74 protein-coding genes are annotated in these 97,316 nt (G+C 38.4%); 27 read left to right on the forward strand and 47 right to left on the reverse strand.

The annotated features are described in order from the left end of the window. Positions 1–174: 174 nt before the first annotated feature. The gene (locus CSEC_RS11160; RefSeq protein ID WP_041018572.1) at positions 175–2,139 is read right to left on the reverse strand and encodes an alpha/beta hydrolase family protein; all 1,965 of its coding nucleotides are present in this window, start codon (positions 2,137–2,139) and stop codon (positions 175–177) included. Between the two features lie 137 nt (positions 2,140–2,276). Between CSEC_RS11160 and CSEC_RS11165 the strand changes: the two genes are divergently transcribed. From CSEC_RS11165 to CSEC_RS11190, 6 genes are all read left to right on the forward strand, one after another. Further along, a complete protein-coding gene (locus CSEC_RS11165; RefSeq protein ID WP_041018573.1) occupies positions 2,277–3,452 on the forward strand; it encodes a hypothetical protein in 1,176 nt (391 codons plus the stop codon). 4 nt (positions 3,453–3,456) lie between these two features. Then, positions 3,457–4,464 (forward strand): ligase-associated DNA damage response exonuclease, encoded by a 1,008-nt coding sequence (locus CSEC_RS11170; protein WP_041018574.1) that lies wholly within the window; start codon positions 3,457–3,459, stop codon positions 4,462–4,464. Beyond that, positions 4,464–6,065: an ATP-dependent DNA ligase gene (locus CSEC_RS11175; RefSeq protein ID WP_041018575.1), complete on the forward strand. Its 1,602-nt coding sequence runs from the start codon at positions 4,464–4,466 to the stop codon at positions 6,063–6,065. Before CSEC_RS11170 ends, CSEC_RS11175 begins: the two co-directional genes overlap by 1 nt. Further along, the gene (locus tag CSEC_RS11180; protein WP_041018576.1) at positions 6,062–8,467 is read left to right on the forward strand and encodes a ligase-associated DNA damage response DEXH box helicase; all 2,406 of its coding nucleotides are present in this window, start codon (positions 6,062–6,064) and stop codon (positions 8,465–8,467) included. The genes CSEC_RS11175 and CSEC_RS11180 overlap by 4 nt, the downstream gene beginning before the upstream one ends. Then, a complete protein-coding gene (pdeM, locus tag CSEC_RS11185; RefSeq protein WP_041018577.1) occupies positions 8,464–9,111 on the forward strand; it encodes a ligase-associated DNA damage response endonuclease PdeM in 648 nt (215 codons plus the stop codon). Before CSEC_RS11180 ends, pdeM begins: the two co-directional genes overlap by 4 nt. A gap of 120 nt (positions 9,112–9,231) precedes the next feature. Beyond that, on the forward strand, positions 9,232–9,669 hold the full coding sequence (locus CSEC_RS11190) for a host attachment protein (RefSeq protein ID WP_041018578.1): 438 nt from the start codon (positions 9,232–9,234) through the stop codon (positions 9,667–9,669). A gap of 75 nt (positions 9,670–9,744) precedes the next feature. Here CSEC_RS11190 and CSEC_RS11195 read toward each other — a convergent pair whose 3' ends face one another. Continuing rightward, on the reverse strand, positions 9,745–12,060 hold the full coding sequence (locus tag CSEC_RS11195; protein ID WP_041018579.1) for a RhoGEF domain-containing protein: 2,316 nt from the start codon (positions 12,058–12,060) through the stop codon (positions 9,745–9,747). A 189-nt stretch (positions 12,061–12,249) separates the two neighbouring features. Here CSEC_RS11195 and CSEC_RS11200 point away from each other — a divergent pair, with 189 nt between their 5' ends. Together CSEC_RS11200 and CSEC_RS12835 are read left to right on the forward strand one after the other, a co-directional pair. Then, positions 12,250–13,293 carry an aldo/keto reductase gene (locus CSEC_RS11200; protein ID WP_041018580.1) on the forward strand — a complete coding sequence of 348 codons (1,044 nt, stop codon included), beginning with the start codon at positions 12,250–12,252 and terminating at the stop codon, positions 13,291–13,293. Positions 13,294–13,418: 125 nt separating this feature from the next. After that, entirely contained in the window at positions 13,419–14,327 is a 909-nt protein-coding gene (locus tag CSEC_RS12835) for an inverse autotransporter beta domain-containing protein (RefSeq protein ID WP_053332025.1), read from the forward strand. A gap of 104 nt (positions 14,328–14,431) precedes the next feature. On the opposite strand, the gene CSEC_RS11210 is transcribed toward CSEC_RS12835, so the two are convergent. From CSEC_RS11210 to CSEC_RS11245, 8 genes are all read right to left on the reverse strand, one after another. Continuing rightward, the gene (locus CSEC_RS11210) at positions 14,432–15,472 is read right to left on the reverse strand and encodes an ankyrin repeat domain-containing protein (RefSeq protein WP_041018581.1); all 1,041 of its coding nucleotides are present in this window, start codon (positions 15,470–15,472) and stop codon (positions 14,432–14,434) included. 139 nt (positions 15,473–15,611) lie between these two features. Next, positions 15,612–16,418, reverse strand: a complete 807-nt coding sequence (locus CSEC_RS11215) for a hypothetical protein (protein WP_041018582.1) — start codon at positions 16,416–16,418, stop codon at positions 15,612–15,614. A 42-nt stretch (positions 16,419–16,460) separates the two neighbouring features. Continuing rightward, positions 16,461–17,423 carry a thioredoxin-disulfide reductase gene (gene trxB, locus CSEC_RS11220; protein ID WP_041018583.1) on the reverse strand — a complete coding sequence of 321 codons (963 nt, stop codon included), beginning with the start codon at positions 17,421–17,423 and terminating at the stop codon, positions 16,461–16,463. 45 nt (positions 17,424–17,468) lie between these two features. After that, positions 17,469–18,578 (reverse strand): DNA polymerase III subunit, encoded by a 1,110-nt coding sequence (locus CSEC_RS11225; protein ID WP_041018584.1) that lies wholly within the window; start codon positions 18,576–18,578, stop codon positions 17,469–17,471. Positions 18,579–18,619: 41 nt separating this feature from the next. After that, positions 18,620–19,270 carry a dTMP kinase gene (gene tmk / locus CSEC_RS11230; RefSeq protein ID WP_041018585.1) on the reverse strand — a complete coding sequence of 217 codons (651 nt, stop codon included), beginning with the start codon at positions 19,268–19,270 and terminating at the stop codon, positions 18,620–18,622. After that, entirely contained in the window at positions 19,270–21,873 is a 2,604-nt protein-coding gene (gene gyrA / locus CSEC_RS11235) for a DNA topoisomerase (ATP-hydrolyzing) subunit A (protein WP_041018586.1), read from the reverse strand. The genes tmk and gyrA overlap by 1 nt, the downstream gene beginning before the upstream one ends. A gap of 30 nt (positions 21,874–21,903) precedes the next feature. After that, on the reverse strand, positions 21,904–24,423 hold the full coding sequence (gyrB, locus tag CSEC_RS11240) for a DNA topoisomerase (ATP-hydrolyzing) subunit B (protein WP_041018587.1): 2,520 nt from the start codon (positions 24,421–24,423) through the stop codon (positions 21,904–21,906). 33 nt (positions 24,424–24,456) lie between these two features. Next, the gene (locus CSEC_RS11245; protein ID WP_041018588.1) at positions 24,457–24,786 is read right to left on the reverse strand and encodes a DciA family protein; all 330 of its coding nucleotides are present in this window, start codon (positions 24,784–24,786) and stop codon (positions 24,457–24,459) included. 319 nt (positions 24,787–25,105) lie between these two features. On the opposite strand from CSEC_RS11245, the gene CSEC_RS11250 reads away from it, so the two are divergent. Then, on the forward strand, positions 25,106–27,328 hold the full coding sequence (locus CSEC_RS11250; RefSeq protein ID WP_041018589.1) for a hypothetical protein: 2,223 nt from the start codon (positions 25,106–25,108) through the stop codon (positions 27,326–27,328). 18 nt (positions 27,329–27,346) lie between these two features. Here CSEC_RS11250 and CSEC_RS11255 read toward each other — a convergent pair whose 3' ends face one another. The 4 genes from CSEC_RS11255 to CSEC_RS11270 all read right to left on the reverse strand — a co-directional run bounded on the left by CSEC_RS11255 (position 27,347) and on the right by CSEC_RS11270 (position 31,557). Next, a complete protein-coding gene (locus CSEC_RS11255) occupies positions 27,347–27,814 on the reverse strand; it encodes an ankyrin repeat domain-containing protein (RefSeq protein ID WP_041018590.1) in 468 nt (155 codons plus the stop codon). Then, positions 27,811–28,452 carry a hypothetical protein gene (locus CSEC_RS11260; protein WP_041018591.1) on the reverse strand — a complete coding sequence of 214 codons (642 nt, stop codon included), beginning with the start codon at positions 28,450–28,452 and terminating at the stop codon, positions 27,811–27,813. The genes CSEC_RS11255 and CSEC_RS11260 overlap by 4 nt, the downstream gene beginning before the upstream one ends. A gap of 146 nt (positions 28,453–28,598) precedes the next feature. Next, a complete protein-coding gene (gene ispH, locus CSEC_RS11265) occupies positions 28,599–29,540 on the reverse strand; it encodes a 4-hydroxy-3-methylbut-2-enyl diphosphate reductase (RefSeq protein WP_041018592.1) in 942 nt (313 codons plus the stop codon). Positions 29,541–29,784: 244 nt separating this feature from the next. Continuing rightward, on the reverse strand, positions 29,785–31,557 hold the full coding sequence (locus CSEC_RS11270; protein WP_041018593.1) for a hypothetical protein: 1,773 nt from the start codon (positions 31,555–31,557) through the stop codon (positions 29,785–29,787). Positions 31,558–31,903: 346 nt separating this feature from the next. On the opposite strand from CSEC_RS11270, the gene CSEC_RS11275 reads away from it, so the two are divergent. Continuing rightward, complete coding sequence (locus CSEC_RS11275) at positions 31,904–32,377, forward strand: hypothetical protein (RefSeq protein ID WP_041018594.1); 474 nt, start codon at positions 31,904–31,906, stop codon at positions 32,375–32,377. 67 nt (positions 32,378–32,444) lie between these two features. Here the strand turns inward: CSEC_RS11275 and CSEC_RS11280 are convergent, their stop codons facing one another. Continuing rightward, entirely contained in the window at positions 32,445–32,624 is a 180-nt protein-coding gene (locus tag CSEC_RS11280) for a hypothetical protein (protein ID WP_154017697.1), read from the reverse strand. An 82-nt stretch (positions 32,625–32,706) separates the two neighbouring features. On the opposite strand from CSEC_RS11280, the gene CSEC_RS11285 reads away from it, so the two are divergent. Then, positions 32,707–34,524: a hypothetical protein gene (locus tag CSEC_RS11285; RefSeq protein WP_041018596.1), complete on the forward strand. Its 1,818-nt coding sequence runs from the start codon at positions 32,707–32,709 to the stop codon at positions 34,522–34,524. A gap of 22 nt (positions 34,525–34,546) precedes the next feature. Here CSEC_RS11285 and CSEC_RS11290 read toward each other — a convergent pair whose 3' ends face one another. Then, the gene (locus CSEC_RS11290; protein ID WP_041018597.1) at positions 34,547–35,323 is read right to left on the reverse strand and encodes a class I SAM-dependent methyltransferase; all 777 of its coding nucleotides are present in this window, start codon (positions 35,321–35,323) and stop codon (positions 34,547–34,549) included. Between the two features lie 76 nt (positions 35,324–35,399). Beyond that, positions 35,400–36,488, reverse strand: coding sequence for a hypothetical protein (locus tag CSEC_RS11295; protein ID WP_041018598.1), 1,089 nt, complete (start codon positions 36,486–36,488; stop codon positions 35,400–35,402). A 150-nt stretch (positions 36,489–36,638) separates the two neighbouring features. Here CSEC_RS11295 and surE point away from each other — a divergent pair, with 150 nt between their 5' ends. Further along, the gene (surE, locus tag CSEC_RS11300; protein ID WP_041018633.1) at positions 36,639–37,427 is read left to right on the forward strand and encodes a 5'/3'-nucleotidase SurE; all 789 of its coding nucleotides are present in this window, start codon (positions 36,639–36,641) and stop codon (positions 37,425–37,427) included. On the opposite strand, the gene CSEC_RS11305 is transcribed toward surE, so the two are convergent. The 8 genes from CSEC_RS11305 to CSEC_RS11340 form a co-directional block, all read right to left on the reverse strand. Continuing rightward, positions 37,424–37,861 carry a hypothetical protein gene (locus tag CSEC_RS11305; RefSeq protein WP_041018599.1) on the reverse strand — a complete coding sequence of 146 codons (438 nt, stop codon included), beginning with the start codon at positions 37,859–37,861 and terminating at the stop codon, positions 37,424–37,426. The genes surE and CSEC_RS11305 overlap by 4 nt on opposite strands. Before the next feature lie 29 nt (positions 37,862–37,890). Next, a complete protein-coding gene (rpmB, locus tag CSEC_RS11310) occupies positions 37,891–38,166 on the reverse strand; it encodes a 50S ribosomal protein L28 (protein WP_041018600.1) in 276 nt (91 codons plus the stop codon). Positions 38,167–38,381: 215 nt separating this feature from the next. Then, positions 38,382–40,436, reverse strand: coding sequence for a methionine--tRNA ligase (gene metG, locus CSEC_RS11315; protein WP_041018634.1), 2,055 nt, complete (start codon positions 40,434–40,436; stop codon positions 38,382–38,384). Between the two features lie 13 nt (positions 40,437–40,449). After that, positions 40,450–41,109, reverse strand: a complete 660-nt coding sequence (locus tag CSEC_RS11320; RefSeq protein WP_237559242.1) for a hypothetical protein — start codon at positions 41,107–41,109, stop codon at positions 40,450–40,452. A gap of 88 nt (positions 41,110–41,197) precedes the next feature. Further along, positions 41,198–41,533, reverse strand: coding sequence for a hypothetical protein (locus CSEC_RS11325; RefSeq protein ID WP_041018601.1), 336 nt, complete (start codon positions 41,531–41,533; stop codon positions 41,198–41,200). A gap of 162 nt (positions 41,534–41,695) precedes the next feature. Then, positions 41,696–42,298, reverse strand: a complete 603-nt coding sequence (gene gmk, locus CSEC_RS11330) for a guanylate kinase (protein ID WP_041018602.1) — start codon at positions 42,296–42,298, stop codon at positions 41,696–41,698. A 1-nt stretch (position 42,299) separates the two neighbouring features. Further along, on the reverse strand, positions 42,300–43,169 hold the full coding sequence (locus CSEC_RS11335; RefSeq protein WP_041018603.1) for a YicC/YloC family endoribonuclease: 870 nt from the start codon (positions 43,167–43,169) through the stop codon (positions 42,300–42,302). Positions 43,170–43,259: 90 nt separating this feature from the next. Next, a complete protein-coding gene (locus CSEC_RS11340; protein ID WP_041018604.1) occupies positions 43,260–44,156 on the reverse strand; it encodes a C40 family peptidase in 897 nt (298 codons plus the stop codon). 140 nt (positions 44,157–44,296) lie between these two features. On the opposite strand from CSEC_RS11340, the gene CSEC_RS11345 reads away from it, so the two are divergent. Then, on the forward strand, positions 44,297–47,446 hold the full coding sequence (locus CSEC_RS11345) for a hypothetical protein (protein WP_041018605.1): 3,150 nt from the start codon (positions 44,297–44,299) through the stop codon (positions 47,444–47,446). 47 nt (positions 47,447–47,493) lie between these two features. Here CSEC_RS11345 and leuS read toward each other — a convergent pair whose 3' ends face one another. Beyond that, positions 47,494–50,064 carry a leucine--tRNA ligase gene (gene leuS / locus CSEC_RS11350; protein WP_041018606.1) on the reverse strand — a complete coding sequence of 857 codons (2,571 nt, stop codon included), beginning with the start codon at positions 50,062–50,064 and terminating at the stop codon, positions 47,494–47,496. 240 nt (positions 50,065–50,304) lie between these two features. On the opposite strand from leuS, the gene rnr reads away from it, so the two are divergent. The 4 genes from rnr to CSEC_RS11370 are packed head-to-tail and all read left to right on the forward strand — an operon-like array spanning position 50,305 to position 54,545. Further along, on the forward strand, positions 50,305–52,536 hold the full coding sequence (rnr, locus tag CSEC_RS11355; protein WP_053332027.1) for a ribonuclease R: 2,232 nt from the start codon (positions 50,305–50,307) through the stop codon (positions 52,534–52,536). After that, positions 52,533–53,144 carry a DNA-3-methyladenine glycosylase gene (locus CSEC_RS11360; protein WP_041018608.1) on the forward strand — a complete coding sequence of 204 codons (612 nt, stop codon included), beginning with the start codon at positions 52,533–52,535 and terminating at the stop codon, positions 53,142–53,144. Before rnr ends, CSEC_RS11360 begins: the two co-directional genes overlap by 4 nt. Before the next feature lie 47 nt (positions 53,145–53,191). Further along, entirely contained in the window at positions 53,192–53,881 is a 690-nt protein-coding gene (locus CSEC_RS11365; protein ID WP_041018609.1) for a DUF502 domain-containing protein, read from the forward strand. A gap of 1 nt (position 53,882) precedes the next feature. Next, the gene (locus CSEC_RS11370; RefSeq protein WP_041018610.1) at positions 53,883–54,545 is read left to right on the forward strand and encodes a DUF502 domain-containing protein; all 663 of its coding nucleotides are present in this window, start codon (positions 53,883–53,885) and stop codon (positions 54,543–54,545) included. Between the two features lie 144 nt (positions 54,546–54,689). On the opposite strand, the gene CSEC_RS11375 is transcribed toward CSEC_RS11370, so the two are convergent. The 13 genes from CSEC_RS11375 to CSEC_RS11435 all read right to left on the reverse strand — a co-directional run bounded on the left by CSEC_RS11375 (position 54,690) and on the right by CSEC_RS11435 (position 68,548). After that, positions 54,690–55,223 carry an NADPH-dependent FMN reductase gene (locus tag CSEC_RS11375; protein WP_041018611.1) on the reverse strand — a complete coding sequence of 178 codons (534 nt, stop codon included), beginning with the start codon at positions 55,221–55,223 and terminating at the stop codon, positions 54,690–54,692. A 12-nt stretch (positions 55,224–55,235) separates the two neighbouring features. After that, positions 55,236–56,282, reverse strand: a complete 1,047-nt coding sequence (miaA, locus tag CSEC_RS11380; RefSeq protein ID WP_053332028.1) for a tRNA (adenosine(37)-N6)-dimethylallyltransferase MiaA — start codon at positions 56,280–56,282, stop codon at positions 55,236–55,238. 322 nt (positions 56,283–56,604) lie between these two features. Further along, positions 56,605–56,955: an STAS domain-containing protein gene (locus CSEC_RS11385; protein WP_041018612.1), complete on the reverse strand. Its 351-nt coding sequence runs from the start codon at positions 56,953–56,955 to the stop codon at positions 56,605–56,607. 309 nt (positions 56,956–57,264) lie between these two features. Further along, on the reverse strand, positions 57,265–57,642 hold the full coding sequence (locus CSEC_RS11390) for a single-stranded DNA-binding protein (RefSeq protein ID WP_041018613.1): 378 nt from the start codon (positions 57,640–57,642) through the stop codon (positions 57,265–57,267). A 276-nt stretch (positions 57,643–57,918) separates the two neighbouring features. Beyond that, a complete protein-coding gene (locus CSEC_RS11395; RefSeq protein ID WP_041018614.1) occupies positions 57,919–59,103 on the reverse strand; it encodes a D-alanine--D-alanine ligase family protein in 1,185 nt (394 codons plus the stop codon). Positions 59,104–59,106: 3 nt separating this feature from the next. Further along, the gene (locus tag CSEC_RS11400) at positions 59,107–60,696 is read right to left on the reverse strand and encodes a Mur ligase family protein (RefSeq protein WP_041018615.1); all 1,590 of its coding nucleotides are present in this window, start codon (positions 60,694–60,696) and stop codon (positions 59,107–59,109) included. A 13-nt stretch (positions 60,697–60,709) separates the two neighbouring features. Further along, positions 60,710–61,501: an alpha/beta fold hydrolase gene (locus CSEC_RS11405; protein ID WP_041018616.1), complete on the reverse strand. Its 792-nt coding sequence runs from the start codon at positions 61,499–61,501 to the stop codon at positions 60,710–60,712. Between the two features lie 115 nt (positions 61,502–61,616). After that, positions 61,617–61,847: a KH domain-containing protein gene (locus CSEC_RS11410; RefSeq protein ID WP_041018617.1), complete on the reverse strand. Its 231-nt coding sequence runs from the start codon at positions 61,845–61,847 to the stop codon at positions 61,617–61,619. A gap of 18 nt (positions 61,848–61,865) precedes the next feature. Beyond that, a complete protein-coding gene (cutA, locus tag CSEC_RS11415; protein ID WP_053332029.1) occupies positions 61,866–62,222 on the reverse strand; it encodes a divalent-cation tolerance protein CutA in 357 nt (118 codons plus the stop codon). A 1,195-nt stretch (positions 62,223–63,417) separates the two neighbouring features. After that, positions 63,418–64,296 carry a cell division protein FtsQ/DivIB gene (locus CSEC_RS12840; protein ID WP_053332030.1) on the reverse strand — a complete coding sequence of 293 codons (879 nt, stop codon included), beginning with the start codon at positions 64,294–64,296 and terminating at the stop codon, positions 63,418–63,420. Between the two features lie 65 nt (positions 64,297–64,361). After that, positions 64,362–65,741 carry a UDP-N-acetylmuramate--L-alanine ligase gene (gene murC, locus CSEC_RS11425; RefSeq protein ID WP_053332031.1) on the reverse strand — a complete coding sequence of 460 codons (1,380 nt, stop codon included), beginning with the start codon at positions 65,739–65,741 and terminating at the stop codon, positions 64,362–64,364. Continuing rightward, positions 65,741–66,865 (reverse strand): UDP-N-acetylglucosamine--N-acetylmuramyl-(pentapeptide) pyrophosphoryl-undecaprenol N-acetylglucosamine transferase, encoded by a 1,125-nt coding sequence (locus CSEC_RS11430; protein ID WP_053332032.1) that lies wholly within the window; start codon positions 66,863–66,865, stop codon positions 65,741–65,743. The genes murC and CSEC_RS11430 overlap by 1 nt, the downstream gene beginning before the upstream one ends. Positions 66,866–66,964: 99 nt before the next feature. Continuing rightward, positions 66,965–68,548: a glucose-6-phosphate isomerase gene (locus CSEC_RS11435; protein ID WP_041018618.1), complete on the reverse strand. Its 1,584-nt coding sequence runs from the start codon at positions 68,546–68,548 to the stop codon at positions 66,965–66,967. Positions 68,549–68,780: 232 nt separating this feature from the next. Here CSEC_RS11435 and CSEC_RS11440 point away from each other — a divergent pair, with 232 nt between their 5' ends. Next, a complete protein-coding gene (locus CSEC_RS11440) occupies positions 68,781–69,665 on the forward strand; it encodes a methionyl aminopeptidase (RefSeq protein WP_079978060.1) in 885 nt (294 codons plus the stop codon). Positions 69,666–69,676: 11 nt separating this feature from the next. Here CSEC_RS11440 and CSEC_RS11445 read toward each other — a convergent pair whose 3' ends face one another. From CSEC_RS11445 to mraY, 6 genes are all read right to left on the reverse strand, one after another. Further along, a complete protein-coding gene (locus CSEC_RS11445) occupies positions 69,677–70,453 on the reverse strand; it encodes a coiled-coil domain-containing protein (protein WP_041018619.1) in 777 nt (258 codons plus the stop codon). A 31-nt stretch (positions 70,454–70,484) separates the two neighbouring features. Next, the gene (locus CSEC_RS11450) at positions 70,485–71,801 is read right to left on the reverse strand and encodes a coiled-coil domain-containing protein (protein ID WP_041018620.1); all 1,317 of its coding nucleotides are present in this window, start codon (positions 71,799–71,801) and stop codon (positions 70,485–70,487) included. A 255-nt stretch (positions 71,802–72,056) separates the two neighbouring features. Next, complete coding sequence (locus CSEC_RS11455; protein WP_053332033.1) at positions 72,057–73,136, reverse strand: peptidoglycan glycosyltransferase FtsW; 1,080 nt, start codon at positions 73,134–73,136, stop codon at positions 72,057–72,059. 34 nt (positions 73,137–73,170) lie between these two features. Further along, positions 73,171–73,842 (reverse strand): lytic transglycosylase, encoded by a 672-nt coding sequence (locus CSEC_RS11460; RefSeq protein WP_041018621.1) that lies wholly within the window; start codon positions 73,840–73,842, stop codon positions 73,171–73,173. Further along, positions 73,839–75,167 (reverse strand): UDP-N-acetylmuramoyl-L-alanine--D-glutamate ligase, encoded by a 1,329-nt coding sequence (gene murD, locus CSEC_RS11465; protein WP_041018622.1) that lies wholly within the window; start codon positions 75,165–75,167, stop codon positions 73,839–73,841. Before murD ends, CSEC_RS11460 begins: the two co-directional genes overlap by 4 nt. A gap of 16 nt (positions 75,168–75,183) precedes the next feature. Next, positions 75,184–76,425: a phospho-N-acetylmuramoyl-pentapeptide-transferase gene (mraY, locus tag CSEC_RS11470; protein WP_041018623.1), complete on the reverse strand. Its 1,242-nt coding sequence runs from the start codon at positions 76,423–76,425 to the stop codon at positions 75,184–75,186. 292 nt (positions 76,426–76,717) lie between these two features. On the opposite strand from mraY, the gene brnQ reads away from it, so the two are divergent. From brnQ to CSEC_RS11485, 3 genes are all read left to right on the forward strand, one after another. Then, complete coding sequence (gene brnQ / locus CSEC_RS11475; protein ID WP_079978061.1) at positions 76,718–77,905, forward strand: branched-chain amino acid transport system II carrier protein; 1,188 nt, start codon at positions 76,718–76,720, stop codon at positions 77,903–77,905. 64 nt (positions 77,906–77,969) lie between these two features. Then, positions 77,970–81,734 carry a ubiquitin carboxyl-terminal hydrolase gene (locus CSEC_RS11480; RefSeq protein ID WP_041018624.1) on the forward strand — a complete coding sequence of 1,255 codons (3,765 nt, stop codon included), beginning with the start codon at positions 77,970–77,972 and terminating at the stop codon, positions 81,732–81,734. A gap of 277 nt (positions 81,735–82,011) precedes the next feature. Next, positions 82,012–85,842 (forward strand): ubiquitin carboxyl-terminal hydrolase family protein, encoded by a 3,831-nt coding sequence (locus CSEC_RS11485; protein WP_041018625.1) that lies wholly within the window; start codon positions 82,012–82,014, stop codon positions 85,840–85,842. A gap of 2 nt (positions 85,843–85,844) precedes the next feature. On the opposite strand, the gene CSEC_RS11490 is transcribed toward CSEC_RS11485, so the two are convergent. Then, a complete protein-coding gene (locus tag CSEC_RS11490) occupies positions 85,845–87,887 on the reverse strand; it encodes a hypothetical protein (RefSeq protein WP_053332034.1) in 2,043 nt (680 codons plus the stop codon). Beyond that, positions 87,881–88,714 carry an amino acid kinase family protein gene (locus CSEC_RS11495; RefSeq protein ID WP_053332035.1) on the reverse strand — a complete coding sequence of 278 codons (834 nt, stop codon included), beginning with the start codon at positions 88,712–88,714 and terminating at the stop codon, positions 87,881–87,883. The genes CSEC_RS11490 and CSEC_RS11495 overlap by 7 nt, the downstream gene beginning before the upstream one ends. A gap of 484 nt (positions 88,715–89,198) precedes the next feature. On the opposite strand from CSEC_RS11495, the gene queD reads away from it, so the two are divergent. The 6 genes from queD (at position 89,199) to truB (ending at position 97,279) form a co-directional block, all read left to right on the forward strand. Continuing rightward, a complete protein-coding gene (gene queD, locus CSEC_RS11500; RefSeq protein ID WP_041018626.1) occupies positions 89,199–89,567 on the forward strand; it encodes a 6-carboxytetrahydropterin synthase QueD in 369 nt (122 codons plus the stop codon). Positions 89,568–89,927: 360 nt separating this feature from the next. Further along, positions 89,928–91,709, forward strand: a complete 1,782-nt coding sequence (gene rpsA / locus CSEC_RS11505) for a 30S ribosomal protein S1 (RefSeq protein WP_041018627.1) — start codon at positions 89,928–89,930, stop codon at positions 91,707–91,709. A gap of 472 nt (positions 91,710–92,181) precedes the next feature. Further along, the gene (nusA, locus tag CSEC_RS11510) at positions 92,182–93,456 is read left to right on the forward strand and encodes a transcription termination factor NusA (protein WP_041018628.1); all 1,275 of its coding nucleotides are present in this window, start codon (positions 92,182–92,184) and stop codon (positions 93,454–93,456) included. Between the two features lie 4 nt (positions 93,457–93,460). Beyond that, complete coding sequence (gene infB, locus CSEC_RS11515) at positions 93,461–96,190, forward strand: translation initiation factor IF-2 (RefSeq protein WP_041018629.1); 2,730 nt, start codon at positions 93,461–93,463, stop codon at positions 96,188–96,190. A gap of 17 nt (positions 96,191–96,207) precedes the next feature. Continuing rightward, entirely contained in the window at positions 96,208–96,603 is a 396-nt protein-coding gene (gene rbfA, locus CSEC_RS11520) for a 30S ribosome-binding factor RbfA (RefSeq protein ID WP_041018630.1), read from the forward strand. Further along, positions 96,584–97,279: a tRNA pseudouridine(55) synthase TruB gene (gene truB / locus CSEC_RS11525; protein ID WP_154017700.1), complete on the forward strand. Its 696-nt coding sequence runs from the start codon at positions 96,584–96,586 to the stop codon at positions 97,277–97,279. Before rbfA ends, truB begins: the two co-directional genes overlap by 20 nt. Positions 97,280–97,316: the final 37 nt, after the last annotated feature.

A 97,316-nucleotide genomic window follows, 5' to 3' on the forward strand; every position in this document is an offset into this window, starting at 1 on the left:
TTTACCAAGCTCTTCAAAGGGTTTATCGACCGCTTTTTCAACCGCACTTTCTTCAGCTGTTTTAACCGCAGGAGGCTCTATAGGATATTTAGAAGTAATTGACTCACATTCTTTTACAGGCCTCACTTGCATAAAACTTCAAAAGTTTAATCCTCGTAAAATAGTAAAAGAAATTTATTCAAAGAAATCCATAGGATCTCTCTGTTTGAGGATTCTTTCCCAGAATGAATTCGGCTCTTTTTCCTGTTCCTGAACTTTATCTTTCTGATGAGGTTTATAGGGGACTGTTGAAAGGGTTTCTTCGTAGGGGATACTTTCTTCTTTAGTTTTAGGCAAAAAGTCAATTGCCTTAAAGAAGTCCATTACAGCCTCTCTTGACTCTCTACCTTTCCACCAATTAGTTACATGCGTTCCACCAGGGTTCATTGACAGCTTAATGACCTGATTACGTCTCTTTGTCAATAAAGCATCAATCATTAATTCCGGATGATGAGAGGGTACCAAATCATCACCCCCCTCCCCTCTATATGGAACATTGGTATTTATTAACTGGTGCCCTCTATTATATCTAAGATCTTCTGCGGTATTATAGCCGCTGAATAGAGCCTTTACAAGGCCTTCAACAATAAAATTAAGTTTTACAATGTAAGGTGCCCAGCTTTTAAAATTCCTCAGTTCATACTCCAGGGTATTTTTTTCAGCCTCCTGTTCACTTGGTATCTTATCTTGTATGGCTTTTTCACAAAAATCATTAATACTTTGCATAACAATTTCATGAAAATTAGCTAAATTTTGATCCATCATTAAATTAATTTTAGGATATTTTTTTCCAAGCCACGCTGTCGGGGCTGCCCCAAAGCATTCTCCTTTAGCTAAGATTTCATTATTTTTCAGATGTTTGATTTCTCGAAGATATTTATACGCCGATTCAATTGAGGCATTTATATTGTTATTATCGGCAAGTCCAGTGCTTAGCCCCTTCCCAGGGTTATTATACACCATGACATTAATTCCCTCTAATGCGTAAGATAACATCTCAGGTATGTGACCCTCGTAAACATCTGTTTGGTTTTGGGTAAGCAAAATTGTTTTCTTTGTATCGCTAATTTTTTCAGGGATTCCGATTTTAAGTTTCATTTCGCTATCTTTAATCTCATTTTCGAAAAACATTTCCAATGCGGGAATATTCTTTTTTCTGACAAGAAAAACCTGATCTTTAGAATATACGATGCTCCAACTGGTGGTTTGCAAAAGATGTCTCTTTTCTTCTGGAAGGGCATCCCAATCTTTGATATCAAATACAATAGCTGGAAATTCATCCACTATCTCTAAAACATTTTCATCTATTTTCCCTGATTCACTAATGTTTAAGTCATTAAAAGAAAATATAAGATGGGTTTTATAGTTAGCATCCTTATGGTAGCTATAGGTTGACTTTAAGAGCCTATCATAAGAAACAAGATCCACTAAATAAAACTTGCCGGTGGAAGCATCTTTAATAATTTTTTTATCAAATAAACCAAAAGTGGATTCTTTTAGATTAGCCATTTGATCTTCATCGAAATTTAACTCATGCAAAACTATGGGAAGCTCATTTTCTGGCGGTTCATTCTCCTTCTGCTCAAACTTACCCTCGACATGAAGATAGCATCTCTTCATCTTATTAAAGGGGCTATTTTCCGGAATTTCTAATTTTAAAGTCTTTCTTTGACCGCCTACTTCCTCCAACCTTTTGATCAAGTTAGCCGAACTAAGGTAATGAGCATCTACAGTTTCATGAGTGGTACTTTTAAATTGAAGATGCTCTGCTCCAAAAAATTTTAGTAGGGGGTGCTTACCCTTCTTGATCCTTTCCGGATCCCAGTCCTTTAAAGCGCCTCGAACTATGGTATTTGAATTTAACATTCCTCCTAGATACTTCGTAAAATCTAAGAAACGAGCCACTTTCCTAAAGAAGGAGACAAAAGCGTTACCTGTAAAATCGTAGAATTTAGTTTCTGAAAGTTGCTCCAAAGGAGTTTGCACAGCTTCAATTACCTTGATTTCTTCAGCAGTTCTTTCACCCTTTTGGTGGTTTTGAATATCATGAGTATTTAAAGGCCTAGTTCCTTGTATGGGTAGTGGATTTGCTCCCTGCATAAGACCTCATTATTAGTTTAAAAAAACTGACTAATAATATTATAAATTAAACTATTATTATTTATAATTAGTTAGGGCAATTTATTTTTTTAAAAAAGATGTAAATTAAGAAACAATTAAGTTTGTAAAGGGGTTTTATGGTTAAAGTTGAACCTTTATTATCCAATTTGACAAGAGCCTTTGAAGCTCTTGAAACGAATCAAGCGGTTACCCTATCCTCTACTGAAGAAAAAACCATGGCCCTCTTTCGAAGGGAAGTAAAGGCACCCAAAGAAGCCATTTCAATAAATCAAACGACAGCGGCTCACCTCGAAGAAGCTTTATCGATTCTTAAAGGCGAAATTAAACCTAAAAATGCGAGCCAGGAAGCTCAAAAAATAGCCAAATTTGTTCAAGATGAAATCAAGCTTGCCCAAAAAGATAAGCCAAGACGCCTTAGAAACGAAATTCAAATGATAGGTCTCTCAATTACAGAGGGTTTTCTTATTCGCCTCAATGAAAATCGAGAAAAACAAGAACGAGCCCATGTCATTAAAGAAGCCATTCTGGGTAAAGACGGCCTTGTTGAAACAAGAGAAAACCTAAGCTCGGAAAAGCCTAAAAATACAAAGCAAATAGGCCAAGACGCCGCTCGCTATTTGGAACAAGGTAAAACAGAAGTTATAATAAATAACCGCCCGGTTTTTTCAAAAGAAGGCAGTTTAGCTCTTAAAGAAAACAAAGTTAGCGCTTTTAAAGAGCGCATAATAGCCTATTTTTCTCTGCTTTCTCAATTTTCTTTAGGGAAAAAAAGTAAAAAATTAGAAGAAGACATTGCAAAACTTGAGGGAAAAGATCTCAATGAATTAACTAACAAGTTTTCGAACTTTTTTCAAAGTCATGTGGAGGAGCTTTTAAACTCTAAAGATCCAAAAGAAATCCGGTTCGGCAAGCTTTTATTAGCCACCCTTTCTCAAGGTTTTACAGTCGGCGCTTCAGGGCCGCTATTTATGGCTCTAAAGGGACTACCCTTTGCCAAAGAATTAGGCAAACCTGAAATAGAAACTACAATTAATCTTGATGAAATAAGAAAAACTGCCGAGATAGAAAGAAAAACCACTTTTCCAAGAAAAGATGGCTCTTCCGGGCCCTATCTCGTTGTACGAACCAAAATTTCAATAGCTGAAGAGAAAACAGAAACTCAGTATTTATATGAAATTCATTTTCCGGATGAAAGCTTTAGTAAAGAGGCGCAAGAACTAAGAAAAGAGCTTTTTAAAGCCGGACTTCCAAGGGATTCAGAAGACATAAAATTTATTAATATCATGGATTAAGAACATGAAAGATAGCTTAGTTGTCCAAAAGCAAGGGTTATTTTATAAGCCCGGGAATTTTTATATCGACCCTCTTAGACCTGTTCCTGTGGCTTTGATTACTCATGCTCATGGAGACCATGCAAGAAGCGGTTCCGGAGAATACATCACCTCAGAGAAAAATGCGGCTCTCTTACGAAGAAGAGTTGGGTCCGATGCCAAAATAACTTCTTACCCTTATGGGGAACCTTTTATCTTAAATAACTCTCAAATCTCCTTTCATCCGGCAGGCCATATATTAGGCTCAAGCCAAATAAGATGTGAAAGTAATTCCTATGTGACCTTGATTTCAGGAGATTATAAAAGACAGGAAGATCAAACTGCCGATCCCTTCGAAACCATACCTTGCGATCTATTTGTAACAGAAGCCACTTTCGGCCTCCCCATTTATAATTGGCCGACAGTTGAGACCTCAACCCATGAAATTTTAAAGTGGTGGCAGCAAAATGCCAAAGACGGCTTTGCTTCAATTTTATTTTGTTATGCCCTTGGAAAAGCCCAACGGATATTACAAATGATAAAAAATCATCATCAGACAGGCCCAGTCTATGTTCATGGGTCTATTCAAGCTTTCAATACTCTCTATCAAGAAGAAGGTTTTGATTTTTCTTTTGCTACCTCTCCTCTTGATAACCCTAAAAATTTTGATTATAGCAACGCTTTAATCTTAGCCCCTCCTTCTACCTTTAGATCCGTATGGATGAAGCGTTTCTTGCCTTGCAAAACCGCTTTTGCTTCCGGTTGGTCTCTTGTTAGAGGCAATAGACGTCGAAGCGGCTATGACAAGGGGTTAGTCCTCTCCGATCATGCCGATTGGAAGGATCTTTTACGAACCATAAAGGAAACAAAAGCTAAGAAAGTGCTCGTCACCCATGGGTATGAGCAACTTTTAAGCCGCTATCTCAAAGAAGAGCTTGGTATTGACGCGAAACCCCTTGCAGGTTATGGCTTTATTCCGAATGAGGAGGAGTAATGGAGCGGTTTTTAGAACTCTTCCAAAGTCTTGATCAAACCACTTCCACGAATGAAAAAAAAAGGGCGCTCACTCATTATTTTAAAACAGCTCCTAAAGAAGATGCGGTTTGGGCTCTCTTTTTTTTAAGCGGACGCCGCATTAAAAGCCTTATTACAAGTAGACAAATAGGGGTTTGGGCCCAGGAAAAATCAAATCTTCCCCATTGGCTTTTTATGGAATCGTATGGGTCGGTCGGAGACACAGCCGAAACTGCGGCTTTACTCGTGCCGGGACAAACTCAAGAATTTGAAGCCTTATCTCTTTCCTATTGGATGGAAGAGCGGATCTTACCCCTTATTTCCCAAACCGAAGAAGAAAAAAAAGAAAAAGTATTTCTTTATTGGGACAAATTGCCGTCGCAAGGCAAATTTATTTTTAATAAAATTCTTACCGGGGCTTTTCGAGTAGGTGTCTCAGAGCAACTTGTTGCAAAAGCCTTAGCTGAAGCGTATAATATCACCCCGGAAAGGGTTTTAAGTAAGTTGCAAGTCCCTTTTGAACCAACTTCTGCTTTTTTTGATAATCTGGTTTCAAAAACATCTTCAGACTCTACAAGTTTAGTCCCGTATCCTTTTTACTTAGCCTCCCCCCTTGATCGATCTTTGGAACACTTAGGCCGAGTGGATGAGTTTCTTGTCGAGTGGAAGTGGGATGGAATTCGCTGCCAAGCTGTAAAAAATGAAGCCGGGACTTCCCTTTGGTCCCGAGGCGGCGAACTGATCACACATAGCTTTCCTGAACTTTCCGAAGAGTTGTCGAGACTCTCTTTTTCAGGGATTTTAGATGGGGAAATTTTAGTTTATGAAAACAATAAACCAAGAGCTTTCGGGCATTTGCAAAAAAGGCTCGGCCGGAAAAAGGTGTCTCAGGACATGCTTAAAAAATACCCGGTTACTTTTATAGTTTATGATCTTTTAAAGCTTGGAACTGAAGATCTAAGGCAAATTCCCTTAGAATCAAGGCGGGAAAAATTACTTGAAATTCTAATGGAATTTGACCCGAATTTCTTTATCCCCTCTCTTTCATTAACAGCCAATAGCTGGGAGGAAGTGAAAGAGCTTAGAGAAAATGCCATAAGTCAGGGGACAGAAGGCCTTATGATCAAAAAAAGGGATTCCATTTATGGCTATAAACGTGAAAAAGGGTATTGGTGGAAGTATAAAGTAGACCCTTTTTCAATTGACGCTGTTTTAATGTATGCTGAACCTGGTTCTGGTAAGAGATCGGGTCAATATACCGATTATACTTTCGGGGTTTGGGAAAAAGGAGAGCTTGTACCGGTGGCTAAAGCTTATTCCGGGCTTACTCTAAAAGAGATTGAAGAGTTGGATCGTTGGATTAGAAGACACACGCTTGAAAAATTTGGGCCTGTTAGGCAGGTAGAGCCTTTCCACGTCTTTGAAATCAGGTTCGAGGGCATCCAGGAATCCAACAGGCATAAAGCAAAATTAGCGCTCCGCTTTCCAAGACTTGGGCTTTGGAGAAAGGATAAGCCGGTAAGTGAGGCAGATACGCTCGACAATTTAAGAATTTTACTAAGGAATGTCGACAATCGATGAAAATTGCAACTGCTTATTTTAGCAAAAAAAATTACCGCCCTTTTCCTTTCCAGGAAGAAACTTGGAATGCTATGGAAAAGGGGTTAAGCGGTCTTGTCTCAATTGCTACAGGCTCCGGAAAAACCTATGCCGTTTATTTTGGAGCGTTAGAAAAAGCGATTCATGAACCCTATGAAGGGCTGCAAATTCTCTATATCTCCCCCTTGAGATCCTTGACAAGAGATGTTGAAAAAGCGCTTATGGATCCCATAAAAACTTTATCGCTTCCTCTTACTATCGAAAGCAGGACAAGCGACACAGCTTCCAAAATAAAATCGAAACAGCTTAGAGTTTTACCAAATATTCTAATCACTACACCTGAGAGCTTATCCCTTCTTCTTTCCCACGACTCTGATTCTTTCAAAGGATTGCAAACCATCATCATCGATGAGTGGCATGAACTTCTAGGCACTAAAAGAGGTGTGCTTCTAGAGCTTTCCCTAGCCCATCTAAGAAGAGTTTCCCCAAAAGTAAGCACGTGGGCCATTTCAGCAACTATTGGAAACTTAGAGGAAGCAGCGCAAATAGCTGTCGGAGCGAAAAATCCCTATAGTCTTATTTCAAAAAATGTAGCTAGAGCCTTAGAATGCCAGATTATTCTTCCTGATGAATTAAAAGAGATGCCTTTAACCGGACGGTATGGACTAAGGCTTTTTCCCTATGTCATTCCCTACCTTGATCCTGAAAGCACGACTATCATTTTTGTTAATACAAGAGCTCAAGCAGAGAGCTGGTTTAGGGCTATTTCTGAATTTGAAAAAGGATGGAAGAAAATAACCGCTCTCCATCATAGCGCACTCGATAGAGAGGTCCGGGAAGAGGTTGAGACGAAAGCCAAATCAGGAGACTTAAGCTTTATTATTGCCACCTCCTCGCTTGATCTAGGAATAGATTTTCCAAGTGTTGACAAAGTCATACAAATTGGATCTCCTAAAAGTGTCAGCCGCCTTTTACAAAGGGCCGGACGGTCAAGACATAGGCCGAATGAACCAAGCCATATCCTTCTTCTGCCGACTCATGCACTTGAAGTCATTGAAATTAAATCTCTTATTCAAGCAGTTACAAAAAATAAAATAGAAAAGAGAGAGCCCTTAACTCAAAATTTTGATGTTCTTGTGCAGCATTTGACAACCTTGGCTTTAGGCTCCGGGCTTGACCCGCATCTTGGCTTTGAAGAAGCCCTCTCTACCCATGCCTTTAAAGACTTAACCAAAGAAGAATTTGAAGAGTGTTTGGATTTCCTTATAAGAGGCGGAAAAAGTTTAAAGGCGTACCCGGACTACAAAAAAATTCATTTAGAGAACGGGCTTTTAAAGGTTAAAGAAAAGCAAATTGCTACAAGGCATCGACTAAGCATAGGCACGATTCAAAGCGAAGCTTCAGCATCCGTCAGAATGGTAAAAGGTAAAAATGTGGGTTCATTAGAGGAAAGTTTTATTTCTCAATTAGCACCCGGGGAGCATTTTTCTTTAGGCGGGGTTGCCTATCAACTTATACGCTATAAAGACCTTGTAGCTACCGTTCGATTAAGTAAAAATCCAAAACTAATCCACACCCCTATTTGGGGCGGGGGGCTTTTGCCTTTTTCAAAAACGGCAGCTTCTGAATTAAAGCTTGTTTTAGATGATTTCGCGACTAAAAAATCGAGGGACGACTCCATAACAACTAAAATTTTAGAGTGGCAAGAAAAAATATCTACCGTCCCGAAAAAGGAAGAGTTTCTGGTAGAAGAGATTAAAACCCGGGATGGCTGGCATCTTTTCTTTTATCCTTTGCTTGGAAGAAAAACCCATGAAGCCTTAGCGCTTCTTTTTTCTTATCGCTTAACTCACCTTTTTGAAACGACGCTCTCTTTTGCGGCCAATGATTTTGGGTTTGAAATCTTATCGAGTAAAAAGCTCGAGATTGACGAAAAGAAAATTAAAGAGTTATGCTCTTTGGATTCAGCCCTCCTTGATTTAGAGAAAAGCGTTCATCTCTCAGAGATTGCAAAAGTTAAATTTAGAGAAATCGCTAGAATCAGCGGGCTTGTGTTTACCGGATACCCGGGTGGATTTTCGAAAAGTTTAAGACAGCTACAAGCCTCTTCATCGCTTCTTTTCGATGTGTTCACAAAATATGACCCGGAGCAGTTTTTATTAAAACAAGCCTACTTTGAAGCAAAGCTTGAAAAACTTGGATTAGACGATTTTTTAGAAGACCTAAAATCAATTAACGAGCTTACAATTAAACACATAGAACTTAAGAAATTAAGTTTATTCTCTCTTCCTCTTTATGCGGAATTAGACTTGGGAAGATTAAGTTCGGAAGATATTTTTAAACGAATAGAAACGATTCGGAAAGGCTGGAGAAAATCAGCATGAGTGTCAGCATTAATCTTGGCGGCGAAAGTGTCGAACTGCTACCTGAAAAGGCCATTTTTTGGCCCGCAATGGAAATGCTGATTGTCGCTGATTTGCATCTTGGCAAAGCCGCAACTTTTCGAAAACTTGGCGTCGGTATCCCTGAAGGCAATATGGAAGAAGATCTAAACCTTCTTGAAATATGCGTAAAAAAGAGAAACGCAAAAAGATGTTTGATTTTAGGCGACCTTGTTCATTCAGGCGATGGCTTAACACCTTACGTTTTAGATCAAATTTCAAAATGGGTAAAAAGATTGCATTGCCCTTTATATCTTACACTTGGCAATCATGATAAAAGCCTAAAAGCTGAAAAGCTCGCTGAATGGGGAATCGCAGCTTCAGGAGACCCTCTTGTCATCCCTCCTTTTGCTTTTTGCCATCACCCACCGGATGAGACCCCGGATAGATTTACTATGGCAGGGCATATTCACCCTCAAGTCGTTCTAAAACAAGGACCTGATAGAGTCAGACTCCCTTGTTTCCATGTAAAGGATCAGGTTGTAATTTTGCCTGCCTTTGGTTCATTCACAGGAGGCCACACGATCAGCTGGACCTCAAATGATCGAGTTTTTGCAACCACCGGAACAAGCCTCATCGAAATTTAAAATGCGCCTTTAAAAGGACTTAAGTGTAAAATCTTTTTTTGGTTGTAAACTCAAGCTTTAGACCCTAAAATAAGACTTTAGGAAGAAAGCTTTTCTTCTTCTAATTTTTTGGGGGGCACCATGCAAAAAGAAACTTGGATTGTTGTGGCTAATAAAGAAAAAGCTAGAATCTTTGAAGTGGAGAAATTTGGAAGCCTTAAAGAAATACATACCCTTATCCATCCGCAAAGCGGGCTAAAAGCAGATGAGCTTTATTCAGACAATATGGGTTGCACAACAGAAGCTTTTCGCATGGGTCAGCATATGATGGAGCCCGCCACCACCTATAAAGTAAAAGAAGCGATTATTTTCGCCCGTCAAATATCTAAGTATCTAGATGCCGAAAAGAAAACCGGCAGTTTTACACGCATGTTTCTTATGGCAGAACCAAGCTTTCTTGGGGTGCTTAGAAATGAACTTAGCGCGAGTGTCACAAAATGCGTTGAAGCTGAAGTTTCAAAGGACCTGACCAAATTTACCGCCGGAGAAATTTGGACTCATATGCCCGTCGTGAATTAATTGACCTGGGATAGATAAGCCGTATGAGGCTCTTCTTTCTTGAGTTTGAATGCAAAGCTATATTTGAAAGAGTGTCTATCTAGCCGCTAACTTAGATATTTCTTCTAATTCTCCTATAAGATTGTCTATGCGGCTTTTTTGCTCCTCGCTTAACTCTTTTTTAAATTTAGATTCAGCAAAAGATTTAAAGGCATTAAAAACTTTCGGAAGGTCTTTAAAGGCTTTCAATTCTTCAGAAGATCTATTCTCTAAATACTTTCGGGTTCCATTTTTATCCGTTAGATGCTGCAAGGTTGTTATGAAATCATCAGGCTTAATATTTTTTGTTCTTACCCTTGAAAAAGCCTTTCCTTGCAAGATGGGCAAGCCTCCTTTCAATTTAGATCTTTGCAGCAGTTTAAGTTCTAAAGAGAGCTCCCTATCCCTTATCTGTGTATTATAATTTGTAATAGTGTCTTTTATTGAGGCGATATCTTTTTCTAATGCTTTGCCGGCATCTGTTTCCGGTTTCTCAGGTCTTGGATCAACTGCTTTTAAAATTTCCTTGGCCAACAGTTCGTACCTTGGCCCCCTTTGTATCGGCTGTATAATAAGGGAATCTATATCTAATGGAGTAGCTTTAGATAATTCTTGTTGGACAGCTTCCAAGGCTTTTTTGGTGGTCTTTCCGGATTTCAATTTAATAATTTCTTCGGTTACCGCTGAGTTAGACAATGAAGCCTTAGCTAAATGAGTCAAGCACTGCTTAATTTCAGGTGAATCTAATATTTCGGCAAGCGTTGAGGCGTGTATTTTTCCATCCTTTTGATGCATTGTTTCTAATTTATCAATTAATTTACCTGAAGCTTCAATGATTGACACAAGCTCTTTCCTATTCTCAGCAAGATTCCGAGGGAGTTCTTTTCCCTGCTTTTTCAATTCCAATTCTAGGTTGTTTAATCCCTCGAGAAGAATTACCATGTTTGTTTTAAATGTTTGCTCGGTTGTAAGAATTTCTTTGGCTGCAATCAAAAACTGGGTTTTTTTTTCATCCCTTACATCATCTGCTACATAAATTGAAGCATCAAAGTCTTTGGTGTAAACGGTCGGTAAAGTTTGTTCAGACATTTTTTTTGTACGATCAAAGGGAAGGAAGCTCTGAAGAGGCGCTTTAGCAACAGAGGGAGCTGAAGTTTGGGTTTTTGGGGTTTTCCCTGCATTGGATTGTGCTTCATTTCTCAAGGCATTTCTCAACTGACGGGGTCCAAACTGAGCTCCCTGAGATGTTTGAGGAGTGGCCGGTATCGGTCTATTAGGAACTTGATGCATCGTTCTCGCTTGTCCCGTGGCTGTTTGTGGAGTTGCCGGTATGGGCCTGTTTGGCACTGGAGGTTTCGCTCTTCCTTGTCCTTCAGTTTTTGGAGGCGTTGCCGGTATTGGCCTATTAGGCACTTGAGGTACCGCTCTCCCTTGTCCCTGAGCTTTTGGAGGCGTTGCCGGTACGGCCCTAGTAGGCACTGGAGGTGTCATTCTCCCTTGTCCCTCAGTTTTTTGAGGAGTTGCCGGTATTGGCCTAGTAGGCACTTGTCCTTCAGTCTTTTGAGGGATTGGAGGCATGGGCCTCTTCGGAAATTGAGGAGGAGTCCTTAATTGAGCTTGAGGCCTCTCTTTCAGGGGGGCAGAAGGAGATTGAGTGGGTGCTAAAAGTTTTGCAGGTAATGGTGGTAGAGGTTTAGTTGAAACCGGACGAGGGGTTCTTAAAGCTCTCTCTGTTTCTTTCGGTTCATAAGGAAACGGTCTTTTAGGGACGGAATGAGCGGAAATATCTGTAGTGGTATTTTTGGGAAGTTTATTTTTAAAAACTCTAGTATATCCTTTTAATTCATTTTGTTTCTCTTTCATTTCAGAAAGACGCGCTCTTGTATTGCTGAGTTTTTCTCTTGCTTCATTCAGTTTGTCAGGATTTGCTTTTCTTATGAATTTCCTCGTCTGCCGCTCAAGTTTCCGCTCTTGATTTTGTAAGTCCTTAATCTCTTTCTTAGCATTCTTAACTCCTCTTTCAACTTCCTTAGTCAAACCTTTCTCATTTAAAACCAAAGAATCTTGAGAAGATTTAAGCCTTATTTCTGAACCTTTAAAAGCAGCCTCCGTGTATTGAACGCCAAGTTTCTTTTCTTTCATAAGATAAGCCACTTTTTGCATAGTGACATTCATATCTTTTTGCGCCGTCTTAAGATCTATTCCCCGTTCGTAATTAAGAGTCACCGTGACATTTCTTCCATTGATCTTAGCGGTCCCCTCAAACTTTGCGGGCTTAGATAAGTCGGAACTTTTATTTGTTTGCTGGACGTTTAGATTTGTAACTTCATAATTAGGATTATTACCTGAAGCAGCACCACTACTTGTATTCATTGAAGCCACCCTTAGTTAATAAATTTATAGATTTGAATTTCTCATATTACTATTTTACCAACTTTCTTTAATTTTTATTATAAATTTACCTTTACAAGTTTTTATTAATCTCTTTATAAAGATTTTTTAAATCAAAAAAAGAGGCAATTTAGTAGTATCCTCTTTTAAATTCTTAAGAGGAGAGACGACATGCGTTATCGATTATTTGGCAATACAGGCCTAAAAGTTTCTGAAATTTGTCTTGGAACCATGACTTTCGGAGAAGAATTTAAGTGGGGATCTGATGAAAAAAGCTCTCTTGAAGTTTTTAAAACTTATGTAGAAGCAGGAGGCAATTTTCTTGATACGGCCAATTATTACACAAAAGGAACAAGTGAAACCTTAATTGGTAAATTTGCATCTAAAATAAGACAAAGTCTTGTGATTGCTACCAAATACACACTCTCTCAGGATCCAAAGGACCCTAACGCTTCCGGCAACCATCGAAAAAACCTATTTCGCTCGCTCGAAGAAAGCTTAAAAAGATTAAAAACCGATTACATTGATATCTATTGGGTGCATGCCTTCGATGGAATTACTCCTATAGAAGAAACTTTAAGGGCCCTTGATGATGCGGTAAGGCAGGGCAAAATTCTTTATGCCGGGATATCTGATGCCCCGGCTTGGGTCATTGCTAAAGGCAATACCGAAGCCTTGTTTAGAAATAAAATAGCCTTTAGCGGCATTCAAGTGAACTATAGCCTCATTGAAAGAACATCAGAAAGAGATCTTATCCCCATGGCAGAAGATTTTAAAATGGCAGTCACTGCCTGGTCTCCTCTTGGAATGGGAGTCTTAGCCGGAAAATATTCTTCTCCAGAAGGTAAAAAAGGCCCTAAAGAAAGCCGATTTGCGATCAACCCGGAATTCGGGAAGAGATTCTTATCTGAAAAAAATTTAGCGATTGCTAAAACCGTTCAGCAAATCGCAAAAAAATTAAAAGTTACCGCTGCAGAAGTGGCTTTAAATTGGCTCTTACAGCGTCCTTTTCCGGTGATTCCTATAGTCGGCGCTAAAAATAAGAAGCAGCTTCAAGAAAATTTGGGGTGTCTAAATTTTAAACTTAATGAAAAAGACTTAAAACTTCTTGATGAAGTAAGCGACATTTCTCTTGGTTTTCCGCATGATTTTTTAAAGGAATCAGGAATTCGAAAACTCATCCATGGAGAAGTTGAAGATAAGCTATTGCTCTAGAGTTTCTTCCTTAATCTCTAATTATATTTTGAAAAATATAGAGTTAAAACCAACTTTTAAGGTAAATATTGATAAAACATAAAACTCTATTGCCTGTAAGTTGACACCACTCAAGGATTGACACAATGAAAGCTTGGACTCGTAAACTTAGATTTTCAGCTATCTTAAGCATTTTTAGTGTGGCGATAACTCTTCCAGGTTTAACCTACGGGGATTGTTCCGGTCCCGGCAACAATTGTGTCGATGGCCGTCTTGAAATCGGGTATTCAAATGGCGATTTTATCGGATTGAAAGACGCTTATGGCGAAGCGGATTTATTTGTTCCGCTTCCCTTTTTGGATAAATGCTTTTCTTTTATTGACGCAAGAGGCTATCGATTCAACGACAACTTATCCGGCGCAAGCCTTGGACTTGGCTTTAGATGCTGCGGTCTTGATATTATCGATGATAGCGTCTGGGGTGCCAACATATTTTGGGACTACCGCCAAGGAACTCTTGGAGAATATTTCACAAGAGTCGGCATTGGCTTAGAGTGGCTTGGCAATTGGGATTTCCGTATCAATGGCTATATCCCGACCGGCACACAGATTGAACATTCAAGAGAAAGATGGGTCGATAGCGTCAGCGGCTTTGAAGTTGAATGCGATCGATACGAATACTCAACAAGCGGCGGATTCGACATGGAAATCGGCGCGCCTATTGGACGGGTATGTAATTATTGGCTCTATGGTGCAACGGGCCCCTACTTTTTTACAGGCGCAGAGACTACCGGCTATTTCGGGATGCAAGCAAGACTTGAGCTTCATTGGAAGTCTTTCCTATCTTTCCAAGTTAGAACAAGCTGGGATAGCAAGAATCAGTCCCAGACTCAAGGCACCGTCTTTATCATCCTTCCTTTCGAGCTTTTTGCCAACTGGTGCTGTCTTTGCACGGGCAATTTAGGGTTAAACCCCTACACTAAAAAAGTTCAGCGTATCGGCACCATCTTTATGCATAGAAAAGGCTGCAACGACAATTGGTACCCCATCAATTAATTGAGAGAGCCTCCAAGTTTTGATGTAAAATCAAAGCTTGGAGACAAAGCTTTTCAATTTTGTTGAAGCTATTTTCTCGATCATCGATTGAAAAGCTTTACAGCTTAGATGATCATCGATTCCTTACGTGTATAGAAAGCTAAAATGGCCCGGGCGTCCTTTACATCCTTGATTTCGGGAGGAAGTTTAGCCCCGGCATTCAGTAAATCTTCAATCATGGGAAGGTTATTTTTTTTAATTGCAAGTTCAAGAGGGGTTCGAGCTCTGCATTTACAATTAACATCAATATTCCCCCTTTTTAACAATATATCAAAACACTCTTTATGTCCTTTTTCAATAGCGCAAATAAAGGGATTTAGTGAACGATGATTCCCTGAAATATTTTTTAAATTGCAATCAGCTCCATTTTCTGTAAGCAACTTTAAAATTTCAGGTTTATTAGCCAAAACTGCCATGTAGACCGGAGTTACACAATCAAAAAAACGTGCTTGAAAGGGATGAGTTCCAACTATGGTCATAGGAACAGAATCTTTAAACTCACCATAACCTTCTGCATAAGGCATGTAGAAAACATACGAACAATTAATATTATAGGGTGTCTCTTCTAGGAGGTATTGGACGATCTCTAGCTTGCCAAGAAAAATGGCATAAAGAAGAATATCCAATTTTTTGGTGAATTCGTAAGGATTATAAAAAGGATCCATCCCAATTTCTAAACAATCTTTGACAACATCAAGATTTCCCAACTCTATTTGCTTATAGATTAGAGAAAAGTAAGTTTCAGGAGACTTTGCTAATTTTTGGGCGGTGACACCTAGCGTTTCGCTTAAGCGTTCATAGATATTTTTTTTATCCGCATGCAATTTTTCGCTATAAAAGCGGCTTTGAGAGAGAGCCTTTGATCCAACAACAGTTCCAACGCTCAAAGCCAATATGATTTTTCTGAGTGAAGAATCTTGAGAATTTTTTCGAGTAAATGTATGCGTCGTCGATAAATTGCTTTCTGTAAAAAAGCTTGAATGAATGCGCCCGCCAAGCGATGTCGGTAGTCTGTGAGACAAAGACGTTTGTTTAGGAGTAAACAAAGGAGTTAGGTTTGTTTTTAGAATAACCGGCACAAGAGGTCTATTTGAAGCTGATTGCATTTGAAAATCTCCCGTAAATTTTGATGCAATCAAAGCTATCAAATCAACTATAAAAGATCAAAACAAATACAAAACATCATTATACTAATGCTAGTTTTTAATAACTAAATGGAAATAAAAATTATTATTTTAAACCTAATTATAGTCCGAAAGAATACTGTAGATAGACTTGGAATCGGTTAAGGTTATCCGGACAATTGTGAGCATGAACTCTAAGGATGTAATCCAATTCGATAAAAACATCGCAGTTTAGCTCATAAACATAATACATCTTTAAATCTACAAAGCGGTAGCTAATAGGTCCATAACCGACAAAGTCATGGGGAAATAAGTTTTTTCCGCCAAAACCTCTTCGCCATTCGGCTAAAATGCCAAAGTAATGATCAAGGTACCATTGCTTTTCAACGGCAAATGAGGCTCTTGCATAAGCTGAGCCATGATCGCCCGTTCCAATGGCCGCAAGCGTCCAAAACCTTTGATTCCAGTAATCGGAGACGCATAGCATTTTACCAAAAACGAGTGAAAGCTCCGCTTCAAAATTGCCTTGGTGAAGGACTGTAAAGTCATGAAGGGCAATTGTTGGCACTTGGCTTAATAATAAGCCGGCATTGGCTGTGACCAAATCGCCTAAATTTTCATTAAAAAATTGGTAGCGTAAAAGCTCTGAAATATGATCCAAACCAAAAGATCTCTCTTTTGATTTGGCAAAAGTCATTTCAAGTTCAGCTGAGTATTCAGCATAAGAGAGCCAAAGATTGCCTTGATAAAAGTCATCTTTGGCATCGTTATTAAAGGTTTCTCCATTGGAATTAAAGCGCGTGAAACGTTGATGCGCATAGCCTAGAGAAGTATGAAACTCTAGGTCCCGGTCATACCAAGGCCTTTCTTGAAGCGCGCTTAATAGCGTTGGGAATGCGAATAAAATTAATACCAGAATCTTTTGCATTGTTACCGACTGCTGACCATTTCACGTATTGCTATAATTTTTTTAGTCTAACCCTTCCGCGGCAAGATCCCGTTCGGCATCTAAAGCCGCCATGCAGCCTGTACCTGCAGCTGTGATCGCTTGTCGATACACATGATCCATAGCATCCCCGCAAGCATAAACAAGCTTTAGGTTGGTTCTTGTTCCGTCTCTCACTTTGATATAACCATTGTCATGAAGATCGACTTGCCCTTTTAAAAAAGCAGTGTTGGGTGTGTGGCCAATCGCAAAGAATAATCCCCCGGCAGGCTTTTTAGTTTCAACGCCTGTCTTAAGGTTTTTAATGACGACATGTTCCACGACATGACCGCCATCAACTTTTGTGACCACGCTATCCCAAAGGATTTCAACTTTTGGATGGGATAATGCTCTTTCAGCCATAATTTTTGATGCGCGAAGTTCATCCCTTCTATGAACAATAAAGACTTTGCTCGCAAATTTGGTAAGATAAGTCGCTTCTTCAACAGCTGAATCGCCGCCTCCGATGACGTATAAATCTTTTCCTCTGAAAATAGGCATAGCACCATCGCATACAGCGCAAGCCGTCACCCCTCTTTGCCAAAATTCGCCTTCATTCGCTCCCGGAATTTCTAGACGTTTTGCATTCGCGCCCGTGGCAATAATGACAGATTTTGCATAGTGCTCATGATTTTTTCCAACAACATGATAGGGGTATACTGAAAAATCAACCGAGACGACATCATCAGAGATAATTTTGGTGCCAAAACGAGCGGCTTGGTTTCTAAATTGATCCATGAGCTTCGGGCCCATAATACCTTCAGGAAATCCGGGGAAATTCTCGACATCTGTGGTCGTCATAAGCTGGCCGCCTGCCGGTCCTGAAAAAAAGCCTTCATAAAGAACAGGGAAAAGGTTTGCTCTTGAGGCGTAAATCGCAGCCGTATAGCCGGCAGGTCCTGAACCGATGATGACAAGATTTACTGTTTCAGCCTTGTGCTTAGTCATTTTTTAATAATCCTTTTACTAAATTAATTTTGAGAGAAGAAATCATTATCCAAGAAAACCCAATTTTATAAAAAGATTTTCAAATACCTGAGTAAGATTAAGCCCTCTTAAAATGCCAATCCAAGCTTCTTCAGCAGCTTTTTGGAGAACACCTATCGAAGGCGGCTCCTTCATCGGGGAATTTTTCTTCTGATCCTTTAAATGGCGGTTCAAGAGATACTTAGAGGAAAAACCTTGATAGAGCAAGTGCTGATCCCGAAAGAAATAAACGATGTCCTCTAAAAAATGTTTATAGGTAGATGCCATTTGGGAAGCTATGCCCCCTTCAATTTCCTTTTCAAGGGAGAGCTTATCTTTAGCTTTTAATTCTTCCATTTGAAAGCCTTGCTCAATTTCCTTTCGAACCACTTCCCCAATCTCCTCTTTCATTTTATCAAAAAAAGAAGCCAGCTCCTGGCATTTTTTAGATAGCTCTCCATAGGTTGAAAAGGGCTTTTTGGAAAGAAGCTCAAATAGAGAGGAATAAGGCTTGTGGTTTTCTTCTTTAAGAAATTTTAAGGCAAGTCCAATAGAGCCTCTTGATACAAGAGATAGTGTTTTAGCAAGATTTTCTTCGACCCCTTTTCTTTTTATTAAGTACTCCTCTACTTCATCTTCAATTAGAGCATTAAAATAAAGAGTTCGAAGCCTTGACTGAATGGTGCTTAATATATGCTCTTTCTGATCCGTAAGAAGAATAAAAAGAACCTTTTTTCCGGGTTCTTCAAAGGTTTTTAAAAGGGCATTCGCGCTTGTTGCAAGCATTCGGTGGGCCTCTTCAATAACGTAGACTTTATACTCTGACTCAAAAGGCGCATAGTTAACCTCGTCTTTTAAAGCCCGCATGGATTCGATGCTATGCATTCCCGATTTTCCCTCGGGAAGGAAGAGCCGGTAATCGGGATGATTCCCCTCTTTTACCTTCGTAATAGCCCCTTTGTTTTTTCCGCCGTCCGAAAGAACTAAAGCTGCAAGAGCTTCTGCGAATAGTTTTTTACCAATTCCGGACGCTCCATAAAACAAAAGGCAATGGCCAAGGGCCTTCTTCCTATAAGCATTTAATAAATACTTTTTAGCCTTTGGATTCCCGATAATGTCTGAAAATAACTCTTCCATAAAACCCAAAACTTTCAAAAAATTTGATTCGGCTGACTGATTTAAGAAGTTCTTTTTAAAAATGGCTGAAGAATGCGAAGGCTTTTTTCAAGAACTACTTCTTTTGGAAACGAAGCATCGATCACATGGATGCGATCAGCGTTTTCTTCTGCTAGAAAAAGAAGCGCTTTTCTAACCGACTCATGGAAAAATAAACCGGCATTCTCAATACGATCTTTTTCGCTAGGCTTTCCTTCGGCAAGTTCCCTTCTTTTTAAACCAAGCTCAGGGTCAAGGTCTAAAAAAAGAGTCAGATCAGGAAATACTCCCTGGCAGGCTAGATGGCACTGATCTTCAACCAATTCTCTGCCAAGCCCTCTTGCTATACCCTGGTACGCAATTGTCGAGTCATTAAACCGATCGCAAAGAACTACCCTGCCCGAAATTAGGGCAGGTTTAATGACTTCTTCGATGTGTTGGGATCTGGATGCCAAGAATAAAAAAAGCTCAGCTAAAAGCCCGACCCGGAGGTCCTTTTTTTCTTCTAAAAGCAATTCTCTTACTTTTTCACCGAAAACTGTTCCCCCGGGTTCCCTTGTAACAAGGACGGAATAACCGCTATTGGTTAAAAACCGGTTCAATTCAGCGATGAGCGTCGATTTTCCGGACCCCTCGCCGCCTTCAATCGTAATGAAACGACCCGGAAAATTCATCAGGTTTCTTCCTCTTCATCATCGTCAGAAGACGGAACTTCCTCTTCTTCGTCCTCGATTAACTCTTCGTCATCAAGAATTTCCTCTTCAAGCGCTTCCTCAGGAAGAGGTTCTATAGGAAGTTGTGAATCGTCTTTCGGAGCTTCGCCTTCAGCTAAAGGCTCTTCGCTTCCGGCTACTTTTTGAACGGTTACAAGCGTGTCGTCTTTAAGGTTGACAAGCTTTACCCCTTGAGTATTTCGACCCATGACGCGAACGTTTTGCATGCTGATTCTTATCGTCTGGCCAAGCGAGGACATCATCACGATGCCATCTGTGTCTTCCACACAAAGAGCTGCAACCACATTGCCGTTTCTTTCGCTTGTTATAATCGATCTAACACCGCTTCCGCCGCGATTGGTTTGTCTAAAGTCCTCAACGTTGGAGCGCTTTCCAAAACCATTTTCAGAAACAACAAGAACGGTTTCATTGCCATTGACCACTTCAACCCCGACGATTCTATCTTCGGCATTCTTTAAAGTTGCGCCGCGAACCCCTCTCGCTGTTCTTCCCATAGGTCTTACTTTGGATTCATCAAAGCGAACAGCCATCCCGTGGTGGGTGAACAGCATCACTTGTTGATCTTTCTTAACAAGGCGGGCTGCAATCAAGCGATCCCCTTCATCGATAGAAAGAGCGTAAATCCCTTTTCTTCTCGGGTTGCTGAATTGATCAAGCCCTGTTTTTTTGACGACCCCTTTCTCAGTTGCCATAATAATGCAAGCTTCATCATCAAAGCCTTGGGTGCTTAAAACAGTGGCAATCTTTTCCCCTTCTTTCAAGTCTTCGAGCAAGTTGATAAGCGGTTTTCCTTTTGCTTTTCGAGACGCTTCCGGAATTTGCCAGACTTTAAGCCAATAACATCTTCCGAGGGTTGTGAAGATAAGAAGGTCTTTATGCATCGAAGCGACATAGATCCCCTTAATAGCATCATCTTCTCGTTTTAATTGAACCCCGGCAACACCAAGACCGCCTCTTTTTTGTTCTTTGAAAGTATCGATCGGCATGCGCTTAATGTAATCGTCTTCTGAAATCGTTATTAAAACAGATTCATCAGCGATTAAATCTTCCATCGCCACATCGCTTTCAAAAGGAATGATTTTTGTGCAGCGCTCTTTTTTAGCTGATTTTAGAATTTCATCAAGCTCTTCCCGAATGATATCTTTAACCATTTCCTCGCTTGATAATACAGACTTCAAATGAGCGATTTTTTTGAGGAGTTCTTGATATTCATTATTAATTTTATCGTGCTCAAGACCGGTTAACTGGTAAAGGCGAAGGTCTAAGACAGCGTGCGCTTGCTTATCTGTAAAGCCATAGCGTTTAATTAACTCTATTTTAGCTTCTTCTCTTGAAGCGCTTGATCGGATAAGTTTAACGACATCATCAAGGTTGGCTATCGCTTTTAGATAACCTTCTAAAATATGAGCTCTAGCTTCCGCTTTTTCAAGTTCAAATCTGGTTCTTCTTCGAATGACTTCTATCCTATGATCCACCCATGCCAAGATAAGAGGGCGTACTCCCATGGTTCTTGGAAGTCCTCTATCCAGGGCAAGCATGTTGCAGCCGAAAGTCACTTGCAGATCACTGTATTTATAAAGCTGGTTGATAATGATATCAGGAAGCTCGCCTTTTTTAAGATCAATTGAAATGCGGAGGCCATCTTTGTCCGATTCATCTCGTAGATCGGAAATACCTGTCACTTGTTTGTTATTGATCAGTTCAGCGATCTGCTCAATAAGCCTTGATTTGTTGACGTTATAGGGGATTTCATCAATGATGATTTTTTCCCTATCAGGGTTGGAATCATCTTGTTCAACGTGCAGAGCGCCTCTCAAGCATATTTTTCCACGGCCTGTTTGATAAGCTTCGTGGATGCCTCTTACACCGCAAATAATGCCCCCTGTTGGAAAATCAGGCCCCGGCATAACTCTAAGGATTTCTTCATTGGAGGTATTCGGATTTTCGAGCAAAAGAAGAGTGGCTTGCACAACTTCCCTAAGATTATGCGGCGGAATGTTTGTGGCCATGCCCACCGCAATCCCTGAGGATCCATTGCAAAGAAGGTTCGGGAATTTAGCCGGAAAAACGACAGGCTCAAGCTTAGTCTCATCATAGTTTGGGGTCATGTCGACCGTTTGCTTGTCGAGGTCTTCCATGAGATGTACGGCAGACTGGGTCAAGCGAGCCTCTGTATAACGCATAGCGGCCGGCGGGTCGCCGTCAATGGATCCAAAGTTACCTTGTCCATCCACTAACGTGTAACGCATCGCCCAGGGCTGCGCCATTCTAACAAGCGTCGGATAGATTACTTGCTCGCCGTGCGGGTGATAATCCCCTGAAGTGTCGCCGGATATTTTAGCGCACTTACGATACTTAGCCGAGGGCCCGAGATTAAGCTGGCGCATTGCAAAAAGAATCCTGCGCTGCGAGGGCTTTAGACCATCTCTTGCATCGGGTAAGGCTCTTGCGATGATGACAGACATCGAATAGCGGAGGTAGCTGTCTTTCATCTCATCTTCAATGTTACGCGGGATGATATGTTCTTCTTCAAAATAAGACATGGATACTAGCGCGGCTCCAAAGGGTTAAAATTAAATGTCGAGGTTTTCGACAGAAAGGGCATATTTTTCTATAAAAGCTTTACGTGGGGCAACTTCTTCACCCATTAATTTAGTAAACATTTGGTCAGCTGCAACCACATCTTCTAAGGTCACTCTAATTAGGGTTCGAACTTTTGGGTCCATAGTTGTTTCCCAAAGCTGGTCGGCGTTCATTTCACCAAGACCCTTATATCTTTGAATGTCAATACCTTTTCTTCCATTGACACGAACAAAGTCCATGAGCTCCTTTAGCGTGTTGTAGGTATGGGCTCCGCCATCTTCTTCTTTTATTTGCAAAAGCGCCTGTCTTGGAATGAGATAATCTTCCATAATAAAGCCAAAAGAGGAAAGACCTTGAATCAAATGATTTAAAGACTCTTCTTCATAAAGCTCAACAAAATTTAATCTTTTCGGTTTGAAAAGCTTCATTTCTTCGGTAAGTTCTTCTTGAGGGATGGAAGCTAACTGCTCTTCATGAATTTTTCTCTGATAATTCTCATCGAGCGTTTTTAACTCTTCAAATTCTGAAGCCGAATAAACAAACCTTGGCCCATCAAAGAGATCGATCTGATATTGAGGCAGTTTTCCTTCGGCATTCTTTGCTTTTAGAAAGCTTCTAAAGCTAACCCCTTTTTTCTCAACTCGACTGACAAAAGCCTCTGTCTCTAAAATTCTTTCAATTAATTTTTTCGCCTCTTCTTCAGAAAAAGTCTTTTCTTGTCCGGCAAGTTCAATTTTTATATCGCTTAAGCCAAGAGAGACTAGGTAGTCATCCATTTCCCTTTCGCTATTAATATATTGGCTCTTCTTTTTACGTGTGACACGGTAAAGAGGCGGCTGAGCGATGTAAATAAACTGATTTTCGACTAGTTGGGGCATATTTCTATAAAGGAAGGTCAAAAGAAGGGTTCTAATGTGCGAGCCATCAACGTCGGCGTCTGTCATAATAATGATTTTATGATAACGCAATTTTTCAAGATTGAAACCGTCTCTGCCAATACCGCATCCAAGGGCGGCTACCATAGTCCCGATTTCCTGGTTGCCAAGAACTTTATCAAGCCTTGCTTTTTCAACATTCAAAATTTTACCTTTAATCGGCAATATCGCTTGAAAACGCCTATCCCGGCCAGATTTTGCAGAGCCGCCGGCTGAGTCTCCCTCAACAATATAGATTTCGCAAAGAGAAGGGTCTTTTTCCTGGCAGTCCGTAAGTTTTCCGGGAAGCCTTGCACTATCAAGCGCGGATTTTCTAAGAGTTAAATCCCTTGCTTTTCTTGCAGCTTCTCTAGCTTGCGCGGCAAGGTGCGCCTTTTCAACAATAGATCTTGCTATTTGAGGATTTTCACTTAAGAAGATGCTTAACTCTTCACCGACAATTTGCTGCACGATAGAGCCTACATCGCTATTCCCTAGTCGCTGTTTAGTTTGGCCTTCAAATTGAGGATTGGGAACTTTCACTGAAATAACAGCGGTTAAACCTTCCCGCATATCATCGCCTGTAATGGCAAGCTTATCATTCTTTAAAAGGTTATTGTTCTTGATGTAGCTATTTAAAACTCGTGTTAGAGCCGCTGAAAAACCGCTAAGGTGGGTTCCCCCATGTCTTGTGGAGATATTATTGACGTAGGTAAATAAAGTTTCGTTAAAGGTATCGTTCCATTGGAAAGCCACTTCAACTTCGACAGGTCCATCTACTCCTTGCCTTCCTCCCCCGATATAAGCAGGTGTTGGGAATAAAGGAACTTTGTTCTCATTTAAATAAGACACAAAAGAAACAAGGCCGCCTTCATAGCAAAAATTGACATCTTCTTTTTCATCGTTTCTTTCATCCACAAAATAAATGGAAATGCCGCGGTTTAGAAAGGCAAGCTCGCGAAGTCTCTTAGCAAGAATATCATAGTCAAATAAAGTGACTTGCATGACAGATTCGTCGGGATAAAAAGTGATCCTAGTCCCTCTTTTTGTAGTCGTACCTACAACCTCCAAAGCTTTAACCGGCTTTCCCTTCGAAAATTCCATCTCATAAATTTGCTCATTCTTAAAGACTTGAGCTACAAATTTTTTAGAAAGAGCGTTGACGCAAGAAACCCCGACGCCATGAAGTCCGCCTGAAACTTTATAGGTGTTTTTATCAAATTTTCCACCCGCATGAAGGATGGTCATTACAACTTCAAGAGCTGTGACCTCTCTTCCTTGCCTTGCTGATTCCTTTTCATGCTTTTGGATGGGAATTCCCCGTCCATTATCTTCAATGGTCGCAGATCCATCTTTATTAAGAGTCACCCATATAGCGGTACAATAACCTGCCATGGCTTCATCAATGCAGTTATCGACAACTTCATAAACAAGCTGGTGCAAACCGCTTGTAGATGTATCGCCAATATACATGCCCGGCCTTTCGCGCACAGCCTGAAGACCTTCAAGCACAGTGATGGAACTGGCGTCATATTCTTTGGCTTTTTGCGATTGCTTGGCTTTATGCTCTTCAGACTCCAAAACGTCATTTGTCATGAGGGGACCTTTCTCATTATATCTTGACTTCTTTTATCCGATTCGAAAAACGATTTCTCGGATGCCGGAAGCTGGAAATTGTTGCTGTAGTTTAGCTAAGAGTTTGCCTTTCTCATACTGGTTGAGAAGACTTAGTAATGTTGAGTGTTTTACTCTGACTGTTAAAGTGCCCGCTTTAAACGATTCTGCACGTGTTCTTCCCGCGTGACCGGCACCTATGATTTCAGGCCAGGTGCGCAAAATTTCGTCGGGTTGTTTATGCCTTGCTTCATCCACTTTCGCTTTAAGTTCTTTCAACACATCTTTAATCTGATGCGTTGTAAGACGTGTCCCGTCATAATTTTTCGGGTTTCGGCGGGTCATTTAATGTCCGGGTGATTTATTGTTTTTTAAGATAAGATTATACCTGTTTTCCCTCTCATAATCAAGCGATTTTATGCCTCATTTTTTATCAAAATTTTAACATTTTTAATCTAAATATTTAATCCTTATGAGAGAGGCATTTAAAATGCAAAAAACCATTTCATTCCCTATTTAAAAGCAACTTTTATTTGTACAAAATAAACCTTTCCAATCAAACAATATTAATAATGCATTAAGACAATAGTTTCTATTAAGTTATTATGTAAATTTTTTAATTTATTATATAATGATAGATATAAATAATTAGGGATCTTTTTATATGGAAATTTCCAGATCTTTCGTTATTGGCAATGCTAACAGCTCAAATCAAACTGAATTACGAAAAGAGGTTGAAGCGACCCTTGATGTTATCCAAAACCTTGCAAAGGATAGCCTTGCCGGTCTTTCCAAACAAGATGAGGCGGAGCTGCATAAATTAGAAAGCAAATTAAAAAAAGCTTTAAGCGGTGATCTATCTCAAAAGGGGATCCAAAAAATACAGGCCTTAATCACAAATTCTGCCGTTTTCATTAAAGAAGTAATAAATGAGAACCCGTCTCTTTCAATCGAAGGCCTTGAAAAATGGAAGGCTCTTTCAAAAGAGCTTCAAAAAGCCGCAATAAAGGAGGAGCCTAGTTTAAGCGAACTTTGCAAAGGTGAGAATGTAGTTGATGGTCTTAATCAAGTCGCTGTTTTGAATCAATATGAGGACACAACCGAATCCGGCTTTGAAAATTGCGGCTTCCATTCGCTAAAAAATGCTCTCATTGTGCAAGCTAAAGGAGAGCTTGGCGATGAAATTCAACAAATGCTAGAGGACCCTAAAGTTTTTATGGCATTCTATGATAGCTATTGCGCTCCCTTGCTTGAAAATTTACCTAAAGGAAAAAAAGACGCTACCCTTCCTTTACTTCGAGACGCTATAAAGTTAGCCGTCCAAGATAAAAATCCTCCCTTTTCTTTAAAAACCTTAATCGAAGCTCTTAAAAGCCAAGACCCCCCCGCCCTTTTACTTATCTCTACTTCAAATGGAGAGGAAACAGGCGACCCCTTATTTTTACCAATTGATGTCAACGATACCGCCGAATATCAAAAATTAATCGATTTTGCTTCTAAAGAAGGTCCAAGCCATTTGTCGTGCGTTTTGGGAAACCAACAATTAGGACATTGGTATGTTCTTCATTTTGAAAAAGATAAGGAAGGCAACGTAAAGAGTTTCGGCTTAGACTCCATGACAAATGATCATGATATTTTGGGGGAATTTTCCTCTCTTGCGAAAATGAATTCCTTACTTTTAAAGGCTTTTCAAAACCCTGACATTTTGCAAAAAGCTGCCTATCAACCTATCGATGATCTTTTATCTACTAGGGGAAGTTGGGTGGATTCCAATGGACGGGTAGACTCGCAAGAATCCTTCAAAAGCTTGCTTGACGAAACCCCAAACCCTCACTTTGCAAGTGAAAACACACCCACCGGATCAAATCTTGAAAGAATTCTCGCCACTTGCCATAGAGCTATTCAATTTCTTCAAGCCAACCAACTCCTCGACAATGACGATTATGAACTGCAAAGTAAAATTGCCGATATTGATAGACTTTTGACTTTTTACGGGCAAAATCTAGGAAGTGATCCTAAATATTCCCTCTTAAACACAGATAAAGCAACTTTAGATGCCCACAATAAAAGAGAGGCGCTTGTAGATCATATTTTTGATGAAGCGATCACTTTTATAGAAGGTAAAAAGCATGAATTAAACAGTTATGAATATGAGCAAAACCTGACTCTTTTCACCGAGATGAGAAACATTTATCATAAAAGAAAAGGGCTTTCTTCAATATCTCGCGAAGAAGATCGATTGAAAGAGCTCAATCAAGAAAGCAAAGCAAAAGGCATAGAAGACGGTTTTATCAATGGAACTACCCCATCTCAGATAGAAGGGTCTGTCATAGCTCGAGTAAGCACTCTATTAAGCACTTATCAACAAGCGAAAAAAACCAATTCGATGAATCGCTTTTTTAAAGTAGTTTCTCAAGGAGATGGTTGTCTTACAGGCCGCATGGGAAGAGTGGCGGCTTATAAAGCTGAGTTATCAGGTTTTGGAGAAGTTAAAGAAGCGATCGAGCGGGAAAAAGTTGCTCAGCCTCCCGTTTATGCCCTCCAACAATTTTTCGAGCAAAGAACGGATACCGATAACGACGACGCTGAACCCATAGCTGACCAAATCAATTCTTTTAAAATTGAGGATCTAAACGATGAGACAACACTTGAGGAAATGGCTTCCCAATTTCAAATATACTGCAAAGGCGAACTTTCAAAATCTTTTAGACTATTCTTAGTTGAGCAAAATATTATCAAAGAGGATGATCCGCAAAAAATCGATTGGGCAGCGGCTCTTCAAAAAATGATTGATTTAAAAGAGTTTAGGGTTTGGGTAGAAAGCGCTAAGAAGCAAGCTATTAAATCTCTTTTAGAATTGCAGGAAATGGACCTGCCAAGGCAATAAATTAGGCTTATCCGGATGTTATTGAAGCATTTGTTGAATTTCTGCATCGGAAGCTAGTTGAATTGCTTTTTTTCCGCTCAAAGTTAAACATTCGAGGTCCGCATTAGGATGCATTAAGATAATTTTTAAAGCGGTTTTCTTTGAATGAAGCGCTGCCCAGTGCAAAGGGGTTTTCCCTTGTACGAAAACATTAGGGTTTTCTTCAGCCCTTAGAAGGAACTTTAAGCCCGTATAATCATCCATCAGTATGCATGCTTTAAAGTTAAAACTAGGGTCGGACTTTCTTTTTTCGATATAGGCATTATTCGTTTCCAACCGATGAAAAAGTGAACGTAAAACTTTTTCAACCAAAGGTTTCAAACCGGGATTTTCCTCTCCGATTTTTTTAACGGTTTCTATATTTTCTTGCAAGACATGGTTGTATAAACCACTTTCATCTTTATTAAGAGATAAAACCATGTTTTTTAAAGTTACTTCTAGACTCATGATACCACAAATTCACAAGCTCTTTTCAAAATGATCGAGCCGTTTGGCTCTGATAACATCTTAAAAAGAGACTCATCTTCAACGGTTGTTAGATAAATTTTTAGATCTTCGAGAGAAGGAAGCTTTGTAGTTTTATTTTGTTCCATCCACTCGTAGATGACATTTTCAATAAGGTTCGCTTCTCTGTCAAAAGACGTAGTGTAGTTAAAATAAAGATCGCTATAAACCCCTGTCGCTTGTCGAAGGTATTCACTCATGGTATTAATCCTGCCATTAAAACAAGGGGGACCCATAAAAGCATACTTAAAGAAAAGGGGAAGACGATCTTTTTCTTTCTCATTGGAATAGATAAAAACAAAATCTTTAATACGTGTATCAAGCGAAGAGATGATTTTTTGTCTACTGGATCCCGGAATTAAACCCGGTTCTGCAATTAGATGAGTCTTAAAGGTAATGAGGTTGTTTCGTAGATCCTCATTTGAAATTGAGACTAACTCAGACTCTATTTCCAGTAAAATTTTAAGAGCCACAATCGTTTCTTTAGCGTATCGGTATTCCGTCACAGAAAGCTGATCTTTTAATTTATCCAGCTCTTCAAGTGAAACGTTAATAATCTGCATTCTCTCTAAGGGTTCCATAAATCCTCGTAAAAAGAACTATAATACTTAAATTTTAAATGATTGTAAATTACAAATTAAGATTTTATTAAGAATTTAGAACTACCCTTACTAATTATAGTTAAATTAACTTTCTTCAATATTTCAATTCAAAAAGTAAAGATTTTCTATACCGCAGAGTTGGTTACCTGGAGAACCGCTTTAGGAAGCTGAAAGAAAACATCTTCTTTTGTGAATACCACATCCTCAACTTCAGTAACCCCTAGTTTGATGAGTTTTTCTATGCATTTTTCTACGATGGTTTCAGGGGTCGATGCGCCGGCTGTTAAACCAATAACTGACACTCCCACAAGCCACTCAGGTAAAATTTCCGTTTCATCATTAATTAAATAGGACGGAACTCCTCGATTCGAAGCAACTTCTCTTAAACGGTTGGAATTGGAGCTTTGAGGGTCTCCGACGACCAAAACAAGGTCCGTTTCATCCGTAATTTCTTTTAAGGCCATCTGTCGGTTTGTTGTAGCATAGCAGATAGAAGAAGAAGGCAGAGTCTCTATGTTAGGATATTTATTTCTTAAAGCTTCAGTGACTTGTTTAACATCATCTAAACTTAGTGTGGTTTGGGTGATGAAAAAAAGTTTTTCGTCCTCAGAAAAGGTAAGGGCTTCGACATCTTTGACATTTTCAACTACATGAGTAACATCTGGTGCTTCTCCTTTAGTACCAATGACTTCAACGTGATTTTTATGCCCGATTAAAACGATTTGATAGCCGTTGCTAGCAAAACGCTTTACAGCTGAGTGGACACGGGTAACAAGCCCGCAGGTGGCATCAATTTCTATCAAATTTCTTTTTTTAGAAGCTTCTCGAACAGCCGGCGATACACCGTGAGCTGAGTAAATAAGCCTTGCACCTTCCGGAACAGACTCGATATCCTCAATAAAAACCGCCCCTTTTTTTCTTAAACCATCTACAACATAGCGGTTATGAACAATTTCATGTTTAACATAGATGGGAGAACCAAAGAGCTTTAACGCCCTTTCAACGGTTTCGATAGCACGCTCAACGCCGGCGCAAAAGCCGCGGGGTTTAGAGAGAAGAAGTTTCATTAGCTAAATCCAATAGAAATAAACTGACGCCCAAGTCTATCGGATATGGTTTAATAAAAGCAAGACAGTAGACTTCTAGACTTCGTTCGAAACTCCATTCAATTGTTTTCACGCATGGGTTATCCTATGCTTTAAAAATTTATCAAAAAATTTGCACAAAACCAACCAATTCTTCCAATCAAAGCGAGATTTGAAAGAAGTCAAATAAAAGTTAACGGGATATTGAAGGGATTTCTTATGTCACTTAATTCAAAGAAGCGATAGACGCTGAGAACTCTTCGTTGTCAAAGAACATTTTTTTAAAATGCGCTTTTAAAGACTCGTCCACTTTCTCTTCAGGGTGGCTTCCAACCAAAAAGATAAAGCTTGCAAGGCCTTCAAATCGATCCTTCATAATGCGTCTTCCGCTTGAAAGTTCGGCCCGGCCGATTATTGTTCCTATGATCTCGGAAAGTTCGGAGGCCTTTATCTTTTGACCGCTTAGCCTCATCATCAAAAGCCTTGTAGCCACATTGACAGCAGCTCCTCTATCGATATCTTCCATACAAGCCTGCCCAAAAGTTAGAGGGCCCTCCTGCCCTTCTCCATCCTTAGCAAGCTTAGCCATAGCCCCAATAGAAGTTAAGGCCTGAACAAACACCTGCAAGCCCTTAGCTAATATTCTTTTCCCCTCATTTCCCTTTGAGATCATCTCATTCCAATAAGGATTTTGTAAGAGCGACGCCTCATCAAAGATATCCGCCGCAAGGTCGAAGCCGGATTCAAATTGCTCATCACTCATGACATCCTTTCCGATATAAAAGCTTTCCTTTGGCAAATTGCTTGGATCAAATAAAGTCCTATACCCTTTTTGGTCACTTTCTCCACGGATAGCGGCTTGTTTATATTTCGCTAGGAACTGGCTTGCAGAACTCCAGTTGGCATAATCAGACTTCATATGCCAAATGTCTCCATCAACCGGTGTCAGAAATAGACGCATCTTATCCTTTGAATTCTCTTCGAAAGTTTTCAGTTGATGCAAGCGTTGCCGCTCCCCGGGTTTATTATAATTTTCCATGCTATGCTGAAGATGAAGGCCATTTTCATTAGCTTTTAACGAGTCAAGTTGCAAGCTAAGCATCCGATCGCTTGTAATACCGGGACCGGGGCCGTGGAAAAAACGGACCTTTCTCTCGGTTTGATCACCAAAAATATAATCGAGCGTCGCCAAGTTAAAATTACCTCTTTCATAGGGATTAAAATCCTCTACCGAGCTTCCAAAAAGACCGACAATCTTTGGGGCGCTAAAAAGCAAGCTTAAGTCCTGCAAAAGAAAAAAGCCCATTTCGAGAGGAGTATCGAAAGAAGGCGAACTCCTATTGTTGAAAGTCTCCACCATGAAATTTCCCATCTCATGCCAGGTAATTTCGCGGTCTTTGAAATCGGGCAGATTGCCTTTTTCAAGAATGGTTTTTCCATATTCTCGCAAAATATCCATGCCAATGACATCGGTTCTTAAAGCAGTCCCCAACCTATGAAATAAGGTAAGAAGGGGGTGCTTAACCGAGGATTCCATCATCTCCCGGTAGCTTTTCGTCTCATAGATTTTTTTTAGGGAATGCTGGATTTTTAAAGAGTTCTCCTTTTTTTCAAGGCATTTGAAGAGCCGCTTTAACTCAGTTTCAAATTTTGAATCTTCTTCTAAACCTTCTAAATCTTGACAAGACAAGGCTTTGAATTCATCGAAAGTTCGGCTTAAAACCTCTATTTTTCTCTCCTCTATTTTTTGAACAAAGATCTGCCTTTCTTGAGAAAATTCTTTCGGGAGGACAAGCAGGATCAGTTGCCTAAGGATGGGAATTAGAAGAAAAAGCGAGCCTAAGAAAAGGAATATTTGCAAAGCAAAAGAAGCGGTTTTAATTAAGGTGAATTTTAAGTTATTGTCAGAGGGATGGATAGACTTTGAGGAAAAGACATCCGGAGATTTATGTTCAATAAACCGAGCAGGTAAGGAAAGCTCCGGCAGCCGGCAATCCATTTTAACCTCTTTTTTAAACCAAAACTAACACTTTAATAAATTTTATTAAAAAATTATAAAGATTCCAGCGAAATTTTTTTTAAAAAAAAGTTTTCATCAGCTACTAAATAACTTTACATAGTTTCATATTATTTATTTATATTTACAAATAAAATATTTTAAATTAAAAATGTAGGTTTAAAAATAATTTATATATTTATTTTTTTACTTAATTTTCAAACATTTCCATTAACATCTATTATTAATTTAGAAACATAACACATATTTAATACTTTTTCTTAAAAAAATCTAAAGACTTAGCTTCAGACACAAGATCCTTTTGAAATTTTAAAAAAAGGAAAAAAAAATGAAATGTCCAGAGCTTTATGTTCCTCAAATCGTCCACACTTGGCATTCACCTTATGTGTTATGCAGCCCAACCCGACCCGAAAAGGATTATTATGCAGTAGCCCTTAGTGCTTTAAAACAATACGTGATTGAAAATGAGTTTTTAAGAAAGAAAGACAGGCAAGATGATTTATTAAACCTTGCTGAAAACAGTTCTAAAATTCGATTTACTTACTATTTTAGAAAAAATGACCTCTCAGGTGTTTTGATTCATCTTGACGGCACCCATAGGGCTTATCTACCCGTAGGGTCTGTATCAAGACTAGATTCTGATTTAATTGTCGGTGTCTATCTTGATTTTTCAGAAAGCTTCTTTGATATGAAGACTTATTGGCCAAAAAACACGCAGAGAAAGAAGGATAATAAAATCATCCATAAAATCTTTACCTCTTGGCAGAAAAAAGTTTTGCAGGATTGTGAAGGTCAATCATAATAACATCCGCTTGATTTATGCAAGGGATAGGCATGAGCTTAAATCATGCTTATCCCCATCATGTAATTTAAAACCAAATCATAACGGCTCTCATTCCATTTCTTACATTAGACTCATTATTGACCATCTTTTTGAAATGATCCGTAGCCACATCATGGGTGCTTCTACCTTCCTGAAAAATTTCTTTAGTTTTACTGTCTTCAACATCAGTTTTAACAAAAACGTAAGTCTTAGGTTCTATTTTCATTTTGTTGTCTCCTATTTTTTTTGGTTTAAGTTTAATTTTGTAATAAGGCAGAATATTTTTTTTCATCAAGCCAATTTTTGACATGTCTTTTACCATAATTAAAAAACCTTTTCATGCTCTGCCTATTCTTCATTATAATATGGAATGCGCTTCGGAAGTTGTTAAAGCAGCCAAAGAAATCAAACCTGATTGCATCGTGGTTGAGCTTCCTGAAAATATGCAGAATGAACTTATTAAAGCAGCTAGCCGCTTGCCGGATCTAAGTGTGGTTAAAGCAAGTCAAAAAAATGGAAAACCTCTCTTTTATCTTTCCGAGCCCTGCGATGGCTTATTTGAAGCCTTAAGATATGGCCTTGAGCATAATATTGCCGTCTTCTGCATCGATCTGGATGTCGATAATTACCCTTTTTTTAAAGACCCCCTTCCGGACCCTTATGCCATTTCCAAAATTGGCTTTAAACATTATATGGAAGCCTGTTATGGCAATCTGCCGCCTTCATTAAGAAAGACTTTTCCAATCGATAGGGAAAGAGAGTATTACATGGCAAGAAGGTTAAAGGAACTCTCCTTTTCATATGACCGTATCTTGTTTGTCGGCGGTCTTACCCATGTAAAAAAAGTGCTTGAGTTAACGGATCAAAAGGCCTTTAAGAAACAAGAGCCGGTAGAGAGAGAGACGATTGAAGTCTTTTCTCTTACAGAAGAATCTCAAAGGGAGTTGATGAGTGAATTTGGCTATCTTTCTTTAAATTATGAATTTTGGAGGGACGAGTATTTATCAAAAGAGTCGATAAAAACCACTATTCCCGATAGGCAGAAAATCTATCTCTCACTTTTAAAACAAGCAGGCTTAAGATATAAAGAGAGTACGGGCAATGAATTGCCTCATTACTGTCTTCGAAACACTTTAAAATTTATGCGTAATTATGCGCATCTTAAGGACAAGCTTCTTCCTGATTTATTTGAATTATTAGCTTCTGCTAAGGGTTGCGTTGATCATAACTACGCTTATGAAACTTGGCTTCTTGCCACGACTTATCCTTTTTTAAAGAATGTGGATGGCCTTCCTGAAATTAAGCTCCGTGTAGAAGACCTATTCGGCGGCAGCAAAAAAATTCAATTTCACCGTAAGCTTAAAAACCCGAAAGCCACTCAGTTTATAAAAAGAAAAAAAGACGCAGCTTCTTTTCGGTTTACCCCTCCTAGCCCCTTCAGCATTTGCTCTTATCCGCCTGAAGATACGATCATAGAAAACTTCGGGCGCTTTCTTAAAAAGAAAGGCGTTCAAATCCTGACAGAAGAAAATCTAAAAGTGGTTCCTTTCTCGACAAGCTTGGAAGATGGCATCGATACTAAAGAAACGATTAGACACCTCTTTGAAAAAAAGCTTTATGTAAAAAAGCTTGGGAAGCCGGCGGGAGATGTCGGGTCTGTTGTCATCATCTTTGATGAAGATGATGAAAAGGATGAAAAGTACCCTTGGAAAACCACATGGATAGGTGAACATTCTCAAGAATCCGACATGGCTTTTTATGCCACTGATTTAACCAAAAAAGTTGTGGGTCCCGGAATCAGCCGCTGCGAATATGGCGGTTTTATGATGTCTTATCCTCCAAGAAGGCTTTGGGATGTCTGGCATGATCCTGATTATTTAGACCTCCTTCATAAGTCGGAAGTGCTCCTCATGGCAGCCATTGACTACTCATTAAAGCCGACAATTACTTATGTGGCTAAAAAAGCGCCTCGCTCCCTTTTAAAGTCCTACGCCGCCAGGTTTGGAAAGAAAGTAGTCTTTTTGCCGATAGGTCAGGTTTCAAGAAATCTTCTTAATAAAATTCGTGTATTTCATGTTTTAGATGGTCATGATAAAAGACGAATCGCCGATGAATTTATTTATTAAGAACCTGTGATTTCGCGGAAAGCTACCTTTCTCCATAAAAACTCTCACCTTCTATTATAAACTCTTCTTGGTTTCTTTTTATGGGCCAAGAAGATGGAAAAATAGCAAGTTTTGCTCGGCTATTAATGTTTCTTGGAATCACATATTGAAGCCTATAAGATGAATAGACTTTATCTAAAGCTTCTTTAATATATTCATAAGAACATTCATGAATGCCATAGTGGTCATAAGGAATATCCGGTCGACCCGGCACTTTGAAATCATCGATGACAATAATGCAATTGTCTTTATGAGTTTTTGAAATAGCTTCCAATTCATTCAACAAAGGCCAATGTTCATTCCAATGAGCATCTAGATATAAAAGGATAGGTTTATGTTTAAGACCAGGAAGCAAATTATCGAGGACAACCTCTGAACTTCCGAAATGACAATGCACATTGGAGTAAGGTGATAAAAGCTTTTTTGCGTTATTGTAAGTATTCGGCTCAATTTCGATGGTATGGACTTGATTGAAAAGACAGGAAAATAGAACCGTTGTGCCCCCTTTAAAAGTTCCAGTTTCAATGACTGTGTCGATCTTATAATTTCTTTTTAAAAGAGCAAAGTAAGTAGTAAGTTCCGGTGCAAAATTAAAAGCATACCCTCCAAGGAGCCACACATCGAGGTTAAATGAACTATAAAAACCATTGTCAACAGAAGGAAGGGTGCCGTAATTGATATTAGGTAATGTTTCTTTCTGTGCAGAAAAAAGAGCTACACTCTGAAAAAGAAAAAACGGAAGAAATGTTTTTTTTAGCATACAGCCTCCTATTTTAATGAAATTGAGACTGTATTTAAAAAAGATTTATTGTCAATTATCTTTAGAATGAAAGAAACTATAAATGCTTCTTAAGAATTTCTTTAAGGGTAGCTTCGGCTTTTTCCAACCTTTCAAAAAGAGATTGAGGCAGCCTTAAGTCTAAACTTAAAGAATGGATTTCGTTTTGAATAATAAGGACAAACTCTTTAAGGGATTCCTGAGCATTAGAATCATTATTTTTACTCATTGCTTCTTGCAATAGTCTAAGCCTATTTTCTAAAATATTGATTCTTTCAATGACATCAATTAAGTGGTGGTGATCCTCTTCTATCGCAAACTCCGGCTTATAGTCGTGGACAACAGCATCAATGATTGCGAGTGTTTCGTTAAAAAGCCTTTGTCTTTTTTCATCAAGCTCCTTATTCCAAAGATCAATTTCTTCGAGGCTTAATTCCTCTTTTAAATGCTTAAGAGCGCCAAGACTGGCTATTGGTTTTAATAAAAGCTCCTCTAAAAGATCTTTTAAATGCTGTTTATCGGACGCGCTGACATTTAATTTTTCAAATGTTTGCTGTTCATAGTCCTGAATAATTTTGATGTCCCGATCCACTCGTTTTAAAGCATCTTTTTGCAAATTCTCTTTAAGGCTTGAAAGAAGGTCATCGATTGATTTATTCCAATAAAAATCAATCCAATACTGGCTTTCTTCAGACCATTGTTTAGTCTCATCAAAAGCTTTTACTCTTAAGTGCATGGCATTATTCTGCCATCTTTGGTTTATTTTTTTAGCCCGATCAATTAAAGGCTGAATAATGATAGTTTGAAAAGGCTTGATTTCAGGGTTCTTTTCACATGTTTTGATGATGTGTTCATTGACTTTATGTAAAGCTCCTACAGTTTCATGCACTTTTGGAAGGATTTCCTCAACCCTCCCTTTTAATGGAGCAGTATCTTGAACAAAGTAAGTAAAAACAGCAAGCATCCGCTCTTTAAATCGTTCAAGAAAGGTAACTGAGACCCCTCTATAGGCTACAAAAGGAAGGGGCAATTTAGGAGGTGTTGCTACAGGATCTAATCCGAAAAGATTGTTTTCTTCAGATTCGGCGGGATTTTCATTTTTAATTTCGGAGGGGTCTTCATCTTTAAAGAAGGCTGAATCGCCCATAGACTACTCTCCGAAATAAAATTATTTTGATATTTGCATAAGTATATTATATTATTTATTCTTGCGAATTTCCAATTGAATTTTTCATTTGAAAAGAAGACTAATTTAAGAAGGAAAAAATTTCCTCTTTTTAACCAAATTTTTGAAATTATGACAAAAAAAAGAATCTTAATAACAAACGATGATGGAATCCATGCCCCCGGTATCAAACACCTATGGAATTCCTTAAAGAACGATTATGAGGTTACAGTTGTAGCCCCTCATCAAGAACAATCCGGTGTCGGAGTTTCTGTTACGATTAGACACCCTCTCCAATTGAACCGCTTGCATTGGAATGGAATCCAGGCCTATTCAGTCACAGGAACGCCGGCAGACTGCGTAAAATTGGCATTGAATGTGATATTAGATGAGCGCCCTCATCTAATAGTTTCAGGAATCAACCGAGGCACCAACTCGGGTCGAAATGTTCTCTATAGCGGCACATGCGGAGGGGTTATTGAGGGAACGATGAGAGATATTCCAGGGATCGCTTTTTCTCTATCGGACTATCAGGACCCAAAGTTTGAGTCGATAGAGCGCTTTATACCCCCTTTTCTTGAATTTGTTTTTAATAAGCCGCTGCCTCCTCAAACTTTCCTGAATGTTAATTTCCCCTCTGTTATTGAAGGAGCTCCGAAAGGCTTTAAATTTGCCCGCCAAGGCAAGGAATACTGGGGAGAGTCTTTGGATGCGAGAAACCACCCGACAGAAGGCCATACCTATTACTGGATAGGGGCAAGAAAGGTGCAGTTTGAAGAAAACGAAGAATCAGACGTAAGCTGGTTAAATAAAGGGTATGTAGCGGCAGTTCCCGTCAATGTCGGGGATTTGACTGAAAACAATCATTTAAGAACGCATAAAGATTTATTTGAAAAACACTTCGAGTGCCTTAACTTTTAATGAACTCGCTTCTTTTCATGACGATCTAAAAGATCCAAACCTTTCTGCTGTAACTTCTCTAAGGTTTCTTGACCGCCTTTTAACCGGTAAAGGCGTTTTAACTCCGTTCGAAGCTCATCGCTTAGGGATAGATCTCCTGTTCGTTCAATAGAGTCCATCTCTTTTAAGCACTTTCTGTCGAGAGTGATTAAGATTTCTGCCAGGCGGTAGAATTTTTTTTCTAGAAGTCCGGATTTTATCTTAAGATCCTCAGAGTTGTGACAGCCTTTCAAATCCTGTAAAATTTCAAAAAGCAGGTACTCACCCTCTTTGGAAATTTCCTCCTCTCCTTTGCTACCGCAAGAAAATAAAAGACAAATTCCAAAAAAAGAAGCCAAATACTTTAAAAAGCATTTGGCTTTAAAATCTCGGAGAATACTGATGATTACGGTCAAAAAAAAGCCCTCGTAAAATTAAAACAGGGTTATATTTTTTCGCCGTTTTCTCTTAATTCACGAACAACTGCAGCAACGCCTTGCTTATCAATAATTCGAAGCGCTTGCATGCTTACTTTCAAGGTTACAAAACGATTTTCTTCAGCAAGCCATAAACGTTTTTTGATTAGGTTAGGGCTGTGCCTTCTTCTTGTTTTGCCTGTAACTTTTAGACCGATCCCTTTTTGCTTCTTAGCAATACCGCGTATGGCATATTTATAACCGGTCGCAGGTTTTTTTCCTGTAACGCAACATTTTCTAGACATGATTTTTCTCCAAACGTAACAACCCGAACCTAGATTATTCTTTGATCCTTAAGAGACTTTCTCTTAGCTTTTTCAAACTCTTTTTTCAATCAAGAGATTTGAATGACTTTACGCTGTTAAAGTTAAATCAGATAAACGTAAAGGCCCAGGCAATCAAAGGAGAAATCATAGCAGATCTTTAATTTATGGCTCAAGGTAAAATCTATTTTCTTTTTCTATTTAATTAAGGTTCCGGGTTGAATTTTTTGACTAGTCAGGATTTCAATCCCGCTCTCCAAACTCCCGGCCAAAAGCATCCCTTCACTGACTACCCCCATTATGGTTGTCGGCTCTAAATTTGCGACAACCACAACGCTTTTTCCAATTATTTCTTCCGGAGTATATGACTCGGCAATCCCGCTAACGATTGTTCTCTCTTCAAGTCCTAAATTTACGGTTAACTTTAAGAGTTTTTTAGATTTAGGAATTTTCTCAGCTTTTAAGATGAGTGCGGACCGAAGGTCGAGTTTTTGAAAATCGTCAAAAGAAATTTTATCTTTAAAGGGCATAATTCCTAAATTCTCATTTTTAAAATTTTTTTTTGCTTTTTCGTGTAATTTCTTCAAATTCTCAAGTTCTTTAGCGACTTCTTCCTCTTCCACTTTCTTAAAGAGGATTTCAGGCTCTCGTAATTCTTTTTCAAAAGGAAGCTCTGTTTTAACTTCGATATCCCAGTCAGCTTCTTTAAGATCTGTTGTAAAACCAATAAGTTTCCATACTTTTTGAGAAGCTTCCGGAATGATTGGGTAAGATGTAAGAGCAAGAAACTTTATGGCTTGCAAGGAGCAATAAATCGTGGCTCTCATTTTAGGAATTAATTCAGGGTTCTTAAGGGCAAGCCACGGTTTTTTTTGATCGAAGTAAACATTCCCTTTCTGGGCAAGCTCCATGATTAATTGAGAAGCTCTTCTTAATTTAAAATTAGCGTACGCTTCTTCAATTTTATCGCTTAACTCCTTAATTTCCTTGAGAAAGGCTTTGTCTTCATCCTCTAGAATAGGAGACTTTGGAACTTTTCTATCGCAATTTTGTTTTGCAAAAACGAGGACGCGATTGACCAAATTCCCCCATTTTCCAAGTAAATCGGAATTGCATTTTAACTGAAAATCTTTCCAAGTAAACTCGGAATCCTGTGTTTCAGGAGCATTAGAGGCGATGACATAGCGAATTTGATCTGCGGTATACTTAGTAAAAAAGTCATCCAAATCGATGGCCCACCCTTCCGACTTACTAAATTTTTTGCCTTCTAGATTATAGAATTCATTTGCCGGAAGTTCGCTTACAAGCACGTAAGGAGCGTCTTGACCCATAACCATGGCAGGGAAAATGGCGGCATGGAAGGGGATATTATCCTTACCAAGAAAATGAACAAGCTTTGTCTTTTGATCAAACCAAAAATCCTTCCAGGCTTCAGGCTCGCCATTTAACGCTGCCCATTCCATCGTTGCCGAGATATAGCCGATCGGGGCGTCAAACCAAACATAAAGAACTTTTCCTTCCGTATTTGGCAAAGGGATCGGAATCCCCCAGCTTAAATCCCTTGTGATCGCCCGAGGTTTTAAATCCTGGATATACCCCTTTATAAAATTTACCACGTTAGGTTTCCAGGATTTAGTCTCAAGCCAAGCTAAAAGCCGATCTCTAAATTTATCGAGAAGCAAAAACCAGTGCTTGGTATCTTTTAGAGTTAGGCTTTGGCCTGTGAGTTTTGATTTCGGGTTAATTAAATCGGTAGATTCATAGGATGAGCCGCATCTTTGACACTCATCGCCCCTTGCATTTTCATAGCCGCATTTAGGGCATGTCCCGACCACATAGCGATCTGCTAAAAAGCGATTGTCCTTCTCTGAAAAGAGTTGTTTAGTCGTCTTTTCTTCAATATAACCGTTTTTTAGTAGATTTAGAAAAAACACCTGAACAGGCTTTTGATGATAAGATGTGGTTGTTCTTGAAAAATGATCAAAGGAAAAATTTAATTTTTTAAATAAATTTTTATTGATTTCATGAAAAATGTCTACATGTTCTTTAGGGGTTCGATTAGCAAGATCCGCACTTAAAGTGATCGCAACCCCATATTCATCCGAACCGCAAATATATAAGACGTCATTTTTTTTTAATCTCTCGAATCTGGCATAGCAGTCCCCGGGCAAATAAGCGCCTGCAATATGGCCAAAATGCAGCGGGGCATTAGCATAAGGAAGCGCGGAGGTAATGAGAATTTTTTCTTTCATTTTTAACATTAACTTAGGTTTTTGATTTAAATCTCGATTTCTGGATAAAGTCTTTTTTCGAGTAGCTATATAAGGGTTTCTGCACCACCAAGACCTCAAAAGAAGTTCCCGGCACAATTTTCCACCCTACTAAGGTTTTTGTCTTTATATCCACATAAAGAGGTCCAGGCTTTACATAAACAAACTCTGAAGTCACATTTTTAGGGTTTGGATTCGGGCTGGATAGCTCTGTTTGAAAGCCTTCTAAAGATTTATGCGAGGCTCGTATATCTTCTTGCAACTCTTTGGATAAGCTTCCCCATGAGATATAATTTCCAGGGCACCTTTTTGTAATAAAGTTCCAGTCAACAATTGGTCTTCCTGTGAGGGTCACAGCATTTTGGAAAATCCGGCCTGTTTCTCTGCATATCATCGATCTTTTCATTAAAAAGATGCGGTTATCATAACCTCCTATTTCATAATGCAAAAACCGCATCACTTTTTCGATGCTGGAAATAGGTAAATCGCGTCCGAAACGCATTGGCTTTTGCGTGTAAGGGCTAAGACACCGGTCCTCTCTTCTAACCCAATAAAAATAAATGGCATAAGCAAAAAGGAAGACAAAACATAGGAGAATAAATAAGGAAAAGAGAACCACATCTAATTCGCTAACTGCAAGAAAAGACAGGTTCATTCTCATTCCTTAACACTAACCCTCTTTTGAAAAATCCAAGCGGAAGCACCGCTTAAAATTCTAAGGAAAATGATTTTTTTCTCGGGTCTTAGAGTTTTCTTTCTGATTTGTGACTTTTTCCACCCTTATCAAAATCAGACATGCTGACAAATTCGCGGGAGGAGGATTTAGAAGGGTTTTTTCTGTCGATGATGATTTCTTCTTCTACGACTTCAATAATGTCGTCATACTCATCTTCGCCATAGGCAATTTGCGCCAAAACTTCTGAGGCGACATTCTGTGATTCTTGGGCGAATCCGGCTTCACGGCCGCTTATTACAAAATGTCTTGCAAGTTTAATGGCATCTCTAACAAGCTCAAAAAGACTTCTTGATTTAGTATTGATCAAGATTTCATTGGTTAGGTTATCTTCAAATCGACTCATTTTCCGCCTATTAAAATAAATGTTTAAGAATATCTATAAAATACTAGCAAGTTTTAAAAGAAAATGAAAGTGAAAATCATAGAGTTTATTCTTTATTCTCTAAATTATATCTCTTTTACAAAAAGATGTCACTTCCAGACAAAATACTTTTAAGAAAACAGCTTAAGAAGGGAGAATATCAGCCCTATGAGCTTCCGCTATCAAAATACTTTGCAGAACACGATAGGCTGTGTCTAAATCGGCATTGATAATTTTATAGTCATAGAATCTTGCGCAAGCAATTTCTCTTTCCGCCCACTTGAGACGCTCTTTTATAATGGTTTCATTTTCAGTATTTCTCTCAATAAGCCTTCTTTTGAGCTCTTCAATAGAAGGCGGGATTAAGAAAATAAAAACAGCCTCAAGTTTTTCTTTTAATTGAAGGGCGCCTTGTGTATCAATCACTAATATAACATGTTTACCGGAAGAGAGTTCTTCTTCAACCCATTTTATTGAGGTCCCGTAATAATCCCCGTAAAGTTCAACATGCTCTAAAAAAGCTTTGTCTTCGATTTGCTTTTCAAATTCTTCTCTTGAAACAAAAAAATAGTCTACGCCATGCCTTTCTTTTGGTCTTGGAGCTCTTGTTGTAAAAGAAATACTTTGGGTCACATAAGGAAATTCACCTGCCAGTTTTTTTACAAGAGTAGTCTTTCCAGTTCCAGCTGGCGCGCTTATAATAAATAGAGTTCCCTCTTTTGAATTTCCAAATAGCTTTTCTTTCATTTTATTCGATATTCTGCAATTGCTCTTTTATCTTTTCGAGCTCTGACTTAAAATCTACTGTTAAAATGGATACTTTAGTTTCATTTGTTTTCGATGAGATCGTCGTGATCTCGCGATGGATTTCCTGGCAAATAAATTCTAATTTCTTTCCCTGCTGCGATTCATGCTCCATAGTCTTCAAAAAAAGATCGATATGGGACTTTAGCCTTACAATTTCCTCGGTGATGTCAGCTTTATCGGCTAGAAGGCAGGCCTCTCTTAAAACCCTCTCATCTGAGCTAACCCCCTCCGGGAGCATTTCCTTTATCCTTGCCTTTAACCTCTCATAAAGAAGCTCTCTCACATTTTCTGAATTATTTTCAATCAATGAAAGAAAATGTTTTAATTTTTCCATCCTGGCAAAGAGGTCTTCTTCTAAAACCCTACCCTCTTTTTCTTTGGATATTTGAAAAGCTTCCAAGGCCTCATCAAGAGCTGCAAAGAAAAAAGGCTCCATTTTTTCTTGAAAGGCAGGGTCTTCATCAAAAAGGATAAGATTGGATTCTTTTGGCAGCAACGCCAAGGCTATCTCTTTTTCCGCCAATCCGAATTCTTTAGCCATTTCCTTATAAACAGGTTTTAACTGTTCTAAAAAACCATTGTTTGCAGAAGCGACAAAGGGGGTATCCTTATTGAGCCGAAGTGAAACTTTAACAATCACTAAGCCTCTTGCCGTTTTCTTTTGCACCCTTTTTCTTATTTCCGGATCAAAAATTGAGATTTCCTTCGGCAAAAAAGTTTGCACCTCAAGATGTCTTCTATTTATTGAGGAAATCTCAATTAAGCATCTTCCTATAGAATCAACGTGATTTACTCGGCTAAATGCCGTCATACTTCTTAACATGGGGCCTTGTGACTTTCGAAAGCTTTCGGGAAATTATTCAATAATTGCAGTTATAATAAAATTTATAGAGGGTTGTTGTCAAATTAAACCCGTCTTTTCCCCGCCGCTTATAGGTAATAACGACCCATAGAAAACAGCCGTTCCATCTGAAAGCTCTTGCTCCTCTAAAAAGGGGTTAAGTTCTTCATTGAACTTTTTCTTTAAAGATATAATTCGCACCTTTCTTTCGGATTTAACCGCTTCTATAATTCTATTGCCCTGAACAAAAAGCATGACGTGGGTAATTCTTCCCCCAACCCCTTTTTCAGATGAAAACAAAAGATCCCCTGTTTTCAAGTCTGAAAATCGTTTTCGTTCACACTTAAGAAACTGATCATGGGCATTTCTCGGAATCGTTTTTCCAAAACTTCTAAATAAAAGATGAGTCAGACCCGAGCAATCTACTCCTTGCTCTTGACTTGGGTTTAAGCCTCCCCAAAAGTAAGGGATGTCGATCAAATCGATAGCTCGGGATAACAGCTCTTTGGGATGCAAAGGCTTAACTAAAGAATCAACAGAATTTCTTGAAATATAGCCAGTTTCCGAACCTAAGTTAAGCTTAAGCCACTCGCCATCAAGTTCACCAAAAAGCCTAGATCCAAGAGGTAACTTGCCAATTGTTAGACTTGTCTTGTTTTTATCAGCTTTAATTTCTGTCTCTACTTTTATCACACACCAATTCGGTTTTTTATCAATGATTGAAAAAGTTTCTTTTAAAACCCAACCTTGATAGGGAACCCATTGATTATTTTTAAAGACGGGCTGATTCAATAAGTCCACTAAAAACCAAGGGCCGGAAGCGTCTATAATCCGCACCTCTTCTCCTGATAAAATTTGACTTTCTTGCAATGGGTCGTTCCAATTGGAAGGCTCTCTTTTTTCTTTTAAAGCTCGTAAATCAGCTGGAACCTTAGGGTAAGGCAGGGTTGTAAACATGGCTCTCTTATAAATTTTTAATTGTTGTTTAGTAACATTGCGTTAAGTTATCTTAGTATTTCTCAATATTGAAACGATTTTTCTTATTTAATTAATAATTTTTATAATACGCCGCAACGTAAAAATAATAATGGTATAGTATGATCGAAAATCCTCCAGTTGTTAAAGCTAGACCCACTCTTCTACCTTATGTTGAACCAACGCCCGGGATATTAATCCGTGTCTGCGTTGTCATCGTTCAAATTGTAAAAAAGATCTTTTCGATCCTCTTTTTTTGGTGGCCTTCGAGACCAACTCTAACAAAAAGAGAACACATTGAAGCTTTAAAAGAAATTCAAAAAAAAGCTTATTCGGAAACCCCTTACGAACCCTTTAGTATTTCAAGAAACAGTACAAACTATTCTAGAGGATCCACAACCTTTCGCTACAGCCATCTTCTGAGCTATTTAAAATTAGAGTCATCTCAGAGCCTGCCTGCAGCCACCATTCCTGAAAATATAATTAAAAGTGATTATGAAGAGGTGGTTTTTCCGGAGCCCCTTCAAAAAATGAGACGATTTATGTCGGAATTTATTTCAGGCTGCACATCTTGCGCAATTGATAAAATTTTACCGCCTCTTGAGATGAAAGATGTCTATTTCGAACAAGTTAAGGAGTCCTTAAAACTACTCTCCTCTTTTATCATTCAAGTGGGAGGTCATATTAAAAATCCCGTTTTTGAAACCATGACAAAACATGGAATTCGAATTCATACAGAAGCCATCTTTCTTAAATCTCTAAAGAAAGTCCTTAATTGGCTTATTAAAGAAGACTCAAGCAGCACTAATTTAAAGCTAAATATTGTGAGTGATTTAAAAAAGAACGTCGATAAAAAAATTGAAGAGGGAAAATTAACTTTAAATTCGCCTTTTGAAGAGGAAAGACAAAGGATTATCAAAAAACTGGCTGAAATAGATGAGAAAAACGCTTCCCTGGATAAAAAGCCTCTTCTCCCTTCTATGCCTAAAAGAAAAAGAAAATCAAGCAATAGCCAAGAAAACCTTGCAAAAGAGAGAGAATCGTTAGAATTTGTAAAGGGAAAGATAGATAAAGAGATTACAGACTTAAAAGAAAAACATTTATACCTTGTAGTCAACTGGATATTTGATACCGGAAGGCCAAAAGAAATTGACCGGGAAGGCTTTATCGGGGAAATGATTGATGCTTACTATGAGGAATGCATTTCTCTTCTTGTAGACGCTAAAATCGACCTTTTGCTCTCTGATTTAAAACTTAAGATTGTCGATAAACTCCCCTCTATTATTGAAGTCACTTTAAAAAGAAATACCGCAATATTAACTGAAGAGCTATCGGGTCGGATTGCAGATTTATTCGTTCATATGGATTTATCAGAAATGATAGACAAGCTTACTCTTGCAATCGATCAGCACATCACAACCTTTATTCAAGCTAAAAATGATGTTAGAGAAGAGATAAAACATAGTTCGAGTGATAAAGAGCTCGAAGCCGAAGAACTAAATGCTATTGCCTATCAATTTGGAACCTATGAAACGGCGCACCCTGTGTTAAGACAAATCCTGACAATACCTAAGGGAAGATCGACAAGGACGTGGAATGGATCTAAAGAATTTAGCGAATGGAAAAAATCCCATGAACTTAATTTGCTAAATGACCTTGTCAAAAGGCTTGTAAGCTCTCTTCTTCCCTCCCGCGTAGAAGAAATTGATGGCAGAAGCCGAACCATTACAGGCCTTCAAAATCTCTGGAGACGGCTTGAACTTCCGGAAGAACTTAAAAATTTAGGAAAAGAGATCGAGCAATTCGTCAAGCATTTCCTGCCTGAAGAATTTACGTTTGCTGAAGATGTTAAAGAGCTTATTTCAAGATCTGCAGAACAGATCATTCCGACGATTATCGAAACTCATATCCAGCTTTTCTCTTCCCACTTGCTCTTTATGATGTTTGAGACTTTTATTACCCCTCAAGCCTTCAGTCAATTTATGGCGGATAGCCTGCTTCCTGTTTTAGAAGAGCAGTGTCAAGATATCTTAATGAGGAATGTTTATTGCAAAAGCTTAAACAAGCCAACTTCAACAATGGCGAGCAATCTAAACGAATTAAAACTTAAATTAACGGAATGCCAAAAAATCGAGGTGGCTTTTTTTGATTCTTTTAAAAGTTATTTTTTAAGCGATTCTTTAGCCGTTCTCCCTCTCACAAAAGAGGAAAAAACAGCCCTTTTAGAGACGTTTTTTAACATCATTACAACTACTGTAAAAAATACTCCACCAACCGCTAATTTACTGAAAACCATCTTAAGCCATCTTAGGGAAAATCAAATCCTTCAAAATTTTGGTCCCAAATCAATTTCCCAAGCCTTTTCACCTTTCCTTAAGCAGTCGGTTGAGCCCCTAAAACAATTACGGACTCTTGGAAATTTATTTCAGTTGAAAAGACAGGAAATCGCCTCTGAAATCTTTCACCTCATGGAATCAAAAATAAGCGAATACAAAAAAAATAGCGGCGATTTAAAAGAGGAAGCTTTTATTCAAAGAATTGCTCTTCCCTTTATTCATGAGCTGGAAAAAGTTTTAATACATGAATCCTTTAATGATATGACAGAAAGTGAGGCCGTCATCCTATACCTTACCGAGACTGTCCCGGGAGCTCAGGAAAAAGATTATTACTATGCGATGATAGATAAACTTTGTTTTAAAATTGGCGAATATGGAAGCTGGGTTGAAAAAGCGCTAGCTCTTGCTAAAAAGCCTATCAATCAATCCATTTCTGCTTCCTTACAACCTTTAAGAGAGGATTACGCCCTTATCGACCTTTTTGTCTCTAAACTTCAAAAAGCTTTTCCGGATAAAAAAGCTATTAAAACTTTATTAGAGAGAAGAGAAGAGCCCCCCTTATCTCCAAAATCCTTTGGCAGATCTCTTGATAAAGAGATCCATCGTATTTCAGGTCTTGTTCATGACATATTTAGATCTTATGCTAATACAGGCGGATGGACAGGCTTTTTACAAACTTGCGCCATGCCGTTTGTTCTTGGCAATAGCGGGGATATCGAAAATTTAATTAAAAAGGTCTACAACCAGCTTTTCCAGCATGAGCATTTTAATCTGAATCTTTTTGCTCAAATTACCGACGTTTTTTCAGAAGCCTTAAAAAATTCGACTTTACAGATTAAGAATGAAAGAACTGCAGCGACTTTACAAGGTTCTGTGAGCGCAATTGTTCTTCCGGCTGAAAGCGTGCCAGCAACCTCTGCAAATACTGGAAATTAATAAAAAAAGAACTCGCGGGCTATTCCGCGAGTTCTTTTTTTACATATCTAGTCAACGACCATATTCAAAAGCTTATTCGGAACAAAAATGACTTTTTTAATCTCTTTACCGCCAAGATGTTTTGAGATAAGTTCATTTTCTTTGGCAATCTTAAGAATTTCTTCTTCGCTTCGATTTTTGGGAAGATCGAACTTGCCTCTTACTTTTCCGTTCACTTGAACAATGTAGGTGGCTAAAGCATCCGTCAAGTAGACCGGGTTGACATCAGGAAAAGGATGCGCGTTTAGGTTTTCTTTAAAGCCAAGGGTTTCCCAGATCTCTTCCGCAAGGTGGGGCGCAAAAGGCATCAAGCATTGGGTCGCCATTTTTATAATAGACTTTGGATAGCTTTCAAGCTTCGTAAACTCATTTATAAACTCCATCATTTTAGCAATCGCAGTGTTAAACTGTAAGGCTTCAATATCATTTGTCACTTGATGGACAAGTCTATGTCCAAGTCTTAAAGCCTCTTCATTGACATCCTCTGTAACTTTATCCGAGGTTGCCATATCATAAAATCTTTGCAAGAAACGGCGGCAGCCGCTGACCGCATCGGTATTCCAAACTTTTTCGCGATCCAAGGGCCCCATAAACATTTCATAAAGCCTGAGTGAATCCGCTCCGAACTCTTCTATAATATCATCAGGGGTAATGCCATTAAGTTTCGACTTAGACATTTTTTCGATTTGGCTTTTTAAAACCTCGCCGCTTTTTCGTTCGATATATTGGCCATTTTTTTCCATCACTTCTTCAGGGTCGACATAAAGATTGTCTTTATTCTGGTAGGATCTTGCAACAATCAATCCCTGATTTCGAAGCTGCTGAAAAGGCTCTTTTGTTGAAACAAGCCCTAGGTCATAGAGGACTTTATGCCAAAACCTAGCGTAGAGAAGATGAAGCACCGCATGCTCAACTCCACCCACATAAAGGTCAACCGGCATCCAATAATTCTCTTTATCGGCATCCCAAGCTCTTTTTTCATTTTGCGGATCTAAAAATCTTAAGTAATACCAGCAAGAACCGGCCCATTGAGGCATGGTATTTGTTTCCCGTTTGGCTGCCTTTCCTTCTTTTTTATCTTGAATGTCTACCCAATCAGTCACCTTTGCAAGCGGGCTTCTTCCATCACCTGCAGGTCTAAAATCCTGGATATCAGGAGGCAATAAAGGAAGCTCATCCAAATCAAGAACACGCTTTGTTCCGTCTTCAAAATGAAGGATCGGAAAAGGTTCGCCCCAATAGCGCTGCCTTGAAAAAAGCCAATCTCTTAGCTTATAGCAAGTGGTTTCTTTACCCGCGTTTTTTTTCTCAAGATATTTGGCGACGGCGCTTTTGGCCTCTTCCATAGATAAGTTTGAAAGGTCCAAGTCTTCATTCTTTGAATAAATATAGCGCCCTTCCCCTGTCCAGCATCTCTTTCCTTTTAAAACCTCCTCTAAGACCTCCTCTTTTTCCATTCCAATCGGAATCAACTGAGAATAGGTTTCAAAATCAGGCTCTATAATAGGTAAAATCGGTAAGTTAAATTTTCGAGCAAATTCAAAATCACGCTCATCATGGCCTGGAACTGCCATAATGGCGCCTGTTCCATAGCCCATCAACACATAATCACTTACCCAAATAGGGATCTTTCGGCCGTTTAAGGGATTGATGGCGTAGGTGCCAATAAATACACCGCTTTTATCTTTTGCAAGATCAGTCCTAGCCAAATCACTTTTTTTACTGGCTTGCTTTTGATACTCTTGAACTTCGGCTTTTGATTGCTCGTGAGTCAGTGTTTCTAAGAACGGATGTTCAGGAGAAAGAACAAGAAAGGTCGCTCCAAAAAGAGTGTCCGCTCTTGTCGTAAAAACTTCTATGGTTTCGTTTCTATTTTCGATCGGGAATAAAACTTTTGCCCCGAGGCTCTTGCCGATCCAATTCACTTGAAGCTTTTTTAAACCTTCAGGCCAATCCAAAAGACTTAAATCATCAAGCAGCTTTTCCGCATACTCTGTGATTTTCAATACCCATTGCTTTAAAGGCTTTCGCTCTACCGGATGGCCTCCTTCTTTTGCCTTCCCGTCTTCTACTTCTTCATTCGCTAAAACGGTGCCAAGAGCCGGGCAATAGTTAACTAGCATCTCCGCTTCATAAGCTAAGCCCTTCTCATAAAGCTTAGTAAAAATCCACTGCGTCCACTTATAATACTTAGGGTCGCTTGTGGCAAGCTCCCTATCCCAATCGTAGCTAAATCCAAGAGATTTTAACTGTTTTCTAAAAGTATCAATGTTTTTTTTAGTCGTCTCTTGCGGGTGTGTCCCTGTTCGAACGGCGTATTGTTCAGCCGGCAACCCGAAACTATCCCAGCCCATGGGATGGAGAACATTGAATCCTTTTTGTCTTTTGAAACGAGCGATGATATCTGTCGCGGTATACCCTTCGACATGCCCCACGTGAAGGCCGGAGCCCGAAGGGTATGGGAACATATCCAATACGTAATATTTTGGCTTGGAACGGTCAGCCTCGACTTTAAAAGCTTTATTTTCTTCCCAGTTTTTCTGCCACTTGGATTCAATGGCTTTATGGTTGTATTTCATGAAAATTCTCAAATTTAATGCATAAGTATTAAGGAGCTTATATTTATATAGGCTTTCAAAATTATTTTATAGTTCAAAAAAACCCTTGCGAACTTGCTTTATTTTGAAGGACGTGGAGCTTTAGGTTTGAAGGAATCGAAAAATGGTTCTCCGGCCAATCAATTTATGATAGAATAACAAGCTTAAAGAGAAAAGGGAGAGGTTGGCGAGAGTTTAACTCCTTTCCAAATTGGAAATTATATGGCAAAAAAAACCAAAAAGTCAAAAGAAGATCGGCTGAAAGAAAATCTTTTGAAAACTATTAGAGAATTTTTAAGTTCAAAAAAAGCAAGGCCCCTTTCATTTGAAGAGTTAATCCAAAAATTAAAGATTTTGCCGGAGCATGCTCCTTTAATAAATGAGCTCCTTCAATCTCTTTTAAACGAGGGTGAAGTTTCTTTTTCATCCGGCCGCTATTCCTATGAGTCCTCTATCGGGAACGAAGATCTCCTTAAGGGGACTATAAAAATGCACCCTAGGGGTTTTGGCTTTGTCATCCCTGAGGACCGATCCGCATTTCCTGAAGACATTTTTATTCCAAGACACTTTACCATGAATGCAGTCGATGGAGATAAAGTGGAAGTGTTAGTCTCCTCTCTTCCGCAGCATGATAAAGGTCCTGAAGGCAAAGTCCTGAATATTTTGGAACGATCAAGAAGGCATCTTGCCGGAATCATTAGAGAATTTGGAGAAAATGAGGAACCGATCGTTTATGTGCCTATGCTTGGGGCTAACCAAAGAGTTATTCTAAAGCAGGAAGGTCAAAAGTTATTGACAGTCGGTGATCGAATCGTCATTGAAGTTTTGGAGTGGGGAACAAAACAATCGGTAACCATAGCGAGGCTTTTACATAAAATAGGTCACATTTCGGATCCAAAGTGCGACATACCGGCTGCCATTGAAGAGTATGATCTTAAAAATTCTTTTTCTCCTCTAGTTTTAAAAGAAGCTGAAAAATTTGGAAAAAGAATTAAGCCAAGCGATCTTAAAGGCAGACGCGATCTTCGAAATGAGGTGACTTTTACAATCGACCCTGACACTGCGAAAGATTTTGACGATGCCTTAACGCTTACTAAAGATAAAAAAGGGCATTATTTCTTGGGCGTCCATATAGCCGATGTGTCTCACTATGTAAGAGCCGGCTCCTATTTAGATGAAGAAGCGAAAAATCGCGCTAATTCGACTTATTTTCCCGGAGTTTGCGTCCCCATGCTGCCTAAGGAACTCTCTGAAAACTTATGCAGCCTGAAAGCTAATGTGGCAAGGCTTACAGCTTCTGTCTTTATGGAGTTTGACCCTGCAGGTGAGCTTGTTTCCTATAGTATTGATAGATCCGTAATTAAAAGCGTCAAAAGATTAACCTATAGAGAAGCTTTTGCCATCCTTCAGGGAAAAAAGAAAAGTCCGCTTAAGGAAAATCTAGAGTTGATGGTAGAGCTATGCCGGCTTCTAAAAAGAAAAAGAATCGATCGAGGAAGCGTAGACCTTGCTCTTCCGGATCTTGTAGTGCTTGTGGATCCTCAAGGGAACCCAACCGGCATTGACACAGTCGAATATGACATCACACACCAGCTTGTCGAAGAATTTATGCTTAAAGCCAATGAAATGGTGGCAACTCATCTTGACAACCTGGGCAAAAATCTGGCTTTTAGAGTTCATGACGAACCGGCTTCTGAAAATATTCAAGATTTCGTTAAATTAACAAGGTCCTTTGGCTTTGAGATGCCGGATAAGCCAACCTCCTATGCCATCCAGAAACTTTTTAACGAGGCTGTAAAAAGCCCTTACGGGCAGTACTTGGCTACAAGCTACATTCGCCGCATGAAAATGGCCTATTACTCGCCTGAAAACATCGGCCACTACGGGCTTGGTTTAACCCATTATTGCCACTTCACAAGCCCTATAAGGCGTTATGCGGACTTGATTGTCCACCGTATTTTATTTGGCGACGAGGATAATCTTGAATATTTGGAAGAAGCCACACTTCACTGTTCTGAGCAAGAAAGAGTTTCTGCAAAAGCTGAGATGAGCGTTATTCTTCTAAAGAAATTAAGGTTGATTCAAAAAGAATTTATTAAAGATCCTTATCAAGAATACAACGCTGTCGTCACAAGCATCAAGCCTTTTGGAATAACAATTGAAGTGCTGCCCCATCTTTTAGACGGCTTCATCCACATTTCTGAGATCGGGAATGACTTTTTCGACTACGACGAGCAAAAAATGCAGCTCCGAGGAAAAAGAAGCAAAGTCACCTATAATATGGGCGATACAGTTACTGCTGTTTTGAAAAGCATTGATTTGATTATGCAAGAGAGCAGATGGGAGATTCTCCCAAAAGAAGGCGAAAAAAATCTAGCTGCCCTTAAACCTAAAAAAAGTCGTAAAGATTTTAAAAATGTAAAAAAATCAAAAAGAAATAGAAAAAAAAGATGATGTTAAACGAAGATTTTTATCTTCATGACGATGTTCTTTTTTTAGCGGAAAAGCTGATTGGGAAAACTCTTTTCACAAACATTGGGGGAAAACTTACCGCAGGCATCATTGTTGAAACAGAAGCCTATAAAGCACCTGAAGATAAAGCGTCTCATGCATATAATTTAATTCGAACAAAACGAAATGAAAGCATGTATAGAAAAGGGGGCACTGCCTACGTTTATCTATGCTATGGCATTCATACGATGTTTAATATTGTCACAAATAAAGAAGAGATGCCTCATGCTATATTGATAAGAGCAATTGAGCCGACCCTTGGAATTGAAGTCATGCTGGAGCGGCGAAAAAAAATGAATCTTACCCCCTCTCTAACCATGGGCCCGGGAGCTTTAACTCAAGCTTTAGGTATTACTTTAAAACAAGACAAAGTACCTTTGTTCGGGCCAGAGATCTGGATAGAAAAAGAAAAGAAAATAATTCCATCTGATGCGATTGACAAAAGCAAACGGATCGGCATCGATTATGCCGAAGAGTATAAAGAAATGCTTTGGAGATTTACTTTAAAAAATTCTCCCTACATAAGAAAAGAGAAACGGGTTAAAGAGTAAGCCCTTTATAATTTAGTTATCGTACCTATTTAAACAAAGAATTCGAAATGAAAAAATATTTTATCACCGGGCTTGTTATCCTTCTGCCGCTTGCCGTGACTTTAGCCATTGTCCTTTTTTTTCTAAACCTTTTGACCGGTCCTTTTATCGGGATTGTCCAGTCTCTTTTTGACCACTACCATGTCTTTGAAAAAGGGTTTTCATTTTTAGGGGCTAAGCAAACCCAAATTATCATCAGTCAAGTCTCTATCCTTTTATTTTTGTTTTTATTTACAGTACTTCTTGGTTTTTTAGCGCGCTGGTTCTTTTTGCATGCCCTTATTAAATTTTGGGATAGCTTGATTCACCGCATTCCCTTTATCAGCTCGGTTTACAAAACCTGCCAAGATGTCATCAATACAATGCTGACAAGCGAAACAAAATCTTTTAAACAAGTCGTATTAGTTCCTTTTCCTTTTAAAGACAGCCACTCCATAGGACTTGTGACAAGAGAAGACATCAAAGGCATTTCCACTAAAAACGGGGATACTTTCGTTGGGGTCTTTGTGCCGACAACTCCAAACCCGACTTCAGGGTATTTAGTGCTTTATAAGCCGGAAGATTTAATCTACATCGATATGAAAGTCGAGGAAGCTTTAAAGTACATTATTTCCTGCGGGGTAATCATGAACGAACCTTTAAAAGCTTTAGAAGAAAAAAAACCAAACATGGACGAAACAAATAACCCTCTTAAGTAATATGAAAAAAAATTTCATTACCGGACTTGCGATTCTTCTTCCTTTTGTGATTACCGCGCTCCTTTTTATTTTTCTTGTCAATTTGTTGACCAAGCCCTTTGTCGGGATTGTTGAAAACTTATTTGATTCATTCGGTTTAAGCGACACCACAATCGGTTTTTTTCACGTCTATCAAATAGTCCCTCTTTTAAGCCGTTTGATAGTCGTTGTCTTCTTAATCTTATTGACCTTCCTTTTTGGCTTCTTAGGAAGAATTGTTTTCTTTAATTTCTTTTTAAAAATCGGGAACCAGTTGATTCATAAGATTCCCTTCATAAATAAAATCTATAAAGCTGTTCAAGATGTGATTCACACTCTTTTTCAAAATGATAGCAAGAGCTTTTCAAAAGTTGTTCTCATCCCCTTTCCAACAGATAGAAATTTGTCCATCGGATTGATTACAAGAGAAGGAGCTGAAGAAAAAAGCGATAACCTTTATGGGGAAATTTCTGTTTTTGTTCCGGCTACACCGAACCCCACCATGGGATTTATGATTTTATATAGAAAAGATCAATTGATATATTTAGACATGTCCGTCGAAGAGGCTTTAAAATTTGTCGTCTCTTTTGGAGTTATGGCCTCTCCTTTTGAAAACGAGGGAAAAGATAAAAACCTTAGCTTGTGACTATCATCGGTCAGTGTCTTAGCGCTCTAAGAAGAGGTAGATTTTTCAATTTCGGGACGGGATTCAAGGAAGAGCAAAGTGTAAAAAATGACATTCGTTTTTCAGAGGATCGAACAGGAAAAATCAAGGCCGATAATACGAGGATTAACCCTTAAGTTTTTTTAAGCCGAATTCAAATTTGTCTAAAAAAATTTCGACTCTATCTTTAAGCTCTTTTGTTAAAGGCTCGCCCATTTTTCCAATATTAGTTTCGCATTTTGGGATGATTAAAGTCGCGGGCGACACCCATAGGTGTAGTTTCCTTGCGACAGTTGTAAGATGCTCTAAAGAAAAACCGCCGGCCTCCCCTCCAAGCATCGAAACTAAAGCTGCGACTTTTCCAACCATTTTGCTAGATTCCAGATAATCCAAGGCATTTTTTAAAGCGCCGCTAATGCTTCCATGATATTCCGGGTTGATAATAAGAAGGCCGTCCGCCTCTTCCATCATTTTTTTGTAGGCCGCTAAAGTAAGCTCCTCTTCTCCCTCTTTGGGGTTATAAAAAGGCAGATTCAATATTTTTAAATCCGCTTTGGAAGTTAGGAAACCTCTTTCTTCCATGCCTCTTAGTAAAAACTCTAAAAAAGCCTGGCTCAAAGAATTTGATCGAAGGCTTCCTGAAATACCGATAATTTTCATTTAAATAGGGGTTTAAGAATTTAAAAAATCATTAATAACAAGCTCTTGAGCCACTTCATAATCATGAAGATCTAAATCAAGCCAGCGAAAATCCGGTTCTTTTCTGAACCAGGTGAGCTGTCTTTTTGCATAACTTCTTGTTGCCTGTTTGAATTTCTCAATAAATTTTTGATAATCTTCTTTTGTCTGCGAAGTTTCAAAAAAATCAAGGACTTGCCGATACCCAATAGATTGCAGAGCTGATGAGTTTTCTTTAAGGCCTTCATCAAGCAAGGCCTTTACCTCATCTATAAAGCCATCCTCTATCATTCTCTCACATCGTTTATCGATCACACGATAAAGATGCTCTCTTGGTTTGAAAAGGAACCAGCATCTGAAGTCATAATTTTGGGGGCGACGCCTTCCCTTCCAGGATAGCTTACTAACTTTTTTGCCTGTCAGACGAATAATTTCAATCGCTCGAACAATTTTTTGTTTATCTCCGGCGGTGATTGTCGATGCATATTGCGGATCTAGCTCTTTTAGTTTCTTAAACATCGCCTCAATCCCGAATTTTTCCACTTCTTCTTCGAGGGCTTTTCTAAGTTCTGCAACAGAGGGAGGTCCGCTTGGGGGACCATAGATTAAAGAGTGAATGTAAAAACCGGACCCGCCAACAACTATTGGAACTGCATCTCTTGCAATAATTTGCTGGCAAAGGTGTCTTGCTTCATAGTAAAAATCAACCACATTGAAAACGTCTCGAATAGCTCTAATGTCTATAAGATGGTGGGGGATGCCTTCTCTTTCATTTAAGGGCAATTTGGCAGTTCCGATATCCATCCCTTTATAGACTTGCATGGAATCAGCTGAAATAATTTCGCCATTTATAGTTTTGGCAAGATCCAAAGCAAAGCGGGATTTACCAACCGCTGTCGGCCCCGCAATAACAAGCACTTTTTTTCTTGGTTTTTGAAGTGAGACGAGCTGTTTTTGGGCTTCTAGTTTAAACCCGAATAAAATGCGTTCCATTTCTTCTTGCTCGCAAGAAACACCGCTGCCTGTCTCACACCCGCTCATAGTTGCCTTTACCAACTCTCTTAGATCTTCTTATAAAAGTTAAGAAGCTTATCATACCTTTAAGTATTAAAAAAGAAAGAGAGCTATTTTGATCGAAATAAAAAATTATCACAAATCTATTCACAACGTGTAAAGTTAGAGTTTTAGCAAAGCCGGTGCTTGGGAATTTAAATCAAGATTGCCCTTTATTGAAGAAGCACCTAAGAGAAGGTGCGGGTGCATCCGGATTTAAAGGGCGGCGAAGATAAAAACCAACTTTTGAAACACTTTGTGTATATAGAAATTGTGATGGAAATCTTGTTTAAGATCAAGAAAAGGTCAATTAATGATGGAATTTGCTCTTCGCTTCATCTTTAGTTTGAGCAATATCAAGCACATGGTCAAAACCGGACATTTTAAGAACATCCAAGACATTCACATTGACAGAACAAAGGACAAGCCTACCCGATAGAGTCTTAAGCTTTTTAGTAGTTGAAAGAAGCATTCTCATACCTGCGCTAGATAGATAGTCGACCTCGGAAAAGTCCATTAATAGGTTATGCTGACCATTATTAATGCATTCGAAAACTTTCTTTTCAGCGTTCGGCGCGGAAATGGCATCTAAACGTCCCTTAATTTTTAAAATTGTGAGATCGCCTTCTTGCTCTTCTTTTAAATCGACTACATTTTCCATTTGATAAACCCCTGTTAAAAGAAAAGTGCGTTAGTTAAGAAGGAAAAAATTTCCTTTTCGCCATATGTTTCCATTATAATAAAAAGGGAAATTAAAGGAATAACTTACTAACATTTCTATTTTGAAAGCCTTTTTTCCATAAAAACAAAAAAAAGTTGAACCCCATAAATTGATTAATCATTAATTTTAAACAATTTATGTTCTATTCTTCTAATTATTTTCAAAGATTGCTGAGCCTTTTGTAAAAGAGAAATACAGATTGCTCTTTTAATTAATCAATCACACTTTACTAAATTAAAGAGTGATTGATTAATTAGCCTGGCTTGCAAATTTTTCTTGAGTTTGTGTAGCTTGCAGACGATCTAAAAATTGAACTCTGTCTGCTGCCACTCTCAGTTTGCATCGCTTGTCATTGGCATCTTTACCATACCAAACATCAAGCTGCAATCGGCCTTCAACAAAAACTGTCGAAGAACAATCTAAATATTGAACGCAAGCTTCCGCTTGTTTTCCCCAAACAACGACATCGACAAAACAAACTTCTTGCTGCTTTTCTCCACCTTGAGTCACAAATTCTCGGTTAAGAGCAACAAATAAATCTGTAACGGCCATGCCATTTGGAGTTTTTCTAAGCTCCGGCTTTCTTGTAAGCCTTCCGGCAATAAAAACTTTATTGAGTGCCATCATAGCACTTACCTCATCCTTTCGATAAGCTTAAGGTGCCGGGATAGCGTTTTTAGCCATCCCCTCAACTATAAGATATTGTTCATAGATACTCTATTTCGTCAGAATAAATAAAAAAAATTATTTTACAAGAAAATAAAGAAAATATTTTAAAATATTTTATTTACCTTTTGCTTGAATCAAAAGAAAGGTTTAGAAAATGCTATTCCAAATAGCTTTAGAAAGCATTTAAAAATGGTTTCATTGAAAAAAGTTAGTCTAGTTTTCAATCCGCTTAGGTTATGCAGTTATGACTTTTTGCAGATTATCCAAATTTTTCTTTAACGATAGATTTTCTTTTTTTCTCATTATAGCCATGAAAATCAAATCGCTTAAAAGATCTGTATAAATTTTTTGAGGATGGCTTTTTTCCCAAAGATAGAAAGAAAGAGATCCCGGTATGGGATTCAATTCATTAAAATAAAGTCGATTTTCATTTAAGTCTAACATGAAATCAAATCGCACAAGACCTAAACATCCTAATATTGAGAACCCTTTAATCGCATAATTTTGCACAGATTTTTTTATAGATTCATCAAGATCTTTCGGATCAATGATTCTTTGCAAACTAGCCATCCCTTGAACGTCGGAATTTTTTCCTCCCCTAAGGTACTTATCCTCATAACTTAAAGCCCCATCCGATGAAATGGGTGTTTCAACTACCGATGCAAGGGGGGGGTGCCCTTCTAAGACAGAAACGTTTATTTCCAGGACGGAAGTCAGACAAGGCTCTATAATAGCTTCATTATCATAAACAAAAACTTGGGCAAGGGATTTCCTTAACTCATTTTCATTTAGAACTTTTGAAATGCCAATACTTGAACCTAATTGTGTAGGTTTTATAAAAAGGGGAAAAGACATTTCTTTATTATTAAGAATAGTTTCAATGACATTTTGAAAATTTACAAGGGCCTCTTTTTTCCTAACTACAGTCCAAGGTAGAGTGGGAATGCCAAAATGTGAAAGGAGAGCCTTGCAATGAGATTTATTCATAGCAAGTGCGCTTGCGGCTATGGGAGAACCGGTATAAGGTAAATCGGCAAGCTCAAGCAAACCTTGCATCGCTCCATCTTCACCTTGCTGGCCATGAAAGCAAAGAAGACATGCGTCTATTTCAATTTTTTGATTTAAATCGATTTTGTTATTTTTACCATAAATGAGTAAGCCTTGAATCTCAGGTTCAGGGAGCAAAGTTACCCGTCTCAAGTTTAAGGTGTCAGGATCAAAGGCTTTGTAACTTGCCTTTTTAAACAAAGCATCACCTGTATACCATTTGCCTTGCTGAGTAATATAGACAGGAATGGTTTCAAATTCTAGATGATCTACAGCTTGATAGGCTTGCAATGCCGTGACAATTGAAATTTCATGTTCAGCAGAATTACCCCCGAATAGAAGGGCAATTTTTTTTCTTTTTTTGTTAGTCATTTTCTAAAATGAGCTCTTGCTTTCATAGATGTCTGTTAAATCATTTTCAAGGAGAATCACATCTCCCTCGCGAGCTTCTTTTTTTAAAAAAGCTAAAGCCTCTTCCCTAAAATCGAAAAAAAGAACCTGTGAAGGGGTCATTTGCGAGGATAAGCCGCGGTTTAAGGCCTCACGATTCACCTTTCCGACAATCAAAGCGGTATCTAAAAAACGACTGGCCCTTTTGCCGGCTTCTTCGTTCTCATGAGCTTGAAGAGGCCCAAGCTCAATCATTCCGGGCGTCATTAAAAATTTACGCTGTCCGGGAAGTGCTTCCATCACCTCTAAGGCATCTTTAAATCCCAAGGGATTAGAGTTATAAGCATCTTTGATATAGGTAACCCCTTTGTCTTGTTTGATTTCCAGCCGGTTATTCACAGGTTCCATGCAACCAATAGCTGCCATTAAAAAATCAGGGTTTCCCCCAAGTTCTGAACTCATGGCAAAAGAGGCTGCGATATTGGAAAGATTGGCTTTGCCAAAAAGGGGGGTTGTGCCTGAATAACACTTCCCTTTCCAAGTAAAGGTAAAAGAAGTTCCTTTTAAAGTATTTTCTTTGAATTCTATTAGTAAATCAATAGGTCCCAAATGATCCGAATAGCCATAAAATATAATATTTTTATCCCTATGATTTTTGGCAATCTCACGAATCAAGGGTGAATCCCCATTGCAAACCAAAAGCCCCCCCTTTGGAAGGGCTTCAGCAAGTTCAGCTTTTGCTTTTTGGATGGTTTGCGTAAGTTTAAACCTCTCCAAATGCGCCAAACCAATGTTAGTTAAAATCGCAGCTTTAGGCTTTGTGAAACAAGAAAGATTTCTTATTGAACCGATTCCATAAGCTGCCATTTCGATCACAGCAAATTGATGGTAAGGCTTTAGCTTCTCATTCACTTCAACTGTAATCCCCATAGGAGTATTCACACTTCCTTTTGGAAAAAAAGTAGGACCCACGCAAGTATTTAAAAGATGTGCGAGCGCATGTTTTGTTGAAGTTTTGCCATAGCTTCCTGTGATCCCAATCACAAATGGGTCTACCTTTTCAAGCTTTAGGCTTGCTTGTCTTAAAAACTTATTTTGTCTTCTTTTTTCATCCGGATGAAGAAGGAGCCAAGAGAGAAGTAAAATAAGGGGCTGCATTTGCAAAAAGAAAGCAAAGAACACAAGCTCTTTAAAAAAATCCCCTAAAGCATAGGCTGAAAGCGATAAGATAAAAGATAAGCTTAAGCTTACTAAAAATAAACGTTTTGCCCTATTTGTCATTTTTAAGGGTATTTTACCAAACACCCTTGGATCCTCTTCTTTAAAAAAAGAGTAGAGGAACCCAAAAGAGAGAAGGAAATAAAGAAAGGTCGGTTCAAAAAAAAATCTTCCGAGAAAAGCCAGGGCTAAAATCAGGGTCCCTTTCGTATCAAACGCTTTAGCCCACAAAAACCATTTTAAAAATCGCTTTGGCCTATAATCTTCTTGCTGAAAGAACCGAAGATAATTCAATATTCTTCTGGAAAGAAAAAGTAAGAAAGAACAAGAAAATAAAATTTGCGAAACAAGCAGCATCCTTACTCCCAAGCTAGCGCCCATTTAAAAAATTCAGGATATACTTTGCAATAAGATGGGAGCCAACGCCTTCAAAGGGATTGTGCCCTTTTCTTTCCAACACAATAAGCACAGAATCTTTGATCAAATGGTGAATCCTAATTCCCATCTGAAGAGGGGTTTCTCTATCTTCTTCCCCCCATAAAATCAGGGATTTGGCTTGAATGTTTGAAAATACCCCTGTCAGGTCTTCTTTAAGCGTTTTTAGAAGAGTGGGCCTCATTTCCTTAGCATTTTTATAATCGCTTGATGCAAATTTTGGAATAAACCAAGTTTCATACACTTTTGTCGAAATAGTTTTATCCAAAGTTTTTAGTATTTTTCCAAGCGAGCGAATGCTTAGAAATTTCAAAGCTTCCGGAATCGTTCTTTTTCGATTGAGTCCTGATGAAGAAACGAAGATTAATTTTTCAGCCTTCTCGGGATAAAGCGTTGCAAATTGAGCAGCTACTTTTCCACCGAAGGAATGCCCTAAGATTTCAACTTTTTTGATTCTCATTTCTTGAATATAATAGTTAAGACACTTGGCATAATCCAAAGAGCTCCAGGCAATTTTTGGAAAAGGAGTCTTTCCAAAACCCGGCAAATCAAGACAATGAACTTCTCGATGGCTTTGCAAAAGTTCGGCCAAGGGGTAGAGTTCTTTAGCAGACAATCCCCAACCATGAAGTAAAAGAATAACTTTATCTTTGCCCTCGCCGAAAATTTTGCCTGAAAGAGGGATGTAGCTTTCTTTCCCGCATGGAACAGCGTCTTGATCAATCACCTAAAAAACAGTCCTTAACTTTATGAGGATGCGAGCCGATATCCGGCTCGCATCCTACCGGTAGTTTGTTTAAAAAAGAGATGTAAAAAAGTTAAGTTAAAACACTTATTTAAAACTACTCGACAAGCTCAACACGAACTTTTCTTCCAAGACGCGCACAAACGGTCATCGCAATGGTTCTAAGGGCATTAATAGTTGAACCTTTTTTACCAACCACCTTGCCGATGTCTTGTGATCCAACCTTAATTTCTACGACCATTCCCCTATCGCCTTCATAACAATTTACATTGACATTGTCCGGACTGTCGACCAAATTTTTAACGATATATTCAATAAATTCTTTCATAGCTTATTCCATGCATGATTATTTGGTATTGTTAGGAGCAATTTCATTTTTTTCTTTCTTTTTTACGCTTTCAAAGGCCCAATCCAGGTATTCTTGATGACCTCCGCTGATTTCGTAATAGATAATCTCAGGAACTTGATAGCTTGTGTTATCTAAAATCGTTTTTTTGATCGTTTCAAAATGTTCTTTTGTTGTTTTGAAGACGATCTTGCTTTCCTGAACAGTTTCCAATCTATTATTCCATAAAAATACAGATTCTATCCAAGGAACAATTTGAGCACAGGCAACAAGCCTTTCTTGCACAAGAAAACGTGAGATGCGCCGAGCTTCATCAAGGCTGCCGCTTGTCCAGCAAATTTCAATTAAATCAGACATATAGATCCAAAGACACCGATAGGTTGGAAAAACATTTGTTAAAAGATAAAAATGGTTGCTTCCTTGCTAAAAATAAATAATAAAAACAAACCTTCTTAATTGAATAGCTTGAATCCGTAGCTATAAAAAAACAAGAAGTCGTAAAAGTTATAATTAACTTTTGTAATAAACGATAGAACTCTCAGAATTTCTTAATTTAAAGCTTGATACCTTAAAAATTTTAGAAAATCCGGAATTCAAACACACAAACAGCAAAAAAAAAGCATTTATTCAAAAAAGTGCCTTATTTAGCTATTTAGGTATAAGTTTCATAGCATAGTTTGGATTCTGAATAAAGGAAAAACTTAAACCCTTGATTTGCGCCTAATCCGTTAGGCTAAGCGCCGCAAGGTGTCAATAGATTTTTTAGATTTACTTGAAGGCAATGCCGGGCCTTTGCCGAAAGACAAAGATGAAAATAGATAGACTAATTGTCGGATGATTGCCTGTGAGCGTAATATCCTTCCAAACAAGGAAGGATGTTAGGCATCAACAGATTATTGCAATTTTTTGTATTTGTGATGAAGTTGTAAATATTTTGGTCTAAAAGATGATTCGAAAATGAAAAATGACAACTAAGCGAACTGATGACGTTTGCATTAATTTCTGCACCTCATTTCGAGCGTGATTATAAAAAAACCCCGTCTAATCTCCTTAACATTCAAATTCTTCAATTAGATTGGGGTTTTGTATTACCCTCGGGAGTTAGGCTGATATAGAAGGATTGAAATTATAGAGTTCTCGATTTGCCGGAAGGGCTTTCGTTAATAGGAGATAGGGCATATAAAGACTATTCATTAGAAGACGATTTGATAGCAATGATAGGACTTTCATTTGAGCCGAAAAGAAAACGAAACATGAAAAGCAGATGTCCGGACTAACGATTAGTCGCCTGAGAATTCATTTTAAAATTGCAACTCGCTATTTTCCTGACTTCCCAAACTCTCGGGTTTGGCTTAAGTCATGAAAATTAAGCATCTTAACTTTAAAAGGATCCTCAAGCGAGATTAGGAGCAATCAGGGGTTAAAACGGGGAGATTGCGGTAGCGAAATCGCACTTATTAAAATTATGAAAATGAGAGCAAGGCTGCCGGGACAGTTTGGCGTCGGGGTTTAATTAGCCTGCAAGCGGGATTTGGCTTAAGCAAGCCACGGGTTAAAGGCCGGACGGTAAATTACCGCCTCCTACTTTTTTAAAAAGAACGAGTTCTTTTTGTCTTAAATCCAAAATGTAAATCGATTTTTTATCTCTCTCCCGCATCTGAAGATATTTTTTTAAACTGCCAAGTTTTTCAAAAGCCTCCTTTAAGTCATACACTGGCAATCGTATAAAAAAGAGTTTTTGGGGATCATTTTTATAGCTGATATTCGTTGTGGCCATTAAAACAATTTCCCTTTTTGCAAAAATGGATTCCTCAATTTTGGAAAAATCGACACTAGAAAGGTTCAAATCAAATTGCAAAGAGTATTTTTTTATCTCGTTAAACAAGGAAATCGGTTTGAGCTTATCTTCCCCGAAGGTCAAATTTTTACCCCAGATGGCTTCATTTTTTAAAAAAAGAGCCTCATTCAGGTAAATCCAAGGCAACTTTTTAGGCGTGTAAAAAGGTGAAAAAGGAAAGAGCTTCCCTTCGGAATCTAGAGCTGTATTGGATCTATTATAAAGAAAAGCAATAGGCTTACGGATAGTATAATCAATAAGAAGGGCATCCGGAGTTACCCTTTTTATCGAAACTGTTTTGAATAACGGGTTTTTTAAGATTTTATTTTGAGCTTCTAAAATCGGGTATTGGTAGACATTTACAGGCTCATCTTGCGATAAACTTAAGAGTTCTGCTAGATACTCTGTTTTTAACTGCTCTTTTTCAGGGCCTGTTTGCATTAAATAGTGAATATTGAATCTAGGATCTGCCGCATTTTTCAGACGTTCATAAGAAGCATTGCTAAAACTTAGAAAAAAAAGCGCCGCAACCAAAAAATTGGAGAGCAAGATCCATAACAAGGCTTTTGTGTAAGAATACTTATAGGGCGCCATAAAAAAGATAGAAGACTTCTTTTTCCTTCTTTCTTGATTTATTTAGAAATCTGTAAATTAAGGCCTTAAAGAAGGACTTCTTTTTTTGAAGCTTCCAACGTTTGCCATTTTTTTGCAAAATCTCTCGCAAAAGTCGACAAGCTTCCAGCTCCCATAAAAACTATCGCATCATTTGGTTCTATAAGATCCAATAGTGTTTTTTCAAGTTCGTTAATAGGAGAATAGCGTACCGGAGTCTCACAATTTTCAAGCTCTTCTATAATAAGCTTGGAAGAAACCGATTCAATAGCCTTCTCACCTGCAGGATAGATATCTGTCACAATCCCAAGATCCGAGGCATCTAACATGCCGGCAAAAAGCCCTTGGCAATCTTTTACTCTTGAATATCGATGAGGTTCGAAAACTGTAATAAGTCTTCTATCATTCAGTGCAAGTCTTAAGCCCGCTAAAGTATTGGCAACTTCGTTCGGATGATGAGCATAATCATCGATAAAAAGGGGCCTTGAGTTTTTCTCCCCAAGGATATCTGCCCGCCTTTTTACACCTTGAAAGTTAAAAAGAGCTTTTCTGATGGCTTCTTCTTTTATTCCAAGCGATATCCCCATTCCAAATACTGCAAGTGCATTTAAGGCATTATGATGGCCAATTAAAGCGCACTCGACATCCAAATACAATTGGCCTTTAAAGGAGATATCCATTCTAAATCTCCAGCCGTCTTGTTTAAAATTTTTAGCTCTAAGCTCGCAGTCTTCTGAAAAACCGTAACCATAGCCGCTTGGGTGAATTTCTCTAAGGTACTTGCTCTCTTTGCACCAAAATAAATGTTTTTGAGACTGAACCTTAATCAAAAATTTTCTAAAAGCATCTTTCAAACGGTCTTTGGTAAGAAAATAGTCCATATGATCTGTGCTGATGTTAGTCAAAATGGCTCCAAATGGCTTATATTTTAAGAAAGTGCCATCGCTTTCATCGGACTCGGCAACAAAATACTCCCCCTCACCATGCTTTCCGTTAGCGTTCATGCTTTTTAAAATCCCGCCGATTGAAAAGGAAGGGTCTAAATTCGCTTCAATCAGAACTTCTGTCAATAAGGCGCTTGTTGTTGTTTTGCCATGCGATCCGGCAATAGCCAGCATCTTGTACCCTTGCATAAGAGAATGTAATAAATCAGATCTATGAAGCATTTTAGTTCTTATGCGGCAAGCTTCTATGAATTCACAATTTTCTTGGCCAACTCCGGTTGTGTACACCACTGTTTTATCTTCTTTTACATGGCTCGCATCGTGTCCGATAAAAATATCGGCTCCCATATTTTTGAGTCCTTCAGTGATATAAGAACTTGTTAAATCAGAGCCGCTGACTTTAGCTTTTCGCTGCATCAAAATACAAGCAAGACTACTCATTCCGATGCCGCCAACCCCTATGAAATGATATTTCTCATCCATCAGCTTCTCTCCTTAGATCCATTATAAGTGGCTTTTATAAATTCACAAAAATCTTTTCGAACAGTATTCATCTTAAATTGGATAATATGGTCTCTTAATTGCAGAAGAGCTTTATTATTGTCTTCTAATAAGCTTATTATGACAGAGGCTAATTTCTTTCCGGTCAAATTTTTTTCAATTAAAGTAAGGGCCCCTTTCACCTTATCGCTCATAAAAAAGGCATTCCTCTCTTGATGATTATCAGCAGCCATTGGATAAGGAATCAGTAGACCCGGTTTTTCGTAAGCGATTTCTTCAGCAATAGTACCGGCGCCTGATCTTGAAATTAAAAGGTCTCCGGCCATCCAAGCAAACTCCATGTTCTCTTCATAATCTTTAACATAAGCTGTCAATTTTAAATCATTATAAAGATGTGCAATTTTTGAAGTTTCCTTTTCCCTTCCTGTAAAATGAAGGATTTGAATGGTTTTTTTCCAATCTTTGAGGTTTGAAACGGTTTCTATTGCTAAATGGTTAAGTGATGCAGCTCCTTGTGATCCTCCAAAAAAAAGAAGGGTTGTTTTATCAGGGTCGAGACTATAGTGTTCGATGGCTTTTTCACGAGTCATAAAACTATTATTAAGAGTATCTCTTAAAGGTAAATCTACTTCTACAACATTACCTTTTAGATAATTTCTAGCATCGGGAAACAAAATCCCTGTAGCAAGAGCTCCTTTTGACATAAGCTTGTTTACTTTTCCCGGAATGCTATTAGCTTCATGCAATATGTAAGGGATCTTTCTTAATCTTGCTGCTAGAAGAAGCGGAAGCGTGTGGTAGCTTCCAAAACCGATAATTAGATCAGGGGCAATTTTTTTTAATAGTCGATCGCTTTGCCAAAGGCCTGCTATTAATTTTCCAAAACTTGCCATGCATTTTAAAGGTCTTTTTAGTGGAAAATAACCGGCTGAAACTTCTTGATAAGGGAAGGATTCGCGATCAAAAAACTGATTGCCCTCAAGGCCTGCTGCTGCAAAGAAAATATAAAGCTCAGGATTTTCCGCTTTAAGTTTTTTAGCTAAAGCTTGAGCCGGATAGACATGTCCTCCTGTACCTCCTGCTGATATCAGGATCCGTTTTGCCATAAGAATTTACCTATACAAAGTCATTTTCTTGAATTGGATTATACAAGAGAGAGCAAGATAATACAACCGAAGAGTCGATAGCTTTAAGATAATAGCTTTCTATACTTTCTTAAATAGTTCGAGATAAGCTTTGGCTACCCCGTATCCTTCATTAAACTCTTTTTTTCTTTCCGAGGCGAACTGATCTATAATTTTCTCCGCCACAACCTTACCTAGCTGGACTCCTTCTTGATCAAAGGAGTTGATATTCCAAATAAACCCTTCAAAAGCTGTTTTATGCTCAAAGTAAGCAAGCAGCTCCCCCAAAGTTTTTGGAGTCAGCTGCTCAGCCATTAAAATATGCGAAGGTCTATTTCCATCGAATTCTTTATTGGGATTATCACTTTTTTTTCCTGTTGCAAGGCTTATGCTTTGCGCAAGAAGATTTGAAAGAAGCTTTTCTTGGCTTGTCGTACCGTTAAAAATAAAATCGAACCGGCTCTGGGACTCAATAAACCCTATAAATTCTATTGGAATAGGGTCGACCCCTTGATGAAGAAGCTGGAAAAATGAGTGTTGCGCATTTGTCCCCGGCTCCCCCCAAATTATCATGCCGGTTTGAAAAGGAGTCCTTTTTCCTTCCTTATCGATATGCTTCCCGTTAGATTCCATAGAAAGCTGCTGAAAGTGCGCAGGGAATCGGCTTAGGGCTTGCGAGTAGGGAATGACAGCGAGGGTTTCATAATGCAAAAAATTTCGATTCCAAATAGATAATAGGGCTCCAAGAAGAGGGATATTTTCACTTAAATTCGGATTTAAAGCCGCGTGATCCATCTCGCTTGCCCCTTTAAGAAATTCAGTAAAAATCTCCATTCCAAAAGCAAAGCCAAGTAATACCCCCCCTACCATAGAAGTTGAAGAAAAGCGCCCGCCGATCCAATCCCAGATATAAAAAGTGTCGAGGTAAAGGGATTTATCATCCATAGGGCTTCCCTCTCCGGTTACAGCGACAAAATGCTTTCTTGGATCAAGCCCGGCTTTAACAAAACAGTCTCTTAAAAAAGCTTCATTTGTCATAGTTTCAAGCGTATTGCCTGATTTTGAAACTACCGCCACAAGGGTTTTGTCAAGGTTTGCAGATTCTATAACACGATGAAGGTTATCCGGATCGATGTTGTTGATGAAAAAAGCTCTACGACCTTTTTTTATTAAATGAGCCAGAGCTAAAAAATTAGCATAAGGGCCAAGATCCGATCCTCCAATTCCTATCATGATAAGATCTTGAAAGCGATCAAAGGTCTCGATCTCTGCCAAAAACCGCTTTAATTTTTCATATTCGGCATAAGCTAAAGCTTTAGCTTCATTTGCGGTTTTACTTTTCTTATCCCCTGAAAAAAAATCCCTCGTTGCTGTGTGTAAAGCAGCGCGATTTTCACTTGGGAAGCCGCGGATAAAATTGACAATTTCACCATTTTGCATATTCTGCATTTTTTCTAAAGCAGAGGCTTCTTTTGCAAGTTCAAAAAGTGTTTTTATGATGTCTTCATTGACCCTTTCACCTGCATAAAAGAGAGTGTAGTCTTTAGATTTAGCAACAAAATTTTTGATACGATCAATATTAAAGACGGAATTTTTAGTAAGATCAGGTGGATTTTTAGCAAGTTCTTGTAATTTTTTATAGGCAGAAAGCTTTTCAAAATCCATTTCACATTCCTTCTATCAACTTTTTTACGATTTGCACCTAAAATAAAAATTATTTTAACTTTAAAGTTAATTTTTTTCAAAAATCAATTTAATTTATCTCATAGTTTTTCTTCAGCTATTTTAGTAGAATCAGTTATAATAAACTTCTTTATCTGACAAAAAACCAAATTTTTAATGAAAAGCTAAATTTTCGAAGAAGAAGTTTTTTTTCGAAAAATAAGGAAAGACCCTAATGATTGGAAGAAATGATTTTTGCTGGTGTGGAAGCCTAAAGAAATGGAAAAAATGTCATTTTCCCGTAGAGCCTCCGACTGATTCCTCCTCCTTTCAAATCAATCGTGAGCTTTACCGCAAAAACAATATCATCCTTAAGAATGAAAAGCAAATTGAAGGCATTAGACGATCCTGTCATCTTGCTGCAAAAATTCTTGATGAAACAGCAGCTTTAGCAAAAGATGGGGTAACAACACAAGAACTCAATGATTTTGCCGACAAGCTGCATAAAGAATCCGGCGCCATTCCAGCCCCTTTGCATTATGGAATGCCCCCTTTTCCAAAAAGTATTTGCACCTCTTTAAATGAAGTGATCTGCCATGGAATCCCAAACGATACCCCTTTAAAAAAAGGAGACATCTTAAATATCGACGTTACTTGCATTTTAGATGGCTACTATGGTGATTGCAGCAAGATGATTGAAATTGGTGAAGTTTCTCATGAAAAAAAGCTCGTTGCCGATGTCGCCTATGAATGTCTTTTACGCGCCATTGCTATTTTAAAGCCGGGTGTTTTACTCAATAAAATAGGTGAGGTCATTGAATCTTATGCAGAGGTTCATGGATGTTCTGTTGTCAACCAATTTGTCGGTCATGGCGTTGGAATTGAATTTCATGAGGGCCCTCAAGTTTGCCATCATAGAAACAAAAGCACAATTCCTTTAGCTCCGGGTATGATTTTCACAATTGAACCCATGATCAATGCGGGAAGCAGAAAAGCTGTGATTGATCCCTATGATCAGTGGACGGCAAGAACTCAAGACGGCAAACCTTCAGCCCAATGGGAGCACACGATTCTTATAACCCCGATCGGGTATGAAATTCTAACTCCTTGGAAGAAATAAGAGATTAATCTTTAAGCGAGCGCTTCAGCGCTCTCTTTGGAAGTTAGTGTCTCTATGATATCATGAAGCGCTTCAACTTCTTCCTGATGCTCTTGAATAAGCGTTTTTCTTTCTTTTTCAAGTTGCGCGATCTGCTGTTCAAGCAAGTTTTCAACTTCTGATCTATCTTCTTTTTGCAACTCTTTTTCGCGCTGAAAAGCTAAAACTTTTTCTTGCATGTGAAATAAAGCGCGTCTTGTTTCATCTAAAGTCGCGGCTTTTTCTTCAAACTGCTGCTTCATTTGTTTAAGCATTCCTTCTGTTTTCTTATTTTGCAGAAGATCTTGCTTTCTCTTCTTTTTTAAGTCTTGAACGGCAAGTTGAAGCTTTTCTTTTTCTTTCATAAGTTGTTGTGCTTTTTTAGTCGGCAGAACCTCTTTTACTTTTCCATCTTCAGCATTTTGTGTCTTTGAAAGCTCTTCATAAAGGGAGTTCAAAGAATCAAACTCAGCCTTGAGAAGTTCAAACTCTGTTTTGGTTTGCGCACTTTCTTCACGAAACTTTGTAAACTCTTCAATTTCTTTTTCAAGTTGCTGTTTTAGAATTTCCATTTCGGAAAGTTTAGAGGCGAGGCTTTCCTTCTCAACAATTACGCTCTCTTGTGTTTTTGAAAGCTCTTCATAAAGGGAGCTTAAGGAATCAAACTCAGACTTGAGAAGTTGAAACTCTGTTTTGGTTTGCACACTTTCTTCACGAAACTTTGTAAACTCTTCAATTTCTTTTTCAAGTTGCTGTTTTAGAATTTCCATTTCGGAAAGTTTAGAAGCGAGGTTTTCCTTCTCACATCTTTTCTTCTAGCGCCTCCATTTTTTCAGTTTCGCTTTCTTTTAAAGCTGTCGAAAGAGAGAGATTCTCATTCTGAAGTTTTTCGCAGTTTTTTGCTAAAGCCTCAAACTCCTGTTTTTCAATTTCAGGATCTTTTGCTCTTTGCTTGGAGTCTTTAATTTCTTTTTCAAGTTTTTGTACGCGAGCTTGACCTTCTTGTACAAGTTGTCTTAAAATAGCTTCTTTATTCTCAAATTGGGCTGCCAACTCATCATTTTTAAAGTGGAGTTCTGAAATCTCTTCCTCCTTCTTTTTTAGGGCATTTGAAAGTTGCTCTTGCTCGTTTGCAAAATCATTCTTAGAAGCTTTTTCTCTAATTAAATCTTCTTCAAGCTTATTAAGGGCTGTTTCTAGAAGTGTTTTTTCATTGATTAAGAGCTCGGCATGTTCCCCGAGTTCATGAATCATGCGTTGATGTCTCAACTCTTCTTCTTCCTTTTTAGCAGATTCTTTGATGAAGCTATCAAGCTCGCTTCTAAGTCCTGCAATCACATTGTTATGAAGAGACATTTCCTCATTAAAATGATCATGCAAAAGCTTTAATTCTTCTTTTAAACGATTATTCTCAGCCAGCGTCTTTTCAAATTCAGTTAAAAGAGAGCTTGTTTCAGGCCCTCCCCCTTCCATCGATTCAATGAGAGATTCTAAATCCTTTACCTCGGAGGCCAAAGCTCCATTTTTTTCTCTTTCTTGCCGAAGTTGGAACTCTTGCTTCTCCATGAGTTCTTTTAAAGAAGCGATTTCTTTTTTATGATCCTGAATGATTGAATAATTGATCTCTTCTTGCTTCTTAATTGTAAAAAGGTCTTTTCTAGATTCTTCTAAACGAGTTCCAAGCTGCCGACGCTCATCTTCTTGACTTTTCAACATATCTTTTAGTTTTTCATCTAATCGCCAGATATTTTCCAAACGGCTCTTAGATTCAATTTGCATGGCATAGATAAGTTGAATCGCTTCCTTTGAAGAAAAAGATGAAATAAAAAAGGAAAGGATATAGGAAAAAGTTAAACCAAAAGTCCAAATCATCTCATTAAAATTCATGTCTCCTATTTGTGTGAAGACAATCAGACAAAAAAGGGCTGATGCGGTAATCGCCCCTTTCCAATCAAAGGCTACTGACAACAAGAGGCCGAAAATAGCTGAAAACGATAAAATTTCTTGCAAAGATGACGGCTTTAAAGAGCTTAATGAAATCGATAAGAGGATAAGAAAAGGACCGATAAGACCCCAAAAAAGAAGTTTTTTCTGTAATTCTATTTCACTCTTATCCACAAGATAACCGCCTACAAGGTAAAAAGCTTCTTTGAATTATATGAGAAGCCAACAAATAAATTATTAATGTTATTTATCAGACCTCTTTCGAAATTCCATTTTATTGTTAAAATGGCTCTATTTTCCCCATCAAAGGGAATTTCGAAAAAAGTCTATTATTGAAAAATATAAAGGTTTTTAGCATTTTTCGAAACTAAACCTTTCACAAAAAATAGAAAACACTTTTTTAAGTTCTATTTCTTTTTTTTGAATCAATTAGTTCGATAGCAAAGGCTCTTTTTTTCTCGTGCTAATGCTGACAAGAAGCGAAACACAAAGAGCATTAGCCATTAAAGATGTGCCGCCTTGGCTAAAAAAAGGAAGGTTTAAACCTGTGCTTGGTAAAATGCCTGACACCACTCCTAAATTTAAAAAAGCTTGAAAACTTATTAAAAAGGAAATGAGTGCAGATAAATAATAGCCTTCCAAAGTTTCTGTTTGAAAGCAAATCTCAAAGCCAAAATAAGCAATTAAGCCGTATAGAAAAATGATGAGTGTAATCCCCGTAAAACCATATTCTTCAGCAAATATTGCAGCAATATAATCATTTTGAGCTTCCGGTAAGTAACTTAACTTTTGCAAACTCTTTCCCGGACCTTTTCCAAAGAGTTTTCCTGAACCTGCAGCAATCTTAGCCTGATAGGGCTGGTGGCCTTTTCCTTGCAAATCCTTTTCGGGATGCAAGTAGGCTTCAAGCCTTCTTGAAACATAGGGCAATTGAGAAGCAAAGAGGGCCCCGCATCCGACTGTTAATAAAAGCGGTAAAGCCCAGTACTTGGCTTTAATTTTCATAAGGTAGAATAAGACAATTAATGAAAGAAGAAGAACCGCAGCCGTTCCGTTATTAGGCTCAATTAAAATAAGAATCACCGGAATTAGAGCGATAAAGACTTCTTTCATAAAAGAGCCAAAAGAGACATTTCCGAATTCTAAAAAACTTAGGCGATAAATAAAGTAGCTTGGAAGGATCACCTTTACAAATTCGGAAGGCTGAAAATAAAAGCCTTGGGCGCCAATCCATCTTCTTGCTCCATTGACCTGCTTTCCAATTCCCGGAATTAAAGTTAAAACTAAAAGAAACACAAAGGCCCAAAAAAGAAACGGGCTTATTTTTAGAAATCTCAAATAACCCGCTCGATAGGAAAGGAAAGACAATATTAAAGCTAAAAAAAAATAGAAAAATTGCCTTATAATGGCATGATGCGTGCTTTTGGCTTGGTCTCCGTCTAAAATACTCGCGCTTGTTGTACTAAAGATCACAACAAGGCCAATTAGAAAAAGAAGCAGAGGCGGCATCGAGATTCGAAATATTTTTACGCTTAAAGAAAAATTACTCAACTCTTATGCGGTCACCCGGTTTAATAGCTCTTGCTTTTTTCTCATCCATGTTATTCATCTGTAAAAGTTCATTAACACTGACATCAAATTTTTTAGCAATCTTCCATGGGTTATCGCCGGATTGAACTATATAATAAGATCCCTCACTCTGAGAGATTGATGGGGTTTCGGCTCTTTTTATATCCTTATCCGATGCGATAGGAATTTGCAAGGTTTGACCTATTTGAAGGCGATCGCTTGTTAAATGATTGAGTTTTTTTATAGCAGAAACAGAGGTTCCGTTAGCTTTTGCAATTTTACTTAAAACATCTCCTCTTTTGACTGTAATTTCAGTTACATTTTCAGAAGGTTTCTTTTTCTCGATTTTGTAATCTTCCTCAGTTCTTGAAAGAGTAAAGGAACGCTCGGTTTCATGCTTAGCTTCAATAGATTCAGCAAAATCTCTTAACACAGCATCTACTTCATCGGCATCATTTTCTTCCGCCAAAAATACGGGAGCATGCTCTTCTTTCAAAATAGGCCTTGGCTTCTCTAATAGAATTTCAGCTATTTCTTCTTTTTGGATTTCTTCTGTTTCATCAAAATGGCCGGCGAGTAAAAAAAGTACCGCGAGCAATCCTAAATTGACAATAACTGCAGCAATTATAATGTCCCGCCGTGTCATAATTTCATCTCATTGGTTAATGTGTTCACAATTCGTTTAAACTCTTCACCCCTGTGAGCATAATCCCGAAACATATCGTAGCTAGAGCAGCCAGGAGACAGTAAAATGTTTTCACCTTTATCGGCTTCTTTAAAAGCATCATATACCGCTTCTTCAAGGTTTTTTGCTATACTGACTTGCACAAAAGGGGTTAAATCTTTGCGGATTTTTTCAGCTGCTTGTCCAATTGCAAAAACTTTTTTTACTCTCCCTTGGAAGATATCAACCCAAGGCGTATAGGGGGATCCCTTGTCAACCCCGCCCGCAATCAATAGAATATTGCCATTCATCGAATTGACCGCTTGACATACAGCATCAATATTCGTGCCTTTGCTGTCATCAAAAAAACGAATGCCTTTTACTTCTTTAACAAACTCAATACGATGGGCAGGTTTTTTAAAAGTTTCCAACCCTTCTTTTATTTGTTTTGAACTAAGTCCAAGATCCCGGCAAATAGCATAAGCTGCCAATAAATTCTCAAGATCATGTTTCACTAAATTTTCAGTTAAAAAAGCTAAATTAATTTCTTCTTTTCCATAGCGAATGAGGTTGCCATTTTTAAGAGTTATTTGAGCATTATTTTCAAAACCATAAGAAATAGCATTCTTATTTTCAAATAACACCCAAAAATCTTCAAGCGTTTTATCATGTATGTAAAAACAGCCCTGGGGTTTAATTAAACTTCTAATTTTTGCTTTTGAAATGGCATAGGTTTCAAAAGTTTGGTACCGGTCTAAATGATCAGGCGTAATATTTAAAAGAACTGCCGATTCTAATTTTTGTGATTCTAACCGATCTAGTTGAAAAGAACTTATTTCGATCACTAAAATATCATTTTTAAACTCTTGAACAGCGTCAATTAAAGTATAACCTACATTCCCGCAAGCAATTGCTTTTCTTCCATTATAGTTTAAAATATGAGAAATTTGTTTTGTAACAGTAGTCTTTCCATTAGTGCCGGTTATTCCAACACATCTTCCTTCAAACTGTCTCAAAGCAAATTCCATCTCGCCTACCACTTCCTCCGAAATTTTTTGAAGATGCAAAAGACAAGGATGATTTTCCGGGATGCCGGGAGATAGGATCGTCTTATCGCAATACTTTAAATTAAAAAGATCAGCGACCTTAAGAACGGTAATCCCCTGATCGATTATTTTTTTAGCTTCCGGTAGTTTTAGGATACTTTCAATCTTGTCATCAAATACAAAGATTTCGTAAGGCTGCTTTAATAAAAATTTTGCGATAGCTTGACCGCTTACTCCAAATCCTAAAATGACAAAACGCATGCTCAATTCCTTCAAACTAACTGTATTGAAATTTTAAGGAAGCCAGGCCTATTAAAGAGAGAAGAAACCCCATGATCCAAAATCTTGTGACAACTTTTGTTTCAGGCCAGCCTTTATATTCAAAATGATGATGCAAGGGGGTGCATAGAAAAATGCGTTTTTTATTACGCATTTTATAACTGCTTACCTGTAAAATGACAGACAAAGTTTCTACAACGAAAACACCTCCTACAATTCCAAGAAGAAGCTCTTTTTTTAATAAAACTGCGGTTACGCCTAAAATGCCTCCGAGAGCCAAAGAACCTGTATCCCCCATAAATACTTGCGCAGGGTGGCTGTTATACCATAAAAAGCCAAGACATGCGCCAATGAAAGCTGCCATATAAATGGCGATTTCACCGCTGCCTTCTATATAGAGAATATGTAGATAACCTGCTAAATCTATATTATTTGAAACAAAAGCAAAAATGGCAAATGAAACACTGACCATTATAAGACATCCTGCCGCCAAGCCATCTAAGCCATCTGTTAGATTTACAGCATTTGAAGATCCTGTAATTACAAACAAAATAAATAGAATAGAGAGGAGGCCAAAAAGACCTGAAAAAAGGATGATAGGCTCTCTAAAAAAAGGAACGTAGATGCGATTTGAGATTTCAGACAAGGGAAGCATTTTTACACTGGCTAAGTAGGCATCCTCGCTATTTTTTTCAGCTTTAGAGACTAGTATTTCCTTGGCAAAAGGAGCGGCTATTATTCCTTTCTCTTCAAAAAACTCCGCAAGTCCGGGAACTGTTAAATATAAAGCTATCAAAAGAGAAAATAGGCCTTGTAAAAGCATCTTTTTTTTAGCTGAAAGCCCTTTTGGATTCTTATACTTCAACTTTAAAAAATCATCATAGCCGCCGATAAACCCAAAAAAAATAGTAGTGGCTAATAAGATTAGCGTGAAAGGATGCTTTAAATCCATCCAGAGAAAGAGGGAAAGCAGCATGCAAGCTATAATTAAAAGGCCGCCCATCGTAGGCGTGTCTTGTTTTTTATGATGCAATTGCCCAAGAAGCGGACAATCTTCTTTCCTGATCGGTTGTCCAAGCTTCAACGAATAAAGCAATTTTATAAAATAAGGCCCTATAAATATGCTTACTAAAAGTGATGTCATGGCAGCAAGCATCATTCTTGTCGAATAATATAAAAAAACTTGGGGTGTTATAAAATGAAACCACTCTTCAAATCGCTGCATTAAATAAAAAAACATTCCAACCTTTGAGCCTTTTAAGGATGAAAAGAAAGCCTTTTTTTAACTTACTTATTGTAATTCTATAATTTATAAAAAAGTTCTTATTGGCTTCTCTTACCTATTTTGTTGGAATAAAGATAATTTTCTCTCGAGTTAAAAACAAGACTCAATCCCATTTTGAGAGCGAAATTTCATGTATTTAATAAGACGACAGACTTCTTTTAAAAGAAGTCTAATATAAGAGCTTCTTTACGATTGTCCTAAATTAGGAAGCTATGTTTAGCTTGACGCTTTAACCCAAAAGAAAAAAATGAAGCATTTTCTAAATTCCACAATACTATCCACCGGATTTGCCATGTTTTCCATGTTTTTTGGAGCAGGCAATGTGGTATTTCCTTTAGCTTTAGGCCAAATTGCTCAGGATAAAACTATCTTTGCTATCATTGGGTTATTATTTAGCGCCGTTGCCGTTCCTTTTCTTGGCTTGATTACCATGATTTTGTTTGACGGAAACTATCGTGCATTTTTTTCAAGAATCGGTGAAATGCCGGGGTTTATCGTTTCTTGCATTATCATGGGACTGATTGGTCCTTTTGGAGCCATTCCCCGATGCATTTCGCTATCGCATTCCACTTTGTCGATGTTTCTAAATGATGGCGGCATCTCTCTCCCCCTATTTAGTTTGCTCTCTTGCGTTATTATCTTTTTATTCACCTTTAGACCGGGACGCATTCTCGACCTACTAGGCTATGTCCTCACTCCCTTTCTTTTATTATCTCTTGGAATCATCATAATTAAAGGCATGATGTCAACTAAAACAATGCATTCAAGCACCCTTGGAGATATTAATTCTTTTCTTTTCGGTTTCAAAGAAGGGTATCAAACTATGGACTTGCTTGGCGCTTTCTTTTTTTCCTCGGTCGTGCTTTTGGGACTTAAAAATGATTTTGAACCAAAATCAAAGAGTGATTTTAAAAGGCTGACTTTACTTGCCATAAAAGCAAGCCTTGTAGGCGCCTTTCTGTTAGCCATCATTTATATCGGGTTTAGTTTTGTGGCAGCTTACTATTCGGATTCTTTAACTCTAGTTTCCCAAGATAAGTTAATCGGAGCTATTGCACTTCAAGTGCTTGGTCCCTACGCCGGTATTACAACCTCCGTTGCTGTGGCTTTAGCTTGTTTAACGACAGCTATTGCTCTAACCAATGTTTTTGCTGAATTTTTACACAAAGATATTTCAAAAAAGAAATTGAGTTATTTCACTTCTCTTTTAATTACACTCGCTGTCACCTTTATTGTCTCTACTCTTGATTTTAACGGGATTGTTAAATTCTTAAGCCCCATTTTACAGGTTTTCTATCCCTCCCTTATTTTACTCACGCTTCTTAACCTTCTCTATAAACTCTATGGGATAACTCTTGTAAAAGGCCCGGTCCTTGCTCTATTTTTATTAACTTTAATTTTTGAAATGTACCCTTTCATATCCTCAATTTTTTAAATATTGTTATTATTTTTTATAATAGTTAAATTATTATCCTTAATTTTTATTAGGATAATTATAAATGGAAGATCTGCACGGTATTTTTGGTTTCTCGTCCCCTACTTATTCTGTCGAAGACTTCGAATATTCTCCAATAGAATATTCTCAAAAAGTAGAGGACATCGCCGCAGTGGCTTACGGCTCTCTTTATCAAATAGAGGAATTAAATAACCCTTCTCCCTCTTTAGACGGTCGAGCTGTTAAGCAAAGAACTTACGCGTTACCCAAAAATACTATTGAGCTTCAAAGCCTGTATAATTCTCTTTCAATAGAAGAGAAGAAAAAATTCACAGAAACCCTACACTATTTATTCAACTATTATGAAAAATGGGTTCAGGAAGAGGATAGCAAAGTATCTATTTTCAATTCGATTCAGGCTCATGGAGGAACTTTAGCTTTCTCGCTTGACTCACCTTTTATAGAGGATTTACTTGAGCCGCTTGCTCAAACCTTTAAAGAAAAAGACCACCCTCTTATCGATTCAGCCTACACCTTTTTCTTGCGCTGCGTCCTTCGAATCTCAAATGCTCCCTTCCCGGTTTATTCCTATAGAGATCAAAACCTAGACTTTTTAAAAAGCATTTCGCCGTCTTTTGCCGAAATAGTTGACAGAATCAGTCAGGAAAACGAATTTCCACGTTGTGAAAAAGATTATTTTAATGAGGATCATGCCATAGCAATGCGCCTTTTATTAAAGAAAAATATTATCTTTTTTAAAAATAACCTTCATGCCCTTCTTCAACCAAGAGTTGAGGGTCAAGCAAAACTCTTAAAAGATACGGTAGTCACTGTTTGTCTTTTAAAAAAGTGTGCTTCTCGAAACGCGGATTATCATAAAGTGACAAAAGAAAAAAATACCGTAGACATTTATTCAGACAATTTTTTTGTTGCATTTGATGAAAATGGCTTTCCTTCTTCGTTTAAACATTTCAATGGCAACAATAATTTTATTAGGAAGCATCTTTCAAAGCATTCCCTTTTAGAGATAGATAGATTAAGCAAGACAGTTATATCTGACGAAACTAGAAAAGAATTAGCTAATTATTTGCTTGATCCGAAAAAAGCTCAATCCTGTGAGATTCTTCTCCTTTTTCATAAAACAGAAGAGGTCTGCATTTCTCCCTTTCTTGAGACTTCATATCATTATGAAGACCTTGCCTTAAACACCGGGATTAAGACAAGCGAAGTGCTTTATTTTTTAAAGAACCCATTAAGTCCAAACTGGAAAGCCAAGGGAGTAAACATACCCTCTTTTCGTCCCATAAACCCAAATTCCCCGAAGGTTTCTGACTTGCTAAAGCTACAAAAGCTTTATCGCACTCTTCCCCTTGATGAAAAAAACGAAATCACTAAGACATTATCTTTTTTATTCGATGCTTTTGAAAGTTGGCTTTCTAAATTTCAACGTTCACGCTTTCTTTCAGAATGTCTTAACTCCTATAAAGGGTTACTTTCTCTTCCCTTGCAGTCAAAGCATTTAATGTCTTTATTTGTGACTTTGGCGCATCACTTTGAGAATCAAAAGAACGATAGGGTTGAAACCGCGCACCGCTTTTTCCTAAAGCACATATTAAATCTAACCACGGAAAGAGTGGATATCGAAGAAAGCCTTTTTAAAAAAATTATTGGAAAAGTATCCTTAAAGTATGTCGATATTCTTTTTGAAGCTGCCAAAATCAATCCCTGCAAAGTCAACGTTTTTGAAATCAGCAAAACGGATAAAGTTAAACCAACTCATGCACTAGCACTCTTTTCTTTACTTTTAAAAAGCCTTTGTTTTTTTAAAAATAACCCGGAAGCTCTAATAGAACCCCAAAAAAACTGTAGAAATAAAAAATTTTTGAGACATCAAGAGGTGTCTGTTTGGTTAATAAGAAAACAGCCTTCCAACAAGATCAAGAATCCTTATATTAACCCTTCAAATATTTATGTGAACGAAATTGGACTCCCGGCTTCTATAGTTTCCTATAGCCCGGGGGTAACAAGAACAAAATCATTATCAATAGAGGAATCCCAAAAATGGATAGGGCTTATAGAAAATTCTTCTCGGCCGGAATATGACACCATTCCCTTTTTTCTTTTTTATAAGATTGAAGAAACTTTTTTTCCAAACGCTTCTTTAACCCAAAAAACTTATTTCGAAGATTTTGCCTGTAACTTAGGGCTATCTACAGCTGAAGTTCTTTTCTTTTTAAAAAATCCAAAAAGCTATTACTGGTTTCCTGAAAGTGTTCAGCTTTTAGACGACTTTAATTATTTAGAAGCCTTTGACAAGCTTGTGGAAGGCTCTCAAAATGAAAAGAAGTCCAAAAAACGTAAGGAGCCGCCTTCAGTCAAAAAAACTAGAGAACCAAGCGGAAAAAGAATTAAGGAGGCAGATCAGTCCATAGAGCTCCCCAAAGTACCGAACTATGTGGATAATTTTAGTCCTGTCAGCACCTCCTCAAATTCCATGGCTTGCTACTTTAGACATAAACAATTTTTTGACAAAGCTATGGCCGCATTAGAGTCTTTTAATGAAAGGGGGTGCCAATCTCCTAAAGAAATGGCCCCAATTTTGGTTCAGCAACCAGTCACGCTTAATCAAAGTCATCCTCGACGAGCTCAAAATCAAACTCAAGCAAGCTATGGTTATTATCTCCAAAAAACTATAGAAACGTCCCTTTCTCAAAAATTTTCTTTAGAAACACAAAATACGCATCCAGTTAGGGGATTTCAAAATATTGGCAATAGCTGTTATATCAATGCTGCTCTTCAAATCCTGAATCATATTCCTTTTTTTAGAAACTCTATTAATAACCAAAAATATCTTGACTTACCAACGATTTTAGCAAGCGATATTCATGCAACGCTTAGAGCACCGGGAATAACCCTTGATCTCTCTAATCTAAATGCCTTCATCAATAATATTCAAAAGCAAGGAAGCGATAGAGAACCTGTAGATCATTCTGAATTCTCAAAACCCGCAAATTCAATTGCCTTGAAGTATCTTGTAAAAAAAGCTTTCATTGAAAAAGGAATTTTAGATAGCCTAAAGGAAATTTTCCGCTTATATAGTGCAAAAGTTTTCCCTGAAGGCTCTATAATTCAAAGTATTTCGCACCTAAGGTCTTATTTATTCCAAACAATTTACTATCCTGAGACTAATTTAGAGTCTATGCAAGACCCTGTGCAAGTTTTAGAAAAAATCTTTTTCTCTTTAAATATGCACACCACCCTTATCAAAGAAAAATTTTCATTAGGGGGGAAAATTCGGCTTGGACAACGTGAAGAACAGCTCTCAACTATCCTGCAGCTTTCTTTGCCTCCGGATTCCAAAAACCTAACTCTCCAAGAACTTATCGATTTGAATTTTTCTAGAGTTGTTTTGCATGATGATGACCCTCTTAGAACCCTATCTGAAACAGGGGAAATATATGAATCCAAAGATTGGGAAGAAGAGTACTCTCTTGAAAATCCGAATACAAAATATTTAGTATTCCAATTAAAGAGGTATTATCAAACAACTGAAGGAGAATTTCATAAAAATAGCAACTTATTCACACCTTCTAAAGTTCTTAATCTAGCAAGAGCTTTTAAGTCAAAAAATCCAAAGTTTTATCAGTTAAAAGCTGCCATTTTGCATGATGATTATGGCTCAAATAAAACTAACTTTGGACACTATACTTCACTTGTTGAAATAAAAGGTGATTGGCATCTCATGAACGATTGGAAAGTAACACGGCTTCCCTTCCCGGAAAAGATGTTAAGCGAAAGTTATATTTTCGTTTTAGAAGCCGTTGAATAACCTTTACCCAATCCTATAGATTAAAAAGGTTTTATCAATCTTTTAATATAAGAGAAAAGGAACTCAAGATTTCATAAAAATCGATTCAAAATTTTTCATCGATGAAAAAAAATGACTCTCCAAAAAAAATATTGGGTTTTAGATACATTTTTCAAGAAAATAAATTAATAATATTCTCTAAAGACATTTATTTTATTTCTGTTATAATGAATGTTTTTAATTAAAATCATTTTTATTTTTGTTAATTATTATAAAACTATAGATTTATGTCCCTTTTATGAATCCATTGCCTACCTCGGATATTAATAGCGCCTCAGGGCAGCTTTCTTCTTTTTTTGATAAATTAACTACGCTTTTAGAAACTCAAAATGAATCCCTTTATCAGGAGCTCGATCAAAAGGTAAGAGAGACTGCAGTCTCAATTATTGAAGCTCCTCAGGCTTCAAAAACTTCCCCTGTTCTTTTGAGTTATCCTGATCCTATTTCCGACCCCAAAACTTTAGAAGCCCCTCAAGCTTTAAATACTTCCTCTGTTCTCTTGAAGTACCCAAGCACCCTTGAAGGACTAAGAACTTTTTATGAATGCCTCTCGCCGGAAGAAAAGAAAGTTATGCGTTCTTCCTTTTCGTACTTGATCGAGGGTTTTAAAAGCTGGCTCTCTGAACTTCATTGGATTAAAGAATCTTTTATTAAATTTAACCTTGAAATACATGGCGGCGATTTTTCATTTTCGATTCATGGAGCCCCTATGGGAGCTCTTTTAAGCAATTTAATAAAACCCTTCGTCAAGCAAAACACCGTAGCTTCTAGAGGAGCCCTTTACTTCTTCCTAACAAATATTCTAAAAATAACTGATAAATCAGAGCCTGTTTTTTCAAGCCGTGAAAAAAATTTAGAGCTTATTCATCAAACCTCTCCTTACTTTAAAGAATTTATTTTATCTATTTGCAAAAAGAATGAGTCTTTCAAACCTTTTAAAAGATCATCAACCCCTGCAGTAATTGCCTTTATGACTCTTGCTAAAGGAACTATTAGCTACTTTTCAAAGTCCATAGAACATTTCTTTCAAGACGATAAAGAGATTCTCTGCAACACCGAAATGCCGGTTTGTTTGATTCGAAATGGAATCTACCTGGAAAATGTTAATGTTTATTTTAATGAAGTGGGTTTTCCAAGCTTTTGCGACTTCAACTCTCACAATAAATTCGACATTCTCATCCAAGACCCCTCAACTAATCGAGTAAGGGCAACCCCTGATGTTTTAAAAAAAATTGCTCTCGCATTAGAAAATAACCAATTCACAAATAAATGCCTTATCGTTATTTACGCACACCCTATTACAGAAGTAAGTCCTCCGATAGCGAAGCCCTACTTTGAGGTATTTGCAAAAAACACAAGCCTTGTTACATCCCGGGTGGTTGAGTGTTTAAAAAACGCAAGTACCTTAGCCTGGTATGAAACTAGAATAAGCAGTTATCCATATGAATCATTCTCAGATATCATTAATACCCATTATCACCAAGAGCGTCGTCCCGAGCCTAAGAAGCTTCAAAACGATAACACTATTCAAAGAAGAGAAGTTAATGATTTCAGGATGTTTGTCTCTTTTGGAGAATTCAAGACATATTTTCTAAACTTAAACACGCAGGATAATGAAAAAGTCAGACTGCTGCTTTCAGCATTTTTTAACTTATATAACCTTTGGTTACTAGATTCTAATGCGATTTCTTACTTTAAACATTGTTTTGAAATTTTTGGCGGTCATATAGCTTTCTCTTTACATGGTAAAGCAATTTTTTCCCTTTTAGAGAAATCCTTCACTGTTTTGCAAGGAAATAATACCTTCGCCACAAGATCTGCGGCCTATTATTTTTATAGACACGTTTTAAGAATTACGGATGCATCGGATTCTGAATTGTCTAGCTTTGAAAACAATTTAATTGTATTGCGAAGCATTTCTCCCTCCTTCACTAATATTGTTTTGCAAGCAGCAAAGAACAATCCGATCAAAATTGATCCGGTGGCTATTAAAAGCTCTCCCGCTCATGCCGCTATTCACTTAGTCAGAGAAGCTCTTGCTTATTTTAAAAAAAATATCAATCATTTGTTCACACCGAGTCAAGATATCTTATCAAATACAAAAATCCCCGTTTCTCTCTTTTCAAAACGCATGAAAATTAATTTAGATACCATGATTTTTTCTTATAATGAAGCGGGTTTTCCTTATCATTGTGATCTAAAAAAATTGAATTCTTTTGATAACCTTGAGATTTTTCCGGCTACAAGGAAACAAACAAGAAGTAAATCCGCTTACTTTTTAAGAATCGTGGCCGATGAAGAACTACAAAAGCTTGCAACCGTTTTTGAGAGTAATAAAGACCTTATTTCAAAAGGGAAAGCCCTTATTTTGTTTCATGCTTTACCCCGTGATTCAACATCTGTTACTTGCCCTCCCTATTTTGAGTTATTTGCAAAAAATACAGGTATATCAACGCCGGCCATTCTCGATTTTTTAAAAAATTCTCATTCATTATTCTGGAAGCGTACCTCGTTTATAAATTATGTCAATTTAAACATAGAAAAATGTCCTCACACTAATAAACGAATACTTCCGGCGGGAAAAAAAGAATTGCCTTCCCAGGATGCTAAGAAGTCAAAAAGTGTAAATCCACCAAGCGTTTCTTTGATTCCTTTGAAGAGTATGCTTTCTGAGCCGAGTACGTTTATCGAGCCAAGGGGTGCTGTACCCCCTTTTCATCAAGAAAGTGCAAACGACAAGCTTGCGCTTGATCACGAATCACTTCTTAGAAGAGTATCGAACCTTTCATCTAGTAACTTAAACGTAACTGCTATGCATCTTCAAGTCTTTAGAAGTGCGTTTGCCCAATTGGACGCTTTAAGACCCGCACCCCCTACCCAAGTAAAACCCCTGGTTCGGGAGCCCCGGCCTCTCAACCTTCAAAAAGGGCTTCCCATAGGCATTCCGAATATTGGGAATAGCTGCTATATAAATGCCGCGCTTCACGCTATATTTAACATTGCTGAATTTAATAACCTCTTGAAAAGGAAGCAGTTTTATTTAAACTTGCAGGATATTCTCGAGTCTGAGATTAATGTACTTGTAAGAAAAGAGTCGCTTGAACCCTCCTTTAAAACACTTATTAATCAGTTCTTATTTGAACTTCAAAACCTCTACCTTCAAAAAATTTATATCAACAATGACAAGATTACTTTCAAGGAGTTTTTTTCACTTGCTCTGCAACAAATAAAAGAGCCCCTTACAGCTCAGCAAAATAATATATTGTCGACACTCTATATAAAAGCCGTTCCTGAACTTCAATTGAAACTGCAGCTGGATAGTTTCTCTGAAACCTATTCGAGAAGCATAAAATCTTTGCTCCCCGCAAAAGCCTACATTTTAAGAGACACTCTTTTCTTAAACAGGTTCACAGGTGATAAAACAGCGATGCAGGATGCCTCTGAAGTCCTTGAAAAGCTTCTTCCAGCTATTAATGTGAAAGCCGATTTGATTAAGAGGAAGTATCGTTTGGAAACAGAGGCTCTTCTTGGCAGAATAGAAAGTCAAACCATTAGCTTAATTCCAATATCCTTACCCTTGGCCACACCTCTTGTAAATTCGAATTGGACCCTTCAAAATATTTTTGATTTAGCTTTTAGTAAAACGATCATGAAAGATAAAAATCCTCTCCAGATTGAAGAAGAGGGCCAAATTATTACTGAGACCTCTACTTGGGTAGAAAAACTCTCGCTTGAAAATCCTTCTACCTCTCATTTGGTTTTTCAGCTTAAGAGATATTCTCAAACAGGATCCTCTTATGAAAAAAACCCTGACCCTTTTTTAATTCCGGAAGACTATATTATTGATTTATCTCTTGCTTTTGATGCACCGGCTAAAACTTGCTTATATAAAATCAAAGGGGTGATTTATCACCATGATAGGGAAAGGCGGCCTGACTCCGGCCACTTTACAACAGTAATAGAAAAAGAGGGTTCCTGGATTCACTTTGATGATGAGAAAACAAGTTTTGTCAACCCTAAAGACTTCATTGAAAAGGGATATCTCTTAATTCTTGAAAAGGTTAGCTAAAGCTATTTCTCACTTGTCACTTGATCCAATCCAAATGATGGGTGAGGGGGCTTTACGAAAAAACTTTTTTCGTTTCTTTCGCTTGGCTCCAACTCTTCTTCCCTTCTTTGCAATCCCTCATTAAGAAAATGAACAAATAATTGTCTCTGCTCTTTATCATCCGATCTAAAAATGTAGCCTAAGAAAGAGCTGTCATAAACTTGAACGAAGGTTTCGGCTAAAGAGCCCGGATGCCGGTTAAACCCTTGCAGGACTTTGGTAATTATTTTTTTTGCCTGAGGATTTTCAGCGGAAATAATCGCATAAACAAACTGCTCATCTTCCTCGACAATCAGATGAGAGTGTCTTTCTTTAAAAAACTCCCCTGAAATGGCATTTAAGAGCATCATAAACAGCTTCTTTAATGATTTTGGCTCAAGCACAGTCCTCATGATAACGGGTGTCAGTGAATAGAAAAAGTTTTCTAAAAGTAATTCACTATACTTAACCGATTCGCTCTTTAAGAGATTTCTTAGAGTTAAAAGAAGTTCATTTTGCTTGGATATCATACCGCCGTTATAGTCTCTAAACTCGCCTAAAACTCTTGTCATCTCCTCAACGACCGCTTGTCTTGCTTTATTAAGATCAATGGTATGATCCAGCCTTAAAAAATCTGCGCTTTTAATTTTTAAACGAAAGACGGTAGCTTCCTTTACAAACTTTTTTCGGATCATGCCAACTGTCTTGCATCTATCATGGACATACTGTAAAAAAGAGTTTGATTCATTAAACTGCTCCTGAAGGCTAAGACTGCCCGGCTTGACCACCCTTACAAAGATAATTGTAAATACAAGATCCGAGTGGGTTTGCTCATCGAAGGAGATAAATACTTGCGGTAAGTCCTGCAGATATCGCATTTGGCTGCTTATCGTTAAGACATTTCTCATAACCTCTTCTTCGTTTCGAGGCATAAAAACAGGGTGCATCAAATGAGCAATTCTATCTTTTAAATCAACAAAAAGACCTTGCTTCAAATGCTTCATTTCCAGGATTTTAAACGTCCCTCCCTCTATTTTTTCAACTTCTAGGTAGGCAGTGCAAATTTTCTCATTCCCTCTCTTATTAGCAATAAAAGAGCCGTCTACGGCTTTTACGCCTGGCATATAATTTTGAATGACTGTAAGCAAATGCTGTTCTTCAAAGAATTCCTTATCTTTTAAAAAATTGACTCCTACTAACACAGAAAGGATATTTCTCGAAAATAAACCATCTTCCCCTTGGATTGTTGTCTGGAAAATTTTAAGTTTTAAAAACCTTTTTTGAGGGTTTTCACGAACCGATTCCAAAAGCTCTTTTCTAAAGATGTACTGGGAAGTGATGATTTTTGTTAAATGGAAGGATTTTCTATGAGCTTTAAAGGCGTTATCACTGATAACAAGTAAATGCTGCATCTCGGTCATAATGTCGCGACCGATAAGGGGCTCATTTCGACGGATTAAGTTTCTAATGCGGTCTTGAATAAGAACTGTCTTTTCATCAACTGAAATGCCTTTCACTTCCAATATTCTAGCGGCAAAGAAGCTTGATTCGACACCTAAACTTGCTTCCATTTCAATGATCGGCAGATTGCTTTCTATTTCAACAAGATCAGATGCATTAGTGATTGGAATCACAATCTCGCAAATCGTATAGACATCTTCTCCAAATTCTTGAATACAAAAATCGGCGGCAAAAATCATGCCGACATCCAGCCTTTTTCCCGGGACAAGCCACATGCTAATAATTTCAAAAAAGAATTTAAAAGCATTAGCTCTATAGCGGCTAAGCATAAAAAAGGAAAAGTTTTGAGGATTATCCTCGCACCTTAACGTTTTTACAAGCGGAAGCATCGAGAAAAAATAATCCTTTTTATCAAGGAAGGTTTCCTCTTCAGACATTTCAAAAAAAGATTCGGGGAGAAGTTTTTTTAAGGACTGCTCGATGGCGCTAACGTAAAGAAGGTTTCTTGATCCTTCAAACTTAGGATCAAAAACGGTTTGGATAGTCGGAAATCTAGGTTTTAACATTGACCAACCTTTAATCCCTTAAGAGAAACTTGATAAGGTCTTGGGTCCAAACTCTCATAAAACAAAGTTTCTTCTTTTAAATAAGCATCCGAACCGATCACTGTGCCGTCATCATTTAAATCAATAAACGAGCGTATACGAAGCCTCACCCTATCTTTTGCCAAGGCGATAGCTCTTGGATGCAGGATTTTAGCCCCTGCCAAAGTGATTTTTAAGGCCTCTTCGTAGCTTAAAAAATCATATTTTGAAGCTGTCTTATCAAGGTGGGGGTCTCTATCATAGATCCCCCTGACATCTTTATAAAATTCCACTTCGCTAAAAAAGTTTTCACGATTTAAAGCTATAGCTAAGGCTACAGCTGTCGTGTCAGATCCTCCCCTGCCTAGTGTTGTAATTTCATTTTGCTCGGAAACCCCTTGAAAACCTGCTACAATGGCCACTTGAGATTCATTTAAAGACTTCTCTATTCGATGAGGTTTTACGGCAATGATTCTTGCTTCTGAATGCGATGAGGTTGTTATAATTCCGGACTGGCTTCCCGTAAAACTTTTGGCTTGCAAACCGATTTTATCCATCGCCATGGCCAAAAGGGAAATGCTGATCCGCTCACCGACTGTCACAAGCATATCATATTCTCTTTTCGGAGGATTAGGATGAACTTCCTTTGCTAGATTGATCAACCGGTCGGTAGCGCCTTTCATGGCGCTGACCACCACGACGACTCTTTTTTTCTTTTCAATCTTGGATTTTACAATCTCTGCCACATGATCAAAGCAAGCAGGGGATGCGACAGCTGCCCCACCAAATTTAATGACAAGCGTTTTCATAAATATTATTATATGTTCTTTGTAATTATAAAAATATTTTTAAACGAGAAGCTCCTAGAGGATCGAATGCGGTAAATCATAGTCAATGCCTCAAATTTAGTCCAACTCTTCAAAAAATAAGAAATATTAAATCGCCTAAATGTTTAGCGATAAAACGTTTTTTGACTTTTGGAACTCACTCTAAACAATCCCCTTAAAAATTGATATCAAAAACCATGAAAAATAAAAAATCTTTCCAAAATTTGAAAGTCTCGGGTTAGGTGCCATAAACTGTTGGAAAATAATTATTTTTCATGATAGTCTATCTTTTTATTATGCGCTTAACTTTCCTAAAATAGTTTTTAAAGCGCTAAGACATTTTCTCCTCGAGGGAAATTCTCGCGTTTTGCTAGCCTAAAATGTTCAATGAATTTTGCATTTCAACAGCGCTTTCAAGGTGAGATAAAACTATTCAAAGATAAACTTTTAAAATTATTTTTTTACCATGTTCGAACTTGAAAAATCCTTTCGTTTTGAAGCAGGGCATTCACTCCCCCAAAGCAATAGCAAATGCCGAGTCCCGCACGGACACTCCTTTCTTTTGGTTGTAAAGATCCGGGCCGAAAAACTCCAAGAAGAGGGGCAGGAGCGGAATATGGTGGTTGATTTTAATGTTATTTCGAGTGTCGTAAGACCTTTAATAAACGAATATTTTGACCATTGCTGGCTGAATGACACCCTTCAAACAGACGCCCCGACAGTTGAGTTCATCGCTCGCTGGATCTACAATCGTTTAAAACCCGAGCTGCCGGACCTTTACTCGATTACTCTACATGAAACCGACACACAAAAAGTCACTTTTTACGAAAGCTGACCTCAAATTCGATAAAAAACATTTACATCTATTCAAAGATACGATTTAATACTTGCATATCCTTAAGGACTTCTTGAGCTGACCTTTCCAAAATAGCTGCCTTTGAGACAATGACTTTCTTGAAAGTCATTAGATCATTCCTGATGTTTTGCTCTAAATTCCAAGCAGTTTATTTTTGAGAAATAAAGCCTTTTTAGGGTAAAAATAAATTTGAAATCCGTGAAAAAACAAGTCAACTTTTAAATTTGTTTCAGGGTTTCAAAAGCCTTAGATTTTACCCTCTTTGCCGCTTGCTTTAATTCGGCAGCTTCTGGTAACCTTGTGGGATTAGATAAGTAAAACTGCAGGAGAAACCTTTAAATGTCGCAAAAAAAACAATACTCTTGGGAAGAAAAAGAAAACGTCTTAGACGATGTACTTTTTCAAGATGAAGAGGCAAAAGAATTTCAAAACCTTCTCAAAGAAGAAAAACTCGCCAACGAAAAAGAAGTTCCCCAATACACTCCCGGCACAATCCTCAAAGGCACAATTGTAGAAATCACGAAAGACCATGTTGTGGTAGATGTCGGTTTAAAATCAGAAGGGCTAGTTCCTCTCTCCGAATTTTCAGATCCTGAGCAATTAGTACTTGATGGCGAAATCGAAGTGATGCTCGAAGACGCGGAAGATGACAATGGTCAAATCGTTCTCTCAAGAGAAAAAGCCGAGCGTCAAAGACAATGGGAATACATCCTTGAGCATTGCGAAGAAGGTTCTATCGTTACAGGTAAAGTCATCCGCAAAGTTAAAGGCGGCTTGATGGTCGACATCGGCATGGAAGCCTTCCTTCCAGGCTCTCAAATCGACAACAAGCGCATCAAAAACTTGGATGAATACCTTGGCAAAACTTACGAATTCAAGATTCTCAAGATCAATATCGAACGTAAGAACGTTGTCGTATCAAGACGCGAGCTTTTAGAAGCTGAAAGAATCTCGAAAAAAGCAGAACTTCTTGAAATGATCAAGCCTGGCGATATCCGCGAAGGCGTTGTAAAAAATATCACCGACTTCGGCGTTTTCTTAGACCTTGATGGCATTGATGGGCTTCTCCACATTACAGACATGACCTGGAAGCGTATAAAGCATCCTTCCGAAATGATCCAATTAGGTCAAAAACTAGAAGTAATGATCCTTAATATAGACAGAGAAAAAGGACGCGTTGCACTTGGACTTAAGCAGAAAGGACCAAATCCTTGGGACGAAATTGAAAAGAAATACCCTCCGGGAACAAGAGTTCATGGTAAAATTGTAAACCTCCTTCCTTATGGCGCTTTCATTGAAATTGAAACAGGCATTGAAGGACTTATCCACGTATCGGAAATGTCTTGGGTAAAAAACATCACTGATCCAAGCGAAGTTGTTAAAAAAGGTGAAGAAGTTGAAGCCATCGTTCTTTCAGTACAAAAAGAAGAAGGCAAAATCTCCTTAGGCATCAAGCAAACAGAGCACAATCCTTGGGATGATGTTGAACAGAAATACCCTGTCGGCAAAAACGTAAAAGTTGAAATCCGCAATTTAACAAACTATGGCGCTTTTGTTGAACTCGAGCCTGGCGTTGAAGGCCTTATCCATATCTCCGACTTGAGCTGGATAAAAAAGGTTTCCCACCCCTCTGAGATCTTAAGCAAAGGCGATATGGTCCATGCGGTTATTTTATCAGTAGACCGTGAAAGTAAAAAAATCACTCTTGGAATGAAGCAATTGAGCTCCAATCCTTGGGAAGACATTGAAAAAACAATTCCGGTTGGTTCTTTGGTTAAAGGCAAAGTCAGCAAAATCACAGCTTTTGGTGCATTTGTAGAACTTGAAAATGGCCTTGAAGGACTTATTCATGTCACTGAGCTATCTGATCAAGCATTCGGAAAAGTTGAAGATGTCGTTTCTAAAGGCGATGAAGTGACTGCCAAGGTTATTAAATTAGACCCTGAGCATAAAAAAATTGCTCTGTCTATTAAAGAATACCAAATCGATCAAAACCAATGCAGTCAAGATGACATTGTTGTTGGAGCTCCCGGAAAAGACAAAGAAAAACGCGAGCGCGGCCGAGACAAAAAAGAAAAAGAAAAAGAGAGCTTTGACGAGGACGAAGAAGGCGAAGAGTAGTCTCGCTTGATTTGAATCATTAAGCTTTCAAAACTTTAAATGATTTGTTTTGAAGGCGGACAACGCAAAAATTTGCTTGTCCGCCTTTTAATTAATCCAAAATCGTGTTTTGTTTTCGTAAAAAATAGGACGAAAGTCTAAGATTAAGCGGCAAAAACGATTTAATATAGGTTAGCCCGCAAACTGAATTTCTCTTTTAGCGGGAACAATAAAAAACTAGTTACAACAAGCGTTTAAGCTAGTTTAGGATCTAGTTACAGAAATAGCGTATGAAAAAGTCTTTTGCCAATTGACCTCTTAAGTAAAGCCAAGAATAAAAGGCAATGAAAAGCACCTTTATAGCCGAAATGATATTTGTAGCTAAAATCCTTAAAAAAGTTAATAACATGCAACCCATAATTGTCACTCAACGCTTAGCACCTAAAAAATTTAGAAAGCGTTAACAATTAGACATCAACTTAAGGGGCGTTAAATGAACAAAGATCTTATTGCCATCTTTGAATATCTAGAGCGTGAAAAAGGTATTCAACGCGATATTGTGATTAAAGCCATTGAAGAATCGCTTTGCGCAGCTGCAAGAAAAAGCATTACCGGCGCTTCAAATGTTACAGTGACGATCAATCCAAAAACCGGTAACATCGATGTCCTATCCGAGAAAGAAATTGTCGATCAGGTAGAAGTCGCGGCCCAAGAAATTTCACTGGAAGAAGCACGTAAAATTGATCCTGAATGCCAGATCGGCCAATTTATCGATATCGTCGTCACTCCAAAAGACTTTGGTCGAATCGCCGCTCAAAAAGCGCGCCAAATTATTAGCCGCAAATTAAAGAGCGCTGAAAGAGATGTCATCTATGAAGAATATCGTCATAGAATCAATGACCTTGTTTCAGGGACTGTAAAAAGATTTATAAAAGGGGCGAATCTCGTTGTCGACTTAGGAAAAGTTGAAGCGGTTATGCCCATGAGGGAGTACCCTAAAATTGAAAAATATCATATCGGAGACAAAGTTTTAGCCCTTCTTAAGGAAGTGGTCGACACAGAAAACGGCGGTGCCGAAGTTATCCTCTCAAGATCAAGTCCCGAATTTGTAAAGCAGCTTCTCATTCAAGAAGTCCCTGAAATATCAGATGGTATTGTTCAAATAGAAAGAATTGTAAGAGAGCCCGGCTACAGAACTAAGTTGACGGTCAGATCCCAAGACAGCCGTGTTGATCCTGTCGGCGCTTGCGTTGGCATGCGCGGCATGCGTGTCAAGAATGTGGTGCGAGAGATTCATAATGAAAAAATTGACATTATTCCTTTTTCGGATGAGCCGATTGAGTTATTGCAAAACACCTTATCTCCTATGGAGATTCGCAAAATAAATATCAGCGAAGATGAAAAACTTGTATCGATCGTTGTTGAAGATGACGACTATGCGACAGTCATTGGAAAACGCGGCATGAATGCCAGGCTTACAAGCCAGCTTATCGGTTATGAACTAGACGTTCAGAAGATGACCGAGTACAAGATGACCTTGGCATTACAAAGAAATGAACTTGCTAATTCAAACGATCCGGCTCTTGACCAGGAATTGACCCATATTGAGGGTGTCAATTCACTAATTTTTGAGCTTCTTATTGAAAGAGGTTATAACACACCGAAAAAGCTATTAACGGCAAACCCAGAAAAACTCGCTTCAATTCCAGGCATAAGCCTCGAAACAGCGGACAAGATATTAGATCAAATTCGCAAACAAAGGATGTAGTGCGTTGGCTAAAAACCTTAAACTAAACATCAAAAACACGCAGCTTGCTAAAGCTATCAACTTAGATAGTGTAAAAGATAAGCTTGCTAAAAAGAAAGCGCCCGCAACTAAAGAAAAGGAGCCGGCGGTAAAACAACCTGCTGCTCCCAAAGCCAAATTGCCAAAAGCAAAGCCAGCACCTCGCGAGCTGCAAGAAACGATTGAAGTGAAGGAAGATACTCCAAAAATCAGAGCTCGTTCACGCTCTGTATTTGCAGAGCCTGAGAAACGTGAAGATTTAGAAGAAGTCTCTTTTGAAGAGCCATCCCAAGAAAGCGAATCTGAAGTTGAAGTGCCTCTTCAAACTGAAGAAGTGGAAATGGAGACAGAAGAAGCTCCCCATGAGACCTTCGAGCCGATCGCTCAGGAAGAGATTCAACCGATTGTTGAGACAGTTATTGAAGAGATCGTAGCTCCGGAACCTACGCCTGAAGCTCCTGTTCAAAAAGAACCGGAAGTAGTCAAGCCAGTCGTTCCTCCTGTAAGAGATTTCGAACCTTTAAAGCCGGTTGAGCCAAAAGCTCCCCCCGTTAAACTCGGGCCGACCGGCAGGCACGTCAAAGACTTACTGCCTGCTGACTGGGGTAAGAAAAAGCCTCTTCCTACTGATAAGCCGGCTCCTGGGCAACCTCCAAAGAAAAGCTCGGAAGAAAAACCGAAAACTTCAGATGAGCGGGCTAAAGAAAAAACAAAAGAAAAACCTGCCAGAAGTCTGGACCTCGATCTTGATGATGAAGAAAAGAAAAAAGGAAAGTCCGGAAAATTCAAGGAGTTTAAAGACCTAAAACCTGCAAAAAAACAGGATAAATCCCGTTTTGACTCAAGGGATCGTCAAGGGCTTAGAGAAAGCGACGAGGATCTCAGATGGAGAAAACGTAGACACAAATCACAGAAATACGAAATTGAAGATACAACGATAAGACCGTCTTCTTTAAAAATTCGTGTGCCTATCAGCATTAAAGATTTAGCCGTTCAAATGAAGCTAAAAGCTTCGCAGCTTGTCGAAAAATTATTTATGCAAGGGCTTGTTCTGACCTTAAATGACCTTCTTGATGATGAGACCACAATCCAACTTCTCGGTCAAGAATTTGGCTGTGAAATCACAATTGATTCTTCAGAGCAAGAAAGAATTAGAATTACCGATAAGACAATTAAAGAAGAAGTGTCTCTTACAAGCGAAGATTTACTAGAACCAAGAGCGCCGATTGTCGCTTTCATGGGTCACGTTGACCACGGAAAAACAAGCCTTATCGATGCTATCCGAAAAAGTAATCGAGCAGCTTCAGAAGCCGGAGCCATCACACAGCACATTGGCGCTTTCCGCTGTAAAACAGCCGTTGGCGACATCGCAATTTTGGACACACCGGGCCACGAAGCTTTCTCAGCTATGAGGGCAAGAGGTGCCGATGCAACAGACATTGTAGTTCTTGTTGTTGCAGGCGATGAAGGGATAAGACAGCAAACTATCGAAGCCATCCAGCAAGCTAAAGAAGCGAAGGTCACGATCGTTGTTGCGATTAACAAATGTGATAAGCCTAATTTCGATCAGGAACTTGTCTATAGACAACTTTCTGAGCAAGAACTTCTCCCGGAAGCTTGGGGTGGAACCACAATTACCGTTAATTGTTCTGCTGTAACCGGCCAAGGAATTCCTGAGCTTCTTGAAATGCTCGCTCTTCAATCTGAGGTCTTGGAATTAAAGGCGGCTCCTTCCGCAAGAGCAAGAGGGGTTGTCTTGGAATCCGAGATGCATAAAGGACTTGGTCCTGTTGCGACCGTGCTTGTTCAAAACGGTACTTTAAAAGTCGGCAATTCTTGCGTTTTTGATTACCACTTCGGACGCATTAAAACCATGCGTGACGAATTTGGAAATCCTCTGCAAGAAGCGGGCCCTTCAACTCCTGTTGAAGTCACAGGTCTTTCCGGTTTACCGGAAGCCGGACAGGAATTCATAGTCGTAAAAGATGAGAAAGAAGCCAAGATTATCTCAGATGTAAGATCTCAAGATAGAAGGCAAACTACTCTAACCGTTAAGAAAGCTGTTTCATTAGAGAAATTAATGGAAGGCTCAAAAGATGTTCCACAGAAAACATTAACCCTTATCTTAAGAGCAGACGTACAAGGTTCGCTTGAAGCCCTCCGTGCAGGACTTTTAAAAATCGATTCCAAAAAAGTTGATTTGAATATCATCTTTGCAGGCGTTGGTGAAATTTCTGAATCGGATGTGCAATTTGCCAATGCTTCTAACGCGGTTATTATTGGTTTTCATACCCAAATTGAAGGCCACGCAGAACCGCTTATTAAGCAATACGGCGTCATCGTAAAACTCCATGATATTATTTATCATGCAATTGATGATGTAAAAGAGTTAATGGCAGCGCAGCTTGACAAGATAGCTATTGAAACTGATAAAGCTAAAGTTGAAGTTCGAGCCACTTTTAAATCTTCCCAGCATGGTGTGATTGCGGGTTGTTATGTCTTGGAAGGGACCGTCAACCGTAATTACCACGTTAAACTTATCCGTGCCGGAAGCGAGATCTGGAAAGGTTCCATCTCCTCTCTAAAGCGGGTTAAGGATGATGTTCGCGAGGTTTCAAAAGGTTTTGAGTGCGGTATTCTTCTTGGAACCAATGATGTACAAGCAGGTGACCTCTTAAATGTTTATGAAGTGACCTACATTAAACAAACTCTTTAACTCTTTTGTGAGCGGAAATGGCAATAAACCGAACAGATCGATTGAACTCTCTTTTGAAAGAAGTAATTTCCGATGTCATTAAACGGCAAGTTAAAAATCCTCTTGTAGCAGAATTAATCACTGTTACAAGAGTGGATATTACAAAAGATTTGAAGCATGCCAAAGTTTATGTCAGCGTCATCGGCGATGAACATGTGCAGAAAAAAACTCTGGAGGCTTTGACCTCAGCTGCAGGATTTATCGCAGTCAACTCTTCAAAAGAAGTGGTGATGCGTTTTTTCCCGGCTCTTCATTTTTATCTTGATGACTCTGTAGAAAAGCATATGCGCATTGAAGAGATCCTAAAAGAAATTCATGAAGAAGAAGAAGGCCGCCCCAAAGGAAATGACGAAGATGATAGAGAAGAGTCCTGAAGGCATCCTTTTAATTAACAAGCCAAAAGGAAAAACTTCTTTTAGCCTTATCGGAGCCTTAAGAAGAATTCTTTCGGTTAAGAAAATAGGCCATGCCGGCACGTTAGACCCTTTTGCAACAGGCGTTATGGTTTTACTTATCGGGAGAGCTTTTACCAAGCTTTCCCATTCTTTTCTCTCCTCTGATAAAGAGTACTTAGCTCACGTCGTACTTGGAAAAGCTACCGACAGCTATGATATAGACGGCGAAATCACAAATGAAAGCTCTCTTATTCCAACTAGGCAGGAAATCGAAGCCATTGTCTCCAAGTATCAAGGAGAAATGATGCAAGTCCCACCTATGTTTTCAGCCAAAAAGATCAAGGGTAAAAAGCTCTATGAGCTTGCAAGAGCTGGCAAGACTATCGAAAGACAGCCCGTATCCGTTTTTATAAAAACAGAGCTTATTAGCTACAACTACCCTGAGCTTCACTTGCGGATCGAATGCAGTAAAGGCACCTATATCCGCTCTATCGCTCATGATATGGGTCAAGACCTTGGCAGCTATGCTTTTTTAAATGCCTTGCACCGCACGAGATCCGGCTCTTTTAATATCATCGACTGCCTAGACGGATCCCTGCTATTCGATGCCGCCGACCCCGAAAAGATCAAACAAAAAATCCGCGTACAATGCTAATTTTCTGTCTTTACTCTAAATGCAACTTTCCTTTTAT

It is taken from the genome of Criblamydia sequanensis CRIB-18 (assembly GCF_000750955.1).
GTDB classification, from domain to species: domain Bacteria; phylum Chlamydiota; class Chlamydiia; order Chlamydiales; family Criblamydiaceae; genus Criblamydia; species Criblamydia sequanensis.

Coding starts and splice junctions, on each gene's coding strand:
- CSEC_RS11280 (WP_154017697.1), bottom strand. CDS start 32,624: ATGAAAATAGAACCTAAGACTTACGTTTTTGTTAAAACTGATGTTGAA.
- CSEC_RS11390 (WP_041018613.1), bottom strand. CDS start 57,642: ATGATGGCACTCAATAAAGTTTTTATTGCCGGAAGGCTTACAAGAAAG.
- brnQ (WP_079978061.1), top strand. CDS start 76,718: ATGAAGCATTTTCTAAATTCCACAATACTATCCACCGGATTTGCCATG.
- CSEC_RS11325 (WP_041018601.1), bottom strand. CDS start 41,533: ATGAGTCGATTTGAAGATAACCTAACCAATGAAATCTTGATCAATACT.
- CSEC_RS11285 (WP_041018596.1), top strand. CDS start 32,707: ATGTCTTTTACCATAATTAAAAAACCTTTTCATGCTCTGCCTATTCTT.
- CSEC_RS11445 (WP_041018619.1), bottom strand. CDS start 70,453: ATGGAAATTCTAAAACAGCAACTTGAAAAAGAAATTGAAGAGTTTACA.
- rnr (WP_053332027.1), top strand. CDS start 50,305: ATGGCAAAAAAAACCAAAAAGTCAAAAGAAGATCGGCTGAAAGAAAAT.
- pdeM (WP_041018577.1), top strand. CDS start 8,464: ATGAGTGTCAGCATTAATCTTGGCGGCGAAAGTGTCGAACTGCTACCT.
- CSEC_RS11170 (WP_041018574.1), top strand. CDS start 3,457: ATGAAAGATAGCTTAGTTGTCCAAAAGCAAGGGTTATTTTATAAGCCC.
- surE (WP_041018633.1), top strand. CDS start 36,639: ATGACAAAAAAAAGAATCTTAATAACAAACGATGATGGAATCCATGCC.
- gmk (WP_041018602.1), bottom strand. CDS start 42,298: ATGAAAGAAAAGCTATTTGGAAATTCAAAAGAGGGAACTCTATTTATT.
- CSEC_RS11180 (WP_041018576.1), top strand. CDS start 6,062: ATGAAAATTGCAACTGCTTATTTTAGCAAAAAAAATTACCGCCCTTTT.
- CSEC_RS11370 (WP_041018610.1), top strand. CDS start 53,883: ATGAAAAAAAATTTCATTACCGGACTTGCGATTCTTCTTCCTTTTGTG.
- CSEC_RS11435 (WP_041018618.1), bottom strand. CDS start 68,548: ATGGATTTTGAAAAGCTTTCTGCCTATAAAAAATTACAAGAACTTGCT.
- CSEC_RS11385 (WP_041018612.1), bottom strand. CDS start 56,955: ATGGAAAATGTAGTCGATTTAAAAGAAGAGCAAGAAGGCGATCTCACA.
- CSEC_RS11395 (WP_041018614.1), bottom strand. CDS start 59,103: ATGACTAACAAAAAAAGAAAAAAAATTGCCCTTCTATTCGGGGGTAAT.
- CSEC_RS11400 (WP_041018615.1), bottom strand. CDS start 60,696: ATGCTGCTTGTTTCGCAAATTTTATTTTCTTGTTCTTTCTTACTTTTT.
- gyrB (WP_041018587.1), bottom strand. CDS start 24,423: ATGACAAATGACGTTTTGGAGTCTGAAGAGCATAAAGCCAAGCAATCG.
- rpsA (WP_041018627.1), top strand. CDS start 89,928: ATGTCGCAAAAAAAACAATACTCTTGGGAAGAAAAAGAAAACGTCTTA.
- CSEC_RS11195 (WP_041018579.1), bottom strand. CDS start 12,060: ATGAATACAAGTAGTGGTGCTGCTTCAGGTAATAATCCTAATTATGAA.
- CSEC_RS12840 (WP_053332030.1), bottom strand. CDS start 64,296: ATGGCGCCCTATAAGTATTCTTACACAAAAGCCTTGTTATGGATCTTG.
- CSEC_RS12835 (WP_053332025.1), top strand. CDS start 13,419: ATGAAAGCTTGGACTCGTAAACTTAGATTTTCAGCTATCTTAAGCATT.
- murD (WP_041018622.1), bottom strand. CDS start 75,167: ATGCGTTTTGTCATTTTAGGATTTGGAGTAAGCGGTCAAGCTATCGCA.
- CSEC_RS11250 (WP_041018589.1), top strand. CDS start 25,106: ATGGAAATTTCCAGATCTTTCGTTATTGGCAATGCTAACAGCTCAAAT.
- CSEC_RS11215 (WP_041018582.1), bottom strand. CDS start 16,418: ATGCAAAAGATTCTGGTATTAATTTTATTCGCATTCCCAACGCTATTA.
- trxB (WP_041018583.1), bottom strand. CDS start 17,423: ATGACTAAGCACAAGGCTGAAACAGTAAATCTTGTCATCATCGGTTCA.
- rbfA (WP_041018630.1), top strand. CDS start 96,208: ATGGCAATAAACCGAACAGATCGATTGAACTCTCTTTTGAAAGAAGTA.
- CSEC_RS11275 (WP_041018594.1), top strand. CDS start 31,904: ATGAAATGTCCAGAGCTTTATGTTCCTCAAATCGTCCACACTTGGCAT.
- CSEC_RS11480 (WP_041018624.1), top strand. CDS start 77,970: ATGGAAGATCTGCACGGTATTTTTGGTTTCTCGTCCCCTACTTATTCT.
- mraY (WP_041018623.1), bottom strand. CDS start 76,425: ATGTTTTTTTATTTAATGCAGCGATTTGAAGAGTGGTTTCATTTTATA.
- CSEC_RS11365 (WP_041018609.1), top strand. CDS start 53,192: ATGAAAAAATATTTTATCACCGGGCTTGTTATCCTTCTGCCGCTTGCC.
- CSEC_RS11335 (WP_041018603.1), bottom strand. CDS start 43,169: ATGACGGCATTTAGCCGAGTAAATCACGTTGATTCTATAGGAAGATGC.
- CSEC_RS11495 (WP_053332035.1), bottom strand. CDS start 88,714: ATGAAAACGCTTGTCATTAAATTTGGTGGGGCAGCTGTCGCATCCCCT.
- CSEC_RS11290 (WP_041018597.1), bottom strand. CDS start 35,323: ATGCTAAAAAAAACATTTCTTCCGTTTTTTCTTTTTCAGAGTGTAGCT.
- CSEC_RS11270 (WP_041018593.1), bottom strand. CDS start 31,557: ATGGATTGCCGGCTGCCGGAGCTTTCCTTACCTGCTCGGTTTATTGAA.
- CSEC_RS11320 (WP_237559242.1), bottom strand. CDS start 41,109: ATGAACCTGTCTTTTCTTGCAGTTAGCGAATTAGATGTGGTTCTCTTT.
- gyrA (WP_041018586.1), bottom strand. CDS start 21,873: ATGTCTTATTTTGAAGAAGAACATATCATCCCGCGTAACATTGAAGAT.
- CSEC_RS11360 (WP_041018608.1), top strand. CDS start 52,533: ATGATGTTAAACGAAGATTTTTATCTTCATGACGATGTTCTTTTTTTA.
- rpmB (WP_041018600.1), bottom strand. CDS start 38,166: ATGTCTAGAAAATGTTGCGTTACAGGAAAAAAACCTGCGACCGGTTAT.
- CSEC_RS11255 (WP_041018590.1), bottom strand. CDS start 27,814: ATGAGTCTAGAAGTAACTTTAAAAAACATGGTTTTATCTCTTAATAAA.
- CSEC_RS11260 (WP_041018591.1), bottom strand. CDS start 28,452: ATGGAACCCTTAGAGAGAATGCAGATTATTAACGTTTCACTTGAAGAG.
- CSEC_RS11245 (WP_041018588.1), bottom strand. CDS start 24,786: ATGACCCGCCGAAACCCGAAAAATTATGACGGGACACGTCTTACAACG.
- CSEC_RS11165 (WP_041018573.1), top strand. CDS start 2,277: ATGGTTAAAGTTGAACCTTTATTATCCAATTTGACAAGAGCCTTTGAA.
- CSEC_RS11375 (WP_041018611.1), bottom strand. CDS start 55,223: ATGAAAATTATCGGTATTTCAGGAAGCCTTCGATCAAATTCTTTGAGC.
- CSEC_RS11485 (WP_041018625.1), top strand. CDS start 82,012: ATGAATCCATTGCCTACCTCGGATATTAATAGCGCCTCAGGGCAGCTT.
- CSEC_RS11455 (WP_053332033.1), bottom strand. CDS start 73,136: ATGCCGCCTCTGCTTCTTTTTCTAATTGGCCTTGTTGTGATCTTTAGT.
- murC (WP_053332031.1), bottom strand. CDS start 65,741: ATGGATGAGAAATATCATTTCATAGGGGTTGGCGGCATCGGAATGAGT.
- CSEC_RS11345 (WP_041018605.1), top strand. CDS start 44,297: ATGATCGAAAATCCTCCAGTTGTTAAAGCTAGACCCACTCTTCTACCT.
- CSEC_RS11295 (WP_041018598.1), bottom strand. CDS start 36,488: ATGGGCGATTCAGCCTTCTTTAAAGATGAAGACCCCTCCGAAATTAAA.
- CSEC_RS11190 (WP_041018578.1), top strand. CDS start 9,232: ATGCAAAAAGAAACTTGGATTGTTGTGGCTAATAAAGAAAAAGCTAGA.
- queD (WP_041018626.1), top strand. CDS start 89,199: ATGTTCGAACTTGAAAAATCCTTTCGTTTTGAAGCAGGGCATTCACTC.
- CSEC_RS11490 (WP_053332034.1), bottom strand. CDS start 87,887: ATGTTAAAACCTAGATTTCCGACTATCCAAACCGTTTTTGATCCTAAG.
- CSEC_RS11200 (WP_041018580.1), top strand. CDS start 12,250: ATGCGTTATCGATTATTTGGCAATACAGGCCTAAAAGTTTCTGAAATT.
- nusA (WP_041018628.1), top strand. CDS start 92,182: ATGAACAAAGATCTTATTGCCATCTTTGAATATCTAGAGCGTGAAAAA.
- CSEC_RS11175 (WP_041018575.1), top strand. CDS start 4,464: ATGGAGCGGTTTTTAGAACTCTTCCAAAGTCTTGATCAAACCACTTCC.
- CSEC_RS11430 (WP_053332032.1), bottom strand. CDS start 66,865: ATGGCAAAACGGATCCTGATATCAGCAGGAGGTACAGGAGGACATGTC.
- CSEC_RS11160 (WP_041018572.1), bottom strand. CDS start 2,139: ATGCAGGGAGCAAATCCACTACCCATACAAGGAACTAGGCCTTTAAAT.
- metG (WP_041018634.1), bottom strand. CDS start 40,436: ATGAAAGAAAAAATTCTCATTACCTCCGCGCTTCCTTATGCTAATGCC.
- CSEC_RS11225 (WP_041018584.1), bottom strand. CDS start 18,578: ATGGAAGAGTTATTTTCAGACATTATCGGGAATCCAAAGGCTAAAAAG.
- CSEC_RS11440 (WP_079978060.1), top strand. CDS start 68,781: ATGATTGGAAGAAATGATTTTTGCTGGTGTGGAAGCCTAAAGAAATGG.
- CSEC_RS11410 (WP_041018617.1), bottom strand. CDS start 61,847: ATGAAAGAATTTATTGAATATATCGTTAAAAATTTGGTCGACAGTCCG.
- miaA (WP_053332028.1), bottom strand. CDS start 56,282: ATGAGCGGGTGTGAGACAGGCAGCGGTGTTTCTTGCGAGCAAGAAGAA.
- cutA (WP_053332029.1), bottom strand. CDS start 62,222: ATGTCTGATTTAATTGAAATTTGCTGGACAAGCGGCAGCCTTGATGAA.
- leuS (WP_041018606.1), bottom strand. CDS start 50,064: ATGAAATACAACCATAAAGCCATTGAATCCAAGTGGCAGAAAAACTGG.
- ispH (WP_041018592.1), bottom strand. CDS start 29,540: ATGAAACTTCTTCTCTCTAAACCCCGCGGCTTTTGCGCCGGCGTTGAG.
- truB (WP_154017700.1), top strand. CDS start 96,584: ATGATAGAGAAGAGTCCTGAAGGCATCCTTTTAATTAACAAGCCAAAA.
- tmk (WP_041018585.1), bottom strand. CDS start 19,270: ATGAATTTTCCGGGTCGTTTCATTACGATTGAAGGCGGCGAGGGGTCC.
- CSEC_RS11460 (WP_041018621.1), bottom strand. CDS start 73,842: ATGACACGGCGGGACATTATAATTGCTGCAGTTATTGTCAATTTAGGA.
- CSEC_RS11340 (WP_041018604.1), bottom strand. CDS start 44,156: ATGTTTACAACCCTGCCTTACCCTAAGGTTCCAGCTGATTTACGAGCT.
- CSEC_RS11210 (WP_041018581.1), bottom strand. CDS start 15,472: ATGCAATCAGCTTCAAATAGACCTCTTGTGCCGGTTATTCTAAAAACA.